Source organism: Blastomonas sp. CCH9-A1 (genome assembly GCF_001557175.1).
Classification (GTDB): domain Bacteria; phylum Pseudomonadota; class Alphaproteobacteria; order Sphingomonadales; family Sphingomonadaceae; genus Blastomonas; species Blastomonas delafieldii_A.
Genome location: NZ_LSHM01000025.1, coordinates 56224 through 170106, shown reverse-complemented (window position 1 = coordinate 170106; position 113883 = coordinate 56224). Strand labels below are relative to the sequence as shown.

Genomic DNA, 113883 nt, shown 5'->3' with positions numbered 1-113883 from the left:
CCGTCATCGACGGTCGCATCGCGCGAGGTGGCCTTTTGCAGGCGCTGCACGATCGAAATCATGCCACCTGCCATCCCTGCGGCCATAATCACCAGCAGGCCCTGCTTTGCCAACTCGTTGGTGGTTGCGACCTGGGTATAGACCAGCGTGGCAATGCCGGCCGCAGCCAGAAACAGGATCACCATCATCCGCTTGATCGATTTCTCGCGCGCCAGGTTGATGAGATAATTGGCGTGAATGACGTCTAGCAGATTGCGAGCGCGCTGGCGCAGGACCTTCTCGGGGACCTTGTCCTGCGGTCCTGTTTGGAAGCTGCTTCGATACGAGCGTGCCACGCTGGTCGGCACGACGCGGTTGAATCGGTCCTCGATCGTCCAGAACCGTGCCCGCAAGGCTTCTTCTGGAACCACCCAGATCAGCGCGAGCTCGATCTTGAACAGCTGGCCCAGCGTCGCACGGTTACCTTTCAGCGGATCGAGCGCGGCGAATTCCAGCTTGAGCGCCTTGAGCAGCTTCGCCTTGTTCGCATTTGTCTTTTTCTGCTTTGCGGTGTTGCTGTCCCAGGCATAGCCTTCGAAATTGTCGCGCATCGATTCATAATAGATGCGCGAGATAAAGGCTTCCTCGCGTGCCCATGCGAACAGCGCGACAAATTTTCGCCATAGCAAGGCAAGGCCCGATCGGACCATCTTGCCGAACTGCCTGACCCTGCCCATCCCATCCATGAACTGCCGCCCCAAAATTGGAGCGAGCAGGCCATGAAGTTCCGCGCGGAGCCAGCGCAACCCGCTCGATTGCGGAGGTTTCAGGAAAAACTGCCTCCGTTTTCGTTCATTTCCCGCCGAACAGCTGCCGCCCCGCCAGATCGAGCATGATCTCCTCCGATCCGCCGCCGATCGCGTTGACGCGGACCTCGCGATAGATGCGCTCCACCTTCGATCCGGTGATATAGCTTGCCCCGCCCAGGATCTGCGCGGCCTCGCGCGCGACGATTTCGAGCATCTGCGTCGCCTGCACCTTGAGCATCGCGAAATCCGCCGGCTGGTCGCGCCCGTTTTCGACCGCCCAGGCACATTGATCGACCCAGGCCTGCGTCGCGGCGATGCGGCGCGCCATATCGGCGAGCTTGATGCGGATCGACTGATGCTTGACCAGTGCCTTGCCGAAGGTCTCGCGGCTCTGTGCCCATTCCGCCGCTTCCTTCAGGCACACCCGCGCATAGGCGCAGCAGCCCATCGCCATGCCGAGCCGCTCGCCGTTGAAATTGCGCATGATGCCGATGAACCCGCCATTCTCGGGCCCGATCAGGTTCTCCGCCGGCACGCGCACATCCTCGAAATAGATGGCGGCGGTGTCCGAGCAGCGCCAGCCCATCTTGTCGAGCCGGGTGCGGGTGACACCGGGTGCATCCATCTCGATCAGCAGCAGCGAGATGCCGCCTGCGCCCGCACCCCCGGTGCGCACCGCGCAGGTCAGCCAGTCGGCGCGCATGCCGGAGGTGATGAACATCTTGGAGCCATTGACGACATAATGGTCGCCCACGCGCTCGGCGCGGGTCTTGAGGTTCGCGACATCCGAGCCGCCCGAAGGCTCGGTAATGCCGAGCGCGATGATCTTTTCGCCTGCCAGTACCGGCGGGGCAACGCGCTGCTTCAGCGCCTCGCTGCCCAAAGCCAGCACCGGCGGCAGGCCGATGCCGTGCGTCATCAGCGAGGCAGAAAGCCCGCCCGCGCCAACCGCCGCCAGCTCCTCGGTCTGGGTCAGGCCATGGAAGATGTCGAAACCTTCGGAATGGCCGCCATATTGTTCGGGATAGCGCAGCCCCAATATGCCAGCCTCGGCTGCCTTGCGGTGCAGCTCGCGCGGCAGCTCGCCTTCGGCCTCCCACTGGTCGATATACGGCGCGATCTCGCGCGCGACGAAGCGGCGGACCGATTGCGCCAGCGCCTCATGGCTGTCGTCGTAAAAAGGCGAGCGCGCGCGCCAGCTGTCAAAATCGGTCAAATCGTCCTCCCCTTCGTGTCGTTGCAGCCGAAATTCCGGGCCCGTTACCGCTTTGTCAATTCCTCGATGTTAATCGGAAGGGCGATGGCCGGGCCGCCAGGGCAGAGGGACCCACGATGCAGCAGGATCAGAACAGGCTTGAAGTGGCGCGCTCAGGGACAGGGCGCTTCCTCGACCCGGCGCTGGAAACGCGCTTCGTGCTGGCCGAGCGACAGGCGCGCGTAGTGCATATGCGGCTTTTCGCGGGTTTTCTCGCGGCGATGCTGATCGGCTATGCGCTGGTCAATCCGCTCTATTTCTCGCGCGAGGACGAGCTCAAGTTCTCGGTGCTGCTGCTGCCGACGCTCGCGATCCTGGCGGGCTTTGCCGGCGCGACCTTCTGGCGCGGTTATGCGGCCAGGCCGATCATCGATTTTGCCAGCCTGCTGGGCGTCGCGTTCCTCATCATGGCGGAAAATGCGCTATTGTTCGAGGAGATGCATCGCGAGCACGTGCAACTGCACGCGCCGATCGCCATCAACGGCCTGATCGTCATGGCCTTTGCCGCGATCGCCTTTGCCGGGCAGACGCGCTGGTTCGGCGCCTGGCTTGCGGCGCACGCCGCGGTCTATTTCACTGTAATGATCGAAACCGGCAGCTCGATGGTCCCGGTGATCTATGGCACGATGACCTATCTCACCAGCGCTTCGGTGATGGTGCTGCTCAACTGGTCGGTCGGCCAGGCGCACCGGCAGAGCTTCCTGCTGTCCGATGCGCTCTCGGCGGAAAAGGCCAAGACCGAGGAACTGCTGTTCAACGTGCTGCCGCCTGCAGTGGCCGAACGGCTTAAGGCCGGGCAGGTGGTCGCCGATGCCTATCCCGATGTGTCGGTGGTGTTCATCGACATTTGCGGCTTTTCCGACCTGTCGCGGCGGATTTCCCCCGGGCATCTGGTCGATCTGCTCAACGCCTTCTTCCTGCTCGCCGACAAATGCGCTGCCGAAACCGGGGTCGAAAAGGTCAAGACGATCGGCGACGCGTATCTCGCGATCAGCGGCGGCAACAATCCTGCGCACAACAGCGCCGATGCTGCGATCCGCTTCGGCGAGGCGGTGATCGCAGGGCTTCCCGCCCTGCGCGCCGCGACCGGCATCGACCTGCACATCCGCGTCGGCATCCATACCGGCCCGGTCGTCGGCGGGGTGATCGGCGAGACGCGCATGGCCTATGACTATTGGGGCGAGACGATGAACATCGCCGCCCGGATCGAGGGCACCGCGCATCCCGATGGCATTGCGGTGTCCGAGACCACCTGGCTGCGTGGGCGCGGCGACCGCCATTTCGAGCTGCCCGAAAAGATCACGCTCAAGGGCGTCGGCGAAGTGCCCGTCTTCCGGCTGGCCAAGGAACAGCCCGGCGCCGAGATCATCCGGCTCGCGATTTAACGCGTCGCCTGCGCGGCGTCCCGAAATCGACCAGTCGTATTTGAGGGCTTCCCACTGCAGCGCGATTGGCGTTAGTTTAACGCCATGGCAACCATTCTCATCGTCTTTTGCGGCATCATCAACTTCGCGCTCCACCGCGCGACGATGGAATCGGCGCACCCCATGGCGGTGCAGATGCGCGCGCTGTTCCAGGGCTTCATGCGCGGCTATGGCAGCTATATGCTCGAATATCTGATCCTGCTCTCGGCGCTCAGCTTCGCGGCACTGGGCTACACGATCGCGCTGCCGGCCTATATCGTCTATACCGGCATGAATGGCCTTGCCGGCTGGGCGATCCTCACCGGCAAGATCTGAAGCCCTGCGCCTTATGCGGCGACCGCCTGCTCGCTGTCGGGCGAGGCCGCAGCCAGCAGCCGTTTTTCCAGCGTCTTCAGCCGCGACTTGCTGTCGATCTTGTCGCCCAGCAGATCGGTGACATAGAAGGTATCCACCGCGCGCTCGCCATAAGTGGCGACATGCGCCGAATGGACGATGCATTTCAGATCGAACAGCGCAAAGGCGAGGCGGTTGAGCAGCGCCGGCCGGTCGAGCGCGTTCACCTCGACCACGGTGAAGCGGTTTGACGCCTTGTTGTCGACCAGCACATTGGGGGCAATGCTGAAGGCTTCGGCGCGGGGCCGCGCGACGGGCCGTGCGATCAGCCGGGGCGTCAGCGCAACGCGGTTGGCCAGCGCATCGGCGATCGCGGTCTTGAGCCGCGCGATCTGGCTTTCCTCCATGAACGGGCGCCCCAGCGGGTCCTGCACCAGGAAATTGTCGAGCGCCATGCCGTCGCGCCGGGTGTGGATGCGCGCGTCGATGATGTTGCCGCCGGCAAGGTGAATGCCGCCGGCGATGCGATAGAACAGGCCCGGATGGTCGGCGGCGCTGACGGTCACCAGCGTCGCGCCGCGCGCGGGATAGAATTCCGCCGCCACGGTCAGCGGTTCGGTATCGTGCGCATCGATCAGCTTCAGGTTCTGCGCGATGATATCCTCGGGCTCGGCGATCCAGTATGCGTCGTCGAGCTTGCGTGCGAGCTGGACGAACCGGCCCTCGTCGATGCCGAGCGCGGCGCGCGCGGCCTCCTGCTTGGCGATAACGCGCTCTCGCCGTCCATGCTGCTTGTGGCCCAGCCGCAGCACCTCCTCGGTCGATTCGAACAGGGTGCCGAGCAACTGGCGCTTCCAGCTGTTCCAGATGCCGGGGCCGACCGCGCGGATATCGACCACGGTCAGCACCAGCAGCAGTTTCAGCCGCTCGGGGCTCTGCACCATGGCGGCAAAATCGGCGATGGTCTTGTAATCGGTAAGGTCGCGCTTGAAGGCGGTCGCCGACATCAGCAAGTGATAGCGCACCAGCCAGGCGACCTGCTCGGTCTCCGCCTCGGTCATGCCCAGCCGCGGGCAGAGCTTCATCGCGACCTCGGCACCCAGCACGCTGTGGTCGCCGCGCCGCCCCTTGGCGATATCGTGCAGCAGCGTCGCGACGAACAGCACCCGGCGGCTGACCAGTTTCTGCATCACGTCATAGGCGAGCGGGTGATCGTCCTTGAGCTCGCCCGATTCGATCTTGGCGAGCAGCCCGATCGCGCGGATCGAATGTTCGTCCACCGTATAATGGTGGTACATGTCGAACTGCATCTGCGCGACGACGCGGCCGAAATCGGGCACGAACCGGCCGAACACCGTCGCCTCGTTCATCCAGCGCAGCACCAGCTCGGGATCACGCGGGCTGCACAGTACGTCCATGAACAGCGCATTGGCGCGCGGATCGGCGCGGACATGCCGGTCGATCAGATGCGCATCCATGCTCGCCTGGCGCATTGCGCTGGGGTGAATCTCGACCTTGTGGCGGTCGGCGAGCTGGAAGATCTCGATCAGCCGTACCGGGTCCTCGCGGAAGAAATCGGGCCGGGGCAGCGCGAGCCGTCCGCGATCGAGAATGAAGCCCGAAAGCTTGCGCGGACGCCGCCGCAGGATCGCGGGGATGAAGCGCCGGTCGCGCGCGGCAAACTGGTCGTCCAGCTGCGCCAGGAACACGCCGGTCAGGTCGCCCACGCGTTTGGCGTTGAGGAAGAAATACTGCATGAACCGCTCGACCGCCGACTTGCCCGGCCGGTCGGCAAAGCGCATCCGCGTCGCCACCTCACGCTGCAGGTCGAAGGTGAGCCGGTCTTCGGCGCGCCCGGTAATGTCGTGCAGATGGCAGCGCACCGCCCAGAGGAAATTGGCCGAGCGGCGAAACCCGCGATATTCGGTCATGGTCAAGAGGCCCGCATCGACCAGCTCGGCGGCCGAGCGCACCTGGTGGATATACTTGCCGATCCAGTAGAGCGTGTGCAGGTCGCGCAGGCCTCCCTTGCCGTCCTTGACATTGGGCTCGACGACATAGCGGCTGTCGCCCATGCGCTTGTGCCGCTGATCGCGCTCCTCAAGCTTCTGCGCCACGAAATCGCGCGCGGTGCCGGTAACGACATCCTTCCAGAAGCGCACCGAGGCCTCGCGATAGATGTCCTGGTCGCCCCAGACATAGCGCCCTTCGAGCAGCGCGGTGCGGATGGTGAGGTCGCCGCGCGCCTGGCGGACCATCTCGTCGATCGAGCGGCTGGAATGCCCGACCTTGAGGCCGAGGTCCCACAGCATGTAGAGCATCGCCTCGATCGCCTGCTCGGTCCAGCTGTTCTTGCGCAGCGGGGTGAGGAAGGCGATGTCGACATCGCTGTGCGGGGCCATCTCGCCCCGGCCATAGCCGCCCACCGCCGCGATGCAGAAATGCTCGCCCGCGCTGTGATTGGCGACCGGGTACTGGAAGCGCACAACATAATCGTGGATCAGCCGCACGATCTGGTCGATCAGGAACGACTGGGCCGCTGCGCAATCATGCCCCGCCGCCGGATTGGCATGCAGGCGTGCGGCGATTTCCGCGCGCCCCGCTGCCAGTGCCTCGCGCAATATGGTGACGACCGGCATGCGCGCCTTGTCCCCCAGTTCGGCGGCGAACTCGGCTATGCGCGCATCAAGCGCACGGCGATCGATGATCGCGCGCTGGTTGGCAACGGGATTCATGGCAACCGGCGATACAGGCGCAAGGTTAAGGTCAGGTGGCGGCTCCCGCTTCGGCCCTGGCTGCGGCCTGATAGGATTTGCGCAAGCTGACCTTGTCGATCTTGGCCGTGCCCAGCCGCGGCAGCGCCTCGGCGCTCTGCCACAGGCGGGCGGGAACCTTGAACGCGGCGAGCTGCCCCGCAAGGAACTCGGTGAGCTGCTCGTCGGTCAGGCTCGCGCCATCACGCACGACATAGACCGCGCCGACAATCTCGCCGAAGCGCTCATCGGGAATGCCGAACACGCTCGCCTCGGCAATGTCGGGATGCGCGTAGATCGCCGATTCCACTTCGACACAGCTGATATTTTCGCCGCCGCGGATGATGATGTCCTTCTTGCGGTCGACGATGAACAGATAGCCATCGGCGTCGAGATAGCCGAGATCCCCGGTGCGGAAATAGCCATCGGGCATGATCGCGGCCCTGGTGGCCGCCTCGTTGTTCCAGTAACCGAGGAAATTGGCGACCGAGCGGATCGCGACCTCGCCAACTTGGCCCTGGGGCAGCGGGTGGCCATTATCGTCGAGGATCGCAAGGTCCACCAGCGGACGCGAGGCCTGGCCGGTGCTGTCGGGCTTGGCCATGTAATTCTCGTTGAAATTGCCGCAGCCTACGCCGTTGGTCTCTGTCAGGCCATAGCCCAGGATCGGGAAGGCCCAGTCCATCGTCTCCTTGATGCGTTTGACATGCTCGACCGGGCGCGGCGCGCCGCCTGCGGCAAAGGTGACGCAGGTTTTGAGGTCATACTTGTCGCGATTGGGGTGCTGCGCGATCTCGTAGCTCATCAGCGGAACGCCGACGAAATAGCTGATCTTCTCCTTCTCGATCAGCCGCATCGCCTCTTCGGCATCCCATTTGGGCATCAGGACCAGCTTGCGGCCGATGACGAAGCTCTGCAGCAGCACCGGCACCTCGGCGGTAACATGGAAGAGCGGTACGTTGAGCAGGGTGGCGGGCTGGCCTTCGGGCGGCTTGCCCTGGCGGGTGACGATGTTGAGCGCCATCAGCGTCTGCGCGACATAGCTGAACACGCCCTGCACCACGCCGCGATGGTCGGAATAGGCCCCCTTGGACTGGCCGGTCGAGCCCGAAGTGAACAATATGGTGGCCAGATCGTCGCCGGTCAGCTCGGGCAGTTCGGTAGCGGCATCGCCGCCGGCCTCGAGCACCGATGCCAGCCCCTTTTCGGGCGGACCGTCATGGCTGATCACGACCACGCGGGCATTGCCGGTGGCGCCGCATTCGCTGATCCGCTTCGCGCAGCGATCGTCGGCGAGCACCAGCGTGCAATCGACATCGGTGATCCCGGCGCACAGTTCGGGGCCCTGCCACCAGCCGTTCAGGAGCGTCGCGACGCCGCCCGCCATCAATATGCCCATATAGGCGATGATCCAGTTGGCCGAGTTGCGCGCGGCAATGCCCACCCGGTCACCCTTCTTGATGCCATGGCCCGCGACCAGCGCTGCGGCGACCTGGCGCGCAGCGGCATAGCTCTGGCCGAAGGTCAGGCGCGTGTCGCCATCGACCAGAAACTCGGCATCGGCATGCTGCATGCAGAAATAGGCGAAGAAATGCGACAGCGCAGGCGGGGCCGACGCGATCATGGGCAGTTTCTGGCCGTATTTCTCGAATGTCGTCAGCGGGAGCATCCCTCCTTCGCCGGTCAGCGCCTGGATGGCTTCATCCATCATCTGGTCCAGCTCGGTCGCCATCAAAATCTCTCCTCTTTCGCTTGTGCTTGGCTGCCCTTATGAAGGGGAAAACCCTTGGGGAAAAGCCTTGATCCTGCCCATTTCGGCGCTAGCCGCCAACATTGCCGCCAGCGCGAGCGCTGCTGCCGCCAAGTCCGCGATCCGCTTCGAGGAGCTGGGACTGTCGCCGGTCGCGCTGCAGATCGGGTCGTTCCAGCTCAAATGGTACAGCCTGGCCTATCTGTTCGGCATCCTGATCGGCTATTGGTACATGGGCAAGATGCTGAAACAGCCCGGCGCGCCGATGGCGCAGCGTCATGCCGACGACCTGATGCTCTATTGCACGCTCGGTATCATCCTGGGCGGACGGCTGGGCTATGTCACCTTCTACCGCCCGGATCTCTACGCCACTCCGCTCGAGGTGTTCAAGGTCTGGGAGGGCGGGATGTCCTTCCATGGCGGGCTCATCGGCGTGCTGCTGGCGATCGCTTACCTGACCTGGCGCAACAAGCTGTCGTACCTGCGCGTCGGCGACTATGTCTCGTGCGTCGTGCCGCTAGGGCTGTTCTTCGGACGGCTCGCCAATTTCGTCAATGCAGAGCTCTGGGGCCGCCCGACCGATGTGCCATGGGCGGTCATCTTCCCCACCGATCCCGATGGCCTTCCGCGCCATCCCAGCCAGCTCTACGAGGCGGGGCTCGAAGGGCTGGTGCTGGGCCTCGTGCTGATGGTCCTTTTCTGGAAGACCGATGTGCGCCACCGTCCCGGTTTTCTGGGCGGCGTGTTCCTGGCGGGCTATGGCGCCGCGCGGTTCATCGTCGAATATTTCCGCAATCCCGATGCGCACCTCATCGAATTTGCCGAACAGACGGGAATGAGCATGGGCCAATGGCTGACCGTGCCGATGATCCTGATCGGCCTGTATCTGATGGTCTCCTCGCGCGGACGCACGGCCAAGCCGTTGCCCGCCACCGCCTGAACCGATGGACGAGACCGAAGGCGAGGCTGGGGGCGAGGGGGGCGCGCCGCAGGGGCTCGAGGCGGTGTTCAAGCGGCTGATCGGCGCGACCGGGCCGATCAGCGTGGCGCATTACATGGCCGAGGCCAACGCGTATTATTACAACCGCGCCGATCCGCTCGGCACCACCGGCGATTTCATCACCGCGCCCGAGATCAGCCAGATGTTCGGCGAGATGATCGGGCTGTGGCTGGCCGATCAATGGCAGCAGGCGGGCAAGCCTGCGCTGTGCCATTATGTCGAATTCGGACCCGGCAGGGGCACGCTCGCCGCCGATGCGCTGCGCGCGATGGAGCAGTTCGGCTTTCGTCCCAAGGTGCACCTGATCGAGGGCAGCACCGCGCTGCGCATGGCGCAGAAGCTGAGCGTGCCCGGCGCGACCTGGCATGACGGGCTCGACAGCGTCCCGCGCGAGGGGCCGCTGCTGATCGTCGCCAACGAATTTCTCGATGCACTGCCGGTGCGGCAGATCGTGCGCACCGAAAGCGGCTGGCGCGAGCGGGTGGTGGTGCACAATGGCGAGCGCTTCCTGCCGGTCGCCGGCGCGCGGCCGATGGATTCGGCGGTCCCGGTGGAGCTTGCCGACAGCCCCGAGGGCACGATCCTGGAAAGCAGCCCGGCGGCCGCCGGCATGGCGTACGAGATCGCCGCGCGGTTGAAGGCGCAGGGCGGCGCGGCCCTGTTCATCGATTACGGCTATGCCGAGCCCCGGACGGGCAGCACGCTGCAGGCGGTGCGCGCACACCGGAAGGTCGATCCGTTCGTCGATCCGGGGCTGGCCGATCTCACCGCTCTGGTCGATTTCCCGCAGCTGAAGCGCGTCGCGCTGGCAGGCGATGTCGATTGCCATGGCCCGGTGGGGCAGGGCGACTGGCTGATGGCGCTGGGCATCGCGCAGCGCGCGACCGTACTCGCCAAGGGTCAGCCCGCCAAGGCGCAGGAGGTCATGACCGCGCTCGACCGGCTGGTCTCGCCCGAGCAGATGGGGACGCTGTTCAAGGTGATCGCCTATCGCGGCCCCGGCTGGCCGGTCGGCGCGGGGTTCGGGGGCGCATCCTGACGTCCGGTTTTCGTCATTCCCGCGAACGCGGGAATCCCGCTTTCCTGGCAATCGTCATGCAGAAGCGGGACCCCCGCCTTCGCGGGGGGGGGACGGGGGAAGCAGGGGAAATCTTCTAGGCCGCCGCGCGTTTCAGCCGGTCGTTGATCGCATCGCCCATGCCGCCCAGCGGCACCGGCGCGATGGCGATTCGCGCGCGGTCGCTCGCATCGGCGCGGTGGAGCGCGGCATAGAGGTTCGCCGCCGCCTCGGCGAGATCGCCCGAGGCCGAGAGCGTGTCATCACCCATCACATCGCCAAAGCCGATCAGCCATTCGTCAGGTTGCGCGGACACCGCCCCAAGCCGCAGCGGTTTGCCCGGCGCATAATGGCTGGCGAGCTGGCCCGGCGCCTCGATCCGCTGATCGGCGAGCGGGATCGGCGGTTCGCCGAGCAGCGCGGCGATCGCCTCCGGATCGATCGGCCCGGGGCGCAGCAGCTGCCAGCCCGCCAGGGCGCCGTCAAAGTTGCGCAGCGCAACTATGGTCGATTCGAGCCCGGCCCGAGCTGCGCCGCCGTCGAGGATGAGATCGAGTCCCTCGCCCAGGCTCGCCGCGACATGCTCGGCGCGGGTCGGGCTGATCGCACCCGAGCGGTTGGCGGACGGCGCGGCGAGCTTGAGGCCGCTTGCCTCCAGCACCGCGCGCATCACCGGGTGCGCGGGACAGCGCAGCGCGATGGTCGAAAGCCCCGCGGTCACCGCAGGCGCGATTCCCGCCCCGTCTTTCAGCGGCAGAACGAGTGTCAGCGGACCCGGCCAGAAGGCGGCGGCCAATTTTTCTGCGCGCGCATCAAAAATCGCAATCGCCCGTGCGCCGTCCAGGTCGGGCACATGCACGATCAGCGGGTTGAAATCAGGCCGGCCCTTGGTGCGATAGATGGCCGCTACGGCATCCGCGCGCGCGGCATCGGCGGCCAGGCCATAGACCGTTTCGGTTGGCAGTGCGACGGGCCTGCCCTCGCGCAGCATCGCCGCCGCGCGCGCGATCCCGGCGGCGTCGGCGGGCGCAATCCTCGGGTCAGAAGGCTTGGAAGCTGGCATGTTGCTGCCTATACAGCGCTCGAACGCAAGGGACAGCAGGGAATAGACCATGACCTTCACCGCACCGACCACCGAACAGCTGTTCGTCCTTAAGACGATCACCGGCATCGACGAACTGGCAGGCCATGAACGCTTTGCCGAGGCGACGCCCGATCTGGTCGAGGCGATCGTCGAAGGCGTGGGCGAATTTGCCGCCGGGGAATTCGCGCCGCTCTACCGCATCGGCGACACGGTCGGTGCACGGCTGATCGACGGATCGGTGAAGATGCCCGAAGGCTACCGGGAGGCTTATCAGCATTATGTCGAGGCGGGCTGGAGTGCGCTGAGTGCGCCCGCCGATCATGGCGGCCAGGGGCTGCCGTTCTCGCTCGCCACCGTCGCGCTCGATTCGCTGGGCGCGGCAAACATGGCGTTCGCGCTCTGCCCGATTCTCACCGTCGGCGCGATCGAGGCGCTGCATCATCATGGCAGCGACCAGCAGAAGGCGCTGTACCTGCCGAAACTGTCGACCGGCGAATGGACCGGCACGATGAACCTCACCGAACCGCAGGCGGGCAGCGATGTCGGCGCGCTCCGCGCCACTGCCACCCCGCGCGGCGACGGCACCTATGCGATCCGCGGGCAGAAGATCTACATCTCGTTCGGCGACCATGACATGGCCGACAACATCATCCACCTCGTGCTCGCGCGCACCCCCGATGCGCCCGCCGGAACCAAGGGCATCTCGCTGTTCCTGGTGCCCAAATACCGGCTCGATGCGGACGGCAATCCGGGCGAGGCGAACGGCATCAAGACGGTGTCGATCGAGCACAAGATGGGCATCAACGCCTCGCCCACCTGCGTGCTGCAGTTCGGCGAGGAAGGCGAGAGCATAGGCGAACTGATCGGCCCCGAATTCGGCGGCATGCGCGCGATGTTCACGATGATGAACAATGCGCGGCTCAATGTCGGGCTGCAGGGCGTGCAGATTGCCGAGGGTGCGACGCAAAAGGCCTTGTGGTTCGCGCGCGAACGCGTCCAGTCGGCGCGCGCAGGCGCAGGCCGCGATCCGGTCGCGATCATCGAGCATCCCGACGTGCGCCGCATGCTGCTGCGCATGAAGGCGGGGACCGAGGCGATCCGCGCGCTGCTCTATTATGCCTCGGGTCAGGTCGATCGCGCGAACCTCGGCGTGCCCGGCGCGCGCGAGATGGTCGATCTGCTGACCCCGCTCGCCAAGACCTATGGCACCGATCTCGGCAGTGAGATCGCCTCATTGGGCGTGCAGATTCACGGCGGCATGGGCTATGTCGAGGAGACCGGCGCGGCGCAATATTATCGCGATATCCGCATCGCGCAGATCTATGAGGGCACCAACGGCATCCAGGCGGCGGACCTGGTCGGGCGCAAGCTCGGCATGGCAGGCGGCGATGTCGTGCGCGGCCTGATCGCCGAGGTGCAGGCCGATGCGGGCAACCACCCCGCGCTGGCGGCGCTTGCCGGCGATGTCGCAGAGGTCACCGAATATATGGTCGGCGCAAGCGTCGACGACCGGCTCGCGGGCAGCTATCCCTATTGCACGATGATGGCGGTGATGACCGCAGGCTGGCTGATGCTCAAGCAGAGCCACGCCGCGCAGGCGATGCTCGATGCCGGAGAGGGGAATGCCGAGTTCCTGAAAGCCAAGCTGGTGACGACGCGCTTCTATCTCGAGCGCATGGTGCCCGAGGCGAGCGGCCTCAAGGCGGCCGCGATGGCGGGAGCGGACCTGCTCTACGCGCTCGACGCCGAGGCGCTGGCGGCTTGAGCGGCTGGTGAGCGCAGCCTCCACCTCCGTTTGTCCCGAGCCCTTCGACTGGTTGGCAAGCCAGCCGCTCAGGGTAAACTCAAGCCGAGGGACGTATGTCCGAACGGTACCGATCACGGCCCTCGGCTTCGCTCGGGGCAAACGGGTAGGGGGGCTGGGTAATGGATGAAACTGAGCTTCTCGCCCGCATCGCCGAGGCCCTCGAACGCCTCGCGCCGCCGCCGGTGCAGGACGGGGACTGGAGCGCGCACCCGGCCTATGTCTGGAGCGCGCTCGGAGCGCAGGCGGTGCCCACGCTCAGGGCCGTTCCGCTCGACCGGCTGCGCGGCATCGACGCGCAAAAGGCGAGCTTCACCGAGAACGTCCACCGCCATGCCGCAGGCCAGGCGGCGCATGACGTGCTGCTCTGGGGATCGCGCGGCATGGGCAAGTCGGCTCTGGTCAAGGCGGCGGTCGCCGATGCGCAAAATGCCGGTGCGCCGCTCGCGCTCGTCCAGACCGGGGGCGAGCCAGACGCGCTCAAGCAACTGCCCGCGCTGTTCGCCGCATTGGGTACGGTGGATCGGCGTTTTCTCGTGTTCATCGACGATATCGGTTTTGACGGGCCCGAAGCCGCCAGCGCCGCGCGCTCCTTGCGTTCGCTGCTCGAAGGCGGGGCGATGGCGCGACCGGCCAATGTGCGGCTCGCGGTCACCTCGAACCGCCGCGCCATCATCGAGCGCAGCATGAGCGAGCAGGACGATCCGATCAATCCGCGCGACGCGGTCGACGACCGTCTGGCGCTCGCCGACCGGTTCGGGCTCAGCCTCGGCTTTCCCGCCTGCGATCAGAATGCCTATCTGTCGATCATCGGCGGCTATGCCGAAGCGCATGGGCTCGATTTCGACCCCGAGGACGCGCTGCTCTGGGCGCGGCAGCGTGGCGCGCGCTCTGGCCGGATCGCCTGGCATTATGTCACCGAACTGGCGGGCCGCGCGGGCCGCTCGCTCGATTGAGCCGCAGCCATGACGGCGCTGCCGATCCTCTACAGCTTTCGCCGCTGCCCGTTCGCGATGCGCGCGCGCATGGCGCTGCTGGTCAGCGGCCAGACGGTCGAACTGCGCGAGATCGTGCTGCGCGCCAAGCCTCAGGCGATGCTCGACGCCTCGCCCAAGGGCACAGTGCCGGTGCTCGTGCTTTCCGATGGCCGCGTGATCGACCAGAGCCTTGACATCATGCGCTGGGCCCTGGCGCGGCACGATCCCGAAACCTGGCTAAAGGGCGATGACCGGGCGCTGATCGAGACGTTCGATGGTGCGTTCAAGCAGCATCTCGACCGGTACAAATATCCCAATCGGCATGGCAGCGACGCGATCGAGCATCGCACGGCGGGGTTTGAGCATCTCCAAGCGCTCGAACAGCGTCTTGCCGCCAGCGGGTTCCTGTGCGGCCCCGCGCGCACGCTTGCGGATATCGCGCTGTTTCCCTTCATCCGCCAGTTCGCCGCGACCGATCAGGCCTGGTTCGATGCGCAGCCGCTGCCGCATGTGCAGGCCTGGCTGGCCGGGCTGATCGCGTCGGACCTGTTCGTGTCCGCGATGCTGCGCCTGCCTCCGTGGCAGCCGGGCGATGCTCCTACCCTGTTTGCCACCGGTTAACCGGCCTGTGCTAGGCCCTGCCGCCATGCTGACCCGCTTCCTGCCCTATCGCCTGCAAACGCGCCTGGACAACTGGCGTCACGATCGGGCGTGCCGCCCGGTGCTGGAAACCGCGCCGATCCGTCCGGCCCATGACGGGCTGGTGATCTTCTCGATGATGGGGACGGCGGTGCTGCTGCCCTATCTGGTTGCGGTCAAGTCCTTCTGGGGGCATCTGCGCAAGGGACGCATCGTCATCCTGTCCGATGGCACGCTGACCACCGAGGACCGCGCAGTGCTCGCCTGGCATTGCGGCAACCCCGAGATCATCGATATCGCCGATGTCGATCACAACGGCTTTCCGGCGGGCGGCGCGTGGGAGCGGTTCCTGTCGATTCTCGACCGGCGGGCTGACGATTATGTCATCCAGCTTGACAGCGACACGGTGACCCTGGGGCGTCCCGATGTCGTGGCCGATGCCATTGCTGCCAATCGCAGCTTCACCCTGCTTGGCGGTCCCGAGTGGGACATCGGCGTCAGGACCTGCACCGACTATGTCCCGCCCACGCCCGACAATCCGGGCGAGGCACGGCACATCCAGTCGCGGATGGAACGCGCGCTTGCCCAGATCGAAGGGGCCGGGCACCATGGCTATATTCGCGGCTGCGCGGGCTTTGCCGGCTTTGCGCGGGGGGGCAACGGGCGTGAGACTGCACGCTTCTTCCATGACGAGATGGCGCGGCTGCTGGGCCATCAGGCCATGGCCGAATGGGGCAGCGAGCAGGTGACCTCGAGCTTCGTCGTCGCCAACGATCCCGATCCGGTGCTGCTGCCCTACAGTCAGTACGGCAATTACTGGGCCGAGCCTTGGGACGCCGATTGCCGCTTCATGCATTTTGTCGGCGCGCACCGCCATGACGGCACCGCCTATCGCGACGCGACGCGTGCCGCGCTCGCGCAGATGGATCGCTGACGGGACTGGACAGCACGGCCCTGCATCCCGATAGCGGGGCATGGCTTCTGCCCCCGCACCCCTGACCGAACAGCCCCGCGCATCGCTGCTGGCCTTTGTCGCCTGCGCGGGCGGCATGATGTTCTTCGGCGCCATGGACAGCGCGATGAAGGCGGTGACGATCGATATCGGCGTGATCGCGGCCCTGTTCTGGCGCTGCCTGATCGGGTCGGCGCTCGCCGGTGCGTTGTTCCTGATCAAGGGCAACCGGAGGCTGCCGCGCGGTGCGGCGCTGCGACTGCACCTGCTGCGCGGAACGGTGGTGGCAGCGATGGCGGTCCTGTTCTTCTGGGGCCTTGCGCGCACCCCGATGGCCGAAGCGGTGGCGATCACCTTCATCGCGCCGATCATCGCGCTGTTCCTCGCGGCGGTGCTGCTCAAGGAGAAGATCGGGCGCGGCGCGGTGCTGGCTTCGGTCCTGGGCTTTGGCGGAGTGCTGGTGATCGCAGCCGGCCGGCTCGGCTGGCTGGGCGGAGAAGCCGTCGCCGACCAGGGCGAGGCCGGGTGGCAGGGCATCGCGGCGATCATGGCCTCGGCGGTACTCTATGCGTGGAACCTGATCCTGCAGCGCCAGCAGGCACAGATCGCCAGCCCGCAGGAAATCGTGCTGGTACAGAATGTCATCATGGGCTTCTGGTTCGGCCTCGCCATGCCCTTTGCCGGCGCGGCGATGCCGGGCGATGCCGTCATGGCCGCCCCGATCGGCTGGGGGCTGCTCACGCTCGCGGCGATGCTCGCGATCCTGTCGCTCTCGCTGCTCTCCTGGGCCTATGCCCGCGCGGAGGCACAGGCGCTGGTGCCGCTCGAATATTCTATGTTCATCTGGGGCGCGCTGTTCGGCTGGCTGATCTTCGACGAGACGATCGGCTGGACCACGCTGGCGGGCGCGGCGCTGATCGTCACCGGCTGCTGGCAGGTCGCGCGGAGCCAGGCCCGCTGACCCTCCGCTGCAGCCCGAGACAGTTCGCGCTTTCCCCATCGCCCCATTGTGGCTAGGCACGATCGGGGACAATCTTCAAATTCGATAGATGGGATACGGGCGCAAGGCATGACACGGATTTTGCTGGGAGTGGCAGGCATTGCGCTGATCCTGTCGATCGCATTGCTGCTCTCGAACAACCGCCGCGCCATCCGGCTGCGCGTGGTCGGCGCCGCCTTCGCGCTGCAGGCGGGCATCGCGGTGCTGGTGCTCTATGTGCCCGCCGGTCGCACCGCCATCCAGGCGATGTCGCGCGGCGTTTCCAACCTGCTCGGCTATGCGCAGGCGGGCACCAACTTCATCTTCGGCCCGCTCGCCAGCCCGGAAGTCGGCGGCAACAGCTTTGCCATTGCCGCGCTGCCGGTGATCATCTTCTTCTCGGCGCTCGTCTCGATCCTCTATTATCTCGGCATCATGCAGCGCGTGATCCAGTGGGTCGGCGGCGGCATCGAGAAGCTGATCGGCATTTCCAAGGTCGAAAGCCTGTGCGCGGCGGCAAACATCTTTGTCGGGCAGAGCGAATCGCCGCTGGTCATCCGCCCCTATCTTGCCGCGTTGAAGCCTGCGCAGCTGTTCACGGTGATGAGCGTCGGCATGGCGGGCGTTGCCGGCACGATCCTCGCCGCCTATGCCGCGATGGGCATCCGCATCGACTATCTGCTCGCCGCGGCCTTCATGTCCGCGCCGGGCGGCATCCTGATGGCGAAGATCATCATGCCCGATGATCCTGCGGATATCAGCAGCGAGGCGGTGATGCCGCTCGATGTCGAATATGAGGAAGAGCGCCCCGCCAATGTCATCATGGCCGCCGCGATGGGCGCGCAGACCGGCGTGAAGCTCGCGGTTGCCGTGGGCGCGATGGTGTTGGCGTTCGTGGCGCTGGTCGCGCTCGCCAACGGCATTTTCGGCGGTATCGGCGGCTGGTTCGGCCAGCCCGATCTCTCGTTCCAGCAGGTCGTCGGCTATGTCTTCGCACCGATCATGTATCTCATCGGCGTGCCCTGGGACGAGGCGCTGCGCGCGGGCGGGCTGTTCGGCACGAAGATCGTGCTCAACGAATTCGTCGCATTCATCGAACTGAGCAAGCCCGAGGCAGGGCTTTCGGCGCGGACGGTCGCAATCATCACCTTTGCCCTGTGCGGCTTTGCCAATTTCTCGTCGATCGCCATCCAGATGGCGGTGACCGGCGGCCTCGCGCCTAGCCAGCGACCGATGATCGCGCGGCTGGGGCTCAAGGCGCTCGCCGCAGGCAGCCTCGCCAACCTGATGAGCGCGGCGCTCGCCGGGTTGCTGATTACCGTTTGACGCGATGCGCGGCCCGGCGATCCGCGCGGGGCTGCGTTACGGGGCAGAGGCCTTTGCGCTGGGGTTCCTGCTGGGTACGCTCAGGGTTATGCTGGTGGCGCCCGTAACCGGCGCTCTCACCGCCGTGGCGATCGAGCTTCCGGTCATGCTGCTCGTGATGGCCTGGCGCGCGCATCGCATCGTCGCGCGATCGCGAGAGGTGATGTTGGTCGGTGCGCGCGCGATCATGGGCGTGACCGGGTTCACGCTCTTGTTGTTTTGCGAGTTTGTACTGGGCATGGCACTGGGCACATCGCCGCGCCAATGGCTGGCTGATCTTGCCAGCCCGCCGGGGGCAGCGGGACTGGCGGGTCAGATTGTGTTTGGTTGTCTTCCGCTGCTCGTCGGGCGCGCGGCGATCAGGGTTGAGTGAACGACGGCGGGTCCGAGGCATCCATCGAATCGTCGAGCGCGTCGTCCAGCTCGTCTTCGCTGACACTGTCCTTGTCGACATCGGGCTCGGTGGGCTTGTCGTCTTCGCTCCCGGCCTGCGCGCCCAGGCTCGATGTCTTGGCGCCTGCGCGCTGCGCGGTCTCTTCGGTGCAGTCGACGGGTTCGGTCGGCTTGGGGGTCTGGGTCTCGGTCATCGGGGAACTCTCCTTGCTGCCCGGACTACGCCGGGGCGCGCGAGGCGGTTCCCCTCAGGCGACGCCGGCGCGCTTGAGTTCCGGTCCCAGACGTCCGGTCAGCCACAGCGCCCACATGCGGAAATCCGCCGCCAGCGACCAGAGCGGATAGGTAAAGGTGGCCGGCCGGTTGCGCTCGATCCGCCAATGGCTGATCCAGGCGAAGAAATAGCCCGCCACCGGCATCATCGCGAACAGCAGGAGATGGCCGGTGACAAGTGCCGCGAGCGCCAGCAGCACGACCAGCGACGTGCCGACATAATGCCAGGCGCGGGTGAGCGGGCGGCTATGCTCGGACAGGTAATAGGGCCAGAATTCGGCGAAGCTGGTGTAACGCTGCATCTCGATTGTCTCCCGCCGCCATGATAGCCACAGATCATGCCCGCGATCCATACCGAGCTTCTCTTCGTCTACGGCACGCTGCGCCGGGGCAGTGACCATGCCAATGCAGCGCGGCTAGCTGCGGAAAGCGAATGGCTGGGCACAGCCACGCTGGTCGGCACGCTCTTTCGCGTCACCTGGCATCCGGCACTGGTGCTGGAGGGCGACGATGTCGTGACCGGCGACCTGCTGCGCCTGACCGATCCCGCCGCGAGCCTCCCCTGGCTCGACAGTTTCGAAAGCTGCGGCCCCGATGACCCGCCCCCGCACGACTATCGTCGCGAAATCGCGAGCGTCATGACAGCATCCGGCGCGGTGGACGCTATGGTCTATGTCTGGAACCTGCCGACAGGCGGGCTGGAACGGATATCGGACGGCGACTGGCTACGCGCCTGATCACTTGCTGTCGGCAACACCGTCATATTTGAGTTCGAGATAGCGGCCCCGGATCGCGAGCTTGTCGGCATCGCCCTCGGCAATGGTGCGGGTGGCGCTGGCGATCTCGCGTTCGATGACGCCGAGGCCGTGGATGAGTTGCTCGTCGGGCGTGCGCTCGCCGCGCTTTTCCTGGCGCATGCTCGCCGGGATCTTGCGATAGCCGGTGATCAGCTCCGGCAGATGCTCGCCCACCAGCTTTCGGATTTCGCGCGCGGGCTCACTGTTTTCCTCCAGCGTCTGCAATTGCGGCGCAAGCATGTCGAGCTGCACGCCGATCTGGTCGACCAGCGTCACGGCGGGTGCGGGAAGGGCTGGGCGCTGGCTTTCCAGCCAGATTTCGGTCTTCCCGGCGAGCACCTTCAAGGGCTCCTTGGCCAGCCGTTCGGGCGTCGGAACCTTGAGCTTCATGCCGCTGCCCAGCACCACCGTGGCGACCACGGCGGCGAGCACCGTGAGCAGCACGCCATAAAAGCCGATGCCGTCGATGATCGCGCCGACAATGCCCGCTGCGACCAGGATGACGCCGATGCTGATCGCGATCGCGGCGATCTTCTTCCACATATGCTCGCGCTTGAGCGCGCGCGACTTGCTGCCGATCGAAGGGCCCATCTGGACGCGGCGCTTGACCGCAGCGGCATCGGCGATGATCTGGTCGGACTGGCTGGTCAGCGATTTGGACATGGGCAAGCCTGGCTCAAGCCTCCAGCGAGCTCAGCAGCGAGGGGCCGGACGTCGTGCCGCCACCGCCTTGCGAAGCGCCTTCGGCGCGCGCGATATAGCCCTTGGACTTCTCGACTTCCTTGCTCAGCGTGTCGACCGTGGTCTTCATACTGTCCAATGCCTTGACCTTGAACGTGTCGATATTGTCCATCGTGTCATAGATGTTCTGGAAGGCGCGCTGCAGCGTTTCGACCGGGATGGTCGCCGATGCCGCCTGTTCGTGGATTTTGGCGGTCTGGTCCTTGAGCATCGTGCCGGTCGAATCGATGATGTTCGCGGTGGTGGTGTTGAGCGCGGTGATCTGATCGAGCACCAGCTTCTGCCCGACCAGCGCCTGCGCGACGGTGACCGCGGTGCGAAGCGCGGCGACCGTTGTGGTGCTGGCACGATCCACGCCCTTGACCAGTTCGACATTGTTCTTCTTGACGAGATCGAGCGCGAGATAGCCCTGCACCGTCACCGCCATCTGCGTCAGCAGGTCCTGCGTGCGCTGGCGGACATAGAAGAGCGCGGTTTCCTTGATCGCCTTGGCCTTGGCGGGATCGGTCATCTCGAGCTCGGCAGCCTTCGCCTCGAGCCGCGCGTCGAGCGTCTTCGACACATGGATCATCTGCTCGAGCTTGCCCATCGCGGCCCAAAGGTTCTGCCGCTCCACATCGATCGCGGCGTTGTCCATCAGCAACTCGTCCTTGCCGCTCTGCAGACTGGCGAGGATCGACTGGATATGCCCCTGGCTTGACTTGTAGCTGTCGAAATAGTCGCGCATCTTGTTGCCGAAGGGGATGATGCCGAAGATCTTCTTGCGGGTGAACAGGTCGCCCTTCTTGCCGGGGTCGAGATCCTCGACCGTGCGGCGCAGCTGCGCCAGGTTCGCGCCGACCGAATTGTCATTGTCCATCGCGCGCACGGGGCGGTCGAGAAAGCGGTTCGACTGGCCCGCCGCATCGGCGATTTCCTTGCGGCCCATATTGGTGATCTGGTCGACGCGCTTGCCGAATTCGGGCGAGTTGACATCCTGCGCGACGAGATCGCTGATGAAGCCGTCGACCTTCTCATCGAGCTTCGAGCGCACCTCTTCGGACACCGGAACGAGCCCCGTCGCCTCGGCTGCGGTGACGATCGGCACCGGCTCGGGTGCCTCCAGCGTCAGTTTCTTGTCCGCAATCGCAGTTTGCGTTGCCATGGCTTTTCCAGCTCCCGTTTCGGCCCGACCCTCAAAATGAGGCGACTTGCCCCCAAGGGCAAGTGATAAGTGTTACTGTGTTAAGATAACAATACAGCCGCAAAGCGCAAGGCTTTTGCGCGCCATAGGCGTCTGTTCCTCCGCAAAAGCCTTGCGCCTCGATTGATAACAGTTGATAACGTCGGCAGGAGGACCCGATGATAAGTGCCGATTTGGGACAGACGCTCGAAAGCTTCGTCGCCTCGCTCGTGGAATCGGGCCGTTACAACTCCAAGAGCGAAGTGCTGCGCGAAGGCGTCCGCCTGATCCAGGAGCGCGAAGCTCGGTTGGCGGCGCTAGATATCGCGATCGCCCAAGGGCTGGACGATGCAAATGCCGGTCGCCTCATACTTGCCGATGAGGTGTTCGCCCGGCTTGAAGCGCGCTACCGGCCCAAGGATGTCGCCGCCGAATGAGGGTGCTGCTGACCGCTGCAGCGGAGCGCGATCTGGAGGCCATCGCAGATTATATCGCCGCTGACAGCCCTGCCCATGCCCTGGCCTTTGTCCGTATCTTGCGCGAGAAATGCGTGGAACTTGCCGACTTCCCGCGTCGCTTCCCCATAGTCCCGCGCTATGCCGATCGCGAGATTCGGCGTCGGGTGCATGGCAATTACCTGATCCTGTATCGCATCGAGGGCAAAGTCGTCATAGTCCTGCGCGTCATGTCGGGCGCGCAGGACTATGAGGGGCAATTGGGATCAGACGCCGATATCCCATAATGCGACACATGCGCCTGTCACGAGCGCGAAGATCAGCAGCAGCACGGCAATCTCGACCGGGCGGAGGCTCAGCTTGCGCGCATGTTCCTGTTCGAACGCGGCGATGTGGTAGCGGATCGTCTCGTCGCTCTTGAGCAGGCCGATGTCGAGCACCGGGGCGGTGCGCAGATAGCGGACGAGCTCCTCGCGCTCGGTGCTGGTGATCTCGGGATAGCGCGCGAACAGCTTTTTCATCTGCTTGCGGCGGTCGTCTTGATAAGTCAGCAGGTCCTCGACGGCCTGCCCTTCATGAAAATGGGGCATGATGGGGTTCTCTCCGTTCAGAAGTCGAAAGGTCGGTGGCTTGCGGCGGGGAACGCACGCCATGATGCAGGGGGCACATCCCGACGGACACGCGTCAGCAACGGCAGATCAGGCTCTGCAGTAAGATGTGCCGATATCGGGGCGGGCGCGGATCAGGCCGTCAGCGGCGGGGCGCGCGGCGCAAGGTCGGGACGCGCAGAAGCGGGGTGGTCTGCCCAAAGACGGGCGATGCTCGGGCGGGATAAGATCGGCTCGCCGAGCGCCGCCAAGGCGACTTCTGCCGGGCTGAACCAGGAATAGAGCATGACGGCATCACTGCCATCGCCTGCCGGCAGGCGCAGGCGGTCGTCGACCGGCTCGGCCACCGCAATCGCCTCGCCCTCCTGCCGGCTGAGCGCGACCTGCGTGGTGGCGGGGTTGAACGCGGAGCCGACCTGCTGGCTCGCGGGCATCGACCCGGGCAGCAGCGCGCTCGCCAGCGCGATGAACAGCGCGATGATGATCCCGCTCACCCATGCCGGACGCGCGCCGACGGTCGAAACGGCAGCATAGGCGTCAGGACCGGGAAGGGACGCAGCGGCGCTCATGGACCGGATATAGGGATCAGGGGCCGCAGGGTAAACCCGCAAGGCCCCGTGAAGGCCGGTCAGGCCGCCAGTTCGTAAGGCTGGATCTCGCCCGACAGATACAGGTTGCGTGCCTTGGCGCGGCTCAATTTGCCCGACGAGGTGCGCGGCAGCGTGCGCGGCGGCACCAGTTCGATCACGCAGTTCATGCCGGTGAGCGAGCGGACCTTCTCGCGGATTTCGTCGCGCAGGCGGCGGCGTTCGGCCTCGTCGGTGGTGCGGCACTGGACCAGCACGGCGGGGGCCTCTTCACCGGCGGGGGTGGTGATCGAGAAGGCGGCAATGTCGCCGGACTTGAAACCGGGCAGCTGTTCGACTGCCCATTCTATATCCTGCGGCCAGTGGTTCTTGCCGTTGATGATGATCATGTCCTTGGCGCGGCCGACGATATAGAGATAGCCATCGACCATATAACCCATGTCGCCGGTATCGAGCCAGCCATCGACCAGGCACGCCTCGGTCGCTTCGGGATCGCGGAAATAGCTGTGCATGATCGACGGGCCTGCGGTCCAGACCTTGCCGATCTCGCGGTCGGGCAGAACCGTGCCGTCGGCGTCGCGGATCTCGATGCTCATGTCACGGCAGGCCTTGCCGCAATTGACGATCGAGCGGTAGCGCTTGGGCTTGGACGGATCGACCGGCGCGCCCGACAGGCGCTGTTCCTCGACCAGATCGACGACAATGCCCTCGCCCGGCGGCATCAGCGTGACGGCGAGCGTCGCTTCGGCGAGGCCATAGCTGGGCAGGAAGGCGCTCGCCTTGAAGCCCGCCGGTGCGAACGCATTCACAAAGGCCTGCATCACGTCAGGGCGAATCATGTCCGCGCCATTGCCCGCGAGCCGCCAGCGCGACAGGTCGAAGCGTTCCTCGACGCGCGACTGGCTGCCGATGCGGCGCGCGCAGATGTCATAGCCGAAGGTCGGCGAATAGCTGCACGAGGTGCCGGGATTGCGGCTGATCAGGTCAAGCCAGGCGAGCGGACGCCGCGCGAAATCCTCGGTCTTGAGATAATCGGTCGACACCTGATTCGCGACCATCGACAGCATGCAGCCGACCAGGCCCATGTCGTGATACCAGGGCAGCCACGAGATGCAGCGGTCGGTCTCGCACACATGCATCCCATGCGAATGCGCGGCGAGATTGCTCAGCAGCGCGGCGTGCGTGACCGCGACGCCATGCGGGAAGCGGGTCGATCCGCTCGAATATTGCAGATAGCAGATATCCTCGGGGCTCGCAGCGGGCAGCTCGGCTTCGGGTGCAGCTTCGGCAGCGAAGCTCTCCCAATCGATCCCCTCGACGCCGCAACGCTTGGCCGCCTCGCCGCCCATTTCGGCGAGTTCTGCGGGGTAGAACAGGAATTTGGGGTCGCTCGAGCGCAGCTGGACGCTCAATTGCTCGACATAGCTTTCCTTGCCGCCGAAGCTGGTGGGCAGGGGAAGCGGCACAGGCCAGGCCCCGGCATAGACCGCGCCGAAGAACAGCGAGGCGAATTCCGCGCCGGTTTCGGCGACGATGGCGATCCGGTCCTCGGGCTTGACGCCGCGCGCGATCAGCCGCCGGGCATGCTCGAGCGCATCGCTGCGCAGCTCGCTATAGGGATAAGGGCGCACCAATGTGCCGCGCGGATCGTGGAAGTTGAACCCGCGCACGCCCTGTGCCGCGTAGTCGAGTGCATCGCCCAGCGTCGCGAAATCGGCGAACCGGCGCGGCAGCGCATCGGCGGTGGGAGTCGGCTGCAATTGCGTCATGCGTATTAACCCGTTGCTTTCCTTTGCGCGCGCCGGTGGCCCGGTCTGTCACGCCCACATGGACAAGACCCGCTAGCGTCTGCCCATGCCGTCATGGCCCAGAGATGAATGGTTCGGGCAGCGCCCGCTTCATCCCAGAATGCCCCATCTCGCCTCTAGCCGATGACAAGCGTTCTAAATTCGACCCGACTGTGGCACAAAAATGGCGCATGACCGCTCCCGATGATCGACGCAAGCGTGAAAAGCGCCCGCCAAAGCCGCTCGACGAGCGCGCGCTGAAGGATCTGGCGCTGCATTATCTCGGACGGTTTGCGACGACGCGCGCGCGCCTGATCCAGTACATGCAGCGCAAGGTGCGCGAGCGTGGATGGGCGGAAGAGCGCGCGCCCGATTACGACCAGCTCGCCGATCGCTGCGTGGAGCTGGGCTATGTCGATGATGCTGCGTTCGCCGCGATGAAGGGCGGCGCGCTGCTCAGGCGAGGCTATGGCGCCCGCCGGGTCGAGCAGGCGCTGGTCGCAGCGGGCGTCGGCGAGGCCGAGCGCGGCGAGGTTCGCGAGACCGCGAGCGATCAGGCGCTGAACGCCGCGATGGCCTTTGCCCGGCGCAAGCGCATCGGCCCGTTCGCGCCCGCCCCCGCCGATCCCGACCGGCGGCGCAAGCAATTGCAGGCCTTTATCCGCGCAGGCCATGATTTTGCTCTCGCCCGGGCTCTTGTTTTCGCCGATAGCATGGAGGAGATAGCGGGGCTGGACGAGCAATTCGGGAGAGACCAATGGTGAAGAGATTCTGCGGGGCGATGCTGGCGACGCTGGCCTTGGTGGCGTGCAATGCCTCTGCCCAAAGCGATGCCGTGGCGCAGCGTCCGGCAGCGGCAACCCCTGCCGTTTCGCCCGCTGGGCTCGATCTGGTGCCGCTGACGATCAGGAGCGGCGCCAAGACGCACAAGTTCACCGTCGAGATGGCGCGCAGCTCGCAGGAACAGGCGCAGGGGCTGATGTTCCGCACCGAGCTGGCCCCCGATGCCGGCATGCTCTTTCCCTTCCCGACGCCGAAGCCCGCGAGCTTCTGGATGAAGAACACGGTCATCTCGCTCGACCTGCTGTTCATCCGCACCGATGGCACCGTCGAGAGCATCGCCGCCAATGCGGTGCCCTATTCGCTCGACCCGATCAGTTCGGGCGAACCGGTCGCTGCAGTGCTCGAGATCGCTGCTGGCCGTGCGGCCGAACTCGGAATCAAGCCGGGCGACACCGTCACCTGGCGCGACAAGCGTTGAGGCACTGGTGGCAGCAGCGCGCAAACGCGGCATGATCGCTCGCCTGATCGCACTGGTTTTCAAGCTGGTCTTCGGCTTTGTGGCGCTATCGCTGCTGATGGTCGTTATCTATCGCTTCGTGCCACCGCCGACGACGATCACGATGCTGAGCGATGCCAATGGCGCGACGCGCGACTGGACGCCGCTCGACCGGATCGACCGCAACATGGTCTCCGCCGCCATAGCCGCGGAGGACGGCAAGTTCTGCACGCATAACGGCTTCGATACCGAGGCGATCGAGCAGGCGATGCGGCGCAACATGGAAGGAGGGCGCATCCGCGGCGGATCGACGATCAGCCAGCAGACCGCGAAGAACGTGTTCCTCTGGCAGAATGGCGGCTTTTTCCGAAAAGGTCTGGAAGCCTGGTTCACCGTGCTGATCGAGGGCATCTGGGGCAAGCGCCGGATCATGGAAGTGTACTTGAACGTCGCCGAGACCGGCATCGGCACCTATGGCGTCGAGGCAGGATCGCAGCGCTATTTCGGCAAGGGCGCAAGTTCGCTCACCCGCGACCAGGCCGCGCGCATGGCCGCCGCGCTGCCGTTGCCCAAGAAGCGCTCGGTCAAGAACCCCAGCGGCTTCGTGCGCCGTTATGGCAACAGCATCGCCCGCCGCATCCGCATCGTCCAGCGCGATGGGTTGGATAGCTGCGCGCGGCCTTGAGGAGATTTGCGGTTAGCGCTGCAGGGGCTTTAAGCTGCTCCCACCTCCGCTCATCCTGAGCAGCGGGCTTCAGCCCGCGTCGTCGAAGGACCCGCGCCCACAACGGCCGTATCGCGGGGCCTTCGACAAGCTCAGGCTGAGCGGAGGTGGGTACATGAGTCAAACCAATCCCCATGATCCCGCAAGCCACCCCTCACCGCACCTGCCGTTTCTCCAGCTTTCGCGCCAATGTCCGCCGGTGCATCCCCAGCCGCCGCGCGGTTTCGGAGACGTTGAAGCCGGTATCGACCAGCGTCTGGTGGATATGCTCCCATTCCACGGTCTTGATCGACGATTGACGGGTATCCACGGCGGTATCGGCATCGCCCTCGGTGCGGGCGAAGGCGGCCTCGATATCGTCGGTGTTCGACGGCTTGGCAAGATAATGGTCCGCGCCGAGCTTGATCGCCTCGACGGCGGTGGCGATGCTGGCAAAGCCGGTGAGCACGACGATCTTCGCGTCCGGAGCGGCGGCGCGGACGGCCTGGACGCAGGTGAGGCCGGAGACCGAGCCTGCGAGCTTCAGGTCGATCACCGCATGAGACGGCACCAGGCCGCTGTCGAGCAGCGCGACCAGCCCGTCATGGCCCGAGGCGCTTTCGACCGCATAGCCGCGCCGCTCGAACGATCGCCTGAGGGTGCGCGCAAAGGTTTCGTCATCTTCGACGATCAGCAACTGACGGGTCTCGGTCATGTCCGCGCTCCTGCCGGATAGGCGATGGCTTCCAGTGGCAACCATATGGTAACTTCGGCGCCGCCCTGCTCGCGATTGCCCGCACGCACCTCTCCGCCCAGCTTGCGCATCACGTTGACGAGCAGGAACAGCCCCAGGCCGCCGCCGGGCTTGCCCTTGGTCGACCGGTACGGCTTGCCCAGGCCATCGAGAATCTCCTGCGCAAAGCCCGGGCCCTTGTCGGTCACGGTCAGTTCGAGCGCCTCGCCCTGGCGCACGGCGCGGATGCCGACCCATTGCGGCGAGACCTCGACCGCATTGTCGATGACATTGCCGATGACCTGACGCAGCGCAGGGTCCGAGACGATGGCGACATCGGTGCCGAACCGGTCGTGATATTCGAGCGCATCGAGCCCGCGCGTCACGCGCCATTCGTCGACGATGTCGCGCAGGAAGGCGCGCACCGTGGTGCGTTCGGTCGCCTCGCCGCGCGCCTCGCCGGCGGACATCAGGATGCCGCTGACGATCGTCTTGCAGCGCTGTACCGCATTTTCCATGTCGTCGAGATCGGCGGACAGGTCCGCGACCGCGTTCAGTTCGGGCATCGCGCGAAAGTCGTTGACGAGCACCGAGAGCGTCGCAAGCGGGGTGCCCAGCTCATGCGCCGCGCCCGAGGCGAGCAGGCCCATGCGCACGATATGGTCCTCTTCGGCTGCGCGCTGGCGGATCGCGGCGAGCGCGGCGTCGCGTTCGCGCAGGTTGCGCGCGATGCGGGTGACGAAGGCGACCAGCAGCACCGCGATCAGCCCGAAACAGACGAAGCTGCCCTGCAGATACAGGCTGAATTCCTCGTCCTGCAGCTCGGGCGGCAGGGCGAGCGGGACGGGATCGATCGCCAGCACCGCCAGTGCGCCTAAGGATGCCGCGACCATCGCCCAGGATGCTGCGGGGCGCAGCACCATCGCGCCGATCACCACCTGCAGCAGGAACAGGGCGGCGAACGGGTTGGCGAGCCCGCCGGTGAAATGCAGCTGCCAGGTGAGCGCCGCGATATCGAACATCAGCGCGGTGAACAGCGCATATTCGAGCCCCGCATCGAACCGGTGCAGCATGTAGAGCGTGACGATGTTGATGAACACGAGCAGGCTGATCGCGGCGAGCAGCGGGGCGAGCGGCAGCGCGATGCCCATCGGCCCGTGCACGATGAGGATGGTCAGCAGCTGGCCCCCGACCGCGAGCCAGCGCAGCTGAATGAGCAGCGCCATGTTGCGCCGCACGGCATCGGTAATCTGGGGGGCGGGCGTGGCGATCATCGCCGCTGCCATACCAGCTTTGCGCCGAACAGGCACCCGAGCGCGAGCAATGCCCATGTCAGCGCGTAGACCGCGTGATTGTCGCTGAAGCGGATGACGGTCAGGCCGCCGACCGGATAGCCGCCCGGATTGGGCGCGGCATCGGCGTCGATGAAATAGGGTGCGGTGCGTTGCAGGTCGCGTGCGCGGGCGATCGCGGCGATATCGCGCGAAAACCAGCGATCGGCATTGGCATCGTTGGAGCGCAGGAAGCCGCCGCCCGGTTCGGTGATCCGCAGCAGCCCGGTGACGCGCACCATTCCCGCCGGATTGCCCGCCGCGCGCGTAGCCGGGTCGCGCCGGTCAGGAGGTACGAAGCCGCGATTGACCAGCACGGTGAAGCGCTCGCCCACCAGCGGCGTCAGCACCCAGTATCCGCCGCCGCGCGCGGTCACCGCCTGGACCAGCGTTTCGCGATCATGCGCAAAGCGCCCCGCAAAGGTGACCCGCCGATAGGCGTCGCGCTCTTGGCGGATACGCGGCCATTGGTCCGGTCCCGGCGCGGCGACCGGCGCGGCGGTGCTGCGGCTGTCGACCGCCTCGATCAGCGCATGCTTCCAGGCGCGGCGCTGCACCTGCCAGGCGGCAAGCCCGAAGCCCGCCAGCGCCAGGGCAAGCAGCGAGACGACCAGCACGACCCGCGCGGCTGGCCGGGACTGGGTCACGGGATCTGGCTCATCTCTTCATGCGCCTGCGGCATCATGTTGGTGTTGAGATTGCTCATCACCCAGAGTGATCCCGACAGCATGATGCCGACGACGATGATGGTGAAGATCAGCGAGGTGATCGACCAGCCGCCCTCGGCCTTGGGGCTCATGTGCAGGAAATAGACCATATGGACGACGATCTGGACGACGGCAAAACCGAGGATCGTCACCGCCGTCACCGCAGGCGACAATGCGCCGGTCATCACCAGAGCGAACGGGATCGCGGTCAGGATGACCGAAGCCAAGAAGCCGATCGTGTAGTCGCGGTACGAGGCATGCGGGATCTCGATGCCGTGCGCATCGTGCTCGGCCTGTTCGGCATGGGTGGTGGCAGCGCTCATCACAGCATTCCCATCAGATAGACAAAGGTGAACACGCCGATCCAGATCACGTCGAGAAAGTGCCAGAACAGGCTGAGACACGCAACGCGGCGCTGGTTGGCGGGGTTGAGGCCATGGCGGCCGAGCTGGACGATCAATGTCACCAGCCACACCAGGCCGAAGGTGACGTGCAGCCCGTGCGTGCCGACCAGGGTGAAGAAGGCCGAGAGGAACGCGCTGCGCTGCGGCGTCGCGCCGATATGGATGAGGTGCGAGAATTCGTACAGCTCGATCGCGAGGAACGCCGCGCCGAACAGTCCGGTGACCGCGAGCCACATCTGCACATGGCGCAGGTTCCTGTTCTGCATCGCGATCATCGCCAGACCATAGGTCAGCGACGAGAACAGCAGCATCGCGGTGTTGAGCGCGATGAGGTTGAGGTCGAACAGGTCCTTCGGCCCCGGCCCGGCGGCGAAATTGCCGCCGAGCACCGCGTAGCAGGCAAACAGGATCGCGAAGATGAGGCAGTCGCTCATCAGATAGATCCAGAAACCCAGCAGCGTGCTGTGGCCCTCGGGATGCGGATGCTCGTCGATCTCGTAATAGACCGGCTTGTCGTTGCCGGCGGGCAGGGTGATGCTGCTCATGGGCTCAGGCTCCTGCCGCTTGCAACTGGGTGAGGCGCGCCTTTTCGGTCGCCGCCACCTGCGACGCCGGGATGTGGAAGTCGCGCTTGTAGTTGAACGTGTGCGCGATCGCCGCGCCGATCAGCGCAACCATGCCAAGGCCCGCGAGCCACCAGATATGCCAGACCAGCGCGAAACCGGCGACGGTGCTGATGCCCGCCAGGATGACGCCGGCGCCGGTATTGCTCGGCATATGGATGTCCTTGTAGCCCTCGGCCGGATGCTCGACGCCCGCCGCCTTCATGTCGTACCAGGCATCGAGCGCGTGGATGCGCGGGGTGAAGGCGAAATTGTAATCGGGCGGCGGCGAGCTGGTCGCCCATTCGAGCGTGCGGCCGTTCCACGGATCGCCCGTCGTTTCGGCCAGCGCCTCGCGCTTCCAGATGCTGACTGCGAACTGGATGAGCATCGCGGCAATCCCGGCGGCGATCATGAACGCGCCCACAGCGGCGATGGCGAACCAGATCTGCAAGCTCGGATCGTCGAACACCCGCATCCGGCGCGTCACGCCCATCAGGCCGAGCACGTAGAGCGGCGCGAACGCAACCCAGAAGCCGGGGACCCAGCACCAGAAGCTGACCTTGCCCCAGAACTTGTCGAGCTTGAAGCCGAACGCCTTGGGCCACCAGTAGTTGATCGCCGCGAAGATGCCGAACAGCACGCCGCCGATGATCACGTTATGGAAATGCGCGATCAGGAAGAGCGAGTTGTGCAGCACGAAGTCCGCAGGCGGCACTGCGAGCAGCACGCCGGTCATCCCGCCGATGGTGAAGGTGAGCATGAACGCCACCGTCCACATCATCGGCAATTCGTAGCGGATGCGCCCGCGATACATGGTGAACAGCCAGTTGAACAGCTTGGCCCCGGTGGGGATCGAGATCACCATCGTGGTGATGCCGAAGAAGCTGTTGACGCTCGCGCCCGATCCCATGGTGAAGAAATGGTGCAGCCACACGACGTAGGACAGGATGGTGATCACCACCGTTGCATAGACCATCGAGGTATAGCCGAAGAGCTTCTTGCCCGAGAAGGTCGAGGTGACCTCGCTGAACACGCCGAACAGCGGCAGGATAAGGATGTACACCTCCGGATGGCCCCAGATCCAGATGAGGTTGACGTACATCATCGACGACCCGCCAAAGTCGTTGGTGAAGAAATTGGTGCCGACATAGCGGTCGAGCGTCAGCAGCGCGAGCACCGCGGTGAGCACTGGGAAGGATGCGACGATCAGGATGTTGGCGCACAGCGAGGTCCAGGTGAATACCGGCATCTTCATCAGGCCCATGCCTGGCGCGCGCATCTTGAGGATGGTGACGATCAGGTTGATGCCCGACAATGTCGTGCCGACCCCGGCGATCTGCAGCGCCCAGATATAATAATCCACCCCGACGCTGGGGCTGTAGGCGATGCCCGAAAGCGGTGGATAGGCGAGCCATCCGGTCGCGGCGAACTCACCGATGAACAGCGATGCCATGGTCAGCACCGCGCCCGATGTGGTCATCCAGAAGCTGAAATTGTTGAGGAAGGGGAAGGACACGTCGCGCGCGCCGATCTGCAGCGGCACGACATAGTTCATCAGGCCGGTGATGAACGGCATCGCGACGAAGAAGATCATGATCACGCCATGCGCGGTGAAGATCTGGTCGTAATGGTGCGAGTTGAGGTAACCCTCGGACCCGCCGAACGCCATCACCTGCTGCAAGCGCATCATGATCGCATCGGCAAAGCCGCGCAGGAACATGACGAGGCCGAGGATCATGTACATGATCCCGATCTTCTTGTGGTCGACGGTGGTGAACCACTCCTTCCACAGATAGCCCCACAATTTGTAGCGCGTCACCAGCGCGAGCAGGCTCACGCCGCCGATGATGACGACGACCATGGTGCTGAGCACGATCGGGTCGTGCGGCAGCGAGTTCCAGCCGAGCTTGCCCAGCAGGAACGTCGGTTCGGCGGCAGAGGTGGAGGGAACGGCGTCGGTGCTCATGATACGGGGTCCGTGGTGCCTGCCTGAGTCAGCTCAGGCGACTTGGTGAGTTCAGGCGACTGGGAAGAGGTTTCGCGCTTGCGGAACAGCGGTCCGCCGGGGCGCTTGAGGCCTGCGCCGGTCAGCGTGGAAAGATCGATCACGCGATCTTCCATCCGCGTCAGGCTGGCGCTCAGCAGTTCGGGATTGGTGCAGTTCTCGGCAATATAGCGGTCGCTGGCGGTGTCGCCGGTGCCGCGCGCGGCGTGCTTGTCATAGGAAAGCTGGCGCACATTGTGCAGGCCGGCCAGACCCATGCCGCCGCGCGCGTCGATCGCCATCATGTCGTGCATGCACATCTTGCCCGGCTCGGCGCACATGTTGACGATGCGGTCGAACAGGTCGCGCTCGACGCTGGCATAATGGCGCACCGGTTCCTTCTCGCTCGGGCGTTCGAGCTTGAGATAGGTGGCACGGTCGAGCGTCTGGCCTTCGGCACGCGCCTTGACCACCCATTGGTCAAAGCCCTTTTGCGTCATGCTGCGCGCGGCGAAGCGCATGTTTGAAAAGCCTGCGCCCGAATAATTGGCGGAGAAGCCCTCGTAATTGCCGGTCTCGTTGAACACCGCGTGCAGCTTGGTTTCCATGCCGGGCATCGCATAGATCTGTCCGGCCATGGCGGGGACATAGAAGCTGTTCATCACCGACGACGAGGAGATGCGGAACTTGAGCGGACGGCCTTCGGGCACCGCGAGCTCGTTCACCGTGGCGATGCCCTGTTCGGGATAGATGAACAGCCACTTCCAGTTGAGCGCGACCGCCTGCACCTCGAGCGGCTTGTCCTTTTCGGTCACCGCCTGTCCGGGCGCGGTGCGGGCGAGCGGGCGATAGGGGTCGAGCAGATGCGTGCCGACCCAGGTCACCGCGCCCAGGCAGATGATGATCAGCAGCGGAATCGCCCAGATGGCGAGCTCGAGCTGAGTCGAATGGTCCCAATCGGGCTTGTAGGTCGCGGTTTCGTTCGCGGCGCGGTATTTCCAGGCGAAATATCCGGTCAGCGCCATGACGGGTACGATGATGATCAGCATCAGTAGCGTCGAGATGACGACGAGATTGCCCTGCTGCTGCGCGACATCGCCCGCCGGATCGAGCACGACCATGTTGCAACCGCCCAGCAGCGGCAGGAGGCAGAAAGCGGCGAGCGCCGCCGGGAGTCGGAGTCGTGTCATGGTCCCAAGCATGACCGCCCAATTAGACCCATGATCCACGCGCGCACATAGGACATTTTGTCCAAGTGCATTGATCTGGATCAAAATTGCATAAGGCACGTGTAGAAATTTATCCGCCCCCGAATCCAAGGAACTGCCCATGGTGGCCAACACCGTCCCCACGACCGAGGCCGAACGCGATGCGCGCGCGGTCAATGACGACGGCCATACGGTCGGGCCGGGCGAGATCGCCATTGGCGTGGTCATCGGCCGCACGTCGGAGTTTTTCGACTTTTTCGTCTACGCCATCGCCTCGGTGCTGGTCTTCCCCAAGCTGGTCTTCCCCTATCTCGATCCGCTCGAAGGCACATTGTGGTCGTTCGCGATCTTCGCGCTCGCCTTTGTCGCGCGGCCTGCGGGAACGCTGATCTTCACTGCGGTCGACCGCGCCTATGGCCGCGGGGCCAAGCTGACGATCGCGCTGTTCCTGCTCGGCGGATCGACCGCTGCCATCGCCTTCCTCCCCGGCCATGCCACGATCGGCATAGGATCGGCGCTGCTGCTCGCGCTGTTCCGCATGGGCCAGGGCGTGGCGCTGGGCGGCTCGTGGGATGGCCTCGCCTCGCTGCTTGCGCTCAATGCACCCAGGGACAAGCGCGGCTGGTATGCAATGATCCCGCAGCTGGGCGCGCCTTTCGGGCTGATCGTCGCCAGCCTGCTGTTCGCGTTCCTCATCGCCGCGCTGCCGGCGGAAGATTTCCTCGCCTGGGGCTGGCGCTATCCGTTCTTCGTGGCGTTCGCGATCAACGTCGTCGCGCTGTTCGCGCGGCTGCGCATCGTGGTGACACCCGAATATACCGAGCTTTTCGAAAGCCAGACGCTGCAGCCCGAACCTGTGCTGTCCACCGTGCGCAGCGAGTGGAAGATCATCGTGCTGGGCGCGTTCGCTCCGCTCGCCAGCTTTGCCATGTTCCATATGGTGACGGTCTATCCCTTGAGCTGGGTGTTCCTGTTCACCGAGGAATCGCCGGTGCGCTTCCTGCTGATCGAGGCCTTTGCCGCCGCGCTCGGCGTGCTGGCGATCCTAGCTTCGGGCAGGCTCGCCGATGCCTATGGCCGCCGCACCCTGCTCGCCGCTACAGCCGTCGCGATCGCGGCGTTCAGCGGCTTTGCCCCGCAGCTGCTCGATGCCGGTGGCGCGGGCGAGGCGGCGTTCATGTTCGGCGGGTTCATCCTGCTCGGCCTCGCCTTCGGCCAGTCCTCGGGGGCGCTCTCCTCGTTCTTCCCCCTGAAGCACCGCTATACCGGCTCGGCGCTCACCGCAGACCTCGCCTGGCTGTTCGGCGCGGGCTTCGCGCCGATGGTCGCATTGTGGCTCTCGGCCAATTACGGGCTGCTCGCCGCCGGGGGCTATCTGCTCTCGGGCGCGCTGGCGACGCTGACCGCCTTGTGGTTCAACCGCGAACTCGGCCAGCAGCAATAAGCGGCAGGGGGCAGCCATGTTCGTTCCGTTCGATCCCGATTGGCCGCCCTTCGATCCGCCACGGCGGGAACCGCCAAGGCCACCGCGCCGCATCAGCGCCGCACAGGAAAAGCGGCTTATGCAGGCGATCGGCCTCAACCTTTTGCTAGCAGTGATCGCCCCCATTGGCGGCGCGACGGTGATCGGCGCGCTGCTCGGCTGGTGGGGCTAGCGGCGCAGCGCCTTGACGTTCACGAGAACGAAAAAGGGGGAGCAGCGCGCTGCTCCCCCTTTTGTTGCTGTCGTGCCTTGGCCGCCGATCAGAAGCGCGTGCCGACCTCGATGCCGAAGATGCGCGGCTCGTTCACATAGGCGGTCAGGTTGTTGAAATCGATGCCGCCGGTGGCCGAGACATTGTTGGTGATGTTGCGCGCAAAGGCCGCGACATCGAACTTGCCGTCGCCGGTGCGATAGCCGAAGCGCAGGCCGCCCTCGATCAGGCTGTCGTCGCTGAACTCGACCGAATTGTAGAGGAAGAACTGGATGCGCGAGCGATAATACCAGTCGGTGAAGACATAGAGCTCGCCATTGCCGACCGGGTGCGCGTAACCGGCGGTCCAGTTGACCGACCATTTCGGCGATTGCGGCAGGCGGTTGCCGTCGATCGAGAAGATGCCCGGACGGCCTGTGATCGGAGCGTTGAGCACGGTGCACGGCGCGCCGCATCCGGCAACGCCCAGACCCGGTGACTTGATCTCGTTCTCGTTGAAGCCGATACCGATGCTGAGATCGAGGCCATCGGTCGGGCGAGCGGCCAGCTCGGCCTCGAAACCATAGCCTTCGACATCATCGGCATTGAGCAGCGCGGTGACATTGCCGCCGCCGCCGACCGCCGTCAGCTGCAGGTCCTCGGTGTTGAAATAATAGCCGGTCAGGTTGAAGCGCGCTGCGCCATCGAACAGCACGGTCTTGATGCCGGTCTCGTACGACATGGTGCGTTCGGCATCGGCGACCGAGAGCGCGCGACCGAAGGCCAGGCGGCCCTGGATCGACGGCGCGCGATAGCCGCGCGCGGCGCGAGCGAAGATGTTGACCGCGTCGCTCACCGGATAGACCGCGCTCAGATCCCAGGTCAGCAGGTTCGCCTTGGCCTCGGTGCGCAACGTGCCGACCGGCCCGCCAAAGCCCAGGAAACCGGGGCGCGTGTCGATCGGGCGCGCGGCGGCAAAGTCGCGGTCGTCGTCATTATAGCGTGCGCCCGCCTGCAGGATCAGGCCATTGTCGAACGTGTAGCTCAAGGTCCCGAAAAGGCCGAACGCATTGGTCACCTGGCGCTGCACCGCGACAGCAGCTGCGACGGTATCGGCCGGCGCGCCATAATCGAGCGTGGTGATGTTGAGCCGCTCGTTGAAGAAGAAGCCGCCGATCTGATAGCCAAGGCCGGTCTGGTTGTTCGAGGCGAGGCGGACCTCCTGCGTATACTGGTCGAGGCTGGGCACGTCGTCACGGGTCTGGGCCGAGAACGGGATGAAGCCGGGGCCCTGGCTGGGCGCGAAGGCATTGCCGAAGCCGCCGTCGATATCGCCGCGGCTCTTGAGATTGCCGTTCCAGTAGGAGGTGACCGAGGTCAGCGTCGCCGGTCCGAAATCATAATCGACGGTCAGGCCGACATTATAGGTGTTGAGCTCCTGGAAGTTGATCCCGTCCGAACGGATCTGGTCGCGTCGGAACTCGGTGCCGGGCCCGCCCAGGCCGATCAGCTCGTTGCTGCCGCGCTGGAACACGTTGGCGCGGAACAGGATGGCAGAGCCATCGAGCACGCGGATCTGGCCGGTCAGCCGCGCGGTGAGCGGGCCGTCCTCGTACTGCAGCTGCAGGCGACCGGCAAAATCGTCATAGCCGCCCAGGTCATCGCCTGCGCCATTGTCGATATTGTCGACCCAGTGGTCGCGGTGCTGATAAAAGCCCGAGGCGCGGAATGAGAAACCATTGCCCAGGTTCGCGCCGACCGCGCCCTCGAGCTGGATGGTGTTGAACCGCGCCCAGCTCGCCTTGGCATAGCCACCATCGGTGCCGGGTTTGACGGTGTCGAACTTGACGATGCCCGCGGGCGTGTTGCGGCCGAACAGCGTGCCCTGCGGCCCGCGCAGCACCTCGATCCGGTCGAGATCGAAGATCGGGAAGCCCTTGAGGATCGGGTTTTCCAGCACGACATCGTCATAGACCAGGCTGACCGGCTGCGAGGCGTTGAGATCGAAATCGGTATTGCCGAGACCCCGAATGTAGAAGCGCGGGAAGCTGCGACCGAACGAGCTTTCGATATTGAGATTGGGCACGCGTCCGGCGAGGCCGCGAATGTCGCCGCCGCCCGCCTGGACCGCCGCCAGCGCATCGTTGCTCAGCGTCGAGATCGACAGCGGCACGTCGCGCTGGTCCTGCTCGCGCTTCTGCGCGGTGACGACGATGACGCCGACGCCGCGCTCGGCTTCCTCGGTCTGGTCGCCCTCTGCCGTCTGTGCCGCAGCGGGGGAGGCGAGGGCGCAACCGAATGCGGCAGCAGACAGGGCGATCGACGAAACCAGGCGACGGGACGGGACACGCATCGGAAATATCCTCGAAGTGACGGATGTGGCGATAGGGTAACACCGGCGGAATCGCGCCGGGTCCCTCCGTCCCTTCGCTGAGACGGGCGGCGAGGACAACACTCGCCATGCGCCGGCGCCAGATTTTTCAGTGGTGTTGCCTATTTGAGACAGCGATGTGACGTTGGCGACTCAACCGGTAGCTGGTGCGGCGCTCAGCTTTGCAATGGTTTTTCAGGAGCTTGCTCTGCGCAACGACCGCGCTGCCGGTCAATCCTCGAGGATCGCGCTGGCGGTGCGGGTGTCGCGCATGCGGATATACACGATTAGCGACAGCGCGATCATGCCGGTGACATACCAGTAGAAGCCGCGCTCCCAGCCGGCCTGCTTGAAGCTCAAGGCGACATATTCGGCCGTGCCGCCGAAGATCGTGTTGGCGAGCGCATAGGGCAGTGCCACGCCCAGCGCGCGGATATGCGCGGGGAACAGCTCTGCCTTCACCACCGCGTTGATCGAGGTATAGCCGGTGACGATCACCAGCCCGCCGAGCACGAGCGCAAAGGCGGTCAGCGGATCGCGCGTGGTCTCCAGCGTGGCGAACAGCGGATAGGTGCAGATCACGCCCAGCACGCCGAAGCCGACCAGCAGCGGCTTGCGCCCCAGCCGGTCGCTGAGCGCGCCCGCTACCGGCTGCAGCAGCATGAACACGAACAGGCTCGCGCCGTTGATCCGCGAGGCGGTCTCGCGGTCGAAGCCCGAGGTGTTGACCAGGAATTTCTGCATGTAGATCGAGAAGGCATAGAAGGCGAGCGTGCCGCCTGCGGTCATCAGCATCACCGTCAGTGCCTCGCGCGGGTGATGGCGGAACAATGCGAGCATGCCCGATTTGGGCGCATCGGTGCCTTGCGCATTGGCAAAGCTCTCGGTCTCGGCCAACCCGCGCCGGATCCAGAACACTACCACGGCCAGCGCCGCGCCGATGGCAAAGGGAATGCGCCAGCCCCAGGCATCGAGCGCGGCTTCGCTCAGCACCGATTGCAGCACCAGCAGCACGCCGATCGCCAGCAGCTGCCCGCCGATCAGCGTGACATATTGGAAGGACGAGAAGAAGCCGCGCCGCCCCTTGCCCGCCATTTCGGACAGATAGGTCGCGCTCGCACCATATTCGCCGCCGACCGACAGCCCCTGCATCAGCCGCGCGAGCACCAGCAGCGCGGGGGCGAGCAGACCTGCCGTCTCATAGGTCGGCGCGACCGCGATCAGCAGCGAGCCTGCGCACATCAGCGAGACCGACAGCGCCAGCCCGCTCTTGCGTCCCTTGCGATCGGCATAGATGCCCATCGCCCAGGCCCCGATGGGGCGCATGAAAAAGCCTACCGCAAACACCGCCGCCGCGCCGAGCAGCTGCGCAGTGCCATCGCCCGAGGGAAAGAAATGCGGCGCGAAATAGAGCGTGAACGCCGCATAGGCGTACCAGTCGTACCATTCGACCAGATTGCCGGTGGATCCGCCGACAATCGCCCAGGTGCGCTCGCGCGTGGTCGGTCTGTGACTGAACGGCAGAACGCCCGGTGGTGAGGAAGGGGTCATCGGTGTCGGCGGGTCCTGCCAGGGGTTGAAACGGCGGAGGACCATATGCGCATACGGCAACGCAGCGTGCAAGAAACTGGCGCACCCGACAGGATTCGAACCTGTGACCTCTGCCTTCGGAGGGCAGCGCTCTATCCAGCTGAGCTACGGGTGCATCGCCAAGGGGCAAGCCCTTAGCAAGCCGATTGCGCCGCCGCCAGTCCCTTTGTGCAGCGATCATTGACCCTGTGGCCCCTGCGGCGCTATAGCTTGGGCCCGCACGCTGGCGGCCCTGGTTCATGGGGTCGCCTTTTTACTTTTGGTGCCGTGGTCCCCGTGCACCGGTGGAATGCGCAAGGCGCGTGCTGTTTTTTAGGGACCCGCGAAGAAGGAAGGACAAGGCTGCCATGACGATCACGCCGCTGATGCCCGTTTACCCCCGGTGCGCCGTGCGCCCGGTGCGCGGCGAAGGCTGTTACCTGATCGGAGAGCGTGGCGAGCGATATCTGGACTTTGCCAGCGGCATCGCAGTCAACCTGCTCGGCCATGGCCATCCGCACCTCACGCAGGCGATCCAGAAACAGGCCGAGACGCTGATTCACGTCTCCAACCTCTATGGCAGCCCGCAAGGCGAGCATCTCGCGCAGCGGCTGGTCGATTCGACCTTTGCCGACACGGTGTTCTTCACCAATTCGGGGGCCGAGGCGGTCGAATGCGCGATCAAGACCGCGCGCGCCTATCACCAGTCCGAAGGCGGCGATGCCAACCGCACGGTGCTGGTGACGTTCAAGAATGCGTTCCACGGCCGCACCATGGCGACGATCAGCGCGTCGAACCAGGAGAAGATGCACAAGGGCTTCGCGCCGCTGCTGCCCGGCTTCCGCTATGTCGATTTCGACGATCTGGAAGGCGCCAAGGCCGCGATCGGCCCCGATGTCGCGGGCTTTCTGGTCGAGCCGGTCCAGGGCGAGGGCGGGGTGCGCCCGGCATCGCCGGAGTTCATGCAGGGCCTGCGCGCGCTGTGCGACGAGCACGACCTGATGCTGGTGCTCGACGAGGTGCAGTGCGGCGTCGCGCGCACCGGCACGCTCTATGCCTATGAGCAATACGGTATCGAGCCCGACATCATGGCGACCGCCAAGGGCATTGGCGGCGGCTTCCCGATGGGTGCATGTCTCGCCACCGAGAAGGCGGCGCGCGGCATGGTCGTCGGCACGCATGGTTCGACCTATGGCGGCAACCCGCTGGCCATGGCGGCGGGCGAAGCGGTGCTCGACGTGGTCGACAATCCCGAGTTCCTCGCGCATGTCCGAACGATGAGCGAGCGGCTGCGCGGCGCGCTCGAGCAGCTCATCCCCAATCACGACGAGATCTTCGATTCGGTGCGGGGCATGGGGCTGATGCTCGGCCTGAAGCTCAAGGACCGCGCCGAGAACCGCGCGTTCGTGGCGCATCTGCGCGATCATCACGGGCTGCTCACCGTCGCGGCGGGAGAGAATGTCGTGCGCATCCTGCCGCCGCTGGTGATCGAGCAGGCGCATATCGACGAGTTCATCGAGCGCCTGTCGGCAGGGGCACGAGACTTCGCGCTGCCCGAAGCGGCTTGACGCTAAGCTGGCCCTCTCCCCTTCAGGGGAGAGGGTTGGGAGAGGGGCAAGGGTGCCATATCGCATTCCCCTCTCCAACTTCGCCTAAGCAGCTTTGCTGCAAAGGCTCCGTATCCTCTCCCCTGAAGGAGAGAGGAGGGGGAGACATTTCATGACCCGTCATTTCCTGAACCTGTCCGATGCCGGACACGATGCCATCGCCGCCATGCTCAACGATGCGATCGACCGCAAGGACGCGCGCCACGGCTGGCCGCTTGGCAAGGCCGACGCCGATGCCCCGCTCGAAGGCCATACCCTCGCCATGGTGTTCGAGAAGAATTCGACCCGCACGCGCGTGTCGTTCGACATGGCGATCCGCCAGCTGGGCGGCACCAGCCTGATCCTCGATGCGGGCAGCACCCAGCTGGGCCGCGGCGAGACCGTCGCCGATACTGCGCGCGTGCTCTCGCGCATGTGCGATGCCATCATGATCCGCACCGACGACCATGCCAAAATCGAGGAAATGGCCCATTTCGCGACCGTCCCCGTGATCAACGGCCTGACCGACCTTTCGCATCCGTGCCAGATCGTCGCGGACCTGCTCACCATCATCGAGCATCGCAAGGCGCTGCCCGGGCTGGTCGTGGCCTGGCTGGGCGATGGCAACAATGTGCTCAACTCGATCGTCGAGGCGGCGGGGCTGATGAAATTCTCCGTCCGCATCGGCTGCCCCGACGGCTATGATCCGGACCCGGCGTTTGTCGCGGCAGCGCGCGCGGCGGGCGGGACGATCAGCTTCCACCGCGATGCGGGCGAGGCCGCCACCGGCGCGGACGTGATCGTCACCGATACCTGGATCTCGATGGGCCAACTGCATGCCGAAGAGAAACTGAAGGCGATGATGCCGTTCCAGGTCAACGATGCGCTCATGGCCAAGGCCAAGAAGGACGCGTTGTTCCTGCACTGCCTGCCCGCGCATCGCGAGGAGGAAGTGACGGCCAGCGTCCTCGACGGGCCGCAATCGGTGGTCTGGGACGAGGCGGAGAACCGGCTGCACGCGCAGAAATCGGTGCTGCGCTGGGTGTTCGGCCAGTTGTAAGAAATAAGGCCCCGGAGCTCAGCGCTTCGGGGCCTTTTTCCGCAAAACCGGCGCGATCAGCTCGCGGTGATCAGGTCGCCGTGCTCTTCGGTCAGCTTGTAGGCGCGCTCGTACCAGTCCGAACCGGGATAGTTCGCGCCGAGCACGGCAGCGGATTTCTTCGCTTCGGCCGGGATGCCGAGCGCCAGATAGCATTCGGTCAGGCGATAGAGCGCCTCTGCGGTGTGGCTGGTGGTCTGGTACTTGTCGACCACCTCGCGGAAGCGCAGCGTCGCCGCCAGCCAGTTGGAGCTGCGCTGGTAATAGCGGCCGATCTCCATTTCCTTGCCGGCGAGGTGATCGTTGACCAGATCGACCTTGAGCCGCGCGTCGGAGGCATAGCGGGTGTTGGGATAGCGGCGCATCACCTCGCCCAGCGCGGCAAGCGCCTGCTGGGTGATCTTCTGGTCGCGCGTCACGTCGCTGATCTGCTCGTAATAGTTGAGCGAGATCAGATAATAGGCATAGGGCGCGTCCTTGTTGCCCGGATGGATGGCCAGGAAGCGCTGCGCCGACTGGATCGACTTGTTGTGATCCTTGGCGAGATAATAGCTGAACGCGCTCATCAGCTGCGCGCGGCGCGCCCAGGGCGAATAGGGGTGCTGGCGCTCGACCTCGTCGAACAGCTCGGCAGCGATCTTGTTCTGGCCGCGGTCGAGCCGGTCCTTGGCCGCCATGTACAGCGTGCTGACATCGCGCGCGATATAGTTGGTGTTGACCTTGTTCTTGCCGCCCGCGCAGCCGGACAGCACGGTCAGCGCAGCCGCGCTTGCCAGAGCCAGTTTGATCGCCTTGTTCATGGCCGCAACCCTTATCGGCTAAGCACCCGTGCGCCAAGCGCAAATCCTGGGGGGCGGGAAGGATTCGCCGCACCGGTTTTCGCGTAGTTTTGGCCGGCTGTATCCTGCATGAACCACAAAGCGGTCAGAAGCTGCCGTTGATGTCGAGCCTGACGACAGGGCCGAAGTAACGCTCGCGGTCCTCGACAAACGCCACCGGCCCGTCGCGGCGCGCGACATAGAAGGTGCGGCGGAACGCCTCGTTGGTGCCGATCAGGTTGGACAGGCCCAGCCGCACGGTCAGCCCGCGCACGTCCTTGTTCTCGACATAGAAGCCCAGGTCCCCGCCATCGATGGGGAATTCGGCGAGCTGGCTGAGGCGCACCTCGTCGGCTTGGGAAAAGTCGAAATAGTTCGCGCCTACCGCCCAGTTGCCGCCGGGAATGTCATAGCGGAACTCGGCGCTGAATTCGTGGATCAGATCGGCCGAGATGCGGCGATTGATGCCGGTCAGCGGATCGGGCAGGCTCGATTTGCGCCAGGTATAGTCGATGTCGAAGCGCACCCCGGTCCAGCCGATCACGTCCATCTTGAAGGTGGAATCGATCGAAAAGCCCCAGATGGTCGCGCTGTCGATATTGCCCGGTGCTTCGCCGGTGGCGCCGATCGGTACCTGGTCGACGATATCCTCGACGAAATTGACGAAGGCCTTGGCGTTGATCGATCCTAGCGCGCCCAGATTCTTGGTCGCCTGGAAATCGATGTTCCAGCTCTGCTGCGGCACGAGATCGGGATTGCCGCTGTTCTGGTTCTCCGCGCCAAGGTCCGCCGAGGCGACGAAATCGAAGAAATTGAGCTGCCCGACATCGCGCTGCAGGCGCAAGCTCAGGTCGAGCGACTGGCCCGGCTTCCAGGCCAGCGAGACGAAACCCTTGGGGCGGATGAAGCTGCGCGTGAGGCCATTGGGTCCGCTCTGCATGATCTGCGAATATTCGCCGCCGATCGAGGTCTGCAGCGTCAGGTTGGAGGCGAGCGGGCGGCCATAGCTGAGTCCCGCTTCCGCGCGCTTTTCCTCGACCGTTGCGTCGGAGCCCGGCAGCGGCACCGGGTTGAACCGGCCGGCCGTGTCGAGCAGCTTCAGTTCGGCATCGGTGTCGAGCTTGTTGATTGCGCCTTCCAGGCTGAACTGCCAGTCGGCCTTCCCCGCCTTCCAGCCATATTCGGCGCGCGCGATGGTTTCGGTCTCGTCGATCCGGGTCGCCAGGCTGTTGCCCTCGCGCGGGCGGCGGTCCTCGAAATCGAGAAAGATGCGCGTGAAAAACGGGCTGTGCTCGAACCGGCGCAGACCGATGAGCTTCAGATTGCCACCCCACAGCGGGAACAGGTAATCCCCGCCGATCTCGTAATTATATTCCTTCTCGGTCTCGAGATAGTCGCGGTCGCGGACCACCTCGCCGTCCGAATCCTCGGTAATCCGCACCCAGCGCCGCTGATAGGCGAGGTTGAGATTGCCGATCTGGCCGGTGTCACCGGTATATTTGAGGCCCGCCGCGATCCGGGGCTCGTCGCCATTGACGTACAATTCCTCATAGCGCCGGTCGGTGACATTGCCCGCGGCATCGAGCACGCGCTCGGTTCCGGCATTGCCGTTGCGGAAGCTGTTGTTGGCGAGGCTCAGCGTATAGGCGATCTTCCCTGCCTTGCCGCTCGCCGAAACCTCGCCGTTGAGCACCTGCGGATCGGTGCGGCGGAAGCGCACGCGCGGGCTCCAGCGGAACTGGCCGGTAAGGCTGTCGACCTTGCTGACGATATTGACCACCTGTCCGGTCAGCCCGGGCAGGTTGAGCGTCGCGCCGTCGATCAGCTCGATGCGGATCACATTGGCCGCGCCGATGCGGCCGAGTTCGGAGACGACATCGTTGCTCTTGCCCGAAAAGCGCTCGCCATTGATCAGCACGTTGCTCGACACCTGGCCGAGCCCGCGCCGGTCCTCGCCCTCGGCGATCGAGAAGCCCGGGATCTGGCGCACCATGTCGAGCGCGGTGCGCGGCGCGAACTGCGCGAAATAGGCGGGATCGAAACTGCGCAGTGGCGTCGTTGTCTGCCCTGCCGGAGCGGGCGCCGCGGGCGCGGCGCCCTGCGCCCAGGCGATGGTGGGCAGGCCCGCCAGGGCGATTGCCGCCACCGATGCAAGATACCGGATTTTCACGAAATTTCCCCTGCCTTTTGCGGATGCCGCCCGATTGTCGCAGCTCTTCAACTACATCCGTAGTCGTTCCCTGCGTCCGATCCTGTCTGCAAAGCTCTGCAGCTTCGACCGATGCACATTCGGGTTCGACGAGCGGCTTTTGTGTCGCTGATGTGCAATCCCGTTTACCGCCGCCGATTGGCCGGTTAAGACCTTGGCGTTCAGGGGAAGGACGCGCCATGGACCCGCATGACATTATCGAACACCGCCCGATCGAACCGCGCACCGGCGTGCGCCGGATGGAGGGCGTGCCGCGCATCGAGTTCCGCTCGTCGACCTTCGCCTGGCTGTTCCAGTCGGGCACCGGCTGGATGATCCTCGCCGTCGCGCTCGCGCTGCTCGCGGGCGGCATTTATGCGGGCTATGGCTGGCAGACCGGTGCGGTGCTCGCCGTCGTGCTGGGCGCATGGATCGGCTGGAACGCGATCGAGAACCGCGCGAGCCTGTTCTGGATCGACGACCAAAGGCTGTTCATGCGGCGCGGCATTTTGATGCGCAGCGAGGAAGAGATCGAGCTCTACCGGATCAAGGACGTGAAGGTCGAATTCTCGATCATCCAGCAGATGTTCGACAATGGCACCATCTGCATCAGCTCGTCGGATTCAACCGGGCGCACCGCGTCTGCCGCGCCGCATCCGCGCACGATGATCGAGGTGACCAATGTGCGCGATGCGCGCGCGATCCGCGCGGAACTGCGCGACCGGGTCGAGGCGATCCGCCAGCGGCGCGGCGTGCGCGAATTCGATATCGGCTAGATCCAGATTTTGATGGGATCAAAAGCTGGGTCTAGCTTTCTGGTTTTCCGTGATTTCCGAGCCGTGAAATGTTCCATTTCACTCGAAATCACTCGAAGGGGTACAGTATGACGTTCCGGACATTCGCACTCGCCGCCGCCACCGCTTTGGCGGTCGTCGCCACGCCCGCCTTCGCCAAGCTGTCGCCCCAGGAGGCGAAGATGGTCGCGGCGGTGGACAAGGACCATGATCGCTGGATCGGCGTGCTCGAGGCGATCACCCGGCAGAACAGCGGCAGCCGCAACCTGGCGGGCGTGAAGAAGGTGGCGGACATGGTGACGCCCGAGCTGGAGAAGCTGGGCTTCAAGGTCGAATGGGTCGACCAGAAGGCGGCGGGGCGCGCCGGGCACCTGATCGCGACGCGCACCGGACGCCCGGGCAGCACCAGGATGCTTCTGATCGGCCATCTCGATACCGTGTTCGAACCCGATTCGCCGTTCCAGAATGTCCGCCGCATCGATGCCAACACGCTCGAAGGACCGGGGATCGAGGACAACAAGGGCGGCGTGATCACCATGTTCGCCGCCCTGGACGCTATGCAGAAGGCGGGCACGCTTTCTGCCGCCACCATCACCATCGTGCTCACCGGCGACGAGGAGGATGCGGGCGACCCGATCGACATTGCGCGCGCGGACCTTGTCAAATGGGGCCAATGGGCCGATGTCGCGCTCGATTTCGAGGGATTGTCCCAGGTCGATGGCAAGGACATGGGCTCGATCGCGCGGCGCTCCTCCTATAGCTGGCAGGTCAACGCCACCGGCAAGGAAGGCCACAGCTCGGGCATCTTCTCGGCCAGCGCGGGCCATGGCGCGATCTACGAGCTTGCGCGGATCATCGACCAGTTCCATGACGAGCTGCCCGAGGACAAGCTGACCTTCAATGTCGGGCTGATCGCGGGCGGATCAGTGGCGCAGCTCGATGCCGATCTTGTTCGCGCGCAGGCGGCGGGCAAGACCAACATCATTCCGGCGCTCGCGGTGGCGCGCGGCGATTTCCGCACCTTGAGCGACGAACAGTCCGAGCGGGTCAAGGCCAAGATGCAGGCGATTGTCGCCCAGCACCTGCCCGGCACCAGCGCCGAGATCATCTTCGAACAGGGCTATCCCCCGATGGCCCCGACCGAAGGCAACCGCGCGCTGCTCAAGCGGCTCAATGGCATCAACGCGGACCTCGGCCTCGAACAGATGGCCGAACTCGATCCGCTGAAGCGCGGCGCGGGCGATATCTCGTTCGTCGCGCGCTATGTCGATGGACTGGTCGGCATGGGCCCAGCGGGCGAAGGCGCGCACGCGCCGGGCGAGACGGTCGACCTGCCGAGCATCAAGCGCCAGGCGAAAAGGGCAGCGATCCTGATGAGCCGGTTGGCGATGGAGAAGCGGTGAGAGGCTGGCTTAGGTCACTTGAACGACCGGATCTGGGCGGATTGGCGAACGGCGGCTTTAGGCGCTCAATAGGCCGCGATCGGACCATACGTCCTCATGCCTTGCGGCTAATATGAACCTCCATCCCGGCGGCAGGGCCAAGAATGGAAGGACAGCCGGGCAATGATCGGTGAGGTGATAGAGGTGCAATGGTTTGAAGAAGTCAGGGTCGTCTGACCAATCACCAGCCCATATGAACCAGCCCGTCGTTCCACTCTCTGGCCTATGACGCAGGCCATGAAGTGGAAGTCCGCCACGCATGGCGCTCTCAGAAACGCCGACCTTATCGGTGCCGTCCGGTGGCGTGAAAACAGCGCCATACCGCTTACAAATATCTCGCTGCTCTTCTTCCATACGATCAATGTATCGCGGTAGTCTAATGGCGGCTATAGGGCAGTCGTTTTTTCATCGTGAACGGCAACGTTGGGTTCGATTCCTGATAGGCAGCTTTTTTCGCATGATCGCAGATAGCAGACTTTCGGGTTTCCTCCCCGCTCACCGTCTCCGCACATTCCGCTTGCCTGCGAGGGCAGGCCTCCATCTCCTGCCCTGGCGTCCAAGAATAACAGTCGGGAGATGGGCCCCTGCCTTCACAGGGGACCGGGTTTGCGCAGGTGCTTCGTGGCTCCGCGGGCTTCGCGTGAACCCAGTTTGGGCTTAGGATCGCGGTGAGGGACACTTGCCCTCTCCCCTTCAGGGGGGAGGGTTGGGGAGGGGGGAATGCGCTGCCTGAGCCCCTCTCAACTTCGGCTAGCCAGACAAGCTGGCAAGCCTTCGTATCTCTCCCTTGAAGGAGAGAGAGCGGGAATTGCGCTATGGCGATAGTGGAAGCCGGATGCCCCGATTGCTAGCGGGCAACGAACGGGTGAGGCATCCGGCTTCCGTGACAGGGTTAACGCTCGCCTCACCGATTCGCTGTGACGCAGTTCACACCCAATTCAGCTTTGCGCGTATAGCCCAGCCGTGCTTTTTCATCGACGAACCGTGAAGGGACCAGTGCACATGGCCAAGGAACGCAGCCCCGGCTTCAAGCTGGGCATGACCGTGCTGATCGGCGCGCTGCTCGCGATCCCGTTGTTCATGGTCTATGCGCTCGTCTGGGATCGGCAGAGCCAGTCGGAAACCGCGCGCGCCAGCGTCGCCGAGGGCTGGGGCGGGCCGCAGATGCTCGCAGGGCCGGTGATGGTCATCCCCTATCGCCAGCAATCGGTCGAGACCGTCACCGAAAACGGCCGGGAGACGTCGCGCGCGGTGACGATCGAGCGCGAGCTGTTCCTGGCCCCCGTCAGCAACACCGCAGCGGTCGATGTCGAGCCCGAGCGGCGGACCAAGTCGATCTACGAAACCGTGGTCTATGAGGCGCGGGTCAAGGGCACGGCGCGGTTCGCTCTCCCTGAGGATCTCGCGCGCTTCGGGGTGAACCCGAAGGAGCTGATGCTCGACCGCGCCGAAATCCGCGTCGGCATTTCGGATGCGCGCGGGCTGCTCGCCGACAATGCGCTTGCCATGGCGGGCAAGCCGCTGCCGCTGCGCCCCGGCAAGGGGCTGGGCTCCACCAATGGCTCCGGCTTCTTTGCCTTTGCCGACTGGTCGGAAACCGCCGGAGCGCCAGTCGATGTCGCCTATCGCTTCGGCGTGCGCGGTAATGGTCAGCTGATGCTGATCCCCGATGGCGAGGCGACCGACTGGACCGTGCGTTCGCACTGGCCGCATCCGAGCTTTGCCGGACAGTTCCTGCCCAACAGCCGCAGCGTTACCGAAAAGGGCTTCACCGCGCGCTACAAGATCAGCAATCTCGCGCTCGGCCGCGCGATCGTGCAACTGCCCCAGCCCGGCGAACAGATCGGCGCGGGCGCGCAGATGGCGCAGATCGACCTGATCGAGCCGGTCAATCTCTACAGCCAGGTCGATCGCGCGGTGAAATACGGCTTCCTGTTCATCGGCTTCACCTTCCTTGCCTTCCTGATGTTCGACATCATCGCGGGCGCACGCGTCGCGGCGGCGGAATATCTGCTCACCGGTGCAGGGCTGATCCTGTTCTTCGTGCTGCTGCTCGCCTTTGCCGAGATCATCGGGTTCACGCTCGCCTATCTGCTCGCCTCGGGCGCGATCATCGGGCTGATCAGCGCCTATAGCGCCGCGGTGCTCGGCAGCGCCAAGCGCGCCGGGTTCATCGGCGGGCTGCTGCTCGGGCTTTATGCGCTGCTCTATGTGCTGCTCAACCTCGAGGCCTATTCGCTGCTGATCGGATCGGTGCTGCTGTTCGTGGCGCTGGCGGCGGTGATGTACGTCACCCGCCGCGTCGACTGGTCGGGCCTGGGCCAGCGGGACGCAGCCAAGGGCTTGCCGGAAGCGTAAAGCCGTCCATAGTGCATCCAAACGATAATATGAGGATGCACCCATGGATTTCACGCTTCCGGCGGAGCTGACCGCCTATCTGGCCGAGCTCGACGCGTTCATCGCGAAGGAGATCAAGCCGCTCGAACAGGCGGACGACAATATCCGCTTTTTCGATCATCGCCGCGAATGGGCGCGCACCGATTTCGATAACGGGGGCCTGCCGCGCCACGATTGGGAAGAGCTGCTGCGCGAGGCGCAACACCGCGCCGATGCCGCCGGGCACTGGCGCTTTTCCGCGCCGAAGAAATATGGCGGCCAAGATGGCTCCAACCTGTGGATGGCGGTGATCCGCGAGCATTTTGCGGCCATGGGGCTGGGCCTGCACAACGACCTGCAGAACGAGCATTCGATTGTCGGCAATTTCCCCTTCGTCGCGATGTTCGAGGAATTCGGCACCGAAGAGCAGAAGCAGGAGTTCATCCTGGGCGGCTTCGAGCGCACGCGGATCACCGCTTTCGGCCTCACCGAGCCCAACCACGGATCGGACGCGACGCATATGGAAACGCGCGCGGTGCGCGAGACGCGCGACGGCGTGCCCGGCTGGCGCATCGATGGCGAGAAGATGTGGATCACCGGCATGCATGTCGCGACGCACTGCGCGCTGTTTGCCCGGACCAGCGGCCAGGATGGCGATGCGCGCGGCATCACCTGCCTGCTCGTGCCGACCGACACGCCGGGCCTGAAGATCGAGGAGTATCTGTGGACCTTCAACATGCCCACCGATCATCCGCGCCTGTCGTTCACCAATGTCTGGGTGCCCGAAAGCGCGATGCTGGGCGAGGAGGGCAGGGGGCTTTCGCTCGCGCAGAGCTTCGTCCACCAGAACCGCATCCGCCAGGCGGCATCGTCACTAGGCGCTGCGGTGTTCTGCATCGAGGAAAGCGTCAGATATGCGCGCGAGCGGCGGCCGTTCGGCAAGGCGCTGGCCGAGAACCAGGCGATCCAGTTTCCGCTGGTCGAGCTCGCGACCCAGGCCGAGATGCTGCGGCTGCTGATCCGCAAGACCGCTTGGGACATGGACAACATGCCGCACAAGGCGATCGAGCGCGAACTCTCGGACAAGGTCAGCATGTGCAACTATTGGGCGAACCGGCTGTGCTGCGAGGCGGCCGATCGCGCGATGCAGGTGCATGGCGGCATCGGCTATTCGCGCCACACCCCGTTCGAACATATCTATCGCCACCACCGCCGCTACCGCATCACCGAAGGGTCGGAGGAAATCCAGATGCGCAAGGTGGCGGCCTATCTGTTCGGCTTTCTGGGCCCCAGGCGCGCGCTGTTCGAATAGCGTCGGGGCCGCGAGCCACCATCCAACAAAACCTTGATTTCCGCATGCAAAACAGCCATCTGCTAATCGGAACGATTCAATCCGATTTGTTGGCCGATTAGCGGGAGCGGCGCATGCGTCTGTCCAGTCTTGCAGATTATGCCGTGGTGCTGATGAGCGCCGCTGCGCGCCATTGCGGTGGCATGCGGTGCAATGCGCGTGCGCTGGCGGAAGAGACCGGCCTGCCGCTGCCCACCGCCCAGAAGCTGGTGAGCAAGCTTTCCGCCGCCGGGCTGATCGAATCGGTGCGCGGCGCGGGCGGCGGCTTCCGCCTGTCGCGCCCACCCGCCGCGATCACGCTTGCCGATATTGTCGAGGCGGTCGATGGCCCGATCACCATCACCGTCTGTTCGGGCGAGCATGCCAGCGATTGCGCGATCGAGGGCAGCTGCCATGTCCGCCCGCACTGGCAGATCGTCAACCGCACCATCCGCGCGGCGCTGGCATCAGTGACGCTGGCCAGCCTCGGCCAGCACATTCCGGATCCACGCCGCCCCGAACATGCTCTTGATTTCAAAAGGACCGTATCGTGACCGACGACAGCAACACCGCTGAAAGCAAGGTGCGCGATGCCGATGCCTGGGCCGCAGCCGAAAAGGTGGGCACCTATGAATGGGGCTTCACCACCGATATCGAACAGGAACTCGCGCCCAAGGGGCTGAACGAGGACACTGTCCGCTATATCAGCGCCAAGAAGAACGAGCCCGAATGGATGCTCGACTGGCGCTTGAAGGCCTTCCGCATCTGGCAGGAAATGCCCGAGCCCGATTGGGCGAAGCTTAACTATCCGCCGATCGATTATCAGGACGCCTATTATTACGCCGCGCCCAAGGCCAAGCCGAAGCTGGGCTCGCTCGACGAGGTCGATCCCGAGATCCTTCGCGTCTATGAAAAGCTCGGCATCCCGATCGAGGAGCAGAAGGTGCTCGCCGGGGTCGAGGGCGCGCGCAAGGTCGCGGTCGATGCGGTGTTCGACAGCGTGTCGGTCGCCACCACCTTCCGCGAGGAGCTGAGCCGCGCGGGCGTCATCTTCATGTCGATCAGCGAGGCGATCCGCGAGCATCCCGAGCTGGTGAAGAAGTGGCTCGGCAAGGTCGTGCCGGTGCGCGACAATTATTTCGCGTGCTTGAACTGCGCCGTCTTTTCCGACGGTACCTTCGTCTACATCCCCGAAGGCGTGCGCTGCCCGATGGAGCTTTCCACCTATTTCCGCATCAACGCGGAAAATACCGGCCAGTTCGAACGCACCCTGATCGTCGCCGACAAGGGCAGTTACGTGTCCTATCTCGAAGGCTGCACCGCGCCGCAGCGTGACGAGAACCAGCTTCACGCCGCCGTGGTCGAGCTGGTCGCGCTCGATGATGCCGAGATCAAATACTCGACCGTGCAGAACTGGTACCCCGGCGATGCGGAAGGGCGGGGCGGCATCTACAATTTCGTCACCAAGCGCGGGCTGGCGCAGGGCGCGCGCTCCAAGATCAGCTGGACGCAGGTCGAAACCGGCTCTGCGGTGACGTGGAAATATCCCTCGTGCGTGCTCAACGGCGAGGACAGCGTCGGCGAATTCTATTCGGTCGCGGTCACCAACAATTGCCAGCAGGCCGATACCGGCACCAAGATGATCCACAACGGCAAGGGCTCTCGTTCGACCATCGTCTCCAAGGGGATCAGCGCGGGCAAGAGCAACAACACCTATCGCGGGCTGGTCCGCGTCGCCCCCTCGGCCGAGGGCGTGCGCAACTTCACCCAGTGCGACAGCCTGCTGCTCGGCGACCAGTGCGGCGCACACACCGTGCCCTATATCGAGGTGCGCAATCCCAGCGCCACGATCGAGCACGAGGCGACGACCAGCAAGATCAGCGACGACCAGCTGTTCTACGCGATGCAGCGCGGGCTTAGCCAGGAGGACGCGGTCGCGCTGATCGTCAACGGCTTCGCGCGCGAGGTGCTCAAGCAGCTGCCGATGGAATTCGCGGTCGAAGCGCAGAAGCTGCTGGGGATTTCGCTTGAGGGGAGCGTGGGGTGAGCCTCAGATCCTCTTTTCGCCGTCATGCTGAACTTGTTTCAGCATCCATCGTGCCGCAGCAGCCGAAGCCGTGTGGGGCGAAATGGACCCTGAAACAAGTTCAGGGTGACGACAGACAACCGATTTGCCGAACGAGATAAATGACAATGCTCCAGATTAACAACCTCCACGCCACAGTCGGCGAAACCGCGATCCTCAAGGGGCTGTCGCTCACCATCAACGCAGGGGAAATCCATGCGATCATGGGGCCCAACGGTGCGGGCAAGTCGACGCTGGCCTATACGCTGGGCGGACGGCCTGGATACGAGGTAACCCAGGGCACCGCGACCTTCGACGGCCAGGACCTGCTCGCCCTCGAGCCGCACGAGCGCGCCGCTGCCGGGCTGTTCCTGGGCTTCCAGTACCCGGTCGAGATTCCCGGCGTCTCCAACCTGCAGTTTCTGCGCGAAAGCCTCAACGCGCAGCGCAAGGCGCGTGGGCAAGAACCGCTGTCGGGCGCGGAGTTCATCAAGCTTGCCAAGGAAAAGGCGGCGCTGCTGCGCATGGACATGGAGATGCTCAAGCGCCCGGTGAATGTCGGTTTTTCGGGCGGCGAGAAGAAGCGCAACGAGATGGTGCAGATGGGGATCATCGATCCCAAGCTCGCGCTGCTCGACGAAACCGATAGCGGGCTTGATATCGACGCGCTGCGCATCGTCGGCGAAGGCATCAACGCGATCATGCGCAAGGGCGACAAGGCGGTGCTGCTGATCACCCACTATCAGCGGCTGCTCGATCTGGTGAAGCCCGATTTCGTCCACGTCCTCGCCGGTGGCCGCATCGTGCGCAGCGGCGGTCCCGAGCTGGCGCTGGAGCTGGAAGAACAGGGTTACGAGGCGGTGGCGTGATGGGCGTGCAGCCTGCCAGAACCTTCTCCCTTGATGGGAGAAGGATACGGAGCCTTGCCAAGCGCAGCGCGGCTAGGCGCAGTTGGATGAGGGTGAGTGCGTCATCCGCAGCAATTGCCCCGCAACCGCTCCACCCTCACCCAGCTTCGCCTAAATTCGCTTCGCTCATTAAGGCTTCGCAGCCCTCTCCCCTCAAGGGAGAGGGGTTTTGGGGAGAGGGATCATGAGCGGTAACGTCATCCCCCTCCCCACCCGCAAGGACGAGGCCTGGCGCTATGCCGATCTCGATGCGCTGGCGCGCGTTTGGGGCGATGTGCCGCAGGGACCTGAGCGGATCGTGGTGCCTGCAGGCGAGACGCTCTCGCGGCAGATCGTGCTGCCGGTGGCGCTGTCGGGCGTGTCGATCACCGATCTCGACGTGGAGATCGAAGCGGGTGCGACGTTCGCGCTGCATCTGCTGTGCACTGACGCCGATTATGGCCGGATGAGCATCCATGTGCTGCTGCACGAAGGCGCGCATTTCGAGATGGGGGGGGCGATCCTGGGCCATTCTGACCAGACGCTCGAGATCGTCACCAGCGTGAACCACGCGCACCCCCATGCCACCAGCAACCAGGTGGTGCGCAGCGTGCTCGCGGGCCGCGCGACCGGATCGTTCCTCGGCAAGGTCGCGGTCGCGCGGCATGCGCAGAAGACCGATGCGTCGCAATCGGTCAAGGCGATGCTGCTCGACCGCACCGCGACCGCCAATGCCAAGCCCGAGCTGGAAATCTATGCCGACGATGTGAAATGCGCGCATGGTGCCACCGTGGGCGAGCTCGACAAGCAGGCCCTGTTCTACATGGCCGCGCGCGGGCTGCCGCCGCAGGTGGCGCGCAAGCTGATGCTGCAGGCGTTCATCGCCGATGCGTTCGTGTCGCTCGACGACGACGCCGCGCGCGAGGCGATCGAAACGCGCGCGCTGGAGGGGCTGGCGTGATGGGTGAGATTGTAATCACATCCGCTCACCCTGAGCCTGTCGAAGGGTCCGCGCGGGGGCTTCGACAAGCTCAGCCTGAGCGGGGTGGGGCGCAGCTTCTGAATCATCGCGCCGATTTCCCCGGCCTGATTACCGGGTCGGGTGAGCCGTGGCATTATCTCGATTCCGCCGCCACCGCGCAGAAGCCCAGGCAAGTGATCGACGCGATCGCGCAGAGCTATGGCGGCGATTATGCGACGGTGCACCGCGGCGTCTATGCACGTTCGGCGGACATGACGATCGCTTACGAGGCTGCGCGGCGCAAGGCGGCGGCGTTCATCGGCGGGCGCGAGGACGAGACCATATTCGTGCGCGGCGCGACCGAGGGGATCAACCTGGTCGCCTCGAGCTGGGGCGGCAAGAACCTGAAGCCCGGCGACCGCATCCTGCTCAGCCAGCTCGAGCATCACAGCAATATCGTGCCCTGGCAGCTCGTCGCCGAACGCACCGGCGCGGTGATCGATGTCGCCCCGTTGACACTGGATGGGCGGATCGATCTCGACGCGGTCGAGGCGATGCTGACGCCGGCGCACAAGATGGTGGCGCTCGCGCATGTGTCGAACGTGCTCGGCAGCGTGCTCGATGCCAGGCGCGCGGCGGCACTCGCGCATTCGGTGGGCGCACTGCTGCTGCTCGATGGTTGTCAGGCGGTGCCGCGTATCCCCGTCGATGTCGCGGCTCTGGGCTGCGATTTCTATGTGTACAGCGCGCACAAGCTCTATGGCCCCACCGGCATCGGCGTGCTCTGGGGCCGGGCCGAGCTGCTGGGTGCCATGCCGCCGTGGCAGGGCGGCGGCGCGATGATCGACCGGGTGACCTTCGAACGCACCACCTATGCCCCGCCACCGCAGCGGTTCGAGGCAGGCACGCCGCATATCACGGGAGCCATCGGTCTGGCGGCAGCGATCGATTATGTGCAAGTGATCGGCATCGACGCGATCCATGCGCATGAAAGCGCGCTGGTCGCCGAGGCGCAGGACGCGCTCGCGGGCATCAACGCGATCCGTCTGTTCGGGCCGAAGGACAGCGCAGGCATCCTCTCGTTCGAGATGCAGGGGGTGCATCCGCACGATATCGGCACCATATTGGACGAAGCGCATGTCGCGATCCGCGCCGGGCATCATTGCGCCCAGCCGCTGATGGATCATCTCGGCGTGGCTGCTACCGCGCGCGCGAGCTTCGGCATTTACAGCAACAGCGACGATGTCGCCGCTCTGGTGCGGGGACTGGAACGGGTCCGCAGGATTTTCGGGTGAGGCTTATGGAAGAGACGGGAAAGATCGTGATCGACGAGGTCGAGGCAGTGGCCAAGCCGCCCAAGGCGCGCGTGCAGGACGTGGTCGAGGACGCCGCGCCCGCAGAGCCGCGCCGCCGCGACTATCTGGATGGCTTCCTGGCCGAGAAGCCGCAGGGCCAGGCTCCGAACGAGCCGGGCGGCGAGGTGTACGAGGCGGTGATCGACCGCTTGAAGGGCATTTACGATCCCGAAATCCCGGTGAACATCTATGACCTTGGGCTGATCTATGGCGTCGAGGTGAATGACGCGCATGCGATCATCACGATGACGCTGACGACGCCGCATTGCCCGGTCGCCGAATCCATGCCCGGCGAGGTCGAGATGCAGGTTTGCTCGGTCCCCGGGATCGCCGATGCCGAGGTCAATCTGGTCTGGGATCCGCCCTGGGATCCGGGCAAGATGAGCGACGAGGCCCGGCTCGAAATGGGGATGTTGTAATTACCTAACCTTCTCCCTTGAAGGGAGAAGGATACGAAGCCTTGTCGAGCATCAGCGAGGCTAGGCGAAGTTGGATGAGGGTGAGGTGCGCGGGGGTTGCGCATTTCCCCCTCTCCCAGCTCCGACTAGGCAGCGAGCTGCCAAGTCTTCGCAACCCTCTCCCTCGTGGGGGAGAGGGGTAAAGTGAGGAAAAGATCGATGACCACCACCACTCGTGCCCGTCCCGCCGCGCTGACGCTGACCGCGTCGGCCGAGGCGCGCATCGCGCATCTGATGGCGAATGCGCCCGAAGGGGCGATCGGGGTGAAGCTGTCGACCCCACGCCGGGGCTGTTCGGGGCTCGCCTATTCGGTCGATTATGTGACGGAAGAGGTGAAGTTCGACGAGAAGATCGAAACCCCCGGTGGCACGTTTTACGTCGATGGCGGATCGGTGCTGTACCTGATCGGATCGACCATGGACTGGGTCGAGGACGATTTCACCGCCGGTTTCGTGTTCGCCAACCCCAATGCCAAGGGAAGCTGCGGCTGCGGCGAGAGCTTCACCGTCTGAAGCCCTCGCGCTGCCGCGCCGGCGGTCAGTCCATCGGGATCGGGCGCTCTCCGACGATTGACAGGCCATAGCCGTCGAGCGCCACCAGGCTGTGGTGCGAGTTGGTCAGCAATTCCATCTCGTTCACGCCCATTTCGGTGAGAATCTGCGCCCCGATGCCATAATCGCGCAGTTCCTCCATATCGGGCACCGCCTCGCCCGATTTCATCCGCACCGCGTTGCTCAGGCTGTTGATGCCGTGCCGGTTGAGCAGCACGACCAGACCTGCGCCTTCCTCGCCGATCAGGTCCATCGCCTTGCCCAGCACGCCCGAACGCGGCCCAGTCTCGCCGAAAATGTCGGAGAACGGGCTCAGCACATGCATGCGCACCAGGGTCGGCTTGTCGGGATCGACATGGCCCTTTTGCAGCACGATTTGCTCGTTCTTCTCGGCCTTGTTGTAGAATACGATCGCCTTCCACTCGCCGCCGTGGCGGCTGGTGAAGCGGGCCTCGGCGCGCCGTTCGACCAGATGGTCATGGCGGCGGCGATAGGCGATGAGGTCGCGGATCGTGCCGATCTTCATCCCGTGGATGTGCGCGAACTCGATCAGGTCGTCGAGCCGCGCCATGGTGCCGTCATCGTTCATGATCTCGCAAATCACGCCCGAGGGGTTGAGCCCCGCGAGCCGCGACACGTCCACCGCCGCCTCGGTATGGCCGGCGCGCACCAGCACGCCGCCATCGCGCGCCATCAGCGGGAAGACATGGCCGGGGGTGACGATCTCCTCGGGACCCTTGCTCGGATCGATCGCGACGGTGACGGTGCGCGAGCGATCGGCGGCGCTGATGCCGGTGGTGACGCCCTCGCGCGCCTCGATCGAGACGGTGAACGCGGTCTCGTGCCGCGTGCCGTTGTTGCGCGACATGAGGTTGAGGCCGAGCTGCTCGACCCGGTCGCGGGTCATGGCAAGGCAGATCAGACCGCGACCATATTTGGCCATAAAGTTGATCGCATCGGGCGTCGCCATCTGCGCGGGGATGATGAGATCGCCCTCGTTCTCGCGGTCCTCGTCATCGACCAGGATGTACATCCGGCCGTTGCGCGCCTCGTTGATGATCTCTTCGGCCGTCGCCATGACGCCAGCGGGATCGCGCGAAAGATAGCGCTCGAGCTTGCCCAAAGTCTCGGCGGTCGGGTTCCAGTCGGGCTCGCCCAGCTTGCGCAGAGAATTGGCGTGCAGCCCTGCGGCGCGGGCGAGGCCGGCGCGGCTTTCCTGGCCGGTCTCGATGATTTCGACGATGCGTTCGATCAATTGCGCTGACATTGGAATATCCTTTCGGAGATTCCGATATCACACTGCAATGTGAGTCGAAAGCTTCAAATCACATCGAAAGCGATTTTGCCTCGTTCATCCGCATCAGATAGCGGGCGAGCACGTCGATCTCCAGATTGACCGGATCCCCCGGCTGCAGATCGCCCAGCGTCGTCATCTCCCAGGTGTGCGGGATGATGTTGAGCCCGAAATGGACGCTGCCGTCGCTCTGATCGGCATGGCTGTTGACGGTCAGCGACACGCCGTCGACGGTGATCGATCCCTTGGCGGCGATATAGGGCGCGAGCGCGGCGGGGGCGGCGATGGTGAAGCGGATCGAATCGCCCTCGGCCTCGCGCGCAGCGACGGTTCCCACGCCATCGACATGGCCGGTCACGATATGCCCGCCGAGTTCATCGCCGATCTTCAGCGCGCGTTCGAGGTTCAGCCGCTTGCCCTGGACCCAGCGACCTGCGGCGGTCTTGCTCACCGTCTCGGCGGAAATGTCGACGGTGAACCAGTCGTCGCCCTTGCTCGTCACGGTCAGGCACGCGCCCGAGCAGGCGATCGATGCGCCGATCGCGACGCCCGACATGTCATAATGGCAGCGGATGCGCGCGTGCAGGTCGCCGCGCTGTTCGGCATGGTCGATGGTGCCGATATCGGTGATGATGCCTGTGAACATGAAATGGGTCCTCGATGCGGCGGGTCAGCGCACCCGCTGGTAGCTTTCCATCCGGTCCTTGCCAAGCAGCCGCGTATCGTCGAGCCGCCAGCGGCCGTGCGCGTGCGCCAGCTCGCTCAGCCCGATATCGCCCAGGGCTGCCATGCCGTGACCGATCAGCACCGGTGCGCGATACAGCAGCAACCGGTCGACCATGTCGCGCGCCAAGAACGCGGCGGCGACTTCCGCGCCGCCCTCGACCATCAGCCAGTCGGTGCCTTCCAGCGTCGCAATATCCTCGGGCGCGGCGATGCCGGTCCAGCCTGACGGCGCATCACCCATCCGGCTCAGCAGCACCCGGCGCGGCGAGCGATGTTCGAGCCCGGCGAGCCGCACGTCGAGCTTGGGCGCATCGGCGCGATAGGTGCCGCCGCCGACCAGAATGGCGTCATGCCGCGCGCGCTCGACATGCGCATGCGCGCGGGCGGCGTCCCCGGTGATCCAGCGGCTCGACCCGTCGGCCATCGCGATCTGCCCGTCGAGCGAGGTCGCGAGCTTCAGGGTGACGAAGGGGCGGCCCAGCACCTGACGCGTCAGAAATCCGGCGAGGCTGGCGCGCGCCTCGCTTTCCAGCACACCGGTCTCGACCGCGATGCCCGCTGCGCGCAGCCGCTCGATGCCGGTGCCATTGGTGCGCGGGTCGGGGTCCTGACAACCGATGACCACGCGTGCCACGCCGCTTGCGATCAGCAGATCGGCACAGGCTGGCCCGCGCGCGCTTTCATGTGCGCAGGGCTCAAGCGTGACATAGGCGGTCGCCCCGCGCGCGGCATCGCCTGCCTGAGCGAGCGCCATCGCCTCGCCATGCGGACGGCCGCCGCGATCGGTCCAGCCGCGGCCAATGACGCGGCCATCGCGAACCAATAGGCAGCCGACCGAGGGATTGGGGCTCGACAGCGAACGTCCGCGCTCGGCGAGGGCAATGGCCGCGCGCATCCAGTCGGCATCGGACCGGACGGTCGGAATCACTCGGTATCCATGCCCAGCTGTTCGGCGAGACGGCGATATTGCGCCTTGCGCTCTTCCTCACGGCGAAGCGCCTCGGCCTCGCGCTTTTCCTTGAGCAGCTGGTTGGCCTCGATTTCCTTGCGGATCTGCTCGTCGCTGCGCCCCGGCTCCAGGCTGGTCACCCAGGTGATCTCGGGGCGCTTCCACTGCACCTCGAAGCCGGATTCGCTGATGAACGCGCCGAAGATCGCGATCGTGCACGCTGCCGATAGCGCGAGAAAGCGCCATTTATGCTCCTGCTGGTCGAACCAATAGGCCTTCAGGTCCGATGCAGCGCGCACCGGCGATATGTCGCGAAAGAATCCCATAGGGGGCAAGATAGGCGCTTGCGCCCGTCTTGACCAGTCCGGGGCTATTTCACGAGAGGCTTGGTGCCATCGCCGAGCAGGATGAACGCCGCCCAGTAATAGGGATGCGATGTCAGCGGATCGTCCATCGCTGCGCGCTGCGCCTTGGCGAGCGATTCGTTCATCGCGGTGCCGGGGCTCGCCTTGAACAGCGAGGAGATCAGATTTTCGGTCGCGTTGAAGTCGTCCGGCACCGGCCAGTGGCTCGCCAGCACCGAGCGTGCTCCGGCGCCCACGAACGCGCGGACCAGACCGTCGAGCGCGAAATTGCCCCCGGTCTCGATCCCCGCTTCGCGCGAGGCCGAGACGGTGGCGAGCCCTGCGGTGTCGCAGGCGGAGAGGATGACCAGGTCGGCATCGAGCTTCAGGTCAAAAATTTCCTTGAAGCTGAGCAGCCCGTCCGAGCTCGCGTCACCGAACGAGGTCACCAGCGCCGGGCGCGCCGGGCATTCGGGGCGCGGTGCGGTCACCAGGCCGTGCGTCGCAAAGTGCAGGATGCGGTAGTCATCGAGATCGTCGCGGTTCAGCAGCGCGGTATCGCTGAAGCTTTGCTGCGTTATCACGTTCGCGCGGCCCGCGCCCAGCACGCTCTGCGCCAGCTTGAGCTCGGCGGGCGAAATCGGGTCCATCCAGGTGGCGACCGGCCATTCGCAATCTGCATCGCGCTGCGCGGAGGCGAGCTGGATGCGCTCGGGCGGCGGAGCGTTCTCGCCGACGCCCAGATAGGTTTGCTTGCCGCGCGCCGGCGCGATGGTGCGCACATCGGCGAACGAGCGCGGCGACACCGCGATCGAGAAGCGGCGGTCACGCCCGAACCAGGCGACACCGGTAAAGTCGAACGGGTCTGCGTCGATCGCGGCCGAACGCTCGAGATAGGCATCGACGCCCTTCTGATCCTCGACCAGCAGGCCGGGCGGCAGCTGCAGCAGCGCGCCATCGGGCTCGTAGACGAGATGCTCGATTGCAGCGAGATCCTGCTTGAGCCCGGGGAACAGCGCCTCGTAGAGCTTGCGCGCCTCGACCACGTCGAACGGATAGTTGGTCGGCTGACCGTTCTCGATGACGACGATCGAATCGCGCAGCTTGGCCACCACCTTGTCAAGGTCGGCGCGGGTGAGCGCGATGCTGACGGTGCGCACCCTGTCTGCGGTGATCAGCTGGCCATAGACGGTCTGCCCAACAAAGCTGACCTTGTAATAGCCTTCGCGCGGCCCGAGCAGCTTCTGCAGTTCGGCGAGCGTCACCGAGCTCGGCGAGAGCACGCGATATTGCGAATATTGGCCGAGCCGCGATTGCAACGCGGTCTGCTCGTTCTGCTGGGTGGTGAGCGATTCGCGCGCCAGGGCCAGCGCGGCGACATCGTCGGGCGTGGGCGAGGGCAGCGCCTCGAGCCGCTGGATCTCGGCGCTGGTGCGCGCGATCTCGCGGGTGCGCGTCACCGCCAGGCGGAACAGCGCCGAGGCTTCGTCATTGCCTTCGGACAGCTCGCGCGCGAGCACTGCCTGGGTCTGTGCGACGCCTGGGCGCTGGAGCAGCTGGCTGGCGGTGAACATGCGCGCTGCGACCGAAGGATCGTTGTCGGCGCGCGCGGCGAGCTGGGCGAAATAGGGCGCCAGCATCTCCTTCATCGCGGCGCGCGCGCTCGGCACGGCCTCTCCCTCGGCGACGATCTCGTCATAGAGCGCGATCGAGGCATCGGCCTCGCCGCGTCGCGCGAGGAATGCGGCAAGGCGTCCCTTGGCGCTGAGCAGGCCGGGCGATTGCGGATATTCGAGCTTGTAGATGTCGAGCGCCTCGGTCAGCCCGGTGCGCGCACCTGCGAAATCGCCGCGCGATTCCTGGATCAGCGCGCGCTGCGTCGCCACCTCCGCGCGCAGCCATCCGGTCGAGCTGATCCGGCCGTTGCGCACTGCGACGATCGTGTCGATGCCCTGTTGCAGCGCGGTCAGCGCCTGATCGCTCTGGCCCGACAGGCGGAGCGCGGTGCCGCGCAGCAGCAGCGCCTGGCCGTCGAGAATCTGCGCGCGCTCGGCCCCGGTCAGGCTCGAATCGACCCCGCCCAGCCGCTTGAGCCCTGCATTCTCGCGGTTGATCTGATCGGCGAGCATCTTGGTGATCTCGCCCTGCGACAGCCGCGTCTCGCCGACCATCTCGGTGTCGATCGACACCTGCCGGTCGAGCACCTTGAGCGCTACTGCCGGGTTGCGCTGGTTGATCGCATCGATCGCGCGGAAATTGCGGATCATCCGCTGGGTGACGCCATCGCTGGCGGCGACCAGCCGATCAGCACGCGCGAACAGCGCGCCTGCGGTGGCGAAATCGCCCATGTTGGACAGCTGCAGCGCCTGATTGGCCAGAAACTCGGCGCTGCGCTCGCTGCCGCCCTGTTCGCGCGCGGCGAGTGTTTCGAAAAATTCGGCGGACTCGGCATAGGCGCCGTAATTGTTGCGGATATAGGCTTCGACCCGCGCCGATTCCTCGTCGAGCGTGCCGGCCTGGATGCGCGCAAATGCGGCGGGATCGCTGACCTGGGTGGTGGCGACATCGACGGTGCCGGGCACGGCGCGGTCGGTGACCAGCGCCGCAAGCGCCAGCTTCAGCGCCGAATCATAACCCGAAAGCCCTTCGGCAACGAAGACCGTATCGCCGCGCACGGCAGCATAGATGCGATAATCGACCCCGGCCTTGGGATCGCTGCATTCGATCACGCTCGCCCCGCCCGCAGTCTCGACCTCGGTAACCTGCTTCTCGCCGCACGACAGACGGGTCTTTGCTGCATCCAGATACTGCGCCAACCGGTCGCCCTCGCCGCCGCGCAGCGCATAGAGCGAGGCCACCGGGCTGGCGGCATCGCGGCACACCACCCGGTAGCCGCGATCGAACATGCTGGTCAGCGCCGGGTCGGTCGGGCGGTATTGTGCCGTGCACAGCACGCCTGCCGAGCCGACGCGGAAGCTGTCACGCAATGCGATCGATTCCTGCGTCTGGGCGAGCGCGGGCGAGCTCAGCCCCGCCGCCAGAGCGACCAGGGCCGTGCCGCCATGCCGCAGCGCGCGGGCCAGGCCTGGCTGAAGGGACGAGGGGCGGATCATGGCTGTCCTCCGGTATCGGGCACGGTTTCGGCAAGCGGCACATCGAGCTGCAGATTGGGGTTGCCGCCGCTGGTCACCGGCTCGTCGATGATCGGCTCGACGCCCAGGCGGCGGGTGTTGACGATGGTCACCGGCGGCATGATCGGCTTGCGCGGAGCGGCCTCGCCACGCGCGGCCTCTTCGGCGACGGCTTCGGCTTCTTCCTGTTCCTGCTGCGCCTCGCGCTCGGCCGCCGGGGTCGGTGGCGGCGGACCGGCATGGCTGATCACGGTCGGACCGGTCTCGGTAATGCCGCCCCCGCCGCACGCGATGGCGCTCAGCAGACAGCCGTTGACGCTGGACGTGCTGGTAAAGCCGCTCGGGCCGCCGCTGTCCTGTCCGGTGCTGCTCGTCGAGCGCGGGAAGATCAGGTCGCGCACCGAGGTGCCGTTGCGCACCAGATCGCCGGTATCGAGCAGCTGGCCATAGATCACCAGATCGATCAGGTTGGGCGTGCCCTGGCTCTGCGAACTGCGCGGGGTCACTTGGAAGCTGCCGACGCGGCCGAAGAAACCGGCGTTGAGCAGCGAGGTACCGGTATTCTGGATCAGCAGCGTGCTGCCCACCGTGAACCTCAGGCTCGAGGCCTGGATCACGCCATCGGGGCGTGCGGTGGTGATCGGCAGGCCGAGCGCGGTGTCGCGTCCGACGAAATTGACGTTTTCCGCGAGCCGCTCGAGCAGCGAGGCGCTCGCGACATGGATGTTGTTGGCGTTGATCGAGAGGATGCCGCCCGGCGAGCTGCCGTTGAGGAAGAGCCCGCCGGTATCGGCGTTGATCTCTACGCGGCCCGCATTGAGCGACACGCGGTTGGTGGCCGCCATCGCGTTGAACACGGCATTGCCGTTGACCCGGATGGTCCCCGGAGTGTTGATCGTCAGGCTGCCTTCGGACCCGTTGAGATTGACGCCGCTCGACGCGCTCGACCCGTTCATCGTCAGCGCGCGAATCTCGACGCCGGTACCGGTCGACGAGACATTGGGCGCGTTGATGACGATGGCCTGCGCGCGGATTCGCGAAATCTCGCTGCCGTCGAGCGTGTAGCCGCTCTGCTGCGACTGGCTATCGCCCGTGCCGCCGATGACCACCGCGCCGCTGCGATTGGCGGTCAGCGTGATCGTGCCCGTGTTGGCATTGCCCAGGCCGCCGCCTTGCGAGAAGGCGATATCGCCCGAGCTGATCGCGATGGTGGGAGCGGCCGCTAGCCCGCCGAACACCGCCGTGCCGCCGACGTCCAGGCTGATCCGCGTGCCTGCCGTGATCGTGCTGTTGGCCGAGAAGGTGCTGGTCGAGGCGCCGAGCAGCGTTCCGGTCGTCGTCGCGCCGATCGACACGCTGCCGCCGACGCGCGTGGGGGTGGCAGCGAGCAGGGCGGCGAGGTCGATCTGCGACAGGTTGGCGGTCGGCGCCAGGCCCGCGCTGCTGGCGAGCAGCGTCGTGCCGCTGGTGCCGGTGGCGATGCTGCCCGTGCTGATGCCCTGCGAGGCGAGCAGCAGCGCGTTGGTGCCGGTGGTGACGTTGCCGGTGTTGAGATTGCCGTTCAGCGCCGCGGCGAACACCGCATTAGTCGCCTGGAGCGCGCCGGTGGTCACGCTGGCGCCGCGAACGCGGATCTCGTTGGTCGAGCTGATCGCGCCGGTCACGATGCCCTGGTTGGCGCGCGCCAGCACGGTTCCGCCTGCGGTGATCGCGCCGGTGGTGATGCTGGTGGCGTTGCCGAAATTGCCCTGGCCGTCATCCGATCCGATGCCGAGCAGGCCGAAGCTGTTGATCGTGCCGGTGGTGATCGTGCCGCCCGCGCCGAGGCCAATGTTGAACCCGGTCGAGGTCGTGCCGGCGGCGGTGGTGCGCAGGTTGCCCAGCGTCATGTTGCCGGTGACGATCGTGCCGATCGAGGTGCCTGCGGTAATGTCGCCGCCGGTCACCGATCCCGTCACGTTGAACTGGGTATTGGTGGCCGAACTGAGCGCGCCAAAGGCCAGGTTGCCGCCGGTCGCGCCGATGGTGATGCCGGCGGTGGTGGCGGTGACGTTGGCCAGCGTGGCTGCGGTGCCGCTGATGCTGACCGCCGCCGCCGTGATCGCGCCGGTCGAGGTGAAGCTCGCCGCGCGCGAACGCAGCTGCGCCGCGCCGGTCGCGGTCACGCCGCCGATGCTGACCGCGCCCTGGCCATCGACCGTGACCGCCAGATTGGCGCCGGTGCCGGTTGCAAGCGTGCCTGCGGTGATCGTGCCTGCAGAAGTGAGCACGATATTGCCCGCGCTGGCGCTGATCGCCCCGGTGCCGAGCGCGCCGCTGGTGGTGGTGAGGTTGACGCCGAGCGCCCCGTTCATCGCCTGCGCCGTGATGCTGTTGGCGGTGATCGCGATGCCGCCGGTCGCCGCCGTCACGGTCCCGCCGAAATTGGCCCCCGTGCCGACGCCTGCGCGGACATTGCCCGAGGAAACGCCGCCATTGACGGCGAGGCCGCCCGTCGTGCGGACGGGCGCGAGGGCAAATAGCGGCGTCGGGTCGAAATCCGGTCCCAGAGCCGAGACCATCGAGGCATTGCCGACATAGAAATAGCGGTTGGCCGCACTGCCCGTGGTCACAGGGCCGCCAAAGGCGATGTCGCCGGTGCCCAAAACCACGATATTCTCGCCGCTGCTCAGCGATCCGGCGGTTATCGTTCCGGCAGCGATGAAGCCGATATTGCGCGCGCCGGTGAGGTTGCCGACCTGGATATTCCCGGTCTGCGACAGCAGGCCGACGCTGTAGCTCGTCGTCGGCACCGCACCGGAGGCGTTGACATTTCCGCCCGTGATGTTTCCGAGCGCCTCTATCGCGAATTCCAGCCCCGTCACGGCATTGCCGAACTGAACCGATCCGACGGCTTCGATATCGGTGTCCTCGCCCGAGCTGATGTCGCCCAGCACCATGTTGCCAGCCCGGGTATCGAGCACGATGAACGTGCCGGCCGCAAGGTTGCCGATGGTCATGTTGCCGGCATTGACCAGCAGGTCGATATAACCGTTGGTGGCGGTCACGGCAGAGAGGGTCAGCCCATTTGCTGCCGTCATGGCGACAAAATTGGCGGCGGTTATCACGCCTGCATTGATCGCGCCCGAGGTCGATGTGAGATTGACATGGTTGCCGGACGTCAGGTTGCCGAGCTGCAGCGCCGCGCCCTGCATGCCGATGACGCCGCCAGCGTTGATGTTGCCAAGGTTGATCGTACCAGTCGCTACGGCCGTGAAGCTGCCGGGCGTGGCCAGATTGGCGGTGACGATGATCGCGCCATCGGATCGCAGATCCATGGCACTGGCCGTGATCGTGCCGATATTGGTCGGGCTTGTCACCACCGTGTCGGCGACGAAGCTTCCCGCTTGCAAGCCGAACCCACCTGCCGTGACCGATCCATTGTTGACCAGAACCGATAGCTGGCCCGGTGTAATGAAGGTGAAGCTGTTCGCGATGTTTACCGCTGCATCGGTCACCCGGATGTAATCCTCGACGATACCGGTCGGATCTGGCGCATCGCCGGCATTGCCGATGTTGAACACCAGACTGTTGGCCGTCAGGTCGCCATTGACCGCGCGGACGAACGACCCCGTCTCCTGGGTGGTCGTGCCGCTGATGGCACCGGTTCCCCCCGTGCCCCTGGCAATCGCGATGATGTCGTTCGCGATCAGGGTGCCGCGGTTGGTGGGTGCCTGGAACTGCTCGGTGCTTTCCAGACCGATCACGCCGCCGATCGCATTGCCGCCATTGCCGGCAAGCGCCCCCCCGCCACCATTGCCGCCATCAGCATTGGCCAGCATGGTAAGGTTATTGACCCGGGTCAGCGATCCGCGCGTGGCGAAGAAGATATCGCCGCCATCACCCAGCCCACCATTGCCGCCATTGCCGTTGCCGGTGGTGCCGACGCCGCCATCGCCGCCAGCGCCGCCAAAGCCATTGGCCTGAAGCGAGGCATCGGTCATCACCATGAAGCCGGTCGGCGTTGGATTGGGGCCGGTGGTGATCGTGCTGCTGACCGTGCCGATCTGCGTGTTGCCGCCGGTGCCGATGCCGCCAGCGCCGCCATTACCGCCAAGGCCGGCAGATCCCGTGCCGCCCGCGCCGCCTGCGCCGCCAAAGCCGTTCATCGACACCTGCAGAGTCAGGATGTCGAGCTGGCCGCCGCGCGCCGTGCCGATGGCCTGGGTCTGCCCGCCCGTGGCATTGCCGCCCGCGCCGCCCGCGCCGCCGACCGTGCCATTGGCCCCAGCGCCGCCCGCGCCGCCAAAGGCGTCGGCAAGCAGCGTCACATTGTCGAAATCGAGCAGCCGGGTGGCCTGGCTGCCGCCGGAGATCAGGGTAGCGAGGCCCCCCGTCGCATCGCCGCCGCGTCCGCCCAGCGCGCCGTCGCCGCCACGCGCCACAGCCGCGACGAACATGTCGCCGCCGGTCATGTTGCTCTCGTTCGCGCCGATGCGCGAGGTACCGCCGGCACCGGCACCACCATTGCCCGCCACCAGCGCATTGCCGCCGGTGCCATTGGCGACCATCGAGATAAGGCCGCCGAAATTGAAGCTGCCGATCACCCCGATCGTGCCGGTTTCGCTCAGGCCGCCCGTGCCCGCGCCGCCATTGCCGCTCTGTGCCGATCCGCCGATGCCGTTTGCCGCCAGGGTCAGCGCGTTGCCGAAGACCATCTGGCCGCCGCCGGTGCCGAACACCACCGCTGCGGTGCGGCCGCCGGTGGCATTGCCGCCATTGCCGGTCAGCAGGCTGTCGCCGCCAAAGGCGCTGGCATCCAGCGAGGTCGTGCCCAGGATGCTGATCGAGCCCGATTGCGCCTGAACCGCTACGGTGCCCCCCAACGCATCGCCGATGGTACCGGTAAATGCAGAGCCCGAATCCCCGATCGCATCAGCGACGAGATTGGCCGAAATTGTGATGTTTCCGCCGCTATCGCGCGATTCGACGATCGCCGAACCGCCGGTCGCGGCGCCCGAATTGCCTGCGCCGTCACGTACGACGCCGCTCAGGCCCTGCGCCGACATGAATACATTCTGGCTGAGCGCGATCTGGCCATTGCCCAGCGAGAGGATATTGGCAAAGCCGCCGGTCGCCGCTCCGCTATTGCCGCCTGCAGCGCCCGATCCGCCGAACGCGGACGCGTTCATGTTGGTCTCGCCGGTCACGGTGACCCTACCGTTGGTCTGCGCGAAGATCTGCGCATCGCCGCCATCGCCAACGCCGCCCGAGGTGCCAACGCCCGAGCCTTGGCCGCCAAAGCCCTGTGCGCTCAGTTCGGCGGTGCTGCCGATCTGGATGATGCCGCCCAGGATCGATCCGATGATCGCCTGGCCGCCGGTGCCGATGCCCCCCGATCCGTTGCCGCTGATCGCGCTTCCGCCGGTGCCATCGGCATTGGTCGTACCGATGCCCCCGATCGAGAGCGTGCCCGCGCCGGCACCCAGATTGGCAAGCCCGCCGGTCCCGTTGCCGCCGCGAAGACCGCCAAAGCTCGCACCGCCAAAGCCTCGCGCATCGGTCGATGCGTTGCCGGTGATGGTGATCAAGCGATCGTTGACCGCGATGCGCACATCGCCGCCTTGGCCGTTGCCTGCAATGCCGTCGCCGCCGCCCGTATTGTCACCACCCGTGCCGGTAGCAGCGACGAAGGCATTGCCGGTGATGGTGATCTGGCCTCCGCCATTCTGCGAGATGGACGCATTGCCGCCCGTGCCGTTGCCGCCATCGACCCCGGTCAGCGAAGAGCTGAAAGCGGCGCCATTGGCATTGATGTCGACATCACCGGTGATGTTGAGGATGCTGTTGCCGTTGGCGATCATCTGCGCGCTGCCGCCGGTGCCGTTGCCGCTGCGACCAAGGCCCGCCTGCTGCGCGCTGCCGCCGACGCCGCCTGCCGTGATCTGCACGCCACCATTCAGCGTCATCGTGCCAGCGCCCTGTCCGCTGACAAACGCGCCTCCGCCGGTTGCGTTTGCTCCGCCAAGGCCATCGCCACCGATGGTGCCGTCGCCGCCGAGGCCGAGCGCGTCGATCTGGGTCAGACCTTGTACGGTGATGGAGCCGCCGCTCTGGACAGGCGACAACGTGAGCGTGGCATTGCCGCCGCGCCCCGTGCCGCCGACCGAGGTTGCGCTGGTGCCGCTGATGCCGCCGACACCGGTTGCCTGCAAAGTCAGCCTGGAAGCGAAGCTCAGCACGCCACCATTGCCGAAAATCTGGCCTGTGGCGCGTCCGCCGGTGCCATTGCCACCATTGCCGGTGCCATCATCGGCATTGCCGCCGAACCCGAATCCGGTGAGTGTGGCATCGCCTGCGACGTTGATCCGTCCGCCGACGCCTGCATTGATCGTGCTGTTTCCGCCGATGCCAGCGCCGCCCGTGCCCAGATTGAAAGCCGAGCCGCCAAAGCCGTCCGCATTGCCGAGAATCGAGCCGTTGATGGTCAGGACATTGTTGGCGCTGGCAATGCCATTGCCCGCGCCGGAATCGATCTGGATCGATCCTCCCCGCCCGATGCCGCCATTGCCGTTGCCGAAATTGCTGCTGCCAAAGCCATTGGCGCTGATCTGGACGTTGCCCCCAATCAGCATCGTCGAATTGGTATCGGCAGAGGAGTTGCGGCCGGAACTCACGATGACGGTGCCGCCGGTGCCCGTGTTACCGGTGGTGCCGGTGCTCCCGCTGCTGCCCGCGCGGCCGTCCGCACTGACAGTCAGCGTGCCGACGATATCCAGCAGCGAATTGCCATAGGAACGGATATCGGCAATGCCGCCCGTCCCGGCGCCAACAGCGCCGCCACTCAAATTGCCCGCACCTTCGCCATTGGCCGAAACGCTCACATTGCGCAGCGCCCGGACCGTACCGCCATCAAACGCGTAGAGCTGAGCCACGCCACCTGTGACAGACTGGCCGTCGATGGTGCCCACCCGATCTGCAGAGATCAGCAGATCGCCGGCAATGGTGGCGATCCCGCCGTTCCGCCCATAAAGCCTCGCAGCGCCCGCCGAATACAGGGACAGATTGCTGGCGAAATTCAGGTTTCCGGCGATGGCGTCGGCGATGATCTCGGTTGATCCGGCCCCCTGCATGGCCGAGTTGACATTCGAATTGACGATGAAGAATCGCGCCTGCTGGGCCGGATTCACCGGGGCATTCGTATCGATCGTATCGCCGAAGACGTTGTACCCGGCCGACAAGACGATCGAGTTGCCGACGATATCGGCAGCACCGGCCACATCAAAGCCCAGAGTGCTGCCTGCCCCGATCAGATTGTAGATGGCGTTGTTCTTGGGAACGGCCACCATGTAGATGCGGTGATTGTCTCCAGCGCCGCTGCTCACCGGTCCGGCGGTCGTGCCATCGTGGAAGATAGCGGCATTGCCGTTGACGGGGTCGTTCGACGCCGGGTCGCCATTGGTCCCGGTGGTGATCTGAATGTCGAACAGTCCGCCCGTGCCGAAGGTGATCGTCGCCGCCTCGGCACCGACCATCAGCGCCGATCCGTTGACGTCGACCGTACCTCGCTGACGGATGATCGGCGAGACCATCGCAACATAGCTGTTCTGAGGTGTCGCCTGAACCAGCGCGCCCGGATCGATCTGCACATAGCTGGTCGCCGATGCCGCCGGGCCGAGGGTGAAGCTGCCGCCTGCATCGATGAAATTGCCTGCGCCGTCGCGCACCGGGTCGAGACTGGTCAGCAGCAACCCGCCGACATCGATCACTCCGGTCGATCCGATGACGATCCCGCCGGGGCTGTAGAACCAGACATTGCCGCCCTGGACCAGGCCAGCCCCGGTCTGCAGCTGGCTGATGATCGTGCCGTTCATCGCGATCGCGCGACTGGGATCGGTGGGGATGATGCGGTTGAGAACGGTGAAATTGTTCTGCGCTGTGGGGTTGTTGCGGAAGAAGGCGGTCCGGCCGTTGGGCAGGAAGTTGATGACGCCGCCGCCGATCGCGGTGTCGTTGGTGGTCCAGTTGATCACCGCCTGGTTGGTATCGACGCGGATATTGTCGGTGCCCGTGCCGCGCGTGATGTTCACCCCGCCCGATACCACCGTGGGCGTCCCCTCGAACGCGCCGCCGCCTGGTGCTACCTGGGCAAAGGCGGGCCCCGCCGTGCCGATGGCCAGCCCGGTGGCAAGCGCCATCGCGGAAGTCGCCTTGGCCAGCAGGATGCGGCGGGCGGTCAGGGTGCGGTCATGGGCCATTATCGGGCTCCCCAGGGCAGAAGCAGGGTGGTGAGGGTGAACAGGATGCGCGGATCGGGCGTGTCGGTGCGCAGGCCGGCGGCGTCGGTCGGCACCGCGACGGTGACATCGAGCCGGAACCGGTCGCTCAGCCGTGCGCGTGCACCGATGCCGACCGAGCTCAGCCGCTGCGGATCGCCGGGGCGGCCATCGTCCCAGGTCCAGGCGACATCCATGAAGGCAAAGGGCTGGAACGAGAAATCGACATCCTTGATCGGGCTGATCTGCGGCCCGCGCAGCTCGGCCTGGAAGCCGACGCCATCGTCGCCGACGATCGTGCCCGGATCATAGCCGCGCCCGATGGTGAAGTTGCCGCCCGAATATTCCTCGAAGCTGAGCACCGGATCGAAGGCGAGCTGGCCTCGGCCGCGGATGAAGATCGAGCCCTGGTCGCCCAGCGCCGCCTCGGCGGAGAGTTCGCCGCGGATCAGAGTCGAGGTCGGGTCGCCGTCGCCGCGCGTGGTCGGGGTACGCACCAGCGCGCAGACGAAATTGCATGGATCGCTCGCACCAAGGATGGACAGGCCCTGGCGGAATTCGAGCAGCCCGGCCATGCGCCAGCGCGGCGAGGCGCCATTCGCCATGTCGATCGCCTCGCCCGACAGCTGGGCATAGGCGATGCGGATGCGGTCGCGCGACAGCGGGCCGATGAAATCGATGTCCTGATCGACATAATCCAGGCCCACCGCGCTGTAGAGCGAGCCGGCCTGGCTGCGCAGCAGCGGATAGCGCGCCTCGGCGCTGGCGAGCAGGGTGGTCGCGGTGATCTTGGCGGCGACCCCGGCAGGCAAGTTGATGTCGGGCTCGGTCCAGGCATAGGTGAAGCGCCCGGCCAGGGTCAGGCCTTCCGATCCGACGCGGAATTCGTGACCCGCCTGCACGATCTGCTGTTCCTGGAAATCGAGCGTCGAATAGGCCGAGACATAGGTGCGGTCGCCCATGCCGGTCAGGCCATAGAATTGCGCTCGCAGCTGCGCGCCATAGGGGCCGGCATCGCGCGCGGCCAGGTTCTGGACGTTGAGATCAACCTCGAACGGGGTGCGCCGCACCGTGACGTCGCCGATCAGCTCGCCCGGGCCGGTGCCCGCCGGCACCAGCGTCAGCCGGATGTCATAGCCCGGCAGGTCGCGCGCGAGCAGCAGATAGCGTTCGGCCAGCTTCTGGTTGAACACCGTGCCTTCGGTCAGCCGCTCGAGATAGCTGGCGACCAGCTTTTCGCCATTGCCCGCATCGCCGCGCACGCGGATCTGGGTGAGCTTGGCATAGAGCACCTCGAACTGCACCACGCCATTGTCGATGCGCTGGGTGGGCACCTGCACGGCGGCGATATAGCCGTCGCGGCGCAGCTTGGTGGCAACCGCATCGCGGATTTCGCACAGCACCGCGACCGGCTGTTCGGTGCCGATATAGCGTTCGTAGAGCGGGCGCAGCTCGATCGGCGCAATCGGGCCCAGATTGTTGAAGCGGGCCTCGCTGAGCGTCAGCTTGACATTGGCATAGGCAGGATCGGCCAGCGGGCAGGGCGCGCGCTCGATATCGCCTTCGACGGTCAGCCGCGCCGGACGCTCGGCGCGCTGCTGCACCGGACGCTCGATTTCCTCACGCGTGGGCGGGGACGGAACATTGACCTGCTGGGCGTGCGCTGCCGTCGTCCACAACAGCCCGGCACAGGTCGCGGTGCCGAGAATCGGCCGTCGTGTGCGGAAAAAGCTGGTCGCCAAGATCACCCCCTGTAGCCTTTGCGGACACCGGGGGAGAACGGACCCTACCCATCACCCCGGACCGAATTCTGGATCACGCCGCAGTTATTCCACTGGCGTTTTCCCGGGCGACCTTGGGCTAAGTCTTAACGCAGCCTCATTCCGGGGGCAACCCGCAAATGCCTTTTGCCAAGAAAATTATCCAGACTTAACATATGCTTGCTGCCATCGCTCTGAGCGGACCAGTAAAAATGTATCGGTGATTGATTTTGTTAAGCAATTTGCCGGAAAGGCCGGTCTGGCCACGCGTCGGGCGAATGTTCCGTGACGGGACGGCGGCTCGCCGCTTTCCCTCTCGTTCGACTCGCGCTATGCGCCCGGCCCATGACCAGCCAGCCCCAGCCCAAATCGTGGATCGCATCCATTCACGCCTATGTTCCCGGCAAGTCGGTCGGCGATGACGGCCGTCCGCTCGTCAAGCTCTCCGCCAACGAGAACCCGCTTGGCACCAGCCCGGCAGCGCTGGAGGCACGCGCGCACGGTGCGGCGCTCGCCCCCTCGCTCTATCCCGATCCGGACAGCACCGCGCTGCGCGAGGCGATCGGCAAGCTGCACGGGCTCGATCCGGCGCGCATCGTGTGCGGGACGGGATCGGACGAGCTGCTCAACCTGGCGGCCCAGGGCTATGCCGGGCAGGGCGATGAGGTCGTGTATGTCCGCTACGGCTTTTCGGTCTACGACATTGCCGCACGGCGCTGCGGCGCGACGCCGGTAGTTGCGCCAGACAACTTCTATGCCACCGATGTCGATGCGCTGCTCGCCTGCATCACCGATCGCACCCGCGTCGTCTATCTCGCCAACCCCAACAACCCCACCGGTACGCTGACACCCCGTGCGGAGATCGCGCGGCTGCATGCCGGTCTGCCGTCGGATGTGCTGCTGGTGCTCGACCAGGCCTATTCGGAATATCTGGATGCGGACGAGGATGATCACGGGCTCGATCTGGCGCGCGACCATGCCAATGTGCTGGTCACGCGCACCTTCTCCAAAATCTATGGCCTGGCGGGCGAACGCATCGGCTGGGGCTATGGCGCGCCAGGCATCATCGACACGCTGAACAGGATCCGCGGGCCGTTCAACGTAACGCTCACCGGCCAGGCCGCGGCGCTGGCAGCGCTGGCGGACACCGATTTCGTCACCCGCTCGCGCGAGCACAATGCGCGCTGGCGGCAATGGCTGGCGGGCGAACTCGCGCAGCTCGGCAATCATGGCGTGACCGTGGTGCCGAGCCATGCCAATTTCCTGCTCGTGCTGTTCGAGGGCGCGGTGAGCGCGGAAGCGGCTTATGCGGCGCTGATGCAGGCGGGCTATATCGTGCGCTGGCCCAAGGGCCAGGGGCTGGGCCATGCGCTGCGCATCACCATCGGCGAGGAAGCGCATATGCGCGCTATCGCCGCCGTGCTGCGCGATCTGGTGACCGCATGAGCGCGCCGTTCGGCACGATCGCGATCGTCGGGCTCGGTCTGATCGGCTCGTCGATCGCGCGCGCGGTGCGCCAGGCGCTGCCCGACACCCGCATCCTGGGCTATGACCGCAGCGCCGATGTCTGCGCGCGGGCCGAGGCGATCGGGCTGTGCGACGGCTATCACGCCGCATTCGGCTCCGAACTGGCGAGCGCCGAGATGGTCATCCTGTGCGTCCCCGTCGGCGCGATGGCCGCGGCCGCCGCTGCCATGGCCCCGCATCTCTCGCCCGAGACGATCATTAGCGATGTCGGCTCGTGCAAGGCGAGCGTGCTCACTGCTTTGCGCTCGGCGCTGCCCGAGGCCGTGATCGTGCCCGCGCACCCGGTCGCGGGCACCGAGAATAGCGGACCGGAGGCAGGCTTTGCGTCCTTGTTCAAGGGCCGCTGGTGCATCCTGACCCCCGATGACGGCGCCGATGCGGCGGCGTGCGAGCGAGTTGCCGCGTTCTGGCAGGCGCTCGGCGCCAATGTCGAGACGATGGAGGCCGCCCACCATGACCTCGTGCTCGCGGTGACCAGCCATCTGCCGCACCTCATCGCCTATACCATCGTCGGCACCGCCAGCGATCTCGAAGGCGTGACGCAGAGCGAGGTGATTAAATATTCCGCAGGGGGTTTCCGCGATTTCACCCGCATCGCCGCCAGCGACCCGGTGATGTGGCGCGACGTGTTCCTGTCGAACAAGGACGCGGTGCTCGAGATGCTCCAGCGCTTCTCGGAGGACCTCTCGGCACTGCAGCGCGCGATCCGCTGGGACAAGGGCGACGAGCTCGAAGCCCTGTTCACCCGCACCCGCGCGATCCGCCGCTCGATCATCGAACAGGGCCAGGACGATGCCAAGCCCGATTTCGGGCGGACGCACAGCTAGGTCGGAAACGGCACCAGCAATCCGCAGTGCGCTCCCCTCCCTGAAGGGGAGGGGAGCAATAGGGGGCGAATTACTCGCCCGCATCCGCCACCGGCTCGACCGGCAGCGCTTCGGGTTCCGCCGCGGGTGCTGTCGCCTCTACCGGTGCATCTGCCGCGCCCCGGATCAGGTGGAACCGGTCCTGCCGCCCGTCGAGATACGCCACCTTTTCGCCATCGAAGAACATGTCCTCCTCGGTGCGGAACGAGACCGCCTTGTCGCCCCATTCGGGCACGTTGTTGGTAACGGCGAGCTCGATCGACCAGGCGGTATTGGCGCGGACGAGATAGCGGCCTGCCGGGCTGCTGTCCTGATTGTCCCAGAAGCCGATCGCCGGGCCTGCACCATGCCCGTGGAAACCGATAGGGTGCGAATAGATGCTCGGCTGATAGCCCGAAGAGATCGCCCTGGCGCGCGCTGCGGCGAGCAGGTCGTTGCCGGTCAGGCCGACGCGGAATTCGCCGGTCAGCATGTCCTGCACCGCATTGGCGGCGGCAAGGCCTGCCTTCAGGCCATCGGGCGCGTCGTTCTCGCCGGGCTTGAGGACATAGGCGAGATGCTGGGTATCGGTGTTGAGCCCGAGATAGGTGATGCCGAAATCGGTCCACAGCATGTCGCCGGGCTGGATGATGGCATCGCCGGTCAGTTCGCCCGCCTCGCTGGCGCGGAAGATGTTGATCGACGGATGGAACCAGGTCTTGAGGCCCAGCGCGCTGATCTTCTCGCGCATCCACCACTGCACATCCTCGGCCGTGGTCTTGCCCGGCGTGATGACCTTGTCGGACAGCGCCTCGGCGATGATCGCGTGCGCCAGGCGAACGATCGAGGGATAGACCTCCATCTCGGCCGGGATACGCGTTTCCAGCCAGCCGATCGCGAGCGGACCGGCGGGCACGATGCGCTCGCGAAATTCGGGGGCCAGCGCGCCGACGAAATCCTCGTACTGGCTGTGGCTCAGGCCATCGGCGAGCGCGGTCTGCGACGAGATGTTGAGCGCGATCTTCTGCGGGTTGCGCTCGGCGACGATCTCGGCGAGGCGCTTCCACTGGTCGGGCTGTTGCTCGGGCACCCAGGCAGGCGCAAACAGCCCGGCCAGGCCGTAGCGGCTCACCGTCATCCGCTCGACCGGCTTGCCTTCGCCCGGATCGAAGAACACCAGGATCGTGCGTCGCCGCGCGTGCATCGAGCGGGCATCGAGCATGGTCGCGACCACCGGGTCCTCGTCATATTCGCGCGCGATCAGCACCCACATATCGACGCCCTGTTCGCGCATCAGCGCAGGCACGACCGTCTCCAGCCGCTGGGCGAGCCAGGCGTCGCGCAGCTTCGCCTGGTCGCGCAGGGGCAGGATGGCGGGATAGTCTGGAGCCTCTGCCTCGGCGGTATTGCCAGGCGCCTGTGCTAATGCAGGAGCGGAAAGGGAGAGGCAGGATGCCAGTGCGGCAGACAGGATCGATGCGGCGGTCTTCATGAGGCTCCCCGGATGTTGCAGGCTTGCCTTCTGCCTAGCCGGTCGCTCCCGGTTGCGCCACCCCGTGCTGCGGGGCGAGCGCGCCGGGCCAGTCGATCTCGGGCCAGCCGCGTTCGCGCGCGACGACGCGCATCGGCATATGCGCATTGGTGACAAATGCCTCGTGCGCCAGTTCGAGCATCGGAATGTCGGAGACATGGTCCGAATAGCAGCGGATAGCGCACTGTGCGGGATCGAGCCCGTGTTCGGCCATCCAGGCGGCGATCATCTCCGCCTTGTGGATGCCGTAGCAATTGTGCCCGGCAATCTTCGGCTGCACGGTGCCGTGCGAGGAGACAAGGTCGGTCGCGATCACGTCGTCGATCCCCAGGCGCCGCGCGATCGCCTCGACATAGAGCCGGTAGGATGCGGTGGCGATGACGATGCGATAGCCCTCGGCGCGATCGGCGGCGATACGCTCGAGCGCGCCGGGGCGGATATTGGTGGCAAAGACATGCTCGGCATGGGCCGCCATGGATTCTGCAGCCGAAGCAACCCGAAGCTCGCCGAGCAGCAGCCTCTGGTTGATCTGCTTGAGCTGGTCGCGGCTGACCAGACGCAGCACATAGCCGATCGCGGCGAGCAGCGAGAGCGGCAGCAGCACCAGCCGCCACGGCGCATGGCGCAACGCCATCCACAGCAGGAAGCGCGCATATGTCGGATGGACGGTAATCGTCCGATCCATATCGTAAAAGGCCAGCCTCTCCCCCACGCCCGCGAGCATTAACGCCAATGCGGCGGGAAACAAGCCGGTGCTTGCCGCGTATGGCCTGCATGATGGCAAAATCCGTTGCGACCAATTGTGCGCCAAGGTGCTTGTGATCGCACCGTTTATCGCACAAGAAGGGCGGTATATGGGTGCCCCGGCCGACTTTGCGATCGAAGAGCGCGGTGAAACCGGCGCGGTGCTGCGCTTTTCCGGCAATCTCGACATCACCACCATTGCCGATCTGGACCGAAGGCTGAAGGCCATCGACCAGCAGGTTTCGCTGATCGATATGGCCGATGCGGGGCATATCGATACCGTCGGCGCCTGGGTCGTCTATCGCCTGGCGCGCGATCACCGTTGCGAGATCGTAAACCTGAGCGAATCGGGCAGCCGCCTGGTCGAGGCGGTGGGCCGATCGGACATCAGCGATATCGAGCCGCCGCATCGGCCCAATGTGTTTGCCCGCGTGCTCGGCAGCGTCGGCGAAGCGACGATGACCGCCTTGGGCTCGATGCTCGGCATGCTCGGCTTTTTCGGCGCGCTGGTGCGCTCGGTGATCTCGCTGATCGCGCATCCGCGCCGCATCCGCTGGGCCGCAACCGTGCGCCATTTCGAGCTGGTCGGCGTGTCGGCGCTCGGCATTGTCGGGCTGATGAGCTTCCTGATCGGCATCGTCATCGCGCAGCAGGGCGCGGTGCAGCTGCGCCAGTTCGGCGCGGAGGTGTTCACGGTCAACCTGGTCGGGCGACTGACCATCCGCGAGCTCGGCGTGCTGATGACCGCAATTATGGTTGCGGGCCGATCGGGCAGCGCCTTTGCCGCGCAGATCGGCACGATGAAGCTTACCGAAGAGGTCGATGCGATGCGCACCATCGGCGTCTCGCCGGTCGAGGCGCTGGTGCTGCCGCGCGTGACCGCTGCGGTGCTGATGATGCCGCTGCTCGGCTTCTATTCGATGATCGTCGCGATGATCGGCGGCGCGTTCCTATGCTGGATCGTGCTCGAGATCCCGCCTGCCACTTTTGTCGTGCGCATCCAGGAAGTGGTGCCGATTACCGATTTCTATGTCGGCATGATCAAGGCGCCGGTCTTCGGCCTGATCATCGCGCTCGCCGGCTGCTATCAGGGCATGCAGGTGCGCGGCAATGCCGAGGAAGTCGGGATGCGCACCACCGCCGCCGTGGTCCAGGCGATCTTCATGGTCATTGTGCTCGACGCGTTCTTCGCGGTCTTCTTTACCGAAGTGGGCTGGGGATGAGCGCGGCGCGGGAAAAGGACTGCGACGTCGCGATCCGCATCACGGGGCTGACCAACAGCTTCGGCGAGCAGGTGGTGCATCAGGACCTGTCGCTCGACGTGCGGCATGGCGAGATTCTGGGCGTGGTCGGCGGGTCGGGTACCGGCAAGTCGGTGCTGATGCGATCGATCATCGGGCTGCAACGTCCCGATGCCGGGCGCATAGAGGTGCTGGGTGAATCGATCCTCGACGGCGAGGAAGAGGATGTCTCGATCCGCAGCCGCTGGGGCGTGCTGTTCCAGGGCGGGGCGCTGTTCTCGACGCTCACCGTCGCCGAGAACGTGATGGTACCGCTCGCCGAATTCTATCCGCATATCTCGCGCAAGCTGCGGCGCGAGATCGCATTGTACAAGATCGCGCTGTCGGGCCTGCCCGAAGATGCGGCGGACAAATATCCGTCCGAGCTTTCGGGCGGGATGAAAAAGCGCGCAGGGCTCGCGCGCGCGCTGGCGCTCGACCCCGACGTGCTGTTCCTCGACGAGCCGACTGCCGGGCTCGACCCGATCGGTGCGGCGCGCTTCGATGCGCTGACCCGCGAGCTGCAGCGGACGCTGGGCCTGACCGTGTTCCTGATCACGCACGATCTCGATACGCTGCACGAGATCTGCGACCGGGTGGCGGTGCTCGCGGACAAGAAGGTGATCGCCATCGGCACCATTCCCGAGCTGCTCGCCACCGATCATCCGTGGATCCAGGAATATTTCAACGGCCCGCGCGGTCGCGCAGCCGCTGTCAGCCATGCCGACGAGGAGCTGAAGCGCAAGCGCCTTCCGGCCAGCAGCAAGAGCCGGGGGTTCCTGCGATGACCATCCGGAACGCCGCCACCGCTTTGGCGGTTTACACCATCAGAACATCAGGGGCATAACCAACGCCATGGAAACACGCGCCAATCATGTCTGGGTGGGGACCGTCACCCTGGTGCTGCTGGCAGGCATTGCCGCCTTTGTCATCTGGCTGGCGGGGCTGGGCGAGACCGATCGCCAGCCCTATGACATCTTCTTCAAGACCTCGGTCGACGGCATCGCCAAGGGATCGGTGGTCGCCTATTCGGGCGTGCCCTCGGGCCAGGTGACCGAGATCGCGCTGTGGGCCAAGGACCCGCAGTTCGTGCGCGTGCGGATAGAGGTCGATGCGCATGTGCCGATCCTCGAAGGCACCACCGCAACCATCCAGGGCGTCGGCTTTACCGGCGTGTCGCAGATCCAGCTCGACGGTGCCAAGCAGGGCGCGCCCGAGATCACCGAGCCGGGACCCGAAGGCGTGCCTGTCATCCCGACCAAGCCCGGCGCGCTCGGCGAACTGCTCAACAATGCGCCGCTGCTGATCGAGCGGCTGGCGACATTGACCGAGCGCTTCACCCAGGTCCTCTCGGACGAAAACCAGAAGTCGATCTCGATCCTGCTCAAGAATTCGGGCCGGCTGACCGGGGAGCTGGCCGACAGCGCGCCCGAATTGCGCGCCGCGCTTGCCGAGCTGCGCGTGACGCTGACCAAGGCGGGGGTCGCCGCCGAGCAACTCGGCATGACCGCGCAATCGACCAAGGAAGTGCTCGACAGCGAAGGCCGCCCGCTGGCGCGGCAGCTCGCCAAGACGCTGGCCGATACCGACAAGGCGCTGGTCAAGCTGACCGAGACGATGGAAGAGGCAAAGCCCGGTCTGCGCCAGTTCTCGACCACCACATTGCCCGAGACCGAGGCGCTGGTGCGCGACCTGCGCGTCACCGCGCGCGCGCTGTCGGCGATCACCGAGAAGATCGATCAGGAAGGCGCAGGCGGACTGCTCAGCGCGCCGCCGCTGCCCGATTACAAGCCGAAGAATTGAGAGGCCCCGCCATGACCGCCACGTTCCGTTCATTGCTGGCCGCCGGGGCTGCCTGCGCCTTGCTCGCCGGTTGCGTCAGCTTCGGTTCCGAAGCGCCGCCGCAGTTGCTGACGCTCACTTCCAGCGCCACGCCGGGGGCGGGATCGATGGCATCCGCCTCGGTGACCGATGCGATCGTCGTCGATACCCCCACGGTCGAGCGCACGCTCGATCAGGTGCGAGTGCCGGTGCAGGTCAGCGACAGTGCCATCGCCTATGTGAAGGACGCGGTCTGGGCGGACAAGCCTGCTCGGCTGTTCCGCACCGTGCTCGCCGAGACGCTGGCGGCGAAGAGCGGGCGGCTGGTGCTCGACCAGGTCGAGACCGGCGCCGAGCGCAGCACGATGCTCTCGGGCCAGCTCCAGCGCTTCGGCTATGATGAGGACAGGCGCGCTGCGATCGTCCGCTTCGATGCGGTGGTGCGCAAGCCGGGCAGCCCGCTTCGCAAGCAGCGCTTCGAGGCGAGCGTCCCGGTTGCGACGGTTGACGCGGTGACGGTCGGTGCGGCATTGAACCAGGCGGCAAACACGGTCGCGGCCGAGGTCGCGACCTGGACCACCGGCTGATCAGCCCCCTTTTTTCGTTTCATCACAGGATATCCGGACCATGGCGCATTTCCTCATCGTAGAGGCACGCTTCTACGACCATCTCAACGATCTGCTGCTCGAGGGCGCGCGCGCCGCGATCAAGGCGGCGGGGCACAGCCATGAAACGCTGACGGTTCCCGGGGCGCTGGAAATCCCGGCCGCCATCGCCATGGCGTCGGAAACGCAGCGTTATGACGGCTTTGTTGCGATCGGCGTGATCATCCGCGGCGAGACCTATCATTTCGAGGTGGTCTCGAACGAAAGCGCGCGCGCGATCATGGCGCTGACGCTCGACGGCCTGCCCATCGGCAATGGCATTCTCACGGTCGAGAACGAGGCTCAGGCACTGACACGGGCCAAGAAGGACGAGAAGGACAAGGGCGGCGACGCTGCCCGCGCCGCCATCGCCATGCTCGAAATCTCGGAAAAGCTGGCCGGTTGATCCCGTGCCCGGCCGCGCCCCTATTTGGAGGGGAGCGGCGCAGGCACCGGGCGTGACGGCATGCCGCCGGGCGCCCTGGCTCCCGGTACGGGGCCTTCACCCTTTGCTGCGTCGGTAAAGGCCAGCGTGATCGAGATGCGGCGGTTGGCCGGATCATTGCGGTCTGCCGGGTTGTACGGCTCCTTGTCCGCCACGCCCTCGATGCGGTGGACCTGGCCAGGATTGATCCCGCCCATCACCAGCGCCCGGCGTGTCGCTTCGGCGCGGCTGGTCGAGAGCATCCAGTTGTTCATCGTCTTGCCAGAGGCATAGGGCAGCGCATCGGTATGCCCGCGGATGATCACCGGGTTGGGCATGCCGTTGATGACCTGCGCCACTTCCTTGAGCAGATCTGCCGCCTTGGGCACCAGCTTGTCGGTCGACAGCGCGAACATGCTGAAATTGGCTTCATCGACCAGATCGATGCGCAGGCCTTCGCGCGTGTCGGTAAAGCGCACATTCTTCATCAGCTTGGCCAGCTGCTCGCTGCCGCCCAGGCGTTCTTCAAGCTGCTTTTTCAGCTTTTCGAACTGTTCGCGCTCGGCCAGCTGCTGCACCTTCTTCATTGCCTCCTTCTGCTCCTGGCTCAAGGTGGCATAGGCACTGTTGCCTGCCTCGTCGGCAGTGCCGGTCGCATCCTGCGGAATGGTGATCGACTGTGTGCCGGTCTGGCCGGCGCGGTTGGGATAATCGTCGCGGCCGACGATAGATTCGCCGCCGAACAGGCCGTTGGAGCCGGCGCTGCCCGATTTCAGTTCGACAATGGTCGGCGCGAAATAGTCGGCAATCGCCTTGCGGTCCTTTTCCTCGGTCGCGCCGAGCAGCCACATCAGCAGGAAGAACGCCATCATTGCCGTCACGAAGTCAGCATAGGCCACCTTCCAGGCGCCGCCATGATGGCCGCCATGGCCTTCCTCGATGATCTTCTTGACGATGATCGGGCGGACATTCTCCACCGGATCGGGCTTGCGCTTGGCCATGGCTTAGCGGCCCCGCATGCCGTCGAACACGTCGGCAAAGGTCGGCTGGTTGGCGTGACCCAGGCTCGAGCGCGCGGCTTCGATCACCAATGGCTGCGGATGGCCGTGGAGCGAGGCGATGATGATCTGCTTGGCGACATGGTACATTGCGCCGTCGGCTTCGATCACCTGCTTGCAGCGATTGGCCAGCGGGCCGACCAGGCCATAGGCCAGGAAGATCCCGAGAAACGTACCGACAAGCGCCGAACCGATCATTTCGCCCAGGATTTCCGGCGGCTTGTCGATCGAGCCCATGGTCTTGACGATCCCGAGAACGGCCGCGACGATCCCGAGCGCGGGCAGCGCGTCCGCGAGGTTCTGCAGGCCGTCGGCGGGGCCGACCGCCTCGTGGTGATGCGTCTTGATCGCCTGATCGACGACATCCTCCACCGCATGCGGATCGAGCTGGCCCGACGAGACGACGACGAGGCGCAGCGAATCGCAGATCAAGTGGATCAGCGTCGTATCCTTGAGCAGCGTGGGATATTCCGAAAAGACCGAGGAGCTCTTGGGGTCCTCGATATGCGGCTCGAGCGCCACCGGGCCTTCGGTGCGCAGCATCTTCATCAGCTTCGACACCAGGAAGATGCAGTCGAGAAAATCCTGCTTCTTGTACTTGGCGCCCTTGAATGCGGTCTTGACGCCGCCGCCGATCGCCTTGATGTGCGCGCCGGAATTGCCGATCAGCATCGAGCCTGCAGCCGCGCCGCCGATGATCATCATTTCCAGCGGCAGGGCGTGCAGAATGACGCCCATGCTGCCCCCGGCGAGGATGAACCCGCCGAACACCATGGCGATCAGGACGACAAAGCCAATTGCTGCGAACATCGCGGTTCCCTTGATCGTGACAATTGCCCACCGGACGGTGACGCAATGCGGGCTGAAAAACCGGCCCGTTCAGATCGTAGAACGGCTTTTGACGATCGTGGTTAAGCGCAAAACAGGGTTAACAGCCTGGGCTTTCGCGTTAACCGAACGCCCCCTCAGCGCAGGAAATCGAGCAGCGACTGCTGCGAGACCTTGGCATAGACCGCCTGGGTGGCCTGCAGGTTGGTCAGCAGCGTCTGGATTCGGGTCAGGGCCTCGGCGACATTCGCATCGACCAGTTCCGATTTGCGCGAGGCCAGCGACAGCTTGCTCTGCTCAAGCTCCTCGCGCGCGGACTCGATCGAGTTCTTCACCACGCCCTGGCGGGTCAGCAGCTGCGTCATGCGGTCGATCGCGCCGTCGAGCGCGGTCAGCTGCGCATTTCTGGCGGCCTGGCCGGTGGCCGTATTGTCGCGGATCGCGGCCGCGGTATCGGTCATGATCTGCTCCAGGCTGCGCGTGGCTCCGCCAGCGCCTCCGTCGACGTCGATATTCGCCTGGACCTCGTCCAGATTGGGCGCAGACACGACGAAGCGGGCATCGCCCATCGGAATGCGGATGACCGGTCCGTTGCCGAACAGCTGCCCGCCGAAATTGTCGCGCTGGCCGAGCGCATCGTTGAAATCGGCGTTGATCCCTTCGACCTCGAGCGCGAGCACTTCAGGGTCGGCCGAGCTGATCGTGCCGGTATTGGCCAGCAGCAGCAGCTCGCGCGTGCGGATGAGCCCGCTGACGATGGTGTTGAGGCTCGCCTCGGCCTGGTTGGCGCGGGTGTCGGCGCGGCCCAGATTGTTGACCCAGGCGGCTTCGTCCGACTGGAAGCGCGAGATGTTCGAGGACTCGAGCCAGGCCTTGGGATCGTTCGAGGGGCGCGCGATGCGGCTTTCGCCGCTGACCAGCGCCTGCTGATCGGCGATCTGCTGGCTCAGCCGCACCTGCCGGGTGACATCCTGTGGTGCGCGATAGCGGTTGACGGATTGGACCATGATGTCGTGCCTTGTCGCGTTAGAAGATATTCAGGATGGATTGCATGGTTTCGCGCGCGACCTGGATCACCCGGGCCGACGCTTCATAGGCCTGTTGCAGCCGGATGAGATCGGCGGCTTCACGGTCGAGATCGACCCCCGACATCGCGTCGCGGCGGCGGCGCGCGCCTTCGTCAAGCGCGGTCGCCGCGTCGGATTCGCTGCGCACCGAGGCGAGATTGGTGGCGAAGCCCGCCATGAAATTGTTCCACTGCGTCTCGACACCCGCCGTGGTGCGCAGGGCGGGCAGCGCCAGCAGATTGCCGTTGGGCGTGCCATCGGCGGCGGCGATCGCGAGCTGATTGATGTCGCGCGTCGTCACCGCGAGCGTCGAGGCATCGCCCGGCATGGTGAGCAGCGGTGCACCCGCCGCCCCGCCCAGCGTGCGTCCCTGGGCCTGCCAGGCGTTGATATCGGTCACCAGCTGCTGCGCCAGCGCGGTCAGATCGTTGAGCCGCCCCTGCGCGGTCGCGCCCGAGCGGCTGAGCCCGGCCAGCGATCCCTCGCTCGGCACCGGCACGGCGACGCCATTGACCTGCAGCGCCAGACTGCCGTCGGCATTGGACGCGGAGGTAACGGTAGCGAAGAAATTCACCCCTGCCAGCTGCTGTCCGCCATAGGTGAGCGTCGCGGTACCATTGGGGGCCAGGCTGATCGTCGCGTTCAGCTTTTCGGAGATTGTCGCCAGCATCGCATCGCGCGCATCGAGCAGGCCGGCATGCGCATCGGTGCCTTCCTTGGTGCGGGTGATGTCGAGGTTGATCTTGTTGAGATTTTCCAGCGCAGCGTTGAGCGTATTGGCTTCCTGCGTCGCAGCCTGGCTGACCTGCTGCGCGGTCAGCGTCATGTTGCTGGCGGTGCGGCGGAAGGCATCGACCACCGCGTCGAGCTCGCTGAGCAGGGTGAGCTTGAGCGAATTGTCGAAGGGTGCTGCCGCCACCTCTTCGGCGCGGCTGAAAAAGGTGTTGAGCCGGCTGCCGACATTCGATCCGGCATTGTCGAGATTGGTTTCGATCCGCTCCATCCAGGTGAGCTGGGTCTCGGCCCGGATGCGTGCGGCACCCGACTGGCGGACCTGCGCCTCGATGAACTCGTCCGATGCGCGCACCGTCTGCGCGACCCGCACGCCGTTGAGGCCGGTCTGCGACAGATAGGCGGGGTTGAGCGAGCTCGAGACGGTGGCGTCGCTCATCTCCACGCTGCGGCGGACATAATCCGGGTTTTCGGCATTGGCGATGTTGTGCGACACCGCATCCATCGAGCGCGAAAACGCGCGCAGGCCCGATCGACCGATGTTCAGCAGGTTGCTCATGGCTTATCGATCCCGAACTGCTTGAGCACCATGTCGGCGATGCCGAAGCTTTGCTTGCTGGCCATGTCTTCGGCGACGCGCGCGTCCATCAGGTCGCGAAACTGGTCGGTCGCGCTTGATCCGAGCAGCGTGTCGCCATCGGTGGCGCTGCGCATCGCACCGATCATCTGGCGCAGGAAGATCGCCTCGAACGATTGTGCCGCCTTGCGCAGCTCGGCCTTTTCGGCCTCGCTCTTGCCGGGCGCGGCCCCCTGCGCGCCGCTGGCGGCGGACGCAGCGGCCTTTGCCTGCTTGTCGAGCGGCAATGCCGCGCTGGTGCGCGCGAGCGGGAAGGCGGCAGAGGCGGGCATCACGGTCACAGGATCACGAGCTCCGCCTTGAGCGAGCCGGACTGCTTCAGCGCTTCCAGGATCGCGGCGAGATCGCTCGGCGAGGCCCCGATGGCGTTGATCGTTTCCACAATCTCGGACAAGTTGGCACCTTTCGTGATTTCGAATGCCGGGTTGGTCTGTTCCTCGATCTCTACCTGGCTGCGCTGTTCGACCGCGGTCTGGCCCTGGCTGAACGGCGCGGGCTGCACGACAGTGGGGGCTTCCTGCACCTTCACCGTCAGCTTGCCATGGCTTACCGCCGCCGGCCCGATCCGTACCGCGCCATTGATAACGACCGTACCCGTGCGCGCGTTAACAATTACTTTCGCGGGGGCCTCGGCCGGGGTCACCGGAATGTTCTCGATTCGGGACATCATCAGCACGCGTTCCTGGGGAGTCACCGGGGCGGCGATCCGCACTGACACGGCATCATTCGCCACCGCCAGCGCATAACCGAACTGGCCGTTGATCGCGTCGGCAACGCGCATCGCCGTTGTCAGGTCGGCATCGTTCAGATTGAACAGCAGATGCGGGCTCTGGTCGAACCCGGTATCCACGGTGCGTTCCACCGTGGCCCCGCCGGCGATGCGGCCGACCGACGGAATGTTGACCACCGTGTTAGAGCCGTCCGCGCCGGTCACGCCCAGTCCGCCCACCGCCAGATTGCCCTGGGCCATGGCATAGATCTGCCCGTCGGCACCCAGCAGCGGCATCATGATCAGCGTTCCGCCGCGCAGCGACTTGGCCTGGCCGATGGCAGAAACGGTCACGTCGAGCCGCTGGCCGGGCTTGGCCATCGGGGGCAGCTCGGCCGTGACCATGACCGCGGCGGCGTTGCGGGTGGCCGGGTTGATGCCCGGCGGCAGCGTCAGGCCGAAGCGATTGGTCACGCCGCGCATGGCCAGCGTGGCATATTGCAGGTTGTCGTCGCCGGTCCCGGGCAGGCCCACCACGATGCCATAGCCGGTCAGCTGGTTGGCGCGCAGGCCCTGGAACGCTCCCAGATCCTTGATGCGCTCGGCCTGGACAGGCTGCGTTGCGGCACACAGCGCCAGCAGCAGCGCGGCGAACATGCGGAAGGTGGAGGCAAGCGTCATGTCAATGGGCCTTCAGAACGGGCTGATGATTTCGAAGAAGCGCTGCAGCCAGCCCTTCTGGCTGGCGCGCGCGATCTCGCCGGTGCCGCCATAGATGATCTGCGCATTGGCGACGCGTGACGACGGGACGACATTCTCTGCGCTGATATCGACGGCGCGAACGATGCCGCTGAAACGGATATGTTCTGCACCCCGGTTGAGGCTGATCAGCTTCTCGCCGCGCACCAGCATGGTGCCATTGGGATAGACCTCGGCGATGGTCGCGGTGATCTGGCCCTGCAGCGAGTTGGACTGCTGCGCCGTGCCGGTGCCCTGGAAGCTGGTATTGCCGCCCGCCGCGACATCGGACGGGTTGAAGAAGCTCAAGGGGCCGGTGGTCGGTGGGGTGAGGCCGATGCTGCCATTGCGTTCGGTATTGGCGCCGTTGGACTTGGCCGCCTGGGTGCGTTCGACCAGCGCGATGGTCAGCACATCGCCCACCATCGCGGCGCGCGCGCCATTGGTCAGCGCCGAATAGCCGTTGCTCGCCTGAAAGATCGCGCCATTGGGCACGGCCGGCGCCGGCTGCGGCATCGACAGGGTCGGCGCATAGTCCGGATCGGGCTGGATCGGCGCTTTCTTCTTCTTGGCCAGAGCAGGGGTTGCCGCGCACAGCGCGACCACCAGAGCTGCGGACAGGCCGTGGCGGAGAGAGGTGCGAAGCATCGTCATCTATCCTCAGCCGACCTGCTGGTTGGCGAACTGCAGCATCTCGTCGGTCGCCTTGATCATCTTGGAATTGACCTCATAGGCGCGCTGGGTCTCGATCATGTCGACCAGCTCTTCGACGATGTTGACGTTCGATCCTTCGAGAACGCCCTGGCGGATCGTGCCGCGGCCTTCGATACCGGCTGCACCGGTCACCGGCGGGCCGCTGGCAGCGGTCTGGGTCAGCAGGTTGTTGCCGATCGACTGCAGGCCTGCCGGATTGACGAAGCTGGCAAGCTCCATCTGACCCAGCTCGCTGGGATCGGTCTGCCCGGCGAGCGTGGCGGAAACCATGCCGTCCGAACCGATGGTGATGCTGGTGACGCCCGGCGGAATCTGGATGTTGGGGACGACCGGCAGGCCTTCCTGCGTGACCAGCAGGCCGTCGGCGGTCTGGGTGAAATTGCCTGCGCGGGTGAAGGCGAAGCTGCCATCGGGCAGCTGCAGCTGGAAATAGCCATTGCCCTCGATCATCACGTCGAGCGAATTGTTGGTGATCTGGGCCGAACCCTGGGTTTCGATGCGGCTCGTGTTGGCGACCCGCACGCCGGTGCCGACCGAAAGGCCGGTGGCATAGCGGTTCTGTGCATCGGCGCGGGCGCCCGGGGCAATCTGCTGCTGATAGGCCAGCGATTCGAAATTGGCCCGGTCGCGCTTGAAACCGGTGGTGTTCACGTTCGCCAGGTTGTTGGCGATGACGCGCATCTTGGTGTTCTGCGCGTCCAGCCCGGTGCGGGCGACCTGAAGGGCTCCGTTGCTCATCTCATTTCACTCCGTTTCGCTCGGCTCAGCTCGGCATCCGCATGATGGATGCGCCGCCATCGTCCATTTCCTGCGCGGTGGTCAGCATCTTGACCTGGGTTTCCCAGGCGCGGCTGGCCTCGATCATGTCGACCAGCGCCTGGGTCATGTTCACATTCGACCCCTCGAGTGCACCGGTGGTCACCGTTGCGTCGGGATCCTCGGGCAGGGCGCCGTCGTTCGGCACCCTAAACAGGCCGTCCAGGCCCTTCTTGATCTCGCTGCCCTGCGGGCTGACCAGCTTCAGGCGGCCCGCCTCGATCGGCTGGTTGGGATCGCCTCCGGCCGGCACGATCGAGATCGTGCCGTCGGACGCGATGCTGATCTTGTCCGCCTGGGGCAGCGTGATCGGGCCGCCCTGGCCGAGCACGGGGAACCCGTCCCCGGTGGTCAGCAGCCCGCTTTCGTTGACCATCAGGTCGCCGCGCCGTGTATAGGCTTCCGCCCCGTCGGCCGCCTGCACGCCGAGCAGCGCATCGCCGTTCATCGCGATGTCGAGCGGCCCGCCGGTCATCTCGACCGTGCCCGCGTTCATGTCCGCGCCGACCACCGCCTCGCTGGTTGAGGCACGGCTCGCCAGGCCTTCGCCCTGCACATAGAGCGCGCGGGCGTTGACGATCTCTGCGCGAAACCCGGTCGTGTCCGCATTCGCCATGTTGTTGGCGATCGCCGTCTGGCGATTCATGATGCCCTGCATGGCTTTCAGGTTGATGTGGATCATCTTGTCCATGTCAGGGCACCTTGGTGTTGCGGATTACGAAAGGGTTAAGCGCGGATCATCAGGTCTGCAGGTTGACGATCGTCTGGGTCAGCGTGTTCGCGGTTTCGAGCGCCTGGGCGTTCGCCTGGAAGTTGCGCTGCGCCGCGATCAGCGAGACCAGCTCTTCGGTCAGGTCGATATTCGCCGCTTCGAGCGTGCCCGAGCGGACCGTGCCGAGCGGGCCGTTGCCGGCCTGGTTGATCAGCGGGGTGCCCGACACGCCGGTCGACTGCCAGTGCGCATCGCCGATCGGGCGAAGGCCTTCGGCGGCGGCAAAGCTCGCCATCGCCACCGCGCCGATGCGCGTCTGGGTGCCGTTTGAGAAGGTGGCGCTGACCACGCCCTCGTCGCTGATCGTGATGTTCGAAAGCACCGCATTGGGATCGGCGGGATCGTTCTGCGGCAGCACGAAGTCGAACAGGTCGGCCTGATTGGTCGAGGTCACGCGGCCATTGGCATCAACGGGCAGCATCTGCACGCGGTTACCGATATTGTCGACCACCTCGCGGTTGACGTTGACGAAGAAATTGCCGTTGCGGGTGAAGCTCTGTGCCTGGCGCGGCGAGGAGCCTTCGACGATGAAGAAGCCGTCGCCCGCGATCGCGAGGTCGAGCGTGCGGTCGGTCGAGTTGAGCGAGCCTTGCGTGAACTGCTGGACGATGCCGGTCAGGCGCACGCCCTGGCCCGCGACCGACTTGGTGCTCTGCGTCGGGGCAGAGGCGAACAGGTCACCGAACGTGGCCTTGCTCTTCTTGAAGCCGGTCGAGCTCGAGTTGGCGATGTTGTTCGAGACGGTGGCGAGGTCCGTCTGCGCTGCCTTGAGGCCGCTGAGCGAGGTGATGAAGGACATTTGGGCTTACTCCTCAGTGAAACTTGGTCGGTGAAAACGGGTCGTTCGGGTTGGTAGGTCGGGCAGGTCAGGCGATGCGTCTGGCGCTGCTGGCGGAGATCGAACCGGCGGGGGTCACCAGCATGGCGTCGGCGCCGGTGCTGCTGGATTCGACCGCCGTCACCGGCAGCCAGGTCGACATGGTGGAAGCGGTGGCACCCTTGATGCGCACCTTGAGCGGGCCGATATTGGCAGGGTTGCCATTGTCGTCCTCACTGACGAGCTGGAAGGGGACGCGGCCCGCCTGGAGCGCGCCCATTTCCTGCGTGTGGACGACATTGCCCGCGCCATCGAGCCATTCGAGCGAGACGTTGCTCGCCGGATTGGCGAGGTTGAACTCGCCCGAATAGCGGCCCTGCGCATCGGCATAGGCCGTGTCGCCATCCTGCAGCACCGATCGGCCGATGAAATTGGCGGCTTCGGCAAGGCGCGAGGTACCGAACGATGCCGCCATCGACTTGAGCGATGTGTTCATTTCGGAGATGCCGGCAACCTGGCTGAATTGCGCCATCTGCGCGACCATGTCCTTGTTCTCGACCGGATTGAACGGATCCTGAAACTTCAGCTGCGCGGTCATGAGTTCGAGAAACGCGGTCTGATCCAGCGATTCCTTGGTGTTGTTGCTCGGAATGCTGTCGGTCTTCTTCTGAAGGCTCGACACGAAATCATTGGTGATCGTCGTCATTTGCCCATCCTCACGGTATCGAGGATCAGCGACTTGGCGGTCTGCATCACCTGCACGTTGTTCTGATATTGCCGGGCTGTCTCGAGCATATCGATCAGCTCGGCGGTCTCATCGACGCCCGCATCCCAGACATAGCCCTCGTCATCGGCGAGCGGATTGGTGGGATCGTGTCGCTTGACCGGCTTGATGTCCGACTGGATGACCTTTTCAACCTGCACGGTGGCGACGCCGGGGCGTTCCTCGATGGTCTTGAACACCGGCTTGATCGCGCGATAGGCCTCTTTCTCGCTCGCATAGGTGGTGCGGGCATTGGCCAGGTTCGACGCGGTGGTGTTCATCCGCGACAACTGGGCCGACATGGCGCGGCCCGAAATGTCGAAGATGCTCATGGGACCGGGCACGGCTTATTCTCCCTTGATCGCGCGGGTCAGCGTCGCGACGCGGCCCTCGAGGAAGGAAAGCGTGGTCGAATAGCCGATGGCATTTTCGGCAAACAGCGTCTGCTCGGTCGAAAGCTCGACGGTATTGCCGTCCATCGAGGGCTGGAGCGGAATGCGATAGCCCGCATTCTCGCCCAGCGCAGCATCCAGCGTATCGCCGCTCTGCACGCGCTGCATGGCCTTGTCGAAGTCCAGGTCGCGCGCCTTGTATCCGGGCGTGCCGGCATTGGCGATGTTCGATGCCAGCATCGACAGCCGCTGCGATCGCAGCTGCAGCGCCGTGCCGTGCATTCCGAAAAGCCTGTCTGCCCCCATGGGACCATTCCTCTTAAACTGTGGCTGCATCTGCCGTCCTAAGCGATGGACGGAATGCGTCGCCCAAGGGAGAAGCAAAGCCTGTGCCAATTGAGGGAAATACCCGAAATCCGCGGTTCTGGACGGGATGGCCCCTGGTCATGCGTCAACGATCCGTGGAGCGGGTGGCAATTATCTGCCAGTCCGGCGGCAATTTTCTGCCGCTGTGCCGGGGGCAATCGGGGGTTTGAACGGATACGCGATGTCGATTGCCGCCTTTATCGATCCCGCCGCGCTGCTGGGCGTGGTGGGCACCAGCTTTGCCGTCGCCTGGGCGCAGAACGGTACGGCCGCCGCGTTGAGCGGCTTTTCCGCGCTGCGCCGCGAATTGTGGCTGAAGGTTCAGGAGCAGGCCGATGACGGCTATCGCGCGGTCCTGCGCATCGAGCATATGGTCGAAAGCCGCGGCATCAGCTGCGCCGACCGGGTGAAGTCGGGCGGAGCGTTCGTGTCCGCCGCCGCCGATGCCATGGCCAACCACCGTTCGCTCGACGGATTCCAGGCCGCGATCGTCCGGCTGGCGGCGCAGCGCCGCGCGCGCCTGACCGCGATGGTGCGCTTCTGGGAGAATGTCGCCGATTGTGCGCCCGCCATGGGGATGCTGGGTACCGTGATCGGGCTGATCCTGCTGTTCGGCAATGTCAGCGATGCCGCTTCGATCGGCCGAGCGATGGCGGTTGCGTTGCTGACCACCCTTTATGGGCTGGTGCTGGCGAACGTGATTGCGGGGCCGATCGCGCAGCGTCTCGCGCGCATCGCAGGCGAACAGATTCACTGGGAAGAGGATGCCGCACGCCGCCTCGTCGATATCGGACGGCGCGAATATGCCGACATTGCCGCTGCACAGAAACGCAAGGAAGAGGCAGAGGCGCAGCCGCCGCGCCCGGTGGAACATATATGACGCCGGCGCAGCGGACTACATTGTCGTTTCTGGACCTCGCGCTGATCATGACCGGCGTGATGGCGATGATCGCCAGCGTCGGCGATCGCCATCCCGCCGTGGCCGACGCGTTTTCCGAAAGCTTCGGCCAAGACAAGGTCGCACGCGCGCAGCAGGTGCGGTTGAAGCTGACCGCCCTTTTCGAACCGCAGGAGGCACGGCTGACGGCAAGGGGCAGGCAGTCGGTTGCCGCGCTTGGCGGCAAGAATCGGCAGGCGGAATTCGCCATTGCCGTTCCCGTGGTGGCGTCCAAGCGCAGCTCCAGGCTCGATCGCTGGGAACTTGCAGCGGCGCGGACGGCGGCGATCATGCGTGTGCTGGCAGAACAGGGCGTCGGCGATGGCGCGATGCTGCCCGACCTGGCGCGACCCGGCGAGGGTCAGGCGGCAGCGGACGGAACCGTGCTGATCACGATCCGCGCCCGCGAAAAGGCCGGGCGCTAAGTTTCTGGCACGGACCTTGCTGTGATCGGGGCACAGTCATCAAAGGACCGTTCATGCCCGTTCGCAAATCATTTCTGGCGCTAGGCCTTGCCGCGCCCCTGCTGGCATCCTCGGCGAGCGTCCAGGCCCAGGCGCAAGCCATTCAGGATCTGAGCGAGATCGACGTGCTGGTTGCCGCGACCATGGGCGCTGGCATCGGCGAGCCTGGCGGCGCGCGCGCGCCGGTGGATCGTCGGCTCAAGCTCAAGGCCTGCCCGGTTGCGCTGGAGGTCACCGGACCTGATCTGGGCGCAGCCGCCGTGCGCTGCCCCGCGCTCGGCTGGCGCATCCGCGTGCCGCTCGATCTGGCCGCCGAGCGCGAGCAGGCCGTCGCCCCGCGTCCGGGTCAGGCCAGGGCGTTGGCAGGGCAGGGCGCCGAGGCCGTCAAGCGCGGCGAGCCGATCCTGCTCACCGTCGACCGGCCGATGTTCTCGCTTTCGCGCGTGATGATCGCCGACAAGGACGGACGCGTCGGCGAGGTCATTCCGGTGCGCGACGATCCCAGGGGCAAGCCTATATTCGTGCGCATCGTCGAACCGGGCCGCGCCACGATCCTCAGTAACTGAGCCGTTTACCAGCGCGAGCAAGATCGCGTTAACCCTTTGTCAAAAAATCGCCTTAAGCAACCGCTGCCAAGGCCGTTAAAGGACGTAAGTCATGCTAGAACGAGGTCTTTACACCATGTCCCGCATTAATGCCTATGGCAGCCCGATCGTCGGTGCGACCCGCAAGGGCGGCAGCACCGAAAAGACCGTTGGCGCGAGCGCGGCCACGGCTGCGACCGACAATACCCTGCGTGAAGCGGTGTCGGTGAGCAGCTTCCTGCAGACCGCATCGGCCTCTGCGCCGATCGACGAGGGCCGCGTCGCCGCGATCCGCGATGCGCTGGCCAATGGCAGCTATGTCATCGACGCGGAAAAGCTTGCCGCCAAGATGATCGAACTCGACCTCGGCGCATCGCTCAACTGATGCAGGGCGAACTGCTTGAGCGCTTTGCGGACACGCAAACCGCGCTGATCGCCGCGCTGGACGCCGGAGACACCGAAGCCATGATCGCGCACACCCGCGATCTGGGCGGGATCACCGATGCCCTGCGCACCCAGGGTGTGCTGCGCGCCGATGCCAGCACCCGCAGCCAGCTCGAAACGCTGATGAAGTATAACGCCGCCGCCGCGCAGCGCCTGCGCTTCTTGCGCGACCATGTCGAGCGCCGCGTCGCCGCGATCCAGGGCGAACAGACGGTCGTGACCTATGGAGGCCGCCCGGCCCGCCGCTGAATTTCTCCCCGAAAGACCTCAATTCGGCCCTTCGTCCCCTGCGGACGGAGGGCTTTTTGTTTGTCCGATTCCCGAGAGCCTCCCCCTTGATGGGGGAGGCAGCGAAGACTTGGCAGCTTGCTGCCTAGGTCGCAGCGGTGGGGGTGAGGGTTGCGGCCGGGCTCGGGGTGTACGTCGAATAGCCCGAAGGCTGAATCCGGCACCATCACCCCCACCCCACCCTCCCCCATCAAGGGGGAGGGCTTCAGGTTGAGCGCCCCGGATTCCTAGAGCGCATCGCTTCACCCACCGCGCCTGCGGGAGGGGTGAGGATCGACGCAAGCGACGGGTGGGAGCGGCAACACCCAAATTGGCACAGCTTTTGCTGTGAACGTCTCCAGTAACCTTTGGAGAGCCGTTTTGTCCTCGTATCTTGGCAGTGTCAGCAATGCAGGAGATCGCGTCACCCGCGCGATTGCCGCGTCTGCGCAGCGCACGGGCGTGGATTTCGACTATCTGATGGGCCAGGCGCGGATCGAAAGCGGGCTCAACCCCAATGCCAAGGCCGGCACCTCGTCGGCGACCGGCCTGTACCAGTTCATCGACCAGAGCTGGCTCGGCGTGGTCGAGAAGCACGGGTACAAGCATGGGCTGGACTGGGCCGCCAACGCCATCCAGCGCGATGGGCGCGGCCGCTACCGTGTCGACGATCCGCAGACCCGCCAGTCGATCCTCGCGCTCCGTAAAAACCCCGAAATAGCCGCGCTGATGGCGGGCGAATTCGCGTCCGACAACCGCCAGTATCTCGAATCCTCGCTCGGCCGCAGCGCCGCGCCGGTGGACCTGTATCTCGCGCATTTCCTGGGTCCGGAAGGCGCCCGCCAGTTCCTCGCCGCGCATGACGCGAACCCTGATGCGGCAGCAGCGCCGATGTTCGCGCGCGCCGCCGGGGCCAACCGTTCGATCTTCTACGACCGCTCGGGAAGCCCTCGCAGCTTTGCCGAGATCCGCACCCGCTTTGCCGACAAGCTCGGCGGCGCGGCGGCAATGGGCGGCAGCCGGTTGCCGCGCGAGGGCAATGATCTGCCGCAGGTCCAGCCTGCCGATTACGTCCGGCTCGCCAGCGCGCGCGCCGCCCGACCCGAAATGACCGCCAGCATCGGCGGAAACGACAATGCGCGGCTGGCTTACATGCTGCTCGCCGCGATGGGAGCCTGATCAGAATGAATCCTGCGTCCAGCAAGCTCGGCCAATTCCTCGCGATGTCGCGCGGCTCGATCCTGCCGCTCGCCACCCTGTTGCTGGTGGTGTTCCTGGTGCTGCCCGTTCCCGCGCTGGTGCTCGACATCGGCTTCATCTTCAACATCATGATCAGCCTGGCGGTGCTGATGGTGGCGCTCAATGTCACCAAGCCGCTCGACTTTTCCAGCTTCCCCACCGTGCTGCTGTTCGCGACGCTGCTGCGCTTGGGCCTCAACGTCGCCTCGACCCGCGTCGTGCTGGTGCACGGGCATGAGGGTGGGGCTGCTGCCGGTCACGTCATCGAGGCGTTCGGCAGCCTGCTGATCGGCGGCGACTATGTCGTCGGCATCTTCGTCTTCGCCATCCTGATGATCATCAATCTGGTCGTCATCACTAAGGGCGCGGGCCGCGTGTCCGAAGTGTCGGCGCGCTTCACCCTCGATGCGATGCCCGGCAAGCAGATGGCGATCGATGCCGACCTGAACGCCGGCCTGATGACGCCCGAGGAAGCCAAGGCCCGCCGCGCAGAAGTGGCGACCGAGGCGGACTTCTACGGGTCGATGGACGGTGCGTCCAAGTTCGTGAAGGGCGATGCGGTCGCAGGCGTGCTGATCCTGGTGGTCAACATCGTCGGCGGCATCATCCTGGGCATGGCGAGCCATGGCCTGGGCATTGCCGAAGCCGCCTCCAACTATACCATGCTGGCGATCGGCGACGCGCTGGTCGCGCAGGTGCCCGCGCTGCTGCTGTCGATCGCCGCCGCGTCGATCGTCACCCGCGTCAACTCGGCGCAGGACCTTCCCGGCCAGATCTCGGGCCAGTTCGCCATCGCCAAGGCCTGGACGCCGGTCGCGGTGATCCTGGGCATCATGGGCGTGCTGCCCGGCATGCCGCATCTCATCATCCTGCCCGCTGCCGCCGCTGCCGGGTTTATCGCATGGAAGCTGTCGCGTCCCAAGCCGCCGGTGGTCGAGGCTGTTGCCCCCGCTGCGCCCGAAAACCCCAATGCCATCGAATGGGAAGACGTGTCCGATGGCGCGATGCTGGGCATCGATGTCGGCTTCGGCCTGGTGCCGCTGGTCGACGAGCGCCGCGACGCGCCGCTGATGCGCCGCGTCACCGGTATCCGCAAGCAGATCTCGAAGGAACTCGGCTTCGTCATCCCGCTCGTTCGCATCAAGGACGACATGGCGCTGCCCGCCAACAGCTATCGCATCACTATCGGCGGCACGATCGTCGCCGAGGACGAGATCTGGCCCGACGATCTGCTCGCGCTCGACAGCGGCGACATCGACACGCCGATCGAAGGCCGCGCCTGCAAGGACCCGACCTTCGGCATGGATGCGGTTTGGATCAGCGCCGACAAGCGCGCCGAGGCGATCGTTGCGGGCTATACCGTGGTCGATGCCGCCACCGTCATGGCGACGCATCTCAACCAGATGGTCCGCCTCAATGCCGCGCAGCTGTTCGGCATGGACGAGACCAAGAAGCTGCTCGAGACGCTCAAGGAAAACTCGCCCCAGCTGGTCGAGGGCCTCACGCCCCAGCCGCTGTCGCTGTTCACCATCTCCGCTGTCTGCCGCGAGCTGCTGCGCGAAGGCGTGCCGCTCAAGGACTTCCGCCGCATCTGTTCGGCGATGGTCGAGGCCGCCGCCGAAGGCACCACCGTGGCGCAGATCGTCGAGGGCGTGCGCCAGCGGATCGGGTCGATCATCATCCAGTCGCTGGTGCCGGTGAACCTGCCGCTGCCGGTGGTGACGCTCGATGCCGAGCTCGAGACGCTGCTCGCCCAGTCGCTGCGCGTTGCCGGCGATGCCGCCTTCCCGATCGAACCGGGCCTCGCGCAGCGCATCCTGGGCGCAATCGAACAGGCGGCGCGTCCGCTGATGCTGGAGCAGCGCAACTATGCGCTGGTCACCTCGCCCCAGGCGCGCAAGCCGCTCGCCGATCTGCTCCGCCCGCGCTTCCCCGATACGCCGGTGCTCTCGTTCCGCGAACTGCCCGACGACAAGCCGGTCGAGGTGGTCGCCACCGTTGGCGGGCAGGCGGGCTATCGCACGCCCCAGGCCGAACATTCCTTCTCGCGCGGCTGATGCAGACGCCGATCCCGACCATTCTCATGAAGCTGGACACCTGACATGCAGCATCTTCCCATCGAGACGATCACCTACGGCCGCAAGCCCGCCGCCGTGCCGCCCGGCAAGTTGATCGAGGCGCATCTGCCGCTGGTCCGCAAGCTCGCCTGGCACGTGCGCGGCATGGCGCCGGGCGTGATAGAGATCGAGGACCTGGTCCAGATCGGCATGGTCGCGCTGGTCGAGGCGGCAAACAATTACGAGGATCGCGGGCACGGCTTTGCCACCTATGCCAGCATGCGCATCCGCGGCGCGCTGATCGACCATCTGCGCGCCAACAGCAACATGTGCCGGTCGGCGATGGACTTCCGCAAGCAGCTGCGCCGGGCGAGCGAGAAGCTGGTGCGCGAACTCGGCCGCAACCCGACCGAAGCCGAGCTGGCCGCCGCGATGGGGATGGACGCTGCCGAGTTCCGCATGCGCTCGGATGCGGCGCAGGACGTGAAGTTCGAATCGATGGACGAGGTCTATTCCGAACATTCGATGTGGTTTGCCGACAGCGAGGATTCGGCCGAGACGCGGATGGAGGCGGACAATCTCAAGCAGCTGCTCAACGCCAGCATCGGCACGCTCAAGGAACGCGAGCAGCTGATCCTGCAGCTGCATTATATCGAGGAGATGAACCTCGACGAGATCGGCCTAGTGCTCGGCATCACCGCGGCGCGCGTCTGCCAGATCAAGAAATCGGCGCTGGAGACGCTGCGCAAGCGGCTCGCCAGCTCGCGCTGACATCCTCTTCAATCCTCCCCCAGCAAGCTGGGGGAGGATTTCATTCTGGCAGCAACCGTCAACCCAGCCTGACACTTTGCTTGTGATGGCCGTCCGATGTGTTAGACATGGATGCTATGGCCTTTCCCTTTTCTGCCATCGTCGGCCAGGACGAAATGAAGCGTGCCTTGCTGATCAGCGCGGTCGATCCGCGCATTGGCGGGGTGATGGTGTTCGGCGATCGCGGCACGGGCAAGTCCACCGCCGCGCGTGCGCTGTCCGCGCTGCTGCCGCCGATGCTGGCGATTGCCGGTTGCCGCTATAATTGCGCGCCCGAAGAGGCGGATCGCTGCCCCGATCAATGCGGGAGCCGCAAGACCGCCAAGGTACCGGTGCCGTTCGTCGACCTGCCCCTCGGCGCGACCGAGGACCGGGTGCTCGGCGCGCTCGACCTCGAACGCGCATTGGGGCGCGGCGAAAAGGCATTCGAGCCGGGACTGCTCGCGCGCGCACATCGCGGGTACCTCTATATCGACGAGATCAACCTGCTCGAGGATCATCTGGTCGACCTGCTGCTCGATGTTTCGCAATCAGGAGAGAATCTGGTCGAGCGCGAGGGGCTGTCGGTGCGCCATCCGGCCAAGTTCGTGCTGATCGGCAGTGGCAACCCGGAAGAGGGCGAACTTCGCCCGCAATTGCTCGATCGCTTCGGCCTGTCGGTCGAGGTGAAGACCCCGCAGGATATCGAACAGCGCATCGAGATCATGCGCCGCTGCGACGCGCAGGAGCGCGATGCCGCCGCATTCGCCGCCGACTGGGCCGAGGCGGACGCGAAGATCGTCAAGCGCATCGCCAGGGGCAAGAAGGCTTTGCCCAAGGTCGCGATGCCCGATGCGACGCTCGAGGATGCCGCCAGCCTGTGCATCGCGGTGGGGGCGGATGGCTTGCGCGGTGAACTCACGCTGATGCGCGCCGCGCGGGCCTATGCCGCGCTCGAAGGCGCGAAATCGGCCGAGCGCAAGCATCTGCGCGCGATCGCGCCGATGGCGCTGCGCCATCGTCTCCGCCGCGACGTGCTCGACGAGACGGGATCGACCGCGCGCATCGACCGGGCGCTGACCGAGCTTTTCGGATGACCGACACGCTGATGGCGGCCCGGCTGCTGGCCGCTGCGCCCGCCCGGCTGGGCGGCATCTGGCTGCGCGGGGCAGGGCCCGAGCGCGAGGCGGCGCTGGCGCTGCTGATGGCTGCGTTCGAGGGGCGCGCCGTGCGCCGCGTTCCCGTGCATATCGACGAGGAGCGGCTGTGCGGCGGGCTCGATGTCGCGGCCTCGCTGGCTTGCGGGCAACGGGTCGAGCAGACGGGGTTGCTGCAGGAGGCAGCGGGCGGTCTGCTGGTCGTGCCGATGGCCGAGCGGATGTCGGCGCTGGTCGCGGGGCGGATCGCGCAGGCGATGGATGCCGGTGCAGGGTTCGCGCTGGTGCTGATCGATGACGGCGGCGAGGACGAGGCACCCCCCGTCGCGCTGACCGAGCGGGTGGCGTTCTGGTGCGAGGGGGTGACTGCCCAGAACGTTACAGACGCTGAAAATCTCCCTATGTCCCGAGCCCCTCGGCTGGCTGGCAAGCCAGCCGAAGGGGATGAACTTTCCGGCCACACCGGGAAGTCGAGGGACGTGATCGGAAACGGTGGTGCAAGGTCCCTCGACACGTTCGGGACAAACGGAGGAGGGGCGGTCGTTGCAAGCCTCGCCAATCTCTCCCTTGCCCTGGGCGTCGATTCTGCACGCGCGCTTCTGTTCGCGCAGACCGCGACGCGCCTGCACGCCGAATGGCACGCGCGCGATCCCGGCGACGAAGACCTCGCCTTCACTGCGCGGACGATCCTCGGCCCCCGCGCCACGCGCATTCCGCAGCAGGCGGATGATCAACCGCCTCCACCGCCTGAAGCCGAAGACGAACCGCCACCGGGCGATGCGGAATCCGAGCAGGAACAACACGATCCCGATGTGCTCGACGATCTGGTCCTCGCCGCCGCGCTCGCCTCGATCCCCAAGGATGTGCTGGCGCGGATCGGCGAGGGGCGGAGTGCCCGGCGCGCGACCGGGACAGGCGGGGCAGGGCGCAAGCGCGCCTCGCAGCTGCGGGGAAGGCCGCTTGGCGCGCGCCCCGGCCTGCCGCGCGGCGGCGCACGACTGGCGCTGATCGATACCTTGCGTGCGGCGGTGCCGTGGCAGGAAATCCGCCGCCAGCAGGAGGCGGCCGACGCGCCGAAGCGCCTGCGCATCCGCAAGGGTGATCTGCGCATCCGCCGGTTCGAGGAGCGCGCCGAGGCGCTGACCATCTTCGCGGTCGATGCTTCGGGATCCTCTGCATTGGCGCGGCTCGCCGAGGCCAAGGGTGCGGTCGAGCTGATGCTGGCGCAAAGCTATGTGAAGCGCGCGCAGGTCGCGCTGATCGCCTTCCGGGGCACCGGCGCCGAGCTGCTGCTGCCGCCGACGCGCTCGCTCACGCGCGCCAAGAAGGTGCTGGGCGAGCTGCCCGGAGGTGGCGGCACGCCGCTGGCGCTCGGGCTGGCCGCAGCGTCGGAGCTTGCCGAGACCCAGGCCGCGCGCGGGCGCACACCGTTTGTGGCTCTGCTCACCGACGGCAAGGGCAATATCGACCGGCAGGGCCAGCCCGGCCGCGCGCAAGCGGGCGAAGATGCGCTCGCCGCCGCGCGCCGCTTCGCCGCTGCCGGCACGCAAGGCGTGGTGATCGACATTTCCGCCCGGCCCCAGCCCGAGGCGGCGGCGATTGCAGCCGCGATGCGCGCGCGCTATCTGGCGCTGCCGCGCGCCGATGCGCGGGGGGTAGAGCAGGCGGTCAGCGCGCTGCAGTTCGGGAAAGCATCATGAGTTCGGTTCGCTGGGAGGTCGAGGGGCAGGACTGGCCCAATCGCGAAGTTAGCCGTTTCGTGCGCACCGCGATGCTCGACTGGCACGTCCAGATTGCCGGGCCCGAGGGCGCGCCGGTGCTGTTGCTCGTCCATGGCACGGGCGCGGCGACGCACAGCTGGCGCGACCTGCTGCCGCTGCTGGCGAAGCATTATCTCGTGATCGCGCCCGACATGCCGGGTCATGGCTTCACGCGCGGTCGGATTTCGGGCGGGCAGAGCCTGCCGGGCATGGCGAAGGCGCTGGGCGAGCTGCTGACCAAGCTGGGCCATCCCGCACCGGCGGTGATCGTCGGCCATTCGGCGGGGGCGGCCATCGGCGCGCGGCTGGCGATGGACGCGCGCTGGGATGCAACGCTGATCGGCCTGACACCGGCGCTGATGCCGTTTCCGGGGCTGGCCGCGCGGCTGTTCCCGGCGCTGGCGCGGATGCTGTTCGTCAACCCGTTCACCGCGATGATCTTTGCCCAGATGGCGAGCAGCCGGGGCGAGGTCGCCCGGTTCCTCAAGAAATCGACCGGATCTCGAATCGACGATCTTGGCGTCGATCTCTACCACCGGCTGTTCCGCACCTCGGACCATTGCGCCGGCGCGATCGGCATGATGGCGAACTGGGACCTCGATACGCTCTCGGCCAGCCTGCCCGGACTGACGGGGCGCACGTTGCTGATCCATGGCGGGCGCGATGCGATGGTGCCCGCCGATTCGGTCGAGCGCGCGGGCCATCTGATCCCCGGTGCCGAACTCGCCGTGATTCCCGATCTGGGACATCTGGCGCATGAAGAAGCGCCCGATCGCATCGCCGAGATGATCCTGGCCTTTGCCGCAACCAGCCCTGCCGTGGCGGCCTGACCAGCATGGCGGGGTTGAAGCAGCGCTGGGTCGGCTGGCGCAACAAGGTGATCGGCAATCCCGCCTTCCAGTCCTGGGCCTCGCGCTCGATTTTTGCGCGCGGCATATCGCGGGTGCGGGCGCGGCGGCTTTTCGACATCATCGCCGGGTTCACCTATTCGCAGACGCTCTATGCCTGTGTCGAAGGCGGCATCGTGGCGCGCCTGGAACAGGGCGCGGCAAGCTCGGCGGAATTGGGCGCGCTCGCGCGGCTCGGCGAGGATGCGACCTACCGGCTGCTGCGCGCAGCGGCGGCGCTGGGCGTGATCGAAAGCGTCGGCGACGATCTGTGGATGCTCGGCGAACAGGGCGTCGCGCTCACCGGAAATCCCGGGGCGATCGCGATGATCCGGCACCATCACCTGCTCTATGCCGATCTGGCCGATCCCCTGTCATTGCTGCGGGGCGAACGCAGCGAGCCCGGCGCGCTCGCAGGCTATTGGCCCTATGCGCTGGGCGACGGCAGCGAGGGCGAGAATCAGGCGGCGGTCTCGCCCTATTCGCAGTTGATGGCGGCCTCGCAGCCGATGGTCGCCGATCAGGTGGTGCACGCCTGGCGCTTCGGCCAGCACCGGCGGATGCTCGATGTCGGCGGCGGCGCGGGCGCGTTCATCGCGGCAGTGGCGAAAGCCGCACCGGCGCTCGAATTTGGCCTGTTCGACCTTCCCGCCGTCACCGCGATCGGCGCGCGGCAACTGGGCGAGGCGGGCGTGCGCGTGACCCCGCATCCCGGCGATTTCCGCAATGACCCGATCCCCGCCGGCTATGATCTGATCACGCTGATCCGCATCCTGCATGATCATGACGACGATCTGGCGCAGAGCGTGCTGGTAAAGATACGGGCCTCAATGACCCCTGGCGATACGCTGCTGATCGCCGAGCCGATGGCGGGAACGCCCGGCGCCGAGGCGATGGCGGATGCCTATTTCGGCTTCTACCTGCTCGCCATGGGCTCGGGCCGCGCGCGCACCCCGCAGGAAATCGGGGCGATGCTGGATAAGGCAGGCTTTGCCCGCTGGACCGAACGCCGCACGGGCCTGCCCATCGTCACCCGCGTGATTGCCGCTACGGCCTGACATTCCGCTCATCGCAAGCCACCCGCTTTCCGTCGCGGAACTAATGCGTCTGAATCTGTAAACCTAGATTGACACTAGAGGGCGTTAATATAAGATGACACCTTGATGGAAGGTCCCTCTTCATGGGCCTGTCGCCAAGAACAAGGGGAGCGCGCACGTGCAGGCAATGGCCGTCATTTTCGAAGCGCCGCATCGCCTTGCGCTTCGCTCTCTCGCGCTGAACGCCCCCGAATCGGGCGATGTCGTGGTCGAGATCGCCTGGAGCGGGATCAGCACCGGCACCGAGAAACTGCTGTTCACCGGCAAGATGCCGAATTTTCCTGGCATGGGCTATCCGCTGGTGCCCGGCTATGAATCGGTCGGTCGTGTCGTCGAGTCGGGCAGCGACTGCCGCGGCCGGATCGGCGAATGGGTCTTCGTTCCCGGTGCCAATTGTTTTGCCGATGCGCGCGGACTGTTCGGCGGATCGGCGCGGCGGCTGGTCGTTCCTTCCGCTCGCGCGCTGCCGATCGACGAAAGCTGGGGCAGCGACGGGGTGCTGTTTGCGCTCGCCGCGACTGCCTTGCACGCGATGGCGGGCGGCGAGGCCCCCGATCTGATCGTCGGGCACGGCATCCTCGGACGCCTGCTCGCCCGGCTCACCATTGCCAGCGGCGCGCCCGCGCCCACCGTCTGGGAAATCGATGCCGAACGCGCCAGCGGCGACCATGGCTATGCCGTGGTGCACCCCGATAGCGACGAGCGCCGCGACTATCGCAGCATCTGTGACGTCAGCGGCGACTCGGCCCTGCTCGACACGCTGATCGGTCGCCTCGCCAAAAAGGGCGAGGTCACGCTCGCCGGCTTCTATCAACAGCCCTTGAGCTTCACCTTTCCCCCGGCGTTCATGCGCGAGGCGCGGATCCGCGTCGCCGCCGAATGGGGTCCGGACGATCTGGTCGCGATCCGCGCAATGGTCTCCAGCGGCGCGCTAAGCCTTTCCGGACTGGTCAGCCATGTCCAGCCGGTCGCCGACGCGCCCGAAGCCTATCCGACTGCGTTCACCGACCCTTCCTGCCTCAAGATGATACTCGATTGGAGCGCTTGCGCATGACGATGCTTGAAAACTCTGGTCCTGATGTGGCTGCCCTGCGCGAGGAAGCCGCGCACGAACCCGATCCCGTCGCCACGGGCCCTGTGACCAAGGAAACGCAGGTCATCGCCATCTATGGCAAGGGCGGATCGGGCAAGAGCTTTGCGCTCTCGAACCTCAGCTACATGATGGCGCAGCAGGGCAAGCGCGTGCTGCTGATCGGCTGCGATCCCAAGTCGGACACCACCAGCCTGCTGTTCGGCGGCAAGGCGTGCCCGACGATCATCGAGACCAGCAGCGCCAAGAAGCTGGCCGGGGAAGAGGTCAAGATCGAGGATGTCTGCTTCCAGCGCGACGGCGTGTTCGCGATGGAACTGGGTGGCCCCGAAGTCGGCCGCGGCTGCGGCGGACGCGGCATCATCCATGGCTTCGAACTGCTCGAGAAGCTCGGCTTCCACGATTGGGGCTTCGATTTCGTGCTGCTCGATTTCCTCGGCGACGTGGTCTGCGGCGGCTTCGGCCTGCCGATCGCGCGCGACATGTGCCAGAAGGTGACCGTGGTCGGATCGAATGACCTGCAATCGCTCTATGTCGCCAACAATGTCTGCAAGGCGGTCGACTATTTCGGCAAGATGGGGGGCAATGTCGGCGTCGCGGGCATCCTGATCAACAAGGATGACGGCACTGGCGAGGCCCAGGCCTTTGCCGAGGCGGTGGGCATTCCGGTGCTCGCCTCGATCCCCGCGAACGAGGATATCCGCCGCAAGTCGGCCAATTACCAGATCATCGGTCGCCCCGACAGCGAATGGGGCCCGCTCTTTGCCGAGCTCGGCCTCAACGTCGCCGAGGCTCAGCCGACGCATCCGCGCCCGCTCACCCAGGACGGGCTGCTCGGCCTGTTCAAGCCCGAGGATACCGGCGGCAATGTCGAGCTGGTCCCTGCGACCCAGGCGGACATGCGCGGCGGCGTGTTCGAGGAAAAGGCCTCGCTCGAAGTGGTGTACGACCAGGTATGAGCGATAGCCCCGCCTTTCCCGCGCCACGCAACCCCGACCGGATCGACCTGGCGGCCGTTCCGGTAGAGGGTGGTTGCGCGTCGAAAGACACCATGCGCGCGGCGGCGGAGCAGGCGGGCAAGGGCGAGGTGCTGGCGCGCTATGCGGCGGACTACCCCCAGGGCCCGCACGATCAGCCGCAGAGCATGTGCCCGGCGTTCGGAAGTTTGCGCGTCGGCCTGCGCATGCGGCGCACCGCGACAATCCTGTCGGGCTCTGCCTGCTGCGTCTATGGCCTCACCTTCACCTCGCATTTCTACGGCGCGCGCCGCTCGGTCGGCTATGTGCCGTTCAGCTCGGAGACTTTGGTCACCGGCAAGCTCTACGAGGATATTCGCGACGCGGTCCACCTGATGGCGGATCCGGCGCTCTATGACACCATTGTCGTGACCAATCTTTGCGTGCCGACCGCATCCGGCGTGCCGCTGCAAGGCCTGCCCAAGGCGATCAACGGCGTGCGCGTCATCGGCATCGACGTGCCCGGTTTCGGCGTGCCCACCCATGCCGAGGCCAAGGACGTGCTGGCAGGCGCGATGCTCGCCTATGCCCGCAAGGAAGCTTCACAGGGGCCGGTTGCCAGCCCCAGCCATCGACCGGACCGGCCGACGGTGACTCTCCTGGGTGAGATGTTCCCCGCTGACCCGGTTGGCATCGGGCAATTGCTCGAGCCCCTGGGCCTCGCGGCCGGCCCGGTCGTTCCCACCCGCGAATGGCGCGAGCTGTACAGCGCGCTCGATTGCGCCGCGGTCGCCGCGATCCATCCGTTCTACACCGCGAGCATCCGTGAGTTCGAGGCGGCTGGGCGTCCGGTGATCGGCTCCGCCCCGGTCGGCGTCGATGGCACGGCGGCCTGGCTCGATGCCGTGGGCGCGGCCTGTGGCATAGCGCAGGACAAGGTCGATGCCGCCAAGGACCGCTTCCTGCCCGCGATCCGCGCGGCGCTCGCCGCCAGCCCGATCCAGGGCCGCATCACCGTTTCGGGTTATGAAGGCTCCGAACTGCTGGTCGCCCGGCTGCTGATCGAAAGCGGCGCGGACGTGCCCTATGTCGGCACCGCCTGCCCCAGGACGCGCTGGTCCGATCCCGACCGCGAATGGCTCGAGGCGCGCGGCGTGCGCATCCAGTACCGCGCCAGCCTGGAACAGGACATTGCCGCGGTCGAGGAATTCCGCCCGAACCTGGCCATCGGCACCACGCCGGTCGTCCAGCACGCCAAGAGCGAGGCGATCCCCGCGCTCTATTTCACCAATCTCATCTCCGCCCGTCCGCTGATGGGTCCGGCGGGCGCCGGATCGCTTGCGGTCGTGATCAACGCCGCGCTCGCCAACCAGGACCGTTTCAACCGGATGCAGAGCTTTTTCGACGGGGTGGGCACCGACGAGAACGCGGGCATCTGGCGCGACACCCCGGTCGATCGGCCCGAGTTCAAGAAGAAATATGCCTCCCGCATGGCGGGCCTCAACAAGTCCGAGGAGGCGGTGGGCACATGACCCTCATCATCGATCATGACCGCGCAGGCGGTTACTGGGGCGCGGTCTACGCGTTCACCGCGATCAAGGGCTTGCAGGTCATCATCGACGGCCCCGTGGGCTGCGAGAACCTGCCCGTCACCTCGGTGCTGCATTATACCGACGCGCTGCCGCCGCACGAGCTGCCGATCGTCGTCACGGGTCTCGGCGAAGAAGAGCTGGGCAAGACCGGCACCGAAGCTGCGATGCGCCGCGCCTGGCAGACGCTCGATCCAGATCTTCCCGCCGTGGTCGTCACCGGTTCCATCGCCGAGATGATTGGCGGCGGCGTGACGCCCAACGGCACCAATATCCGCCGCTTCCTGCCGCGCACGATCGACGAGGACCAGTGGCAGGCCGCCGACCGTGCGCTGACCTGGCTGTGGACCGAATTCGGGCCCAAGAAGGTCAAGCCGCTCGCCCCGCGCAAGGAGGGCGTGAAGCCCAAGGTCAACATCATCGGCCCGATCTACGGCACGTTCAACATGCCGAGCGATCTCGCCGAGATCCAGCGGCTCGTCGAGGGCATCGGCTGCGAACTCAACATGGTCTTCCCGCTGGGCAGCCATCTCGCCGATGTGAAGAAGCTCGCGGACGCAGAGGTCAATATCTGCATGTACCGCGAATTCGGCCGCAACCTGTGCGAGACGCTCGAGCGGCCGTATCTGCAGGCGCCGATCGGCCTCGAATCGACCACGCTCTTCCTGCGCAAGCTGGGCGAGCTCACCGGCCTCAACCCCGAGCCGTTTATCGACCGCGAGAAGCACACGACGATCAAGCCGCTCTGGGACCTGTGGCGTTCGGTCACGCAGGATTTCTTCGGCACCGCAAGCTTCGGCATCCATGCCAATGAGACATATGCACGCGGCATCCGCAATTTCCTCGAGCATGACATGGGGCTGCCGTGCAATTTCGCCTTCAGCCGCACGGCAGGCGTGAAGCCCGACAACGAGGCGGTGCGCCACGCAATCCGCACCAACCCGCCGCTGGTGATGTTCGGCAGCTATAACGAGCGCATGTACATGGCCGAATGCGGCGCGCGCGGCATGTACATTCCGGCGAGCTTCCCCGGCGCGGTGATCCGCCGCCACACGGGCACGCCGGTGATGGGCTATTCGGGTGCGACCTGGCTGGTGCAGGAAGTGTGCAATGCGCTGTTCGATGCGCTGTTCCACATCCTGCCCTTGTCGAGCCAGATGGATGCCGTGGCGGCGACGCCGGCCAGGATCGAGCGGGAACTCGCCTGGACCGATGAAGCCAAGGCGCGGCTCGACCGGCTGGTCGATGCGCAGCCGGTATTGGTGCGCATCTCTGCGGCCAAGACATTGCGCGACGCTGCGGAGAGGGCAGCGCGGCGTGCAGGCGAAGATTCAGTAACCGAGGTGCGGCTGGTGGAGGAAGCCGTCGCACAGAATATGGGTGAGGTCGCGTGAGCGTCTTGTCCAGTCATCGGCCTTGGGACGGGGCCTCCAATATCCGCGTCGGGTTCGCCCGCACGGATAATCGCCTGGAAGGCGCCCACGCGGCGTTCTTCCAAATCTGGAAGCTAAGGAGAATATCTCATGGCAGATGAAGGGATGGGTCCCACGACCTACCTCACAGAAAGCGAGGCGAAGGAGTTCCACAAGCTCTTCGTCGCCAGTTTCGCTTTCTTCACCATCGTCGCGATCATCGCGCACGTACTGGTTTGGCAATGGCGCCCCTGGTTCCCGGGCACGCCCGGCTATGAAGCGACATCGAGCCTCGACCCGGTGACCGACGTTCAGCTCAGCTAAGAAGGAAACCTGATCATGCATAGAATGTGGCAATCATTCGACGGCAACAGGATCCTGACTGCGCTCGCGGTCTTCCTGTTCGTCCTCGCACTTCTCATCCACTTCATCCTGTTGAGCACAAATCGCTACAACTGGCTGGAGCCCCCTATGCCGGCAGCTGCACCTGCGGCGGTTGCTGCGGCATCGGCGATTACACCCTGACCTAAGGGTTAAGCCAGTGTGTCGCCTTGCCAGGCGATGAGGGCGGACCTGTGGAACCGGTTTTCACCGGTCCGCCCCTTTCACTGGATGCATGAGAACAAACGAGCCCCCGCATACGGGGAATAATCATTCACGCTCGCCGCACAGCATCGCGGCGGCGAACGAAGGAGTCTGGCAATGGCGCTCTTGAGCTTCGAGAGAAAATATCGCGTCAGAGGCGGAACATTGGTCGGCGGGGATCTGTTCGATTTCTGGGTCGGGCCATTTTATGTCGGCTTCTTCGGGATCACGACGCTGTTCTTCGCCTCGCTCGGCACTGCGCTCATCTTCTACGGTGCGTCGCAGGGTGGAACCTGGAACCCCTGGCTGATCAACATCGCGCCGCCGGACCTGAAATATGGCCTCGGCCTCGCGCCGCTGAAGGAAGGGGGATTGTGGCAGATCATCACGGTCTGCGCGATCGGAGCGTTCGTCAGCTGGGCCTTGCGAGAGGTCGAGATCTGCCGCAAGCTGGGCATGGGCTATCACGTGCCTGTCGCCTTCGGCTTCGCGATCTTCGCCTATGTGACGCTGGTGGTGTTCCGCCCGTTCCTGCTGGGCGCCTGGGGACATGGCTTCCCCTATGGCATCTTCAGCCACCTCGATTGGGTGTCGAACGTTGGCTACCAATATCTGCATTTCCACTACAACCCGGCGCACATGCTCGCCGTGTCGTTCTTCTTCACCACCACGCTCGCGCTTTCCATGCACGGCGCGCTGGTCCTTTCGGCCACCAACCCGGCCAAGGGTGAGGAAGTCAAATCACCCGAATATGAAGACACCTTCTTCCGCGACCTGATCGGCTATTCGGTCGGCACGCTCGGCATCCACCGCGTGGGCCTGCTGCTGGCGCTGAACGCCGGGTTCTGGAGCGCAGTGTGCATCATCATATCCGGACCGTTCTGGACCCGCGGCTGGCCCGAATGGTGGACGTGGTGGCTCAACCTGCCGATCTGGATGTGAGAGGGGTAATCACCATGGCAAGCTACCAAAATATCTTCACCCAGGTCCAGTTGCGCGGGCATCCCGAAATGGGGATGCCGCACAAGGACGACAGCGAACCGCGCATCCCGCTTACCGCCTATAGCTACTGGATGGGCAAGCTGGGCCAGGCGCAGCTCGGGCCGCTCTATCTCGGCAAGCTGGGTCTCGCATCGCTGCTGTTCGGCGGCCTGTCGATCGCGATCATGGGTCTCAACATGCTGGCTTCGGTCAACTGGAACCCCAATCGCTTCCTCAAGGAATTCTTCTGGCTGGCGCTCGAACCGCCGGGTCCGGAATGGGGCTTCTCGGTCTATGTGCCCCTGGCCGAAGGCGGCTGGTGGATCATCGCGGGCTTCTTCCTGACCGCCTCGATCCTGCTCTGGTGGGCCCGCACCTATCTCCGCGCCAAGGCGCTGGGCATGGGAACGCACATCGCCTGGGCCTTTGCGAGTGCGATCTGGCTGTATCTGGTGCTCGGCATCATCCGTCCGTTCCTGCTCGGCAGCTGGTCGGAAGCCGTGCCCTTCGGTATCTTCCCGCACCTCGACTGGACCGCAGCCTTCTCGATCCGTTACGGCAACTTGTTCTACAATCCGTTCCACGCCCTCTCGATCGCCTTCCTTTATGGCTCCACCTTGCTTTTTGCGATGCACGGCGCCACAATTCTGGCCGTGGGTCGCTATGGTGGCGAGCGCGAGATCGAGCAGATCTACGATCGCGGAACGGCCAGCGAACGCGCCGGACTGTTCTGGCGCTGGACCATGGGCTTCAATGCCACCATGGAATCGATCCATCGTTGGGCCTGGTGGTTTGCGGTGCTGACCACACTTACCGGCGGCATCGGCATCCTGCTCACCGGCACGGTTGTCGATAACTGGTATCTCTGGGCTCAGGAGCATGGTTTTGCCCCTGCCTATCCCGATACCGGTGTTGTTGATCCGAGCACGAGTTTCGTCGCACCCGATCCGGTGCCGGCGGAACCGAGCCTGATGGCTGCGGACCCTGGCGCTGCTGCGCCTGCGGCCCCCAGCCCGGCAGAAGGGAACTGACAGCCATGTTGACCCTATCCAAACTCACCACCATGGGGGCGCTGGCCGTGGCCGCGCTCTCGCTCGGGGCCTGTGACATCGGCCCCAAGACGTCCGAACAGGGCGGTTTCCGGGGAACCGGCATCGCCCAGATCAGCGATCCTGACAACAAGATCGATCCCGGTACCGTTCCGCCGCCTCCCTATGAGCTGCCGCCCCCATCGGGGCCGAAGGCGAGCGAGGTATATCAGAACGTCAAGGTTCTTGGCCATGTCAGCCAGGAGGAGTTCGACTATACCATGGCGGCGATCACCCAGTGGATCGTGCCTGCCGATGCCCCGCCCGAACAGGCCGGGTGCAACTACTGCCACAATGCCGAAAATCTGGCGGACGACAGCAAATATACCAAGGTTGTCGCGCGCCGGATGATCCAGATGACGCAGAACATCAACCAGAACTATTCGGACCACGTCAAGAAGACCGGCGTGACCTGCTATACCTGCCATCGCGGCAATGCAGTGCCGAAATATGTCTGGACCGATCCCAAGCCCAGCGACGGGCGTCTGATGGGCAACAAGCGTGGCCAGAACACGCCGAGTCCGGTCACCGCTTATGCTTCGCTGCCGCTCAGCACGGCCAGCATGTATCTGGGGCTCGATGCCAAGGCGGCGCGGGTGCAGTCGAAGACCCGGCATCCCACGACGCTCAATCTCAAGGGCACCAAGGATGCAGAGGCCAATTATGCGATCATGATGCACCTGTCGCGGTCGCTGAACGTCAACTGCACCTATTGCCACAACAGCCGCGCCTTTGCGCAATGGGGCCAGTCGAGCCCGCAGCGCGCCCAGGCCTGGTATGGCCTGCAGATGGTCAAGAACGCCAACCAGGAATATATCCACCCGCTGACCAGCGTGTTCCCGGCCAACCGGCTGGGTCCGCAGGGCGATCCGTACAAGACCAATTGCGCAACCTGCCACCAGATCCAGCGCAAGCCGCTGGGCGGTGCCCAGATGGCCAAGGACTATCCGGCGCTGCTGACGCTCGGGCCCAAGGGTGTGGTGCCTGGCGCCGCGCCTGCGGGAACGGCTCCGGCCATGCCCGGCATGCAGGCGCCGGCTCCGGCAGCGGCGGCAGCCGCACCGGCTGCGGCTGCAGCGGCTGGGAATTGACGATCTGAAATCCTCCCCGAGCTTGTCTCGGGGAGGGGGACCGCCGACCGCAAGTCGGTGGTGGAGGGGAAGCAAGATGGCATGACGTTCATGGTCTGCACTTCACCGCTGCCCCTCCACCGCCCGCTTCGCGGGCGGTCCCCCTCCCCCAGCAAGCTGGGGGAGGATTTTTGATCGAGTAAGCGCTCATGCACCTGTTCGAAGCCCTGGTTGTCCTCCACGTCATCTGCGGGGCGACCGGGCTGATCGCGTTCTGGGTGCCGATTGCGTCGCGCAAGGGCGGG

The 113883-nt window shown here is 65.5% G+C and carries 107 protein-coding genes and 1 tRNA gene (2 of these 108 cut by a window edge); 61 read left to right on the top strand and 47 right to left on the bottom strand.

Annotated features, from left to right (window positions below; all coding sequences use genetic code 11):
- Positions 1 to 725 carry the 5' portion of a hypothetical protein gene (locus AX725_RS07660; RefSeq protein ID WP_060980309.1) on the bottom strand. 505 nt of this gene lie to the left of the window's left edge, so the window shows 725 of its 1230 coding nt (coding positions 1–725); its start codon is at positions 723 to 725; the stop codon falls past the left edge of the window.
- A 106-nt stretch (positions 726 to 831) separates the two neighbouring features.
- Positions 832 to 2004 (bottom strand): acyl-CoA dehydrogenase family protein, encoded by a 1173-nt coding sequence (locus tag AX725_RS07655; protein WP_060980310.1) that lies wholly within the window; start codon positions 2002 to 2004, stop codon positions 832 to 834.
- A 116-nt stretch (positions 2005 to 2120) separates the two neighbouring features.
- Between AX725_RS07655 and AX725_RS07650 the strand changes: the two genes are divergently transcribed.
- Together AX725_RS07650 and AX725_RS07645 are read left to right on the top strand one after the other, a co-directional pair.
- Positions 2121 to 3428: an adenylate/guanylate cyclase domain-containing protein gene (locus AX725_RS07650; RefSeq protein WP_060980311.1), complete on the top strand. Its 1308-nt coding sequence runs from the start codon at positions 2121 to 2123 to the stop codon at positions 3426 to 3428.
- An 84-nt stretch (positions 3429 to 3512) separates the two neighbouring features.
- Positions 3513 to 3782: a hypothetical protein gene (locus AX725_RS07645; RefSeq protein WP_060980312.1), complete on the top strand. Its 270-nt coding sequence runs from the start codon at positions 3513 to 3515 to the stop codon at positions 3780 to 3782.
- A gap of 11 nt (positions 3783 to 3793) precedes the next feature.
- On the opposite strand, the gene AX725_RS07640 is transcribed toward AX725_RS07645, so the two are convergent.
- On the bottom strand, positions 3794 to 6535 hold the full coding sequence (locus AX725_RS07640; protein ID WP_060980313.1) for a [protein-PII] uridylyltransferase: 2742 nt from the start codon (positions 6533 to 6535) through the stop codon (positions 3794 to 3796).
- 31 nt (positions 6536 to 6566) lie between these two features.
- A complete protein-coding gene (locus tag AX725_RS07635; protein ID WP_060980314.1) occupies positions 6567 to 8285 on the bottom strand; it encodes a class I adenylate-forming enzyme family protein in 1719 nt (572 codons plus the stop codon).
- A 67-nt stretch (positions 8286 to 8352) separates the two neighbouring features.
- Here AX725_RS07635 and lgt point away from each other — a divergent pair, with 67 nt between their 5' ends.
- Both lgt and AX725_RS07625 read left to right on the top strand, forming a co-directional pair.
- A complete protein-coding gene (lgt, locus tag AX725_RS07630; protein ID WP_060980315.1) occupies positions 8353 to 9243 on the top strand; it encodes a prolipoprotein diacylglyceryl transferase in 891 nt (296 codons plus the stop codon).
- A gap of 4 nt (positions 9244 to 9247) precedes the next feature.
- Positions 9248 to 10342 carry a class I SAM-dependent methyltransferase gene (locus tag AX725_RS07625; protein WP_060980316.1) on the top strand — a complete coding sequence of 365 codons (1095 nt, stop codon included), beginning with the start codon at positions 9248 to 9250 and terminating at the stop codon, positions 10340 to 10342.
- A gap of 115 nt (positions 10343 to 10457) precedes the next feature.
- Here AX725_RS07625 and AX725_RS07620 read toward each other — a convergent pair whose 3' ends face one another.
- On the bottom strand, positions 10458 to 11423 hold the full coding sequence (locus AX725_RS07620) for an L-threonylcarbamoyladenylate synthase (protein WP_060978408.1): 966 nt from the start codon (positions 11421 to 11423) through the stop codon (positions 10458 to 10460).
- A gap of 49 nt (positions 11424 to 11472) precedes the next feature.
- On the opposite strand from AX725_RS07620, the gene AX725_RS07615 reads away from it, so the two are divergent.
- The 7 genes from AX725_RS07615 to AX725_RS07585 all read left to right on the top strand — a co-directional run bounded on the left by AX725_RS07615 (position 11473) and on the right by AX725_RS07585 (position 18533).
- Positions 11473 to 13209 carry an acyl-CoA dehydrogenase family protein gene (locus AX725_RS07615; protein WP_060978380.1) on the top strand — a complete coding sequence of 579 codons (1737 nt, stop codon included), beginning with the start codon at positions 11473 to 11475 and terminating at the stop codon, positions 13207 to 13209.
- A gap of 161 nt (positions 13210 to 13370) precedes the next feature.
- Positions 13371 to 14204, top strand: coding sequence for an ATP-binding protein (locus AX725_RS07610; RefSeq protein ID WP_060978381.1), 834 nt, complete (start codon positions 13371 to 13373; stop codon positions 14202 to 14204).
- 9 nt (positions 14205 to 14213) lie between these two features.
- Positions 14214 to 14846 carry a glutathione S-transferase gene (locus tag AX725_RS07605; protein WP_060978382.1) on the top strand — a complete coding sequence of 211 codons (633 nt, stop codon included), beginning with the start codon at positions 14214 to 14216 and terminating at the stop codon, positions 14844 to 14846.
- A gap of 25 nt (positions 14847 to 14871) precedes the next feature.
- A complete protein-coding gene (locus tag AX725_RS07600; protein WP_060978383.1) occupies positions 14872 to 15798 on the top strand; it encodes a hypothetical protein in 927 nt (308 codons plus the stop codon).
- Positions 15799 to 15838: 40 nt separating this feature from the next.
- Entirely contained in the window at positions 15839 to 16777 is a 939-nt protein-coding gene (locus AX725_RS07595; RefSeq protein WP_060978384.1) for a DMT family transporter, read from the top strand.
- Positions 16778 to 16885: 108 nt separating this feature from the next.
- The gene (locus AX725_RS07590; RefSeq protein WP_060978385.1) at positions 16886 to 18121 is read left to right on the top strand and encodes a NupC/NupG family nucleoside CNT transporter; all 1236 of its coding nucleotides are present in this window, start codon (positions 16886 to 16888) and stop codon (positions 18119 to 18121) included.
- A 4-nt stretch (positions 18122 to 18125) separates the two neighbouring features.
- The gene (locus AX725_RS07585) at positions 18126 to 18533 is read left to right on the top strand and encodes a hypothetical protein (protein ID WP_060978386.1); all 408 of its coding nucleotides are present in this window, start codon (positions 18126 to 18128) and stop codon (positions 18531 to 18533) included.
- Here AX725_RS07585 and AX725_RS07580 read toward each other — a convergent pair.
- Entirely contained in the window at positions 18520 to 18747 is a 228-nt protein-coding gene (locus AX725_RS07580; RefSeq protein ID WP_060978387.1) for a hypothetical protein, read from the bottom strand. The genes AX725_RS07585 and AX725_RS07580 overlap by 14 nt on opposite strands.
- Positions 18748 to 18801: 54 nt before the next feature.
- The gene (locus AX725_RS07575; RefSeq protein WP_060978388.1) at positions 18802 to 19128 is read right to left on the bottom strand and encodes an Mpo1-like protein; all 327 of its coding nucleotides are present in this window, start codon (positions 19126 to 19128) and stop codon (positions 18802 to 18804) included.
- A 36-nt stretch (positions 19129 to 19164) separates the two neighbouring features.
- Here AX725_RS07575 and AX725_RS07570 point away from each other — a divergent pair, with 36 nt between their 5' ends.
- The gene (locus AX725_RS07570) at positions 19165 to 19563 is read left to right on the top strand and encodes a gamma-glutamylcyclotransferase family protein (RefSeq protein ID WP_060978389.1); all 399 of its coding nucleotides are present in this window, start codon (positions 19165 to 19167) and stop codon (positions 19561 to 19563) included.
- Here the strand turns inward: AX725_RS07570 and AX725_RS07565 are convergent, their stop codons facing one another.
- On the bottom strand, positions 19564 to 20286 hold the full coding sequence (locus tag AX725_RS07565) for a hypothetical protein (protein WP_060978390.1): 723 nt from the start codon (positions 20284 to 20286) through the stop codon (positions 19564 to 19566). It lies immediately after the preceding gene.
- 13 nt (positions 20287 to 20299) lie between these two features.
- Entirely contained in the window at positions 20300 to 21508 is a 1209-nt protein-coding gene (locus AX725_RS07560; RefSeq protein ID WP_060978391.1) for a toxic anion resistance protein, read from the bottom strand.
- A 197-nt stretch (positions 21509 to 21705) separates the two neighbouring features.
- Between AX725_RS07560 and AX725_RS07555 the strand changes: the two genes are divergently transcribed.
- On the top strand, positions 21706 to 21963 hold the full coding sequence (locus AX725_RS07555) for a type II toxin-antitoxin system ParD family antitoxin (protein ID WP_060978392.1): 258 nt from the start codon (positions 21706 to 21708) through the stop codon (positions 21961 to 21963).
- Positions 21960 to 22268: a type II toxin-antitoxin system RelE/ParE family toxin gene (locus tag AX725_RS07550; protein ID WP_060978393.1), complete on the top strand. Its 309-nt coding sequence runs from the start codon at positions 21960 to 21962 to the stop codon at positions 22266 to 22268. Before AX725_RS07555 ends, AX725_RS07550 begins: the two co-directional genes overlap by 4 nt.
- On the opposite strand, the gene AX725_RS07545 is transcribed toward AX725_RS07550, so the two are convergent.
- The 3 genes from AX725_RS07545 to AX725_RS07535 all read right to left on the bottom strand — a co-directional run bounded on the left by AX725_RS07545 (position 22248) and on the right by AX725_RS07535 (position 24945).
- The gene (locus AX725_RS07545; RefSeq protein ID WP_060978394.1) at positions 22248 to 22571 is read right to left on the bottom strand and encodes a hypothetical protein; all 324 of its coding nucleotides are present in this window, start codon (positions 22569 to 22571) and stop codon (positions 22248 to 22250) included. The two genes, AX725_RS07550 and AX725_RS07545, sit on opposite strands and share 21 nt — an antisense overlap.
- A gap of 152 nt (positions 22572 to 22723) precedes the next feature.
- Complete coding sequence (locus AX725_RS07540) at positions 22724 to 23158, bottom strand: hypothetical protein (RefSeq protein WP_060978395.1); 435 nt, start codon at positions 23156 to 23158, stop codon at positions 22724 to 22726.
- 59 nt (positions 23159 to 23217) lie between these two features.
- On the bottom strand, positions 23218 to 24945 hold the full coding sequence (locus AX725_RS07535; RefSeq protein ID WP_060978396.1) for a fatty acyl-AMP ligase: 1728 nt from the start codon (positions 24943 to 24945) through the stop codon (positions 23218 to 23220).
- Between the two features lie 209 nt (positions 24946 to 25154).
- Between AX725_RS07535 and AX725_RS07530 the strand changes: the two genes are divergently transcribed.
- Genes AX725_RS07530 through mtgA form a run of 3 tightly spaced genes read left to right on the top strand, consistent with a single transcriptional unit; the run spans position 25155 to position 26927 of the window.
- Entirely contained in the window at positions 25155 to 25727 is a 573-nt protein-coding gene (locus tag AX725_RS07530) for a regulatory protein RecX (protein WP_060978397.1), read from the top strand.
- A complete protein-coding gene (locus AX725_RS07525) occupies positions 25721 to 26224 on the top strand; it encodes a DUF192 domain-containing protein (protein WP_066114760.1) in 504 nt (167 codons plus the stop codon). Before AX725_RS07530 ends, AX725_RS07525 begins: the two co-directional genes overlap by 7 nt.
- A 31-nt stretch (positions 26225 to 26255) precedes the next feature.
- Positions 26256 to 26927 (top strand): monofunctional biosynthetic peptidoglycan transglycosylase, encoded by a 672-nt coding sequence (gene mtgA / locus AX725_RS07520; protein WP_060978399.1) that lies wholly within the window; start codon positions 26256 to 26258, stop codon positions 26925 to 26927.
- Between the two features lie 193 nt (positions 26928 to 27120).
- Here the strand turns inward: mtgA and AX725_RS07515 are convergent, their stop codons facing one another.
- From AX725_RS07515 to cyoA, 7 genes are read right to left on the bottom strand one after another with little or no spacing between them, the layout of a single operon-like run.
- Entirely contained in the window at positions 27121 to 27660 is a 540-nt protein-coding gene (locus AX725_RS07515; RefSeq protein ID WP_060978400.1) for a response regulator transcription factor, read from the bottom strand.
- Positions 27657 to 28952, bottom strand: coding sequence for an ATP-binding protein (locus AX725_RS07510; RefSeq protein ID WP_230962429.1), 1296 nt, complete (start codon positions 28950 to 28952; stop codon positions 27657 to 27659). Before AX725_RS07510 ends, AX725_RS07515 begins: the two co-directional genes overlap by 4 nt.
- On the bottom strand, positions 28949 to 29656 hold the full coding sequence (locus AX725_RS07505) for an SURF1 family protein (RefSeq protein WP_067512114.1): 708 nt from the start codon (positions 29654 to 29656) through the stop codon (positions 28949 to 28951). Before AX725_RS07505 ends, AX725_RS07510 begins: the two co-directional genes overlap by 4 nt.
- The gene (gene cyoD / locus AX725_RS07500; RefSeq protein WP_060978402.1) at positions 29653 to 30039 is read right to left on the bottom strand and encodes a cytochrome o ubiquinol oxidase subunit IV; all 387 of its coding nucleotides are present in this window, start codon (positions 30037 to 30039) and stop codon (positions 29653 to 29655) included. Before cyoD ends, AX725_RS07505 begins: the two co-directional genes overlap by 4 nt.
- Positions 30039 to 30665 carry a cytochrome o ubiquinol oxidase subunit III gene (gene cyoC, locus AX725_RS07495; protein WP_060978403.1) on the bottom strand — a complete coding sequence of 209 codons (627 nt, stop codon included), beginning with the start codon at positions 30663 to 30665 and terminating at the stop codon, positions 30039 to 30041. Before cyoC ends, cyoD begins: the two co-directional genes overlap by 1 nt.
- Before the next feature lie 4 nt (positions 30666 to 30669).
- Complete coding sequence (gene cyoB / locus AX725_RS07490; RefSeq protein ID WP_060978404.1) at positions 30670 to 32691, bottom strand: cytochrome o ubiquinol oxidase subunit I; 2022 nt, start codon at positions 32689 to 32691, stop codon at positions 30670 to 30672.
- Positions 32688 to 33899, bottom strand: coding sequence for a ubiquinol oxidase subunit II (gene cyoA, locus AX725_RS07485; RefSeq protein ID WP_060978405.1), 1212 nt, complete (start codon positions 33897 to 33899; stop codon positions 32688 to 32690). The genes cyoB and cyoA overlap by 4 nt, the downstream gene beginning before the upstream one ends.
- A 139-nt stretch (positions 33900 to 34038) precedes the next feature.
- Here cyoA and AX725_RS07480 point away from each other — a divergent pair, with 139 nt between their 5' ends.
- The gene (locus AX725_RS07480; protein WP_099046506.1) at positions 34039 to 35361 is read left to right on the top strand and encodes an MFS transporter; all 1323 of its coding nucleotides are present in this window, start codon (positions 34039 to 34041) and stop codon (positions 35359 to 35361) included.
- Positions 35362 to 35377: 16 nt separating this feature from the next.
- Positions 35378 to 35572 (top strand): hypothetical protein, encoded by a 195-nt coding sequence (locus tag AX725_RS07475; RefSeq protein ID WP_060978406.1) that lies wholly within the window; start codon positions 35378 to 35380, stop codon positions 35570 to 35572.
- A gap of 88 nt (positions 35573 to 35660) precedes the next feature.
- Here AX725_RS07475 and AX725_RS07470 read toward each other — a convergent pair whose 3' ends face one another.
- The 3 genes from AX725_RS07470 to AX725_RS07460 all read right to left on the bottom strand — a co-directional run bounded on the left by AX725_RS07470 (position 35661) and on the right by AX725_RS07460 (position 39666).
- A complete protein-coding gene (locus AX725_RS07470; protein ID WP_060978407.1) occupies positions 35661 to 37943 on the bottom strand; it encodes a TonB-dependent receptor in 2283 nt (760 codons plus the stop codon).
- A 249-nt stretch (positions 37944 to 38192) separates the two neighbouring features.
- Positions 38193 to 39512, bottom strand: coding sequence for an MFS transporter (locus AX725_RS07465; RefSeq protein ID WP_060978411.1), 1320 nt, complete (start codon positions 39510 to 39512; stop codon positions 38193 to 38195).
- 77 nt (positions 39513 to 39589) lie between these two features.
- Positions 39590 to 39666, bottom strand: a tRNA-Arg gene (locus AX725_RS07460).
- 232 nt (positions 39667 to 39898) lie between these two features.
- Here AX725_RS07460 and AX725_RS07455 point away from each other — a divergent pair.
- Both AX725_RS07455 and argF read left to right on the top strand, forming a co-directional pair.
- Positions 39899 to 41098, top strand: a complete 1200-nt coding sequence (locus tag AX725_RS07455; RefSeq protein ID WP_060979591.1) for an aspartate aminotransferase family protein — start codon at positions 39899 to 39901, stop codon at positions 41096 to 41098.
- A gap of 151 nt (positions 41099 to 41249) precedes the next feature.
- A complete protein-coding gene (argF, locus tag AX725_RS07450) occupies positions 41250 to 42176 on the top strand; it encodes an ornithine carbamoyltransferase (RefSeq protein WP_060979592.1) in 927 nt (308 codons plus the stop codon).
- A 56-nt stretch (positions 42177 to 42232) separates the two neighbouring features.
- Here the strand turns inward: argF and AX725_RS07445 are convergent, their stop codons facing one another.
- Both AX725_RS07445 and AX725_RS07440 read right to left on the bottom strand, forming a co-directional pair.
- Positions 42233 to 43015: an outer membrane protein assembly factor BamD gene (locus AX725_RS07445; protein WP_060979593.1), complete on the bottom strand. Its 783-nt coding sequence runs from the start codon at positions 43013 to 43015 to the stop codon at positions 42233 to 42235.
- A 124-nt stretch (positions 43016 to 43139) separates the two neighbouring features.
- Positions 43140 to 45203, bottom strand: a complete 2064-nt coding sequence (locus tag AX725_RS07440) for a TonB-dependent receptor plug domain-containing protein (RefSeq protein WP_060979594.1) — start codon at positions 45201 to 45203, stop codon at positions 43140 to 43142.
- A gap of 218 nt (positions 45204 to 45421) precedes the next feature.
- Between AX725_RS07440 and AX725_RS07435 the strand changes: the two genes are divergently transcribed.
- Together AX725_RS07435 and AX725_RS07430 are read left to right on the top strand one after the other, a co-directional pair.
- Entirely contained in the window at positions 45422 to 45997 is a 576-nt protein-coding gene (locus AX725_RS07435; protein ID WP_060979595.1) for a PH domain-containing protein, read from the top strand.
- A gap of 107 nt (positions 45998 to 46104) precedes the next feature.
- On the top strand, positions 46105 to 47418 hold the full coding sequence (locus AX725_RS07430) for a M20/M25/M40 family metallo-hydrolase (protein WP_060979596.1): 1314 nt from the start codon (positions 46105 to 46107) through the stop codon (positions 47416 to 47418).
- A 57-nt stretch (positions 47419 to 47475) separates the two neighbouring features.
- Here AX725_RS07430 and AX725_RS21775 read toward each other — a convergent pair whose 3' ends face one another.
- The gene (locus tag AX725_RS21775) at positions 47476 to 47811 is read right to left on the bottom strand and encodes an immunity protein Imm33 domain-containing protein (protein ID WP_081097012.1); all 336 of its coding nucleotides are present in this window, start codon (positions 47809 to 47811) and stop codon (positions 47476 to 47478) included.
- A gap of 648 nt (positions 47812 to 48459) precedes the next feature.
- Between AX725_RS21775 and creD the strand changes: the two genes are divergently transcribed.
- From creD to AX725_RS07385, 9 genes are all read left to right on the top strand, one after another.
- A complete protein-coding gene (creD, locus tag AX725_RS07425; protein WP_060978880.1) occupies positions 48460 to 49815 on the top strand; it encodes a cell envelope integrity protein CreD in 1356 nt (451 codons plus the stop codon).
- A 43-nt stretch (positions 49816 to 49858) separates the two neighbouring features.
- On the top strand, positions 49859 to 51145 hold the full coding sequence (locus tag AX725_RS07420) for an acyl-CoA dehydrogenase family protein (RefSeq protein ID WP_060978881.1): 1287 nt from the start codon (positions 49859 to 49861) through the stop codon (positions 51143 to 51145).
- Positions 51146 to 51258: 113 nt separating this feature from the next.
- Positions 51259 to 51717, top strand: a complete 459-nt coding sequence (locus AX725_RS07415; protein ID WP_060978882.1) for an SUF system Fe-S cluster assembly regulator — start codon at positions 51259 to 51261, stop codon at positions 51715 to 51717.
- Entirely contained in the window at positions 51714 to 53210 is a 1497-nt protein-coding gene (sufB, locus tag AX725_RS07410) for a Fe-S cluster assembly protein SufB (protein WP_060978883.1), read from the top strand. Before AX725_RS07415 ends, sufB begins: the two co-directional genes overlap by 4 nt.
- A gap of 146 nt (positions 53211 to 53356) precedes the next feature.
- Positions 53357 to 54097, top strand: coding sequence for a Fe-S cluster assembly ATPase SufC (sufC, locus tag AX725_RS07405; RefSeq protein ID WP_060978884.1), 741 nt, complete (start codon positions 53357 to 53359; stop codon positions 54095 to 54097).
- Positions 54098 to 54320: 223 nt separating this feature from the next.
- Positions 54321 to 55076, top strand: a complete 756-nt coding sequence (locus tag AX725_RS07400; RefSeq protein WP_060978885.1) for a SufD family Fe-S cluster assembly protein — start codon at positions 54321 to 54323, stop codon at positions 55074 to 55076.
- Complete coding sequence (locus AX725_RS07395; protein ID WP_081096979.1) at positions 55076 to 56371, top strand: cysteine desulfurase; 1296 nt, start codon at positions 55076 to 55078, stop codon at positions 56369 to 56371. The genes AX725_RS07400 and AX725_RS07395 overlap by 1 nt, the downstream gene beginning before the upstream one ends.
- 5 nt (positions 56372 to 56376) lie before the next feature.
- Positions 56377 to 56850 carry a DUF59 domain-containing protein gene (locus tag AX725_RS07390; protein ID WP_060978886.1) on the top strand — a complete coding sequence of 158 codons (474 nt, stop codon included), beginning with the start codon at positions 56377 to 56379 and terminating at the stop codon, positions 56848 to 56850.
- Positions 56851 to 57048: 198 nt separating this feature from the next.
- On the top strand, positions 57049 to 57402 hold the full coding sequence (locus AX725_RS07385) for a HesB/IscA family protein (protein ID WP_060978887.1): 354 nt from the start codon (positions 57049 to 57051) through the stop codon (positions 57400 to 57402).
- A gap of 25 nt (positions 57403 to 57427) precedes the next feature.
- Here the strand turns inward: AX725_RS07385 and ribB are convergent, their stop codons facing one another.
- Genes ribB through AX725_RS07350 form a run of 7 tightly spaced genes read right to left on the bottom strand, consistent with a single transcriptional unit; the run spans position 57428 to position 73882 of the window.
- A complete protein-coding gene (ribB, locus tag AX725_RS07380; RefSeq protein ID WP_060978888.1) occupies positions 57428 to 58708 on the bottom strand; it encodes a 3,4-dihydroxy-2-butanone-4-phosphate synthase in 1281 nt (426 codons plus the stop codon).
- A 58-nt stretch (positions 58709 to 58766) separates the two neighbouring features.
- Positions 58767 to 59381, bottom strand: a complete 615-nt coding sequence (locus AX725_RS07375) for a riboflavin synthase (protein WP_060978889.1) — start codon at positions 59379 to 59381, stop codon at positions 58767 to 58769.
- A gap of 24 nt (positions 59382 to 59405) precedes the next feature.
- Positions 59406 to 60389, bottom strand: a complete 984-nt coding sequence (gene ribD, locus AX725_RS07370) for a bifunctional diaminohydroxyphosphoribosylaminopyrimidine deaminase/5-amino-6-(5-phosphoribosylamino)uracil reductase RibD (RefSeq protein WP_208597974.1) — start codon at positions 60387 to 60389, stop codon at positions 59406 to 59408.
- Entirely contained in the window at positions 60386 to 60745 is a 360-nt protein-coding gene (locus tag AX725_RS07365; protein ID WP_155645982.1) for a hypothetical protein, read from the bottom strand. The genes ribD and AX725_RS07365 overlap by 4 nt, the downstream gene beginning before the upstream one ends.
- A gap of 35 nt (positions 60746 to 60780) precedes the next feature.
- Complete coding sequence (locus tag AX725_RS07360; RefSeq protein ID WP_060978891.1) at positions 60781 to 63867, bottom strand: CHAT domain-containing protein; 3087 nt, start codon at positions 63865 to 63867, stop codon at positions 60781 to 60783.
- On the bottom strand, positions 63864 to 72122 hold the full coding sequence (locus AX725_RS21630) for a beta strand repeat-containing protein (RefSeq protein ID WP_066114758.1): 8259 nt from the start codon (positions 72120 to 72122) through the stop codon (positions 63864 to 63866). The genes AX725_RS07360 and AX725_RS21630 overlap by 4 nt, the downstream gene beginning before the upstream one ends.
- Positions 72122 to 73882, bottom strand: coding sequence for a ShlB/FhaC/HecB family hemolysin secretion/activation protein (locus AX725_RS07350; protein ID WP_231733285.1), 1761 nt, complete (start codon positions 73880 to 73882; stop codon positions 72122 to 72124). The genes AX725_RS21630 and AX725_RS07350 overlap by 1 nt, the downstream gene beginning before the upstream one ends.
- A gap of 363 nt (positions 73883 to 74245) precedes the next feature.
- On the opposite strand from AX725_RS07350, the gene hisC reads away from it, so the two are divergent.
- Both hisC and AX725_RS07340 read left to right on the top strand, forming a co-directional pair.
- Positions 74246 to 75346 carry a histidinol-phosphate transaminase gene (gene hisC, locus AX725_RS07345; RefSeq protein ID WP_060978893.1) on the top strand — a complete coding sequence of 367 codons (1101 nt, stop codon included), beginning with the start codon at positions 74246 to 74248 and terminating at the stop codon, positions 75344 to 75346.
- A complete protein-coding gene (locus tag AX725_RS07340) occupies positions 75343 to 76254 on the top strand; it encodes a prephenate/arogenate dehydrogenase family protein (protein WP_060978894.1) in 912 nt (303 codons plus the stop codon). Before hisC ends, AX725_RS07340 begins: the two co-directional genes overlap by 4 nt.
- A 70-nt stretch (positions 76255 to 76324) precedes the next feature.
- On the opposite strand, the gene AX725_RS07335 is transcribed toward AX725_RS07340, so the two are convergent.
- Both AX725_RS07335 and AX725_RS07330 read right to left on the bottom strand, forming a co-directional pair.
- Positions 76325 to 77764, bottom strand: coding sequence for a M24 family metallopeptidase (locus AX725_RS07335; protein WP_060978895.1), 1440 nt, complete (start codon positions 77762 to 77764; stop codon positions 76325 to 76327).
- 34 nt (positions 77765 to 77798) lie between these two features.
- On the bottom strand, positions 77799 to 78527 hold the full coding sequence (locus AX725_RS07330; RefSeq protein WP_286130821.1) for an HAD family hydrolase: 729 nt from the start codon (positions 78525 to 78527) through the stop codon (positions 77799 to 77801).
- A gap of 130 nt (positions 78528 to 78657) precedes the next feature.
- Between AX725_RS07330 and AX725_RS07325 the strand changes: the two genes are divergently transcribed.
- The 5 genes from AX725_RS07325 (at position 78658) to ribH (ending at position 82698) form a co-directional block, all read left to right on the top strand.
- Positions 78658 to 79770 carry an ABC transporter permease gene (locus tag AX725_RS07325; RefSeq protein ID WP_066114761.1) on the top strand — a complete coding sequence of 371 codons (1113 nt, stop codon included), beginning with the start codon at positions 78658 to 78660 and terminating at the stop codon, positions 79768 to 79770.
- Complete coding sequence (locus AX725_RS07320) at positions 79767 to 80615, top strand: ABC transporter ATP-binding protein (protein ID WP_060978896.1); 849 nt, start codon at positions 79767 to 79769, stop codon at positions 80613 to 80615. The genes AX725_RS07325 and AX725_RS07320 overlap by 4 nt, the downstream gene beginning before the upstream one ends.
- 67 nt (positions 80616 to 80682) lie before the next feature.
- The gene (locus tag AX725_RS07315) at positions 80683 to 81630 is read left to right on the top strand and encodes an MlaD family protein (RefSeq protein ID WP_060978897.1); all 948 of its coding nucleotides are present in this window, start codon (positions 80683 to 80685) and stop codon (positions 81628 to 81630) included.
- An 11-nt stretch (positions 81631 to 81641) separates the two neighbouring features.
- Positions 81642 to 82235, top strand: coding sequence for an ABC-type transport auxiliary lipoprotein family protein (locus AX725_RS07310; RefSeq protein ID WP_060978898.1), 594 nt, complete (start codon positions 81642 to 81644; stop codon positions 82233 to 82235).
- Between the two features lie 40 nt (positions 82236 to 82275).
- Positions 82276 to 82698, top strand: a complete 423-nt coding sequence (gene ribH / locus AX725_RS07305) for a 6,7-dimethyl-8-ribityllumazine synthase (protein ID WP_060978899.1) — start codon at positions 82276 to 82278, stop codon at positions 82696 to 82698.
- 20 nt (positions 82699 to 82718) lie between these two features.
- Here ribH and AX725_RS07300 read toward each other — a convergent pair whose 3' ends face one another.
- The 13 genes from AX725_RS07300 to flgB all read right to left on the bottom strand — a co-directional run bounded on the left by AX725_RS07300 (position 82719) and on the right by flgB (position 93065).
- Positions 82719 to 83717, bottom strand: a complete 999-nt coding sequence (locus tag AX725_RS07300) for a flagellar motor protein MotB (protein ID WP_060978900.1) — start codon at positions 83715 to 83717, stop codon at positions 82719 to 82721.
- Positions 83718 to 83720: 3 nt separating this feature from the next.
- Positions 83721 to 84584 (bottom strand): flagellar motor stator protein MotA, encoded by an 864-nt coding sequence (motA, locus tag AX725_RS07295; RefSeq protein WP_060978901.1) that lies wholly within the window; start codon positions 84582 to 84584, stop codon positions 83721 to 83723.
- Between the two features lie 155 nt (positions 84585 to 84739).
- The gene (locus tag AX725_RS07290) at positions 84740 to 85609 is read right to left on the bottom strand and encodes a flagellin (RefSeq protein ID WP_060978902.1); all 870 of its coding nucleotides are present in this window, start codon (positions 85607 to 85609) and stop codon (positions 84740 to 84742) included.
- A gap of 19 nt (positions 85610 to 85628) precedes the next feature.
- A complete protein-coding gene (gene flgK / locus AX725_RS07285; protein ID WP_060978903.1) occupies positions 85629 to 86960 on the bottom strand; it encodes a flagellar hook-associated protein FlgK in 1332 nt (443 codons plus the stop codon).
- Entirely contained in the window at positions 86957 to 87319 is a 363-nt protein-coding gene (locus AX725_RS07280; RefSeq protein WP_208597975.1) for a rod-binding protein, read from the bottom strand. Before AX725_RS07280 ends, flgK begins: the two co-directional genes overlap by 4 nt.
- Positions 87316 to 88428, bottom strand: coding sequence for a flagellar basal body P-ring protein FlgI (locus AX725_RS07275; RefSeq protein ID WP_099046527.1), 1113 nt, complete (start codon positions 88426 to 88428; stop codon positions 87316 to 87318). The genes AX725_RS07280 and AX725_RS07275 overlap by 4 nt, the downstream gene beginning before the upstream one ends.
- Positions 88429 to 88440: 12 nt before the next feature.
- Positions 88441 to 89139 (bottom strand): flagellar basal body L-ring protein FlgH, encoded by a 699-nt coding sequence (locus AX725_RS07270; RefSeq protein ID WP_066043920.1) that lies wholly within the window; start codon positions 89137 to 89139, stop codon positions 88441 to 88443.
- A 6-nt stretch (positions 89140 to 89145) separates the two neighbouring features.
- A complete protein-coding gene (flgG, locus tag AX725_RS07265; protein ID WP_060978906.1) occupies positions 89146 to 89937 on the bottom strand; it encodes a flagellar basal-body rod protein FlgG in 792 nt (263 codons plus the stop codon).
- A gap of 25 nt (positions 89938 to 89962) precedes the next feature.
- Positions 89963 to 90706 carry a flagellar basal body rod protein FlgF gene (locus AX725_RS07260; protein ID WP_060978907.1) on the bottom strand — a complete coding sequence of 248 codons (744 nt, stop codon included), beginning with the start codon at positions 90704 to 90706 and terminating at the stop codon, positions 89963 to 89965.
- 49 nt (positions 90707 to 90755) lie between these two features.
- Positions 90756 to 91586: a flagellar hook-basal body complex protein gene (locus tag AX725_RS07255; protein ID WP_060978908.1), complete on the bottom strand. Its 831-nt coding sequence runs from the start codon at positions 91584 to 91586 to the stop codon at positions 90756 to 90758.
- 67 nt (positions 91587 to 91653) lie between these two features.
- The gene (locus tag AX725_RS07250; protein ID WP_060978909.1) at positions 91654 to 92310 is read right to left on the bottom strand and encodes a flagellar hook assembly protein FlgD; all 657 of its coding nucleotides are present in this window, start codon (positions 92308 to 92310) and stop codon (positions 91654 to 91656) included.
- Positions 92307 to 92699 (bottom strand): flagellar basal body rod protein FlgC, encoded by a 393-nt coding sequence (gene flgC, locus AX725_RS07245; protein WP_060978910.1) that lies wholly within the window; start codon positions 92697 to 92699, stop codon positions 92307 to 92309. Before flgC ends, AX725_RS07250 begins: the two co-directional genes overlap by 4 nt.
- 15 nt (positions 92700 to 92714) lie before the next feature.
- Positions 92715 to 93065, bottom strand: a complete 351-nt coding sequence (flgB, locus tag AX725_RS07240; protein ID WP_023838682.1) for a flagellar basal body rod protein FlgB — start codon at positions 93063 to 93065, stop codon at positions 92715 to 92717.
- A gap of 241 nt (positions 93066 to 93306) precedes the next feature.
- On the opposite strand from flgB, the gene AX725_RS07235 reads away from it, so the two are divergent.
- From AX725_RS07235 to AX725_RS07130, 22 genes are all read left to right on the top strand, one after another.
- Complete coding sequence (locus AX725_RS07235) at positions 93307 to 94005, top strand: MotA/TolQ/ExbB proton channel family protein (protein WP_066114756.1); 699 nt, start codon at positions 93307 to 93309, stop codon at positions 94003 to 94005.
- A 20-nt stretch (positions 94006 to 94025) separates the two neighbouring features.
- Complete coding sequence (locus tag AX725_RS07230; RefSeq protein ID WP_060978912.1) at positions 94026 to 94487, top strand: hypothetical protein; 462 nt, start codon at positions 94026 to 94028, stop codon at positions 94485 to 94487.
- Positions 94488 to 94540: 53 nt separating this feature from the next.
- Positions 94541 to 95092, top strand: a complete 552-nt coding sequence (locus AX725_RS07225; protein ID WP_067513532.1) for a hypothetical protein — start codon at positions 94541 to 94543, stop codon at positions 95090 to 95092.
- Positions 95093 to 95207: 115 nt separating this feature from the next.
- Complete coding sequence (gene flgM / locus AX725_RS07220) at positions 95208 to 95495, top strand: flagellar biosynthesis anti-sigma factor FlgM (protein WP_060978913.1); 288 nt, start codon at positions 95208 to 95210, stop codon at positions 95493 to 95495.
- Positions 95495 to 95803, top strand: coding sequence for a hypothetical protein (locus tag AX725_RS07215; protein WP_060978914.1), 309 nt, complete (start codon positions 95495 to 95497; stop codon positions 95801 to 95803). The genes flgM and AX725_RS07215 overlap by 1 nt, the downstream gene beginning before the upstream one ends.
- A 399-nt stretch (positions 95804 to 96202) precedes the next feature.
- On the top strand, positions 96203 to 97000 hold the full coding sequence (locus tag AX725_RS07210; RefSeq protein WP_060978497.1) for a transglycosylase SLT domain-containing protein: 798 nt from the start codon (positions 96203 to 96205) through the stop codon (positions 96998 to 97000).
- 5 nt (positions 97001 to 97005) lie between these two features.
- Positions 97006 to 99117, top strand: a complete 2112-nt coding sequence (flhA, locus tag AX725_RS07205; RefSeq protein WP_060978496.1) for a flagellar biosynthesis protein FlhA — start codon at positions 97006 to 97008, stop codon at positions 99115 to 99117.
- A gap of 45 nt (positions 99118 to 99162) precedes the next feature.
- Complete coding sequence (locus tag AX725_RS07200) at positions 99163 to 99888, top strand: sigma-70 family RNA polymerase sigma factor (protein ID WP_060978495.1); 726 nt, start codon at positions 99163 to 99165, stop codon at positions 99886 to 99888.
- A gap of 116 nt (positions 99889 to 100004) precedes the next feature.
- Positions 100005 to 101003: a magnesium chelatase ATPase subunit I gene (gene bchI, locus AX725_RS07195; RefSeq protein ID WP_060978494.1), complete on the top strand. Its 999-nt coding sequence runs from the start codon at positions 100005 to 100007 to the stop codon at positions 101001 to 101003.
- Entirely contained in the window at positions 101000 to 102763 is a 1764-nt protein-coding gene (locus tag AX725_RS07190; RefSeq protein ID WP_060978493.1) for a magnesium chelatase subunit D, read from the top strand. Before bchI ends, AX725_RS07190 begins: the two co-directional genes overlap by 4 nt.
- Complete coding sequence (gene bchO, locus AX725_RS07185) at positions 102760 to 103653, top strand: alpha/beta fold hydrolase BchO (protein ID WP_060978492.1); 894 nt, start codon at positions 102760 to 102762, stop codon at positions 103651 to 103653. Before AX725_RS07190 ends, bchO begins: the two co-directional genes overlap by 4 nt.
- Positions 103654 to 103658: 5 nt before the next feature.
- The gene (locus AX725_RS07180; protein ID WP_060978491.1) at positions 103659 to 104768 is read left to right on the top strand and encodes a methyltransferase; all 1110 of its coding nucleotides are present in this window, start codon (positions 103659 to 103661) and stop codon (positions 104766 to 104768) included.
- Positions 104769 to 104934: 166 nt separating this feature from the next.
- Positions 104935 to 105861: a chlorophyll synthesis pathway protein BchC gene (gene bchC / locus AX725_RS07175; protein WP_060978490.1), complete on the top strand. Its 927-nt coding sequence runs from the start codon at positions 104935 to 104937 to the stop codon at positions 105859 to 105861.
- Positions 105858 to 106856 (top strand): chlorophyllide a reductase iron protein subunit X, encoded by a 999-nt coding sequence (locus tag AX725_RS07170; protein ID WP_066114754.1) that lies wholly within the window; start codon positions 105858 to 105860, stop codon positions 106854 to 106856. The genes bchC and AX725_RS07170 overlap by 4 nt, the downstream gene beginning before the upstream one ends.
- Entirely contained in the window at positions 106853 to 108385 is a 1533-nt protein-coding gene (gene bchY, locus AX725_RS07165) for a chlorophyllide a reductase subunit Y (protein WP_060978488.1), read from the top strand. Before AX725_RS07170 ends, bchY begins: the two co-directional genes overlap by 4 nt.
- Positions 108382 to 109836 carry a chlorophyllide a reductase subunit Z gene (gene bchZ / locus AX725_RS07160; protein WP_060978487.1) on the top strand — a complete coding sequence of 485 codons (1455 nt, stop codon included), beginning with the start codon at positions 108382 to 108384 and terminating at the stop codon, positions 109834 to 109836. Before bchY ends, bchZ begins: the two co-directional genes overlap by 4 nt.
- A gap of 129 nt (positions 109837 to 109965) precedes the next feature.
- Positions 109966 to 110178 carry a light-harvesting antenna LH1, beta subunit gene (gene pufB / locus AX725_RS07155; protein WP_023839307.1) on the top strand — a complete coding sequence of 71 codons (213 nt, stop codon included), beginning with the start codon at positions 109966 to 109968 and terminating at the stop codon, positions 110176 to 110178.
- 15 nt (positions 110179 to 110193) lie between these two features.
- Positions 110194 to 110379, top strand: coding sequence for a light-harvesting antenna LH1, alpha subunit (gene pufA / locus AX725_RS07150; protein ID WP_023839308.1), 186 nt, complete (start codon positions 110194 to 110196; stop codon positions 110377 to 110379).
- A gap of 177 nt (positions 110380 to 110556) precedes the next feature.
- Complete coding sequence (pufL, locus tag AX725_RS07145) at positions 110557 to 111381, top strand: photosynthetic reaction center subunit L (protein WP_060978486.1); 825 nt, start codon at positions 110557 to 110559, stop codon at positions 111379 to 111381.
- Positions 111382 to 111395: 14 nt separating this feature from the next.
- Positions 111396 to 112451, top strand: coding sequence for a photosynthetic reaction center subunit M (gene pufM, locus AX725_RS07140; RefSeq protein WP_060978485.1), 1056 nt, complete (start codon positions 111396 to 111398; stop codon positions 112449 to 112451).
- A 5-nt stretch (positions 112452 to 112456) separates the two neighbouring features.
- On the top strand, positions 112457 to 113599 hold the full coding sequence (gene pufC, locus AX725_RS07135; RefSeq protein WP_060978484.1) for a photosynthetic reaction center cytochrome PufC: 1143 nt from the start codon (positions 112457 to 112459) through the stop codon (positions 113597 to 113599).
- Between the two features lie 188 nt (positions 113600 to 113787).
- Positions 113788 to 113883, top strand: the start of a protein-coding gene (locus tag AX725_RS07130) for a hypothetical protein (protein WP_060978483.1). Its footprint extends 636 nt past the window's final position; 96 of the gene's 732 nt are visible here — the first part of the coding sequence; it begins with the start codon at positions 113788 to 113790; its stop codon lies beyond the right edge, outside the window.

Bases quoted from the DNA above. Each gene is read 5' to 3' on its own strand.
- AX725_RS07315 (WP_060978897.1), top strand. From the start codon at position 80,683: ATGGAAACACGCGCCAATCATGTCTGGGTGGGGACCGTCACCCTGGTG.
- AX725_RS07330 (WP_286130821.1), bottom strand. From the start codon at position 78,527: ATGCTCGCGGGCGTGGGGGAGAGGCTGGCCTTTTACGATATGGATCGG.
- AX725_RS07225 (WP_067513532.1), top strand. From the start codon at position 94,541: ATGCCCGTTCGCAAATCATTTCTGGCGCTAGGCCTTGCCGCGCCCCTG.
- AX725_RS07555 (WP_060978392.1), top strand. From the start codon at position 21,706: ATGATAAGTGCCGATTTGGGACAGACGCTCGAAAGCTTCGTCGCCTCG.
- bchC (WP_060978490.1), top strand. From the start codon at position 104,935: ATGGCCGTCATTTTCGAAGCGCCGCATCGCCTTGCGCTTCGCTCTCTC.
- AX725_RS07570 (WP_060978389.1), top strand. From the start codon at position 19,165: ATGCCCGCGATCCATACCGAGCTTCTCTTCGTCTACGGCACGCTGCGC.
- bchZ (WP_060978487.1), top strand. From the start codon at position 108,382: ATGACCCTCATCATCGATCATGACCGCGCAGGCGGTTACTGGGGCGCG.
- AX725_RS07415 (WP_060978882.1), top strand. From the start codon at position 51,259: ATGCGTCTGTCCAGTCTTGCAGATTATGCCGTGGTGCTGATGAGCGCC.
- cyoD (WP_060978402.1), bottom strand. From the start codon at position 30,039: ATGAGCGCTGCCACCACCCATGCCGAACAGGCCGAGCACGATGCGCAC.
- AX725_RS07470 (WP_060978407.1), bottom strand. From the start codon at position 37,943: ATGCGTGTCCCGTCCCGTCGCCTGGTTTCGTCGATCGCCCTGTCTGCT.
- AX725_RS07335 (WP_060978895.1), bottom strand. From the start codon at position 77,764: ATGAAGACCGCCGCATCGATCCTGTCTGCCGCACTGGCATCCTGCCTC.
- AX725_RS07530 (WP_060978397.1), top strand. From the start codon at position 25,155: ATGACCGCTCCCGATGATCGACGCAAGCGTGAAAAGCGCCCGCCAAAG.
- AX725_RS07525 (WP_066114760.1), top strand. From the start codon at position 25,721: ATGGTGAAGAGATTCTGCGGGGCGATGCTGGCGACGCTGGCCTTGGTG.
- AX725_RS07200 (WP_060978495.1), top strand. From the start codon at position 99,163: ATGCAGCATCTTCCCATCGAGACGATCACCTACGGCCGCAAGCCCGCC.
- AX725_RS07535 (WP_060978396.1), bottom strand. From the start codon at position 24,945: ATGACGCAATTGCAGCCGACTCCCACCGCCGATGCGCTGCCGCGCCGG.
- argF (WP_060979592.1), top strand. From the start codon at position 41,250: ATGACCCGTCATTTCCTGAACCTGTCCGATGCCGGACACGATGCCATC.
- AX725_RS07270 (WP_066043920.1), bottom strand. From the start codon at position 89,139: ATGACGATGCTTCGCACCTCTCTCCGCCACGGCCTGTCCGCAGCTCTG.
- pufA (WP_023839308.1), top strand. From the start codon at position 110,194: ATGCATAGAATGTGGCAATCATTCGACGGCAACAGGATCCTGACTGCG.
- sufC (WP_060978884.1), top strand. From the start codon at position 53,357: ATGCTCCAGATTAACAACCTCCACGCCACAGTCGGCGAAACCGCGATC.
- AX725_RS21775 (WP_081097012.1), bottom strand. From the start codon at position 47,811: ATGGAAGAAGAGCAGCGAGATATTTGTAAGCGGTATGGCGCTGTTTTC.
- AX725_RS07390 (WP_060978886.1), top strand. From the start codon at position 56,377: ATGGAAGAGACGGGAAAGATCGTGATCGACGAGGTCGAGGCAGTGGCC.
- AX725_RS07580 (WP_060978387.1), bottom strand. From the start codon at position 18,747: ATGACCGAGACCCAGACCCCCAAGCCGACCGAACCCGTCGACTGCACC.
- AX725_RS07385 (WP_060978887.1), top strand. From the start codon at position 57,049: ATGACCACCACCACTCGTGCCCGTCCCGCCGCGCTGACGCTGACCGCG.
- AX725_RS07275 (WP_099046527.1), bottom strand. From the start codon at position 88,428: ATGACGCTTGCCTCCACCTTCCGCATGTTCGCCGCGCTGCTGCTGGCG.
- AX725_RS07510 (WP_230962429.1), bottom strand. From the start codon at position 28,952: ATGATCGCCACGCCCGCCCCCCAGATTACCGATGCCGTGCGGCGCAAC.
- AX725_RS07340 (WP_060978894.1), top strand. From the start codon at position 75,343: ATGAGCGCGCCGTTCGGCACGATCGCGATCGTCGGGCTCGGTCTGATC.
- AX725_RS07545 (WP_060978394.1), bottom strand. From the start codon at position 22,571: ATGCCCCATTTTCATGAAGGGCAGGCCGTCGAGGACCTGCTGACTTAT.
- flgK (WP_060978903.1), bottom strand. From the start codon at position 86,960: ATGAGCAACCTGCTGAACATCGGTCGATCGGGCCTGCGCGCGTTTTCG.
- AX725_RS07375 (WP_060978889.1), bottom strand. From the start codon at position 59,381: ATGTTCACAGGCATCATCACCGATATCGGCACCATCGACCATGCCGAA.
- AX725_RS07475 (WP_060978406.1), top strand. From the start codon at position 35,378: ATGTTCGTTCCGTTCGATCCCGATTGGCCGCCCTTCGATCCGCCACGG.
- bchY (WP_060978488.1), top strand. From the start codon at position 106,853: ATGAGCGATAGCCCCGCCTTTCCCGCGCCACGCAACCCCGACCGGATC.
- flgM (WP_060978913.1), top strand. From the start codon at position 95,208: ATGTCCCGCATTAATGCCTATGGCAGCCCGATCGTCGGTGCGACCCGC.
- AX725_RS07170 (WP_066114754.1), top strand. From the start codon at position 105,858: ATGACGATGCTTGAAAACTCTGGTCCTGATGTGGCTGCCCTGCGCGAG.
- AX725_RS07320 (WP_060978896.1), top strand. From the start codon at position 79,767: ATGAGCGCGGCGCGGGAAAAGGACTGCGACGTCGCGATCCGCATCACG.
- AX725_RS07590 (WP_060978385.1), top strand. From the start codon at position 16,886: ATGACACGGATTTTGCTGGGAGTGGCAGGCATTGCGCTGATCCTGTCG.
- pufM (WP_060978485.1), top strand. From the start codon at position 111,396: ATGGCAAGCTACCAAAATATCTTCACCCAGGTCCAGTTGCGCGGGCAT.
- mtgA (WP_060978399.1), top strand. From the start codon at position 26,256: ATGATCGCTCGCCTGATCGCACTGGTTTTCAAGCTGGTCTTCGGCTTT.
- AX725_RS07615 (WP_060978380.1), top strand. From the start codon at position 11,473: ATGACCTTCACCGCACCGACCACCGAACAGCTGTTCGTCCTTAAGACG.
- motA (WP_060978901.1), bottom strand. From the start codon at position 84,584: ATGTTCGCAGCAATTGGCTTTGTCGTCCTGATCGCCATGGTGTTCGGC.
- pufB (WP_023839307.1), top strand. From the start codon at position 109,966: ATGGCAGATGAAGGGATGGGTCCCACGACCTACCTCACAGAAAGCGAG.
- flgC (WP_060978910.1), bottom strand. From the start codon at position 92,699: ATGAGCATCTTCGACATTTCGGGCCGCGCCATGTCGGCCCAGTTGTCG.
- bchI (WP_060978494.1), top strand. From the start codon at position 100,005: ATGGCCTTTCCCTTTTCTGCCATCGTCGGCCAGGACGAAATGAAGCGT.
- AX725_RS07465 (WP_060978411.1), bottom strand. From the start codon at position 39,512: ATGACCCCTTCCTCACCACCGGGCGTTCTGCCGTTCAGTCACAGACCG.
- AX725_RS07625 (WP_060980316.1), top strand. From the start codon at position 9,248: ATGGACGAGACCGAAGGCGAGGCTGGGGGCGAGGGGGGCGCGCCGCAG.
- AX725_RS07605 (WP_060978382.1), top strand. From the start codon at position 14,214: ATGACGGCGCTGCCGATCCTCTACAGCTTTCGCCGCTGCCCGTTCGCG.
- cyoC (WP_060978403.1), bottom strand. From the start codon at position 30,665: ATGAGCAGCATCACCCTGCCCGCCGGCAACGACAAGCCGGTCTATTAC.
- AX725_RS07400 (WP_060978885.1), top strand. From the start codon at position 54,321: ATGAGCGGTAACGTCATCCCCCTCCCCACCCGCAAGGACGAGGCCTGG.
- AX725_RS07650 (WP_060980311.1), top strand. From the start codon at position 2,121: ATGCAGCAGGATCAGAACAGGCTTGAAGTGGCGCGCTCAGGGACAGGG.
- AX725_RS07515 (WP_060978400.1), bottom strand. From the start codon at position 27,660: ATGACCGAGACCCGTCAGTTGCTGATCGTCGAAGATGACGAAACCTTT.
- cyoB (WP_060978404.1), bottom strand. From the start codon at position 32,691: ATGAGCACCGACGCCGTTCCCTCCACCTCTGCCGCCGAACCGACGTTC.
- AX725_RS07235 (WP_066114756.1), top strand. From the start codon at position 93,307: ATGTCGATTGCCGCCTTTATCGATCCCGCCGCGCTGCTGGGCGTGGTG.
- AX725_RS07430 (WP_060979596.1), top strand. From the start codon at position 46,105: ATGACGTTCCGGACATTCGCACTCGCCGCCGCCACCGCTTTGGCGGTC.
- AX725_RS07395 (WP_081096979.1), top strand. From the start codon at position 55,076: ATGGGTGAGATTGTAATCACATCCGCTCACCCTGAGCCTGTCGAAGGG.
- AX725_RS07560 (WP_060978391.1), bottom strand. From the start codon at position 21,508: ATGGCAACGCAAACTGCGATTGCGGACAAGAAACTGACGCTGGAGGCA.
- hisC (WP_060978893.1), top strand. From the start codon at position 74,246: ATGACCAGCCAGCCCCAGCCCAAATCGTGGATCGCATCCATTCACGCC.
- AX725_RS07445 (WP_060979593.1), bottom strand. From the start codon at position 43,015: ATGAACAAGGCGATCAAACTGGCTCTGGCAAGCGCGGCTGCGCTGACC.
- ribB (WP_060978888.1), bottom strand. From the start codon at position 58,708: ATGTCAGCGCAATTGATCGAACGCATCGTCGAAATCATCGAGACCGGC.
- ribH (WP_060978899.1), top strand. From the start codon at position 82,276: ATGGCGCATTTCCTCATCGTAGAGGCACGCTTCTACGACCATCTCAAC.
- AX725_RS07600 (WP_060978383.1), top strand. From the start codon at position 14,872: ATGCTGACCCGCTTCCTGCCCTATCGCCTGCAAACGCGCCTGGACAAC.
- flhA (WP_060978496.1), top strand. From the start codon at position 97,006: ATGAATCCTGCGTCCAGCAAGCTCGGCCAATTCCTCGCGATGTCGCGC.
- AX725_RS07420 (WP_060978881.1), top strand. From the start codon at position 49,859: ATGGATTTCACGCTTCCGGCGGAGCTGACCGCCTATCTGGCCGAGCTC.
- bchO (WP_060978492.1), top strand. From the start codon at position 102,760: ATGAGTTCGGTTCGCTGGGAGGTCGAGGGGCAGGACTGGCCCAATCGC.
- AX725_RS07290 (WP_060978902.1), bottom strand. From the start codon at position 85,609: ATGGTCCAATCCGTCAACCGCTATCGCGCACCACAGGATGTCACCCGG.
- pufL (WP_060978486.1), top strand. From the start codon at position 110,557: ATGGCGCTCTTGAGCTTCGAGAGAAAATATCGCGTCAGAGGCGGAACA.
- AX725_RS07360 (WP_060978891.1), bottom strand. From the start codon at position 63,867: ATGATCCGCCCCTCGTCCCTTCAGCCAGGCCTGGCCCGCGCGCTGCGG.
- creD (WP_060978880.1), top strand. From the start codon at position 48,460: ATGGCCAAGGAACGCAGCCCCGGCTTCAAGCTGGGCATGACCGTGCTG.
- pufC (WP_060978484.1), top strand. From the start codon at position 112,457: ATGTTGACCCTATCCAAACTCACCACCATGGGGGCGCTGGCCGTGGCC.
- AX725_RS07645 (WP_060980312.1), top strand. From the start codon at position 3,513: ATGGCAACCATTCTCATCGTCTTTTGCGGCATCATCAACTTCGCGCTC.
- AX725_RS07480 (WP_099046506.1), top strand. From the start codon at position 34,039: ATGGTGGCCAACACCGTCCCCACGACCGAGGCCGAACGCGATGCGCGC.
- flgG (WP_060978906.1), bottom strand. From the start codon at position 89,937: ATGAGCAACGGAGCCCTTCAGGTCGCCCGCACCGGGCTGGACGCGCAG.
- AX725_RS07300 (WP_060978900.1), bottom strand. From the start codon at position 83,717: ATGGCCAAGCGCAAGCCCGATCCGGTGGAGAATGTCCGCCCGATCATC.
- AX725_RS07215 (WP_060978914.1), top strand. From the start codon at position 95,495: ATGCAGGGCGAACTGCTTGAGCGCTTTGCGGACACGCAAACCGCGCTG.
- AX725_RS07455 (WP_060979591.1), top strand. From the start codon at position 39,899: ATGACGATCACGCCGCTGATGCCCGTTTACCCCCGGTGCGCCGTGCGC.
- AX725_RS07620 (WP_060978408.1), bottom strand. From the start codon at position 11,423: ATGCCAGCTTCCAAGCCTTCTGACCCGAGGATTGCGCCCGCCGACGCC.
- AX725_RS07180 (WP_060978491.1), top strand. From the start codon at position 103,659: ATGGCGGGGTTGAAGCAGCGCTGGGTCGGCTGGCGCAACAAGGTGATC.
- AX725_RS07435 (WP_060979595.1), top strand. From the start codon at position 45,422: ATGGACCCGCATGACATTATCGAACACCGCCCGATCGAACCGCGCACC.
- AX725_RS07595 (WP_060978384.1), top strand. From the start codon at position 15,839: ATGGCTTCTGCCCCCGCACCCCTGACCGAACAGCCCCGCGCATCGCTG.
- AX725_RS07310 (WP_060978898.1), top strand. From the start codon at position 81,642: ATGACCGCCACGTTCCGTTCATTGCTGGCCGCCGGGGCTGCCTGCGCC.
- AX725_RS07325 (WP_066114761.1), top strand. From the start codon at position 78,658: ATGGGTGCCCCGGCCGACTTTGCGATCGAAGAGCGCGGTGAAACCGGC.
- AX725_RS07575 (WP_060978388.1), bottom strand. From the start codon at position 19,128: ATGCAGCGTTACACCAGCTTCGCCGAATTCTGGCCCTATTACCTGTCC.
- AX725_RS07190 (WP_060978493.1), top strand. From the start codon at position 101,000: ATGACCGACACGCTGATGGCGGCCCGGCTGCTGGCCGCTGCGCCCGCC.
- AX725_RS07640 (WP_060980313.1), bottom strand. From the start codon at position 6,535: ATGAATCCCGTTGCCAACCAGCGCGCGATCATCGATCGCCGTGCGCTT.
- AX725_RS07565 (WP_060978390.1), bottom strand. From the start codon at position 20,286: ATGTCCAAATCGCTGACCAGCCAGTCCGACCAGATCATCGCCGATGCC.
- AX725_RS07255 (WP_060978908.1), bottom strand. From the start codon at position 91,586: ATGTCCTTCATCACCTCGCTCAGCGGCCTCAAGGCAGCGCAGACGGAC.
- flgB (WP_023838682.1), bottom strand. From the start codon at position 93,065: ATGGGGGCAGACAGGCTTTTCGGAATGCACGGCACGGCGCTGCAGCTG.
- AX725_RS07635 (WP_060980314.1), bottom strand. From the start codon at position 8,285: ATGGCGACCGAGCTGGACCAGATGATGGATGAAGCCATCCAGGCGCTG.
- AX725_RS07250 (WP_060978909.1), bottom strand. From the start codon at position 92,310: ATGACGACGATCACCAATGATTTCGTGTCGAGCCTTCAGAAGAAGACC.
- AX725_RS07260 (WP_060978907.1), bottom strand. From the start codon at position 90,706: ATGGACAAGATGATCCACATCAACCTGAAAGCCATGCAGGGCATCATG.
- AX725_RS21630 (WP_066114758.1), bottom strand. From the start codon at position 72,122: ATGGCCCATGACCGCACCCTGACCGCCCGCCGCATCCTGCTGGCCAAG.
- AX725_RS07540 (WP_060978395.1), bottom strand. From the start codon at position 23,158: ATGAGCGCCGCTGCGTCCCTTCCCGGTCCTGACGCCTATGCTGCCGTT.
- AX725_RS07550 (WP_060978393.1), top strand. From the start codon at position 21,960: ATGAGGGTGCTGCTGACCGCTGCAGCGGAGCGCGATCTGGAGGCCATC.
- cyoA (WP_060978405.1), bottom strand. From the start codon at position 33,899: ATGACACGACTCCGACTCCCGGCGGCGCTCGCCGCTTTCTGCCTCCTG.
- AX725_RS07610 (WP_060978381.1), top strand. From the start codon at position 13,371: ATGGATGAAACTGAGCTTCTCGCCCGCATCGCCGAGGCCCTCGAACGC.
- AX725_RS07585 (WP_060978386.1), top strand. From the start codon at position 18,126: ATGCGCGGCCCGGCGATCCGCGCGGGGCTGCGTTACGGGGCAGAGGCC.